Source organism: Fictibacillus sp. 5RED26 (assembly GCF_015903895.1).
GTDB lineage: Bacteria > Bacillota > Bacilli > Bacillales > Fictibacillaceae > Fictibacillus > Fictibacillus phosphorivorans.
Genome location: NZ_JACZDU010000004.1, coordinates 230,686 through 346,028 on the forward strand (window position 1 = coordinate 230,686; position 115,343 = coordinate 346,028).

The 115,343-nt window shown below is 38.6% G+C and carries 125 protein-coding genes, 1 tRNA gene, 3 riboswitches and 1 other annotated feature (2 of these 130 only partly in view); of the genes, 41 read left to right on the forward strand and 85 right to left on the reverse strand.

Going from position 1 to position 115,343, the window contains the following annotated elements; all coding sequences use genetic code 11:
- Positions 1–319: the 3' end of a methyl-accepting chemotaxis protein gene (locus IHV10_RS15975; RefSeq protein WP_197131705.1), read on the forward strand. 1,865 nt of this gene lie to the left of the window's left edge; 319 of the gene's 2,184 nt are visible here — the last part of the coding sequence; its start codon lies beyond the left edge, outside the window; the stop codon is at positions 317–319.
- Between the two features lie 30 nt (positions 320–349).
- On the opposite strand, the gene mltG is transcribed toward IHV10_RS15975, so the two are convergent.
- From mltG to queD, 6 genes are all read right to left on the reverse strand, one after another.
- Positions 350–1,375: an endolytic transglycosylase MltG gene (gene mltG, locus IHV10_RS15980; RefSeq protein WP_197131707.1), complete on the reverse strand. Its 1,026-nt coding sequence runs from the start codon at positions 1,373–1,375 to the stop codon at positions 350–352.
- Positions 1,376–1,521: 146 nt separating this feature from the next.
- Positions 1,522–2,034 carry a DUF84 family protein gene (locus IHV10_RS15985; RefSeq protein WP_197131709.1) on the reverse strand — a complete coding sequence of 171 codons (513 nt, stop codon included), beginning with the start codon at positions 2,032–2,034 and terminating at the stop codon, positions 1,522–1,524.
- 13 nt (positions 2,035–2,047) lie between these two features.
- Complete coding sequence (locus IHV10_RS15990) at positions 2,048–3,118, reverse strand: M42 family metallopeptidase (protein WP_197131711.1); 1,071 nt, start codon at positions 3,116–3,118, stop codon at positions 2,048–2,050.
- 84 nt (positions 3,119–3,202) lie between these two features.
- Positions 3,203–3,874, reverse strand: a complete 672-nt coding sequence (gene queC / locus IHV10_RS15995; protein ID WP_197131713.1) for a 7-cyano-7-deazaguanine synthase QueC — start codon at positions 3,872–3,874, stop codon at positions 3,203–3,205.
- 2 nt (positions 3,875–3,876) lie between these two features.
- Entirely contained in the window at positions 3,877–4,602 is a 726-nt protein-coding gene (locus tag IHV10_RS16000; RefSeq protein ID WP_197131715.1) for a 7-carboxy-7-deazaguanine synthase QueE, read from the reverse strand.
- The gene (gene queD / locus IHV10_RS16005) at positions 4,592–5,074 is read right to left on the reverse strand and encodes a 6-carboxytetrahydropterin synthase QueD (RefSeq protein WP_197131718.1); all 483 of its coding nucleotides are present in this window, start codon (positions 5,072–5,074) and stop codon (positions 4,592–4,594) included. The genes IHV10_RS16000 and queD overlap by 11 nt, the downstream gene beginning before the upstream one ends.
- 246 nt (positions 5,075–5,320) lie before the next feature.
- On the opposite strand from queD, the gene IHV10_RS16010 reads away from it, so the two are divergent.
- On the forward strand, positions 5,321–5,629 hold the full coding sequence (locus tag IHV10_RS16010; RefSeq protein WP_197131720.1) for a PepSY domain-containing protein: 309 nt from the start codon (positions 5,321–5,323) through the stop codon (positions 5,627–5,629).
- Positions 5,630–5,883: 254 nt separating this feature from the next.
- Here IHV10_RS16010 and IHV10_RS16015 read toward each other — a convergent pair whose 3' ends face one another.
- From IHV10_RS16015 to trmB, 3 genes are all read right to left on the reverse strand, one after another.
- Entirely contained in the window at positions 5,884–6,420 is a 537-nt protein-coding gene (locus IHV10_RS16015; RefSeq protein WP_197131722.1) for a hypothetical protein, read from the reverse strand.
- A gap of 129 nt (positions 6,421–6,549) precedes the next feature.
- Positions 6,550–7,392 (reverse strand): YtnP family quorum-quenching lactonase, encoded by an 843-nt coding sequence (locus IHV10_RS16020; protein WP_197131724.1) that lies wholly within the window; start codon positions 7,390–7,392, stop codon positions 6,550–6,552.
- 96 nt (positions 7,393–7,488) lie between these two features.
- Entirely contained in the window at positions 7,489–8,130 is a 642-nt protein-coding gene (gene trmB, locus IHV10_RS16025; protein ID WP_197131726.1) for a tRNA (guanosine(46)-N7)-methyltransferase TrmB, read from the reverse strand.
- A gap of 119 nt (positions 8,131–8,249) precedes the next feature.
- Here trmB and IHV10_RS16030 point away from each other — a divergent pair, with 119 nt between their 5' ends.
- The gene (locus IHV10_RS16030; RefSeq protein ID WP_186320458.1) at positions 8,250–8,534 is read left to right on the forward strand and encodes a YtzH-like family protein; all 285 of its coding nucleotides are present in this window, start codon (positions 8,250–8,252) and stop codon (positions 8,532–8,534) included.
- A 50-nt stretch (positions 8,535–8,584) separates the two neighbouring features.
- On the opposite strand, the gene IHV10_RS16035 is transcribed toward IHV10_RS16030, so the two are convergent.
- The 6 genes from IHV10_RS16035 to thpR all read right to left on the reverse strand — a co-directional run bounded on the left by IHV10_RS16035 (position 8,585) and on the right by thpR (position 14,383).
- Entirely contained in the window at positions 8,585–9,367 is a 783-nt protein-coding gene (locus IHV10_RS16035; protein ID WP_197131728.1) for a phosphotransferase family protein, read from the reverse strand.
- 154 nt (positions 9,368–9,521) lie between these two features.
- Complete coding sequence (pulA, locus tag IHV10_RS16040) at positions 9,522–11,660, reverse strand: type I pullulanase (RefSeq protein ID WP_197131730.1); 2,139 nt, start codon at positions 11,658–11,660, stop codon at positions 9,522–9,524.
- A gap of 157 nt (positions 11,661–11,817) precedes the next feature.
- Positions 11,818–12,021 (reverse strand): hypothetical protein, encoded by a 204-nt coding sequence (locus IHV10_RS16045; protein WP_197131732.1) that lies wholly within the window; start codon positions 12,019–12,021, stop codon positions 11,818–11,820.
- 25 nt (positions 12,022–12,046) lie between these two features.
- On the reverse strand, positions 12,047–12,970 hold the full coding sequence (locus tag IHV10_RS16050) for a diacylglycerol/lipid kinase family protein (protein ID WP_197131735.1): 924 nt from the start codon (positions 12,968–12,970) through the stop codon (positions 12,047–12,049).
- A gap of 48 nt (positions 12,971–13,018) precedes the next feature.
- Complete coding sequence (locus IHV10_RS16055; protein ID WP_197131738.1) at positions 13,019–13,801, reverse strand: hypothetical protein; 783 nt, start codon at positions 13,799–13,801, stop codon at positions 13,019–13,021.
- Between the two features lie 24 nt (positions 13,802–13,825).
- Complete coding sequence (thpR, locus tag IHV10_RS16060; protein WP_197131741.1) at positions 13,826–14,383, reverse strand: RNA 2',3'-cyclic phosphodiesterase; 558 nt, start codon at positions 14,381–14,383, stop codon at positions 13,826–13,828.
- 111 nt (positions 14,384–14,494) lie between these two features.
- Between thpR and cysK the strand changes: the two genes are divergently transcribed.
- Positions 14,495–15,427: a cysteine synthase A gene (gene cysK, locus IHV10_RS16065; protein ID WP_197131743.1), complete on the forward strand. Its 933-nt coding sequence runs from the start codon at positions 14,495–14,497 to the stop codon at positions 15,425–15,427.
- Between the two features lie 71 nt (positions 15,428–15,498).
- Here the strand turns inward: cysK and IHV10_RS16070 are convergent, their stop codons facing one another.
- The 3 genes from IHV10_RS16070 to IHV10_RS16080 are packed head-to-tail and all read right to left on the reverse strand — an operon-like array spanning position 15,499 to position 19,170.
- Entirely contained in the window at positions 15,499–16,680 is a 1,182-nt protein-coding gene (locus IHV10_RS16070) for an MFS transporter (protein WP_197131745.1), read from the reverse strand.
- A gap of 20 nt (positions 16,681–16,700) precedes the next feature.
- Positions 16,701–18,107: a dipeptidase PepV gene (gene pepV / locus IHV10_RS16075; RefSeq protein WP_197132168.1), complete on the reverse strand. Its 1,407-nt coding sequence runs from the start codon at positions 18,105–18,107 to the stop codon at positions 16,701–16,703.
- A 55-nt stretch (positions 18,108–18,162) separates the two neighbouring features.
- Positions 18,163–19,170 (reverse strand): ion channel, encoded by a 1,008-nt coding sequence (locus tag IHV10_RS16080; RefSeq protein ID WP_197131747.1) that lies wholly within the window; start codon positions 19,168–19,170, stop codon positions 18,163–18,165.
- A gap of 426 nt (positions 19,171–19,596) precedes the next feature.
- Here IHV10_RS16080 and IHV10_RS16085 point away from each other — a divergent pair, with 426 nt between their 5' ends.
- Positions 19,597–19,815, forward strand: a complete 219-nt coding sequence (locus IHV10_RS16085; RefSeq protein WP_066243921.1) for a DeoR family transcriptional regulator — start codon at positions 19,597–19,599, stop codon at positions 19,813–19,815.
- 83 nt (positions 19,816–19,898) lie between these two features.
- Here the strand turns inward: IHV10_RS16085 and IHV10_RS16090 are convergent, their stop codons facing one another.
- Together IHV10_RS16090 and IHV10_RS16095 are read right to left on the reverse strand one after the other, a co-directional pair.
- Entirely contained in the window at positions 19,899–20,534 is a 636-nt protein-coding gene (locus tag IHV10_RS16090; RefSeq protein WP_197131749.1) for a PRC-barrel domain-containing protein, read from the reverse strand.
- A 41-nt stretch (positions 20,535–20,575) separates the two neighbouring features.
- Positions 20,576–21,304, reverse strand: coding sequence for a pseudouridine synthase (locus tag IHV10_RS16095; RefSeq protein WP_197131751.1), 729 nt, complete (start codon positions 21,302–21,304; stop codon positions 20,576–20,578).
- A 102-nt stretch (positions 21,305–21,406) separates the two neighbouring features.
- On the opposite strand from IHV10_RS16095, the gene IHV10_RS16100 reads away from it, so the two are divergent.
- A complete protein-coding gene (locus IHV10_RS16100; RefSeq protein ID WP_197131752.1) occupies positions 21,407–21,841 on the forward strand; it encodes a DUF6884 domain-containing protein in 435 nt (144 codons plus the stop codon).
- A gap of 51 nt (positions 21,842–21,892) precedes the next feature.
- Here the strand turns inward: IHV10_RS16100 and IHV10_RS16105 are convergent, their stop codons facing one another.
- On the reverse strand, positions 21,893–23,497 hold the full coding sequence (locus IHV10_RS16105) for a putative polysaccharide biosynthesis protein (RefSeq protein WP_197131753.1): 1,605 nt from the start codon (positions 23,495–23,497) through the stop codon (positions 21,893–21,895).
- Positions 23,498–23,683: 186 nt separating this feature from the next.
- Here IHV10_RS16105 and IHV10_RS16110 point away from each other — a divergent pair, with 186 nt between their 5' ends.
- Positions 23,684–24,946: an NAD(P)/FAD-dependent oxidoreductase gene (locus IHV10_RS16110; RefSeq protein ID WP_197131754.1), complete on the forward strand. Its 1,263-nt coding sequence runs from the start codon at positions 23,684–23,686 to the stop codon at positions 24,944–24,946.
- A 57-nt stretch (positions 24,947–25,003) separates the two neighbouring features.
- Here the strand turns inward: IHV10_RS16110 and IHV10_RS16115 are convergent, their stop codons facing one another.
- From IHV10_RS16115 to leuS, 5 genes are all read right to left on the reverse strand, one after another.
- Positions 25,004–25,207, reverse strand: a complete 204-nt coding sequence (locus IHV10_RS16115) for a sporulation protein Cse60 (protein ID WP_197131758.1) — start codon at positions 25,205–25,207, stop codon at positions 25,004–25,006.
- A gap of 91 nt (positions 25,208–25,298) precedes the next feature.
- A complete protein-coding gene (locus IHV10_RS16120; RefSeq protein ID WP_197131761.1) occupies positions 25,299–25,934 on the reverse strand; it encodes an SDR family oxidoreductase in 636 nt (211 codons plus the stop codon).
- Positions 25,935–26,131: 197 nt separating this feature from the next.
- On the reverse strand, positions 26,132–28,051 hold the full coding sequence (locus IHV10_RS16125; RefSeq protein WP_197131764.1) for a putative bifunctional diguanylate cyclase/phosphodiesterase: 1,920 nt from the start codon (positions 28,049–28,051) through the stop codon (positions 26,132–26,134).
- Positions 28,052–28,188: 137 nt separating this feature from the next.
- Entirely contained in the window at positions 28,189–28,488 is a 300-nt protein-coding gene (locus IHV10_RS16130) for a rhodanese-like domain-containing protein (RefSeq protein ID WP_197131767.1), read from the reverse strand.
- A gap of 15 nt (positions 28,489–28,503) precedes the next feature.
- Positions 28,504–30,924, reverse strand: coding sequence for a leucine--tRNA ligase (gene leuS, locus IHV10_RS16135; RefSeq protein ID WP_197131783.1), 2,421 nt, complete (start codon positions 30,922–30,924; stop codon positions 28,504–28,506).
- A 61-nt stretch (positions 30,925–30,985) separates the two neighbouring features.
- Positions 30,986–31,214: a binding site (T-box leader), on the reverse strand.
- A gap of 200 nt (positions 31,215–31,414) precedes the next feature.
- Here leuS and IHV10_RS16140 point away from each other — a divergent pair.
- A complete protein-coding gene (locus tag IHV10_RS16140) occupies positions 31,415–31,984 on the forward strand; it encodes a biotin transporter BioY (RefSeq protein WP_197131785.1) in 570 nt (189 codons plus the stop codon).
- 73 nt (positions 31,985–32,057) lie between these two features.
- Here the strand turns inward: IHV10_RS16140 and IHV10_RS16145 are convergent, their stop codons facing one another.
- A complete protein-coding gene (locus tag IHV10_RS16145; protein ID WP_197131787.1) occupies positions 32,058–33,254 on the reverse strand; it encodes an MDR family MFS transporter in 1,197 nt (398 codons plus the stop codon).
- A 165-nt stretch (positions 33,255–33,419) separates the two neighbouring features.
- Here IHV10_RS16145 and IHV10_RS16150 point away from each other — a divergent pair, with 165 nt between their 5' ends.
- Positions 33,420–34,385 carry a TIGR01212 family radical SAM protein gene (locus tag IHV10_RS16150; RefSeq protein WP_197131789.1) on the forward strand — a complete coding sequence of 322 codons (966 nt, stop codon included), beginning with the start codon at positions 33,420–33,422 and terminating at the stop codon, positions 34,383–34,385.
- Entirely contained in the window at positions 34,382–34,957 is a 576-nt protein-coding gene (locus IHV10_RS16155; protein ID WP_197131791.1) for a class I SAM-dependent methyltransferase, read from the forward strand. The genes IHV10_RS16150 and IHV10_RS16155 overlap by 4 nt, the downstream gene beginning before the upstream one ends.
- 334 nt (positions 34,958–35,291) lie before the next feature.
- On the opposite strand, the gene IHV10_RS16160 is transcribed toward IHV10_RS16155, so the two are convergent.
- Complete coding sequence (locus IHV10_RS16160) at positions 35,292–36,362, reverse strand: tetraprenyl-beta-curcumene synthase family protein (protein WP_197131793.1); 1,071 nt, start codon at positions 36,360–36,362, stop codon at positions 35,292–35,294.
- A gap of 41 nt (positions 36,363–36,403) precedes the next feature.
- Complete coding sequence (locus tag IHV10_RS16165) at positions 36,404–37,192, reverse strand: alpha/beta hydrolase (RefSeq protein ID WP_197131795.1); 789 nt, start codon at positions 37,190–37,192, stop codon at positions 36,404–36,406.
- Positions 37,193–37,276: 84 nt separating this feature from the next.
- Between IHV10_RS16165 and IHV10_RS16170 the strand changes: the two genes are divergently transcribed.
- Entirely contained in the window at positions 37,277–37,795 is a 519-nt protein-coding gene (locus tag IHV10_RS16170) for a gamma carbonic anhydrase family protein (protein ID WP_197131798.1), read from the forward strand.
- Here IHV10_RS16170 and IHV10_RS16175 read toward each other — a convergent pair.
- Positions 37,785–38,156: a VOC family protein gene (locus tag IHV10_RS16175; protein WP_197131801.1), complete on the reverse strand. Its 372-nt coding sequence runs from the start codon at positions 38,154–38,156 to the stop codon at positions 37,785–37,787. The genes IHV10_RS16170 and IHV10_RS16175 overlap by 11 nt on opposite strands.
- Positions 38,157–38,295: 139 nt before the next feature.
- On the opposite strand from IHV10_RS16175, the gene IHV10_RS16180 reads away from it, so the two are divergent.
- From IHV10_RS16180 to IHV10_RS16200, 5 genes are all read left to right on the forward strand, one after another.
- A complete protein-coding gene (locus tag IHV10_RS16180; RefSeq protein WP_197131804.1) occupies positions 38,296–38,514 on the forward strand; it encodes a spore coat associated protein CotJA in 219 nt (72 codons plus the stop codon).
- A gap of 41 nt (positions 38,515–38,555) precedes the next feature.
- Entirely contained in the window at positions 38,556–38,783 is a 228-nt protein-coding gene (locus IHV10_RS16185) for a spore coat protein CotJB (protein WP_197132171.1), read from the forward strand.
- Between the two features lie 21 nt (positions 38,784–38,804).
- Positions 38,805–39,374 carry a spore coat protein CotJC gene (cotJC, locus tag IHV10_RS16190; RefSeq protein ID WP_191752016.1) on the forward strand — a complete coding sequence of 190 codons (570 nt, stop codon included), beginning with the start codon at positions 38,805–38,807 and terminating at the stop codon, positions 39,372–39,374.
- A 120-nt stretch (positions 39,375–39,494) separates the two neighbouring features.
- Positions 39,495–40,046, forward strand: a complete 552-nt coding sequence (locus IHV10_RS16195) for a phosphatase PAP2 family protein (protein ID WP_197131807.1) — start codon at positions 39,495–39,497, stop codon at positions 40,044–40,046.
- A 15-nt stretch (positions 40,047–40,061) separates the two neighbouring features.
- Positions 40,062–41,219: a glycosyltransferase family 4 protein gene (locus IHV10_RS16200; RefSeq protein ID WP_197131810.1), complete on the forward strand. Its 1,158-nt coding sequence runs from the start codon at positions 40,062–40,064 to the stop codon at positions 41,217–41,219.
- A gap of 264 nt (positions 41,220–41,483) precedes the next feature.
- Here the strand turns inward: IHV10_RS16200 and metK are convergent, their stop codons facing one another.
- Positions 41,484–42,689 (reverse strand): methionine adenosyltransferase, encoded by a 1,206-nt coding sequence (gene metK, locus IHV10_RS16205; protein WP_197131813.1) that lies wholly within the window; start codon positions 42,687–42,689, stop codon positions 41,484–41,486.
- A gap of 164 nt (positions 42,690–42,853) precedes the next feature.
- A riboswitch (SAM riboswitch) is annotated at positions 42,854–42,984 on the reverse strand.
- Between the two features lie 261 nt (positions 42,985–43,245).
- Here metK and pckA point away from each other — a divergent pair.
- Positions 43,246–44,829 (forward strand): phosphoenolpyruvate carboxykinase (ATP), encoded by a 1,584-nt coding sequence (gene pckA, locus IHV10_RS16210; protein ID WP_197131816.1) that lies wholly within the window; start codon positions 43,246–43,248, stop codon positions 44,827–44,829.
- 69 nt (positions 44,830–44,898) lie between these two features.
- Here the strand turns inward: pckA and IHV10_RS16215 are convergent, their stop codons facing one another.
- The gene (locus IHV10_RS16215) at positions 44,899–45,696 is read right to left on the reverse strand and encodes an alpha/beta hydrolase family protein (RefSeq protein ID WP_197131819.1); all 798 of its coding nucleotides are present in this window, start codon (positions 45,694–45,696) and stop codon (positions 44,899–44,901) included.
- Between the two features lie 160 nt (positions 45,697–45,856).
- On the opposite strand from IHV10_RS16215, the gene IHV10_RS16220 reads away from it, so the two are divergent.
- The 3 genes from IHV10_RS16220 to IHV10_RS16230 all read left to right on the forward strand — a co-directional run bounded on the left by IHV10_RS16220 (position 45,857) and on the right by IHV10_RS16230 (position 48,489).
- Positions 45,857–46,804 (forward strand): ABC transporter substrate-binding protein, encoded by a 948-nt coding sequence (locus IHV10_RS16220; protein ID WP_370569009.1) that lies wholly within the window; start codon positions 45,857–45,859, stop codon positions 46,802–46,804.
- A 121-nt stretch (positions 46,805–46,925) separates the two neighbouring features.
- Positions 46,926–47,705, forward strand: a complete 780-nt coding sequence (locus IHV10_RS16225) for an ABC transporter ATP-binding protein (protein ID WP_197131825.1) — start codon at positions 46,926–46,928, stop codon at positions 47,703–47,705.
- Positions 47,683–48,489: an ABC transporter permease gene (locus IHV10_RS16230; RefSeq protein ID WP_197131828.1), complete on the forward strand. Its 807-nt coding sequence runs from the start codon at positions 47,683–47,685 to the stop codon at positions 48,487–48,489. Before IHV10_RS16225 ends, IHV10_RS16230 begins: the two co-directional genes overlap by 23 nt.
- A gap of 9 nt (positions 48,490–48,498) precedes the next feature.
- Here IHV10_RS16230 and ytkD read toward each other — a convergent pair whose 3' ends face one another.
- The 3 genes from ytkD to IHV10_RS16245 all read right to left on the reverse strand — a co-directional run bounded on the left by ytkD (position 48,499) and on the right by IHV10_RS16245 (position 50,081).
- Positions 48,499–48,978: an RNA deprotection pyrophosphohydrolase gene (gene ytkD, locus IHV10_RS16235; protein ID WP_231618436.1), complete on the reverse strand. Its 480-nt coding sequence runs from the start codon at positions 48,976–48,978 to the stop codon at positions 48,499–48,501.
- Positions 48,979–49,161: 183 nt separating this feature from the next.
- Positions 49,162–49,701: a hypothetical protein gene (locus IHV10_RS16240; protein ID WP_197131831.1), complete on the reverse strand. Its 540-nt coding sequence runs from the start codon at positions 49,699–49,701 to the stop codon at positions 49,162–49,164.
- 116 nt (positions 49,702–49,817) lie between these two features.
- Positions 49,818–50,081: a holin gene (locus IHV10_RS16245; protein WP_197131834.1), complete on the reverse strand. Its 264-nt coding sequence runs from the start codon at positions 50,079–50,081 to the stop codon at positions 49,818–49,820.
- 213 nt (positions 50,082–50,294) lie between these two features.
- Here IHV10_RS16245 and IHV10_RS16250 point away from each other — a divergent pair, with 213 nt between their 5' ends.
- Positions 50,295–50,507 carry a hypothetical protein gene (locus IHV10_RS16250; RefSeq protein ID WP_137788569.1) on the forward strand — a complete coding sequence of 71 codons (213 nt, stop codon included), beginning with the start codon at positions 50,295–50,297 and terminating at the stop codon, positions 50,505–50,507.
- A 46-nt stretch (positions 50,508–50,553) separates the two neighbouring features.
- Here IHV10_RS16250 and abbA read toward each other — a convergent pair whose 3' ends face one another.
- The 4 genes from abbA to IHV10_RS16270 all read right to left on the reverse strand — a co-directional run bounded on the left by abbA (position 50,554) and on the right by IHV10_RS16270 (position 51,747).
- The gene (abbA, locus tag IHV10_RS16255; RefSeq protein WP_197131837.1) at positions 50,554–50,739 is read right to left on the reverse strand and encodes an antirepressor AbbA; all 186 of its coding nucleotides are present in this window, start codon (positions 50,737–50,739) and stop codon (positions 50,554–50,556) included.
- A 92-nt stretch (positions 50,740–50,831) separates the two neighbouring features.
- Positions 50,832–51,017 (reverse strand): hypothetical protein, encoded by a 186-nt coding sequence (locus IHV10_RS16260; protein ID WP_197131840.1) that lies wholly within the window; start codon positions 51,015–51,017, stop codon positions 50,832–50,834.
- A gap of 44 nt (positions 51,018–51,061) precedes the next feature.
- A riboswitch (cyclic di-GMP riboswitch) is annotated at positions 51,062–51,145 on the reverse strand.
- Positions 51,146–51,268: 123 nt separating this feature from the next.
- A complete protein-coding gene (gene fbpA, locus IHV10_RS16265; protein WP_197131841.1) occupies positions 51,269–51,457 on the reverse strand; it encodes a Fur-regulated basic protein FbpA in 189 nt (62 codons plus the stop codon).
- 125 nt (positions 51,458–51,582) lie between these two features.
- Positions 51,583–51,747: a hypothetical protein gene (locus tag IHV10_RS16270; protein WP_153237601.1), complete on the reverse strand. Its 165-nt coding sequence runs from the start codon at positions 51,745–51,747 to the stop codon at positions 51,583–51,585.
- Positions 51,748–51,913: 166 nt separating this feature from the next.
- Here IHV10_RS16270 and IHV10_RS16275 point away from each other — a divergent pair, with 166 nt between their 5' ends.
- Positions 51,914–52,489, forward strand: coding sequence for a DNA-3-methyladenine glycosylase (locus IHV10_RS16275; protein ID WP_197131844.1), 576 nt, complete (start codon positions 51,914–51,916; stop codon positions 52,487–52,489).
- Here the strand turns inward: IHV10_RS16275 and IHV10_RS16280 are convergent.
- Together IHV10_RS16280 and IHV10_RS16285 are read right to left on the reverse strand one after the other, a co-directional pair.
- Positions 52,486–53,175: a hypothetical protein gene (locus IHV10_RS16280; protein ID WP_197131847.1), complete on the reverse strand. Its 690-nt coding sequence runs from the start codon at positions 53,173–53,175 to the stop codon at positions 52,486–52,488. The genes IHV10_RS16275 and IHV10_RS16280 overlap by 4 nt on opposite strands.
- Before the next feature lie 156 nt (positions 53,176–53,331).
- Positions 53,332–54,567, reverse strand: a complete 1,236-nt coding sequence (locus IHV10_RS16285) for a dicarboxylate/amino acid:cation symporter (protein ID WP_197131851.1) — start codon at positions 54,565–54,567, stop codon at positions 53,332–53,334.
- A 168-nt stretch (positions 54,568–54,735) separates the two neighbouring features.
- Positions 54,736–54,902: riboswitch (cyclic di-AMP (ydaO/yuaA leader) on the reverse strand.
- Positions 54,903–55,079: 177 nt separating this feature from the next.
- Here IHV10_RS16285 and IHV10_RS16290 point away from each other — a divergent pair.
- The gene (locus IHV10_RS16290; RefSeq protein ID WP_144698448.1) at positions 55,080–55,274 is read left to right on the forward strand and encodes a hypothetical protein; all 195 of its coding nucleotides are present in this window, start codon (positions 55,080–55,082) and stop codon (positions 55,272–55,274) included.
- A 206-nt stretch (positions 55,275–55,480) separates the two neighbouring features.
- Here IHV10_RS16290 and IHV10_RS16295 read toward each other — a convergent pair whose 3' ends face one another.
- From IHV10_RS16295 to IHV10_RS16315, 5 genes are all read right to left on the reverse strand, one after another.
- Entirely contained in the window at positions 55,481–56,194 is a 714-nt protein-coding gene (locus tag IHV10_RS16295) for an ABC transporter ATP-binding protein (protein WP_197131854.1), read from the reverse strand.
- The gene (locus IHV10_RS16300; RefSeq protein ID WP_197132174.1) at positions 56,194–57,816 is read right to left on the reverse strand and encodes an ABC transporter permease; all 1,623 of its coding nucleotides are present in this window, start codon (positions 57,814–57,816) and stop codon (positions 56,194–56,196) included. Before IHV10_RS16300 ends, IHV10_RS16295 begins: the two co-directional genes overlap by 1 nt.
- 114 nt (positions 57,817–57,930) lie before the next feature.
- On the reverse strand, positions 57,931–58,998 hold the full coding sequence (locus IHV10_RS16305; RefSeq protein WP_197131857.1) for a Fe(3+) ABC transporter substrate-binding protein: 1,068 nt from the start codon (positions 58,996–58,998) through the stop codon (positions 57,931–57,933).
- A 348-nt stretch (positions 58,999–59,346) separates the two neighbouring features.
- Positions 59,347–60,087 (reverse strand): GDSL-type esterase/lipase family protein, encoded by a 741-nt coding sequence (locus IHV10_RS16310; protein ID WP_197131860.1) that lies wholly within the window; start codon positions 60,085–60,087, stop codon positions 59,347–59,349.
- 88 nt (positions 60,088–60,175) lie between these two features.
- Positions 60,176–60,334, reverse strand: a complete 159-nt coding sequence (locus IHV10_RS16315) for a hypothetical protein (RefSeq protein ID WP_197131862.1) — start codon at positions 60,332–60,334, stop codon at positions 60,176–60,178.
- A 132-nt stretch (positions 60,335–60,466) separates the two neighbouring features.
- On the opposite strand from IHV10_RS16315, the gene IHV10_RS16320 reads away from it, so the two are divergent.
- Entirely contained in the window at positions 60,467–61,168 is a 702-nt protein-coding gene (locus IHV10_RS16320) for a TrkA C-terminal domain-containing protein (RefSeq protein ID WP_197131864.1), read from the forward strand.
- A 116-nt stretch (positions 61,169–61,284) separates the two neighbouring features.
- Here the strand turns inward: IHV10_RS16320 and IHV10_RS16325 are convergent, their stop codons facing one another.
- Positions 61,285–61,512, reverse strand: a complete 228-nt coding sequence (locus tag IHV10_RS16325; RefSeq protein WP_197131866.1) for a hypothetical protein — start codon at positions 61,510–61,512, stop codon at positions 61,285–61,287.
- 221 nt (positions 61,513–61,733) lie between these two features.
- Positions 61,734–62,378 (reverse strand): 3'-5' exonuclease, encoded by a 645-nt coding sequence (locus tag IHV10_RS16330; RefSeq protein ID WP_197131868.1) that lies wholly within the window; start codon positions 62,376–62,378, stop codon positions 61,734–61,736.
- A gap of 368 nt (positions 62,379–62,746) precedes the next feature.
- On the opposite strand from IHV10_RS16330, the gene IHV10_RS16335 reads away from it, so the two are divergent.
- Positions 62,747–63,412 (forward strand): hypothetical protein, encoded by a 666-nt coding sequence (locus tag IHV10_RS16335; RefSeq protein ID WP_197131869.1) that lies wholly within the window; start codon positions 62,747–62,749, stop codon positions 63,410–63,412.
- 125 nt (positions 63,413–63,537) lie between these two features.
- Positions 63,538–63,708 carry a YjcZ family sporulation protein gene (locus IHV10_RS16340; RefSeq protein WP_144698432.1) on the forward strand — a complete coding sequence of 57 codons (171 nt, stop codon included), beginning with the start codon at positions 63,538–63,540 and terminating at the stop codon, positions 63,706–63,708.
- Positions 63,709–63,762: 54 nt separating this feature from the next.
- Here the strand turns inward: IHV10_RS16340 and nagE are convergent, their stop codons facing one another.
- The 9 genes from nagE to IHV10_RS16385 all read right to left on the reverse strand — a co-directional run bounded on the left by nagE (position 63,763) and on the right by IHV10_RS16385 (position 74,676).
- Positions 63,763–65,169: an N-acetylglucosamine-specific PTS transporter subunit IIBC gene (nagE, locus tag IHV10_RS16345; protein WP_197131871.1), complete on the reverse strand. Its 1,407-nt coding sequence runs from the start codon at positions 65,167–65,169 to the stop codon at positions 63,763–63,765.
- Positions 65,170–65,183: 14 nt separating this feature from the next.
- Positions 65,184–66,089 (reverse strand): N-acetylmuramic acid 6-phosphate etherase, encoded by a 906-nt coding sequence (murQ, locus tag IHV10_RS16350; protein WP_197131873.1) that lies wholly within the window; start codon positions 66,087–66,089, stop codon positions 65,184–65,186.
- Between the two features lie 37 nt (positions 66,090–66,126).
- Complete coding sequence (locus tag IHV10_RS16355) at positions 66,127–67,185, reverse strand: DUF871 domain-containing protein (protein ID WP_197131876.1); 1,059 nt, start codon at positions 67,183–67,185, stop codon at positions 66,127–66,129.
- A gap of 19 nt (positions 67,186–67,204) precedes the next feature.
- Complete coding sequence (locus tag IHV10_RS16360; RefSeq protein ID WP_197131879.1) at positions 67,205–68,578, reverse strand: PTS transporter subunit EIIC; 1,374 nt, start codon at positions 68,576–68,578, stop codon at positions 67,205–67,207.
- Positions 68,579–68,627: 49 nt separating this feature from the next.
- Complete coding sequence (locus IHV10_RS16365) at positions 68,628–69,350, reverse strand: GntR family transcriptional regulator (RefSeq protein WP_197131916.1); 723 nt, start codon at positions 69,348–69,350, stop codon at positions 68,628–68,630.
- A gap of 8 nt (positions 69,351–69,358) precedes the next feature.
- Positions 69,359–70,078 carry a glucosamine-6-phosphate deaminase gene (gene nagB / locus IHV10_RS16370; protein ID WP_197131919.1) on the reverse strand — a complete coding sequence of 240 codons (720 nt, stop codon included), beginning with the start codon at positions 70,076–70,078 and terminating at the stop codon, positions 69,359–69,361.
- On the reverse strand, positions 70,075–71,262 hold the full coding sequence (nagA, locus tag IHV10_RS16375) for an N-acetylglucosamine-6-phosphate deacetylase (RefSeq protein ID WP_197131922.1): 1,188 nt from the start codon (positions 71,260–71,262) through the stop codon (positions 70,075–70,077). The genes nagB and nagA overlap by 4 nt, the downstream gene beginning before the upstream one ends.
- 122 nt (positions 71,263–71,384) lie before the next feature.
- The gene (locus IHV10_RS16380) at positions 71,385–72,638 is read right to left on the reverse strand and encodes an exo-beta-N-acetylmuramidase NamZ family protein (RefSeq protein ID WP_197131924.1); all 1,254 of its coding nucleotides are present in this window, start codon (positions 72,636–72,638) and stop codon (positions 71,385–71,387) included.
- A gap of 16 nt (positions 72,639–72,654) precedes the next feature.
- The gene (locus IHV10_RS16385; RefSeq protein WP_197132177.1) at positions 72,655–74,676 is read right to left on the reverse strand and encodes a glycoside hydrolase family 3 protein; all 2,022 of its coding nucleotides are present in this window, start codon (positions 74,674–74,676) and stop codon (positions 72,655–72,657) included.
- A 409-nt stretch (positions 74,677–75,085) separates the two neighbouring features.
- Here IHV10_RS16385 and IHV10_RS16390 point away from each other — a divergent pair.
- A tRNA-Ala gene (locus IHV10_RS16390) sits at positions 75,086–75,161 on the forward strand.
- A 102-nt stretch (positions 75,162–75,263) separates the two neighbouring features.
- On the opposite strand, the gene IHV10_RS16395 is transcribed toward IHV10_RS16390, so the two are convergent.
- The 3 genes from IHV10_RS16395 to IHV10_RS22980 all read right to left on the reverse strand — a co-directional run bounded on the left by IHV10_RS16395 (position 75,264) and on the right by IHV10_RS22980 (position 77,532).
- Positions 75,264–75,722, reverse strand: coding sequence for a YndM family protein (locus tag IHV10_RS16395; protein WP_197131926.1), 459 nt, complete (start codon positions 75,720–75,722; stop codon positions 75,264–75,266).
- Positions 75,723–75,811: 89 nt separating this feature from the next.
- On the reverse strand, positions 75,812–77,410 hold the full coding sequence (locus IHV10_RS16400; RefSeq protein ID WP_197131928.1) for a sodium:solute symporter family protein: 1,599 nt from the start codon (positions 77,408–77,410) through the stop codon (positions 75,812–75,814).
- On the reverse strand, positions 77,407–77,532 hold the full coding sequence (locus IHV10_RS22980) for a symporter small accessory protein (protein ID WP_255520115.1): 126 nt from the start codon (positions 77,530–77,532) through the stop codon (positions 77,407–77,409). Before IHV10_RS22980 ends, IHV10_RS16400 begins: the two co-directional genes overlap by 4 nt.
- A 263-nt stretch (positions 77,533–77,795) precedes the next feature.
- Between IHV10_RS22980 and IHV10_RS16405 the strand changes: the two genes are divergently transcribed.
- Positions 77,796–78,575, forward strand: a complete 780-nt coding sequence (locus IHV10_RS16405; RefSeq protein ID WP_197131930.1) for a hypothetical protein — start codon at positions 77,796–77,798, stop codon at positions 78,573–78,575.
- 35 nt (positions 78,576–78,610) lie between these two features.
- Here IHV10_RS16405 and IHV10_RS16410 read toward each other — a convergent pair whose 3' ends face one another.
- Complete coding sequence (locus IHV10_RS16410; RefSeq protein WP_197131931.1) at positions 78,611–79,060, reverse strand: hypothetical protein; 450 nt, start codon at positions 79,058–79,060, stop codon at positions 78,611–78,613.
- A gap of 135 nt (positions 79,061–79,195) precedes the next feature.
- On the opposite strand from IHV10_RS16410, the gene IHV10_RS16415 reads away from it, so the two are divergent.
- Together IHV10_RS16415 and IHV10_RS16420 are read left to right on the forward strand one after the other, a co-directional pair.
- A complete protein-coding gene (locus tag IHV10_RS16415; protein ID WP_197131933.1) occupies positions 79,196–80,503 on the forward strand; it encodes an alkaline phosphatase family protein in 1,308 nt (435 codons plus the stop codon).
- Positions 80,504–80,540: 37 nt separating this feature from the next.
- Entirely contained in the window at positions 80,541–81,812 is a 1,272-nt protein-coding gene (locus IHV10_RS16420) for an MFS transporter (protein WP_197131935.1), read from the forward strand.
- 49 nt (positions 81,813–81,861) lie between these two features.
- On the opposite strand, the gene IHV10_RS16425 is transcribed toward IHV10_RS16420, so the two are convergent.
- Positions 81,862–83,052, reverse strand: coding sequence for a M14 family zinc carboxypeptidase (locus IHV10_RS16425; protein WP_197131938.1), 1,191 nt, complete (start codon positions 83,050–83,052; stop codon positions 81,862–81,864).
- A 262-nt stretch (positions 83,053–83,314) separates the two neighbouring features.
- On the opposite strand from IHV10_RS16425, the gene IHV10_RS16430 reads away from it, so the two are divergent.
- Both IHV10_RS16430 and IHV10_RS16435 read left to right on the forward strand, forming a co-directional pair.
- Positions 83,315–84,211 carry a formate/nitrite transporter family protein gene (locus IHV10_RS16430; RefSeq protein WP_197131941.1) on the forward strand — a complete coding sequence of 299 codons (897 nt, stop codon included), beginning with the start codon at positions 83,315–83,317 and terminating at the stop codon, positions 84,209–84,211.
- A gap of 101 nt (positions 84,212–84,312) precedes the next feature.
- Positions 84,313–85,227, forward strand: a complete 915-nt coding sequence (locus tag IHV10_RS16435; RefSeq protein WP_197131944.1) for a DMT family transporter — start codon at positions 84,313–84,315, stop codon at positions 85,225–85,227.
- Positions 85,228–85,263: 36 nt separating this feature from the next.
- On the opposite strand, the gene IHV10_RS16440 is transcribed toward IHV10_RS16435, so the two are convergent.
- From IHV10_RS16440 to IHV10_RS16460, 5 genes are all read right to left on the reverse strand, one after another.
- Positions 85,264–85,986: an amino acid ABC transporter ATP-binding protein gene (locus tag IHV10_RS16440; protein WP_197132180.1), complete on the reverse strand. Its 723-nt coding sequence runs from the start codon at positions 85,984–85,986 to the stop codon at positions 85,264–85,266.
- A gap of 24 nt (positions 85,987–86,010) precedes the next feature.
- Positions 86,011–86,670, reverse strand: coding sequence for an amino acid ABC transporter permease (locus IHV10_RS16445; protein WP_197131947.1), 660 nt, complete (start codon positions 86,668–86,670; stop codon positions 86,011–86,013).
- Positions 86,671–86,774: 104 nt separating this feature from the next.
- A complete protein-coding gene (locus tag IHV10_RS16450; RefSeq protein ID WP_197131949.1) occupies positions 86,775–87,560 on the reverse strand; it encodes a transporter substrate-binding domain-containing protein in 786 nt (261 codons plus the stop codon).
- A 221-nt stretch (positions 87,561–87,781) separates the two neighbouring features.
- Complete coding sequence (locus tag IHV10_RS16455; protein WP_197131952.1) at positions 87,782–89,605, reverse strand: PAS domain-containing sensor histidine kinase; 1,824 nt, start codon at positions 89,603–89,605, stop codon at positions 87,782–87,784.
- Positions 89,606–89,847: 242 nt separating this feature from the next.
- Entirely contained in the window at positions 89,848–90,393 is a 546-nt protein-coding gene (locus IHV10_RS16460; protein WP_197132183.1) for a flavodoxin family protein, read from the reverse strand.
- A gap of 139 nt (positions 90,394–90,532) precedes the next feature.
- Here IHV10_RS16460 and IHV10_RS16465 point away from each other — a divergent pair, with 139 nt between their 5' ends.
- On the forward strand, positions 90,533–90,883 hold the full coding sequence (locus tag IHV10_RS16465) for a hypothetical protein (protein ID WP_197131954.1): 351 nt from the start codon (positions 90,533–90,535) through the stop codon (positions 90,881–90,883).
- An 84-nt stretch (positions 90,884–90,967) separates the two neighbouring features.
- Here the strand turns inward: IHV10_RS16465 and IHV10_RS16470 are convergent, their stop codons facing one another.
- Positions 90,968–91,279, reverse strand: a complete 312-nt coding sequence (locus tag IHV10_RS16470; protein WP_370569007.1) for a hypothetical protein — start codon at positions 91,277–91,279, stop codon at positions 90,968–90,970.
- 120 nt (positions 91,280–91,399) lie between these two features.
- Here IHV10_RS16470 and IHV10_RS16475 point away from each other — a divergent pair, with 120 nt between their 5' ends.
- From IHV10_RS16475 to IHV10_RS16485, 3 genes are all read left to right on the forward strand, one after another.
- Positions 91,400–91,831, forward strand: a complete 432-nt coding sequence (locus tag IHV10_RS16475) for a hypothetical protein (RefSeq protein WP_197131956.1) — start codon at positions 91,400–91,402, stop codon at positions 91,829–91,831.
- The gene (locus IHV10_RS16480; protein ID WP_197131958.1) at positions 91,831–93,516 is read left to right on the forward strand and encodes an anti-sigma-I factor RsgI family protein; all 1,686 of its coding nucleotides are present in this window, start codon (positions 91,831–91,833) and stop codon (positions 93,514–93,516) included. The genes IHV10_RS16475 and IHV10_RS16480 overlap by 1 nt, the downstream gene beginning before the upstream one ends.
- Before the next feature lie 103 nt (positions 93,517–93,619).
- The gene (locus tag IHV10_RS16485) at positions 93,620–94,387 is read left to right on the forward strand and encodes a potassium channel family protein (protein ID WP_197131960.1); all 768 of its coding nucleotides are present in this window, start codon (positions 93,620–93,622) and stop codon (positions 94,385–94,387) included.
- A gap of 33 nt (positions 94,388–94,420) precedes the next feature.
- On the opposite strand, the gene IHV10_RS16490 is transcribed toward IHV10_RS16485, so the two are convergent.
- The 3 genes from IHV10_RS16490 to IHV10_RS16500 form a co-directional block, all read right to left on the reverse strand.
- Positions 94,421–94,825, reverse strand: coding sequence for a YugN-like family protein (locus tag IHV10_RS16490; protein ID WP_197132189.1), 405 nt, complete (start codon positions 94,823–94,825; stop codon positions 94,421–94,423).
- Between the two features lie 126 nt (positions 94,826–94,951).
- Complete coding sequence (locus IHV10_RS16495; RefSeq protein WP_197131963.1) at positions 94,952–96,301, reverse strand: glucose-6-phosphate isomerase; 1,350 nt, start codon at positions 96,299–96,301, stop codon at positions 94,952–94,954.
- Positions 96,302–96,586: 285 nt separating this feature from the next.
- Positions 96,587–97,750, reverse strand: coding sequence for an iron-containing alcohol dehydrogenase (locus IHV10_RS16500; RefSeq protein ID WP_197131966.1), 1,164 nt, complete (start codon positions 97,748–97,750; stop codon positions 96,587–96,589).
- A gap of 195 nt (positions 97,751–97,945) precedes the next feature.
- On the opposite strand from IHV10_RS16500, the gene IHV10_RS16505 reads away from it, so the two are divergent.
- Positions 97,946–98,182: a DUF378 domain-containing protein gene (locus IHV10_RS16505; RefSeq protein ID WP_197131970.1), complete on the forward strand. Its 237-nt coding sequence runs from the start codon at positions 97,946–97,948 to the stop codon at positions 98,180–98,182.
- Positions 98,183–98,222: 40 nt separating this feature from the next.
- Here the strand turns inward: IHV10_RS16505 and yugI are convergent, their stop codons facing one another.
- The 4 genes from yugI to IHV10_RS16525 form a co-directional block, all read right to left on the reverse strand.
- Positions 98,223–98,642 (reverse strand): S1 domain-containing post-transcriptional regulator GSP13, encoded by a 420-nt coding sequence (gene yugI, locus IHV10_RS16510; RefSeq protein WP_066397183.1) that lies wholly within the window; start codon positions 98,640–98,642, stop codon positions 98,223–98,225.
- Between the two features lie 80 nt (positions 98,643–98,722).
- The gene (asnB, locus tag IHV10_RS16515; RefSeq protein WP_197131973.1) at positions 98,723–100,639 is read right to left on the reverse strand and encodes an asparagine synthase (glutamine-hydrolyzing); all 1,917 of its coding nucleotides are present in this window, start codon (positions 100,637–100,639) and stop codon (positions 98,723–98,725) included.
- A 229-nt stretch (positions 100,640–100,868) separates the two neighbouring features.
- Positions 100,869–102,251 (reverse strand): class II fumarate hydratase, encoded by a 1,383-nt coding sequence (locus IHV10_RS16520; RefSeq protein ID WP_197131976.1) that lies wholly within the window; start codon positions 102,249–102,251, stop codon positions 100,869–100,871.
- 466 nt (positions 102,252–102,717) lie between these two features.
- On the reverse strand, positions 102,718–102,873 hold the full coding sequence (locus IHV10_RS16525) for a sporulation protein YjcZ (RefSeq protein WP_197131979.1): 156 nt from the start codon (positions 102,871–102,873) through the stop codon (positions 102,718–102,720).
- 554 nt (positions 102,874–103,427) lie between these two features.
- On the opposite strand from IHV10_RS16525, the gene IHV10_RS16530 reads away from it, so the two are divergent.
- The gene (locus IHV10_RS16530) at positions 103,428–104,312 is read left to right on the forward strand and encodes an alpha/beta fold hydrolase (protein ID WP_197131982.1); all 885 of its coding nucleotides are present in this window, start codon (positions 103,428–103,430) and stop codon (positions 104,310–104,312) included.
- Positions 104,313–104,381: 69 nt separating this feature from the next.
- Here IHV10_RS16530 and IHV10_RS16535 read toward each other — a convergent pair whose 3' ends face one another.
- From IHV10_RS16535 to kynU, 4 genes are all read right to left on the reverse strand, one after another.
- On the reverse strand, positions 104,382–105,512 hold the full coding sequence (locus IHV10_RS16535) for a conserved virulence factor C family protein (protein WP_197131985.1): 1,131 nt from the start codon (positions 105,510–105,512) through the stop codon (positions 104,382–104,384).
- A gap of 6 nt (positions 105,513–105,518) precedes the next feature.
- On the reverse strand, positions 105,519–105,821 hold the full coding sequence (locus IHV10_RS16540) for a hypothetical protein (protein WP_197131988.1): 303 nt from the start codon (positions 105,819–105,821) through the stop codon (positions 105,519–105,521).
- A gap of 158 nt (positions 105,822–105,979) precedes the next feature.
- Positions 105,980–106,606 (reverse strand): arylformamidase, encoded by a 627-nt coding sequence (kynB, locus tag IHV10_RS16545; protein ID WP_197131991.1) that lies wholly within the window; start codon positions 106,604–106,606, stop codon positions 105,980–105,982.
- Between the two features lie 12 nt (positions 106,607–106,618).
- Positions 106,619–107,890 carry a kynureninase gene (gene kynU, locus IHV10_RS16550; RefSeq protein WP_197131993.1) on the reverse strand — a complete coding sequence of 424 codons (1,272 nt, stop codon included), beginning with the start codon at positions 107,888–107,890 and terminating at the stop codon, positions 106,619–106,621.
- 103 nt (positions 107,891–107,993) lie between these two features.
- Between kynU and IHV10_RS16555 the strand changes: the two genes are divergently transcribed.
- Positions 107,994–109,163, forward strand: coding sequence for a CapA family protein (locus IHV10_RS16555; protein ID WP_370629674.1), 1,170 nt, complete (start codon positions 107,994–107,996; stop codon positions 109,161–109,163).
- Positions 109,164–109,211: 48 nt separating this feature from the next.
- Here the strand turns inward: IHV10_RS16555 and IHV10_RS16560 are convergent, their stop codons facing one another.
- From IHV10_RS16560 to IHV10_RS16575, 4 genes are all read right to left on the reverse strand, one after another.
- Positions 109,212–109,361 (reverse strand): hypothetical protein, encoded by a 150-nt coding sequence (locus IHV10_RS16560; protein ID WP_197131995.1) that lies wholly within the window; start codon positions 109,359–109,361, stop codon positions 109,212–109,214.
- 125 nt (positions 109,362–109,486) lie between these two features.
- Entirely contained in the window at positions 109,487–110,806 is a 1,320-nt protein-coding gene (locus IHV10_RS16565) for a Na+/H+ antiporter family protein (protein WP_197131997.1), read from the reverse strand.
- Between the two features lie 148 nt (positions 110,807–110,954).
- Entirely contained in the window at positions 110,955–112,442 is a 1,488-nt protein-coding gene (locus IHV10_RS16570; protein ID WP_197131999.1) for a leucyl aminopeptidase, read from the reverse strand.
- An 81-nt stretch (positions 112,443–112,523) separates the two neighbouring features.
- Positions 112,524–112,901: a DUF309 domain-containing protein gene (locus tag IHV10_RS16575; RefSeq protein ID WP_197132001.1), complete on the reverse strand. Its 378-nt coding sequence runs from the start codon at positions 112,899–112,901 to the stop codon at positions 112,524–112,526.
- A 118-nt stretch (positions 112,902–113,019) separates the two neighbouring features.
- On the opposite strand from IHV10_RS16575, the gene IHV10_RS16580 reads away from it, so the two are divergent.
- Together IHV10_RS16580 and IHV10_RS16585 are read left to right on the forward strand one after the other, a co-directional pair.
- A complete protein-coding gene (locus IHV10_RS16580) occupies positions 113,020–113,502 on the forward strand; it encodes a divergent PAP2 family protein (protein ID WP_197132004.1) in 483 nt (160 codons plus the stop codon).
- A 13-nt stretch (positions 113,503–113,515) separates the two neighbouring features.
- On the forward strand, positions 113,516–114,346 hold the full coding sequence (locus IHV10_RS16585) for an ABC transporter substrate-binding protein (RefSeq protein ID WP_197132007.1): 831 nt from the start codon (positions 113,516–113,518) through the stop codon (positions 114,344–114,346).
- A gap of 14 nt (positions 114,347–114,360) precedes the next feature.
- On the opposite strand, the gene IHV10_RS16590 is transcribed toward IHV10_RS16585, so the two are convergent.
- Positions 114,361–115,041, reverse strand: a complete 681-nt coding sequence (locus IHV10_RS16590) for a 3D domain-containing protein (protein ID WP_231619588.1) — start codon at positions 115,039–115,041, stop codon at positions 114,361–114,363.
- Positions 115,042–115,153: 112 nt separating this feature from the next.
- A protein-coding gene (locus IHV10_RS16595) for a YuiB family protein (protein ID WP_197132010.1) crosses the window boundary here: on the reverse strand, positions 115,154–115,343 show its 3' portion. It continues 134 nt past the right edge of the window; the window shows 190 of its 324 coding nt (coding positions 135–324); the start codon falls outside the window, past its right edge; its stop codon occupies positions 115,154–115,156.

Consider the following 115,343-nt stretch of genomic DNA (forward strand, 5'->3'; position numbering starts at 1 on the left):
TCACCAAGTAAACATTGCTGCGACAGAACTGCAAGAAATTGCCCTCACTTTGCAAGAAGAAGTAGACCAATTTTCTTTAGGTGAAAGAGAAAATCTAATCACTGATGAAGAGATAGGATTTATCGATACTTACCATGAAGCAGCAGCAACAGTTGATGATAGTGATGCAGAAGAGCATGATGTTCCATACGATGAGTACAGAGAAGAAATTGAAGCAGAGACAGAAGTAACACCTGATCACCATGTTGACGAAGAGGAAATAGAGGAAGATACGGAGTCTGTTCATTCTTTAGATCGTGAAACTAAAAAAGAAGATTAAGTATAAAAACCCGGTGATCACTCGCCGGGTTTAATAATTTCCACTCAATTGAGTATATTTTCTATGTTCTTTATACGTTTTTGAAAAGTAATGACTCCATGTACCATCCTGTTTTGCAACAAAGTAAAAATAGTTATGCTTTTCGGGATCTGCTGCGGCTTTTAATGAAGATAGATCTGGACTAGAAATCGGCCCTGGCGGCAGACCCTTATTGATATACGTATTGTACGGACTATTAATCTTAATGTCTTTTCTTCTTAATGTTGCTTTTGGTTTTTCTAGCAAGTATTGAACGGTAGAGCAGGATTGCAGCTTCTTCTCTTCTTCTAACCTATTCACAAAAACACCAGCGATCCTACGTTTCTCTTCATTCAAAAGAGCTTCTTGCTCAATAATTGAAGCTAATGTTATCATTTCATAAATTGTTTGATCACTTTTAATTGTAATTTTTGTTGTTTCTTCGATCAGTCTTTCAGTCATTTGATGAATAATTTTATCTGCTTTCATTTTCTTCTCAAGATAATAAGTGTCTGGAAAAAGAAGTCCTTCCACAGCAAACTTTGTATCCGATTCTTTTACTTTCTTGTTTATTCCTAATTGCTCTTGTTGATTATCAGTTAATGTATCCCACGATTTTGCTACTTCAAGAAATTGATTTCTATCCACAATTTCCGCTTTGCTTAATCGATCTGCTATCTCTGTAACTGTCAAACCTCCTGGAATGATCACTTCGATGGCTTCTGTTTCATTTTCCAAAGTAGATAGATCTCGCAGAATCTCTTTATACCCTTTTCCTTGTTTAATCGTATGTTCTCCGGCTATAACTTCACTTTTCTTTCCTGTAACTGTTGCATAAACGGTAAATAAAAATGGGCTTTTAATAAATTCGTTTTCTCTTAAATGATCGGATATCGTTTCAAAATCACTGTTTTCTTTTATAACAAAAGCCTTCTCTGCTGTTCCTTCAGGTGGTGAGACTTCATATACGACCCAGCCAACACACAAAGCGATGAGGACAACAAACAAGATCAGTACTCTTTTCGAATATGAGTTCAAAGTTAAAATCCGCCTAACGTTTTTGTTTCTAATTTCCCCTGATTATCTTTATTCATACAAAAAGGCTGTTAGGTAAGGTATACAAACCTTACTAACAACCTTCGATTGAAAAATATACTCTGCAATAGCATCGCGTTTTTAAACTTTTATTTGTTTAAACTGTATATATATTGCCCTAAAAGGATCGTGGAAATATGCAAAAACATCTCACTCCTAGACAGCATGCCACTGGTAAAGACGCCTATCGCTCCATCCTTTTTTCTGATCTCTGGGTCTTTTGTTAAGTCCCCCATCAATGTTCCAAGTTCTTTGCCCTGCTTCAGACCTGCTACGATTACCAATGGAAGTAGAATGCGAGCTCCCGCAGCTGAATAGACGTTCCCATGTTGGTCAGCCACCGCTCCCCAGTTACATAAATACATGCCATCTTCCATCTCCATAACACCACCTTCAAAACCAATGCCGATGTCCGCTCCTTGCTTCACACAATCTCTCGCACGATTGATAGCACCGATCTTGGTTTCCTCATCAGAAAAAGGCTGAGCCGCAACCAGTGAATCAGATGCGTAAGATACGAGTTCAGCATCCTCAAAATGCGTAATAAAAGGATGAGCTGCTTTAATCTTTGCAGGATTAGATGATCCAATTCCAATTTTCATCGTGCGTTCACCCTCAGCTATTTTCTAAGATCGTTCTTAATGTAGATTCATCTGCTGTTTTCACAAGTTTTATAAGCAATTCTTTAGCAGCCGCATAATCGTCAACATGTATCATTGAAGCATGCGTGTGAATATAACGTGAACAGATTCCGATCACCGCAGAAGGTACACCGTTCCCTGAAATATGTACACTGCCAGCATCCGTTCCACCTTGTGAAATAAAATACTGGTAGGGAATCCTATGCGTTTCAGCTGTATCTAGAATATATTCCTTCATTCCACGGTGAGTGACCATCGTTCTGTCTAGAATCCTTAACAACGCACCTTTTCCAAGCTGTCCGAACTCACTTTTATCCCCCATCATGTCATTTGCTGGACTTGCATCTAAAGCGAAAAATAGATCAGGTTGAATTAAGTTAGCTGCTGTTTTGGATCCTCTAAGTCCTACTTCTTCTTGAACCGTAGCACCACTATACAATTCGTTAGGCAACGTTTCATCCTTTAATTCTTTTAATAGTTCAATCGCTAATCCCACACCATAACGATTATCCCATGCTTTAGCCATAATCTTCTTCGGATTGGCCATCGGTGTGAACGGACAGATCGGAACGATTTGCTGCCCGGGTCTTACGCCTAGGTTATGAACTTCTTCATCATTATCTGCACCAATATCTATGTACATATTCTTAATACCCATCGGTCTGTTACGCTGATCGTCGGAAAGAAGATGAGGTGGAGTCGAGCCGATAATACCTGTTATAACATCACCTTTATCCGTATAAATATTTACACGTTGAGCTAAGAGAACTTGGCTCCACCAACCACCTAACTCTTGAAATTTAAGCATACCGTTCTTCGTAACCTTCGTAACCATGAAACCAACTTCATCCATGTGCCCTGCTACCATAATCTTTGGACCATTCCCTTTTTTGACACCAAAGATGCTACCAAGACCATCTTGAATAATTTCATCTGATACAGGTTCGATCTCTTTTCGGACAAACATACGAACATCTCTTTCAAAGCCTGGCGCCCCTGGCAATTCAGTCAATGTTTTAAACAAGTCGAGTGTTTCATTATTCATATAAAAACAACCCCTTCTAATTAGTCACATGTACATTTTTATTGTACACCTAATAAGAAGGGGTTTTCTATACTTATGAACGTTCTAGATTTCGTAAGTGATCGGATCGACTGCTCCTGCTTCTTTAAAACCTTTTAATCGTAAAACACAGCTGTCACATTGACCGCAAGCTGCCTCTTTCCCATTGTAGCAAGAAGTTGTTAGATCATATGGCACTTCAAGAGAAAGACCTTTTTCAATCGTTTCCTTTTTAGATAAAGAGATCAATGGTGTCTCTACTGAAATATTTTTCCCTGTCACACCCGCTTTTGTTGCTAGGTTAATCGTCTCTTCCATGCTCTGAATGAATTCAGGACGACAATCTGGATAGCCGCTAAAATCAACCGCTGAAACGCCGGTATAAACGGCAGTAGCTCCGATAACTTCAGCATAAGCGCTTGCGAGTGATAAGAAAATCATATTTCTAGCAGGCACATACGTTACAGGGATTCCTTCTTCTGCCTCAGTCGGAACATCTACCTTTTCATCAGTAAGGGCACTTCCTCCTATATCTTTTAAGAAGGTGAGATCTACAATTCGATGATCTGCTACATCATAAAATTTACCTACTTCAATCGCTTGTTCAACTTCTCGATTATGGCGTTGTCCATAGTGAAAAGTGATCGGATATAAGTCATATCCTTCCGCCTTTGCGATCCCCATACAAGTTGTGCTATCAAGTCCTCCGCTTAAAACAATAACCGCTTTTTTGTTCATGGTTAGACCCCTCTTTCTTCTGGATGCCAGATCACTTTATGAAGCTGAAGACTGAGCTTTGCATTTGGTAGTGGATTCTCCAACAAAAGTTCAACAAGACGTCTCGGAGGCATACTTTCCCATACCGGACTTACACAGATCTGACCATTTCTGTAATGTTCAGAGACTACTTGTTTCGTTATCTCAAAATCGTTCTCTGACCCCACAACAAATTTGATCTCATCTTGGTGCTGAAGCTCTTTGAAATTCTCCATGTGCATCCGTTCCATCTCACCAGATGCTGGGAGCTTGTAATCCATCACGAATCTCATCTTTTTTTGTAAATCATGGTGAGAGTTGCGCAATTGCTCAAATGGCTGTAGATCGATAGCTCCGTTCGTTTCAATGTGGATATCCACAATATGATCCAAGTCAGCCATAGCTAGAAGCAAGGCAGCTGATTTTTCTCGGTGGATCAAAGGCTCTCCACCTGTAAAACAGATTCGTTGTGAACGAAACGTATTAATCGTATTCACGATCTCTTCAATCGTTGCTTCAAACTCAGGCTTAGCTGGTGCATAACTGTATGTCGTATCACACCATGTACAACGGAGATTACAATGAAAAACACGTACAAATACCGTAGGATACCCAGCTTGTAATCCTTCACCTTCTACCGTCTCAAAAATCTCGACCATAGGAACTTTCCAATGTTTCCAAACGTCTTTAGACGGCAGATTAAACATCATCCTTTTCCACCATCCATTCTCTTTTCATGACAGCATAGCTAGTAGGTGTCTCATACAGCTTTAACTCTTCTAACCTGTGACCTTGTTCACTTAGACCTCTTTCGTTTAGTTCAAGATCAATTTGCTCCCAAATCCAAACCACCATATTTTCTGCAGTCGTATTCATCGGCGGAAGAACTTCATTTAAATATCGGTGATCTAGTTTACTGTCGATTGCTGATTTAAAGATTTCTTTTATCTCTCCAAAATCTACGGCAATACCGATCGAATTCACAAATCCGCTCATTGTGATCACTAGTTTGTATGTGTGACCGTGGAGATTTTTACATTTTCCATCATAGCAATGCAGATGATGAGCCGCATCAAACGTAAACTCTTTGCATACTGCAACCCGCTTATTATGGTACTTTAATTGTTCGCTCTTAATGTCGCGACCAAGTATTTGAACATCTGTTGGAATTTTATAAGTCATTCCAGTTCATCCTTTCGAATGGAGCACGAAAACAAAAAAACTCTGCTAAAAACGCAGAGAGTGTAAATGTTCATTCTTCACGCTCCCTAGTTTTGTTTTAAGAGGGGTGGGAATTTCGAACCCTCCATCTTTATCAAGTGTATCTTATCAAAAAAGCCCAAGAAAAAGAAGGCTTTTCTTTGTTATACTGATAAAGAAGAACCAATATGATTTTTAAAAATGAACTTACACAAGGTGGGAATAGTAATGAATTGGAGAAACCTGATTCTAGCAGGCCTCACAGGTGCTGCAATCGGTTATGTTGTTACAAAGAAGCAAACAGAAACCATCACACCAGAAAAAGCTTTAAAACAATTTAAGGAAAAAGCAAGAGATCATTACACAATCTCTGGAGCCTGGATCATGGTTAACTCAGAAGAAAAGAACGTGCACGGCCTTCCATACTCTGTATATAAGGGTGGCTTTTCAAACTCATCACCTGGAAGGGAAGCCTCGCATTACGAATTCTTAATTGATGCTTCAACTGGAAGTCTGTTAGAGCTCATTCAAAAATAAAGGCTGTTTTCTTAAACTTTATTGCTTTCGGAAATGTTGATTTCCATTCCAGGCTGCTCGCTTTCCACGGTGCAGGCGGTGAGCCACATTCGTACGTTTCACTTTTAAATGTCTCACCTGTCTAGTTGCAGTGGCTAGACCTCGAGGTCAAAAGTTAAATGGTTGTGATGAACAAAATGCCCCTTCAAATCCAAAAACAAACACAAAGTAAAAAAAGCCCTTAGGAAAATTTCCTGAGGGCTTTCTTATGGAGATTAACGATATAATTTTGTTTGATCATAAAGATTGTTATCGATCTTGAATTTCGTAGTAAGATACTGACGCTTTTCCCAAACACCTAAAATCAATAAAGGAACGATGATTAGAAGAAATAATAGTCCTGTTACAACGATCCAATCCATATGAGTTCCAAGATCTGATTCGTGTGCTTTTTTATAATCTTTAATTTGAGAGTTTGCTTTAGCTACTGCTGCTTCAGCCAAAAGTTCGTTTTTGTCAGCATCATAGAACACAACTTCTGTGTGATCGAAGTAAAAAATATTATCTCTAACCGTATCATAGTTAGCAATGGCAACTGTTACTTCTGATGCATCTAGTTCTGAGTCTTGATTTGGGTATGTTTCAATGTCTGTTAATGTTAAAGAACCTTTTTTTAAATCTTTGTGCTTACTTTCAATTCCCTTTTCAATCGTCTTCTTCATTTCATCTGTAGCTTGTTCAGCAGATACGAAAGTACCCATGGATAAAAACAGTGCTAAAACGGTAAAAATGGCAACTAACTGTTTTTTCATTTTCAAATCCCCTCTCATTTTTTACCCTTTAAGATATAAATAAAGTTCATCAATACATGCCTCTCATATTTTAACATATCCTGTCGATTTCGACATTCACTTGAAAATGGAAAATATGTGACGGTTTTTTTACATTTTCGGGGAACGTGGAATTCTTTCTGTCATGTCACCTTTTGCATCCCACTTAACAGCACGACAAATACAATCATGATAAAAGAAATACCATGTGTCAGGCTTTATCCATTTCTGTTTTTGAAAGATGGAAGTCATGGGATAATCATCATAAGCCAGCACCCATAGTGGGTTATGATGTGCATGAGTTGGCATGATGTCACCAATGTGATAGAGCTTTTCACCATTCTCTATCGTTAGCTCAATTAGGGAATGACCATCACTATGCCCGCCCGTATGAACCATTCTTATCCCTTCTAGAACATCTATCTCTTCTTTAAACGTCCTTACTTGATGCTGAATAGGTTCCCAATTTTCTTTCCAATATGTATTCTGAGACCTGATATTTGGATTCTTAAGCTCATTCCACTCTGTTTCAGAAGTATAAATAACAGCGTTTTCAAAAACAGGTACTAACCTATCATCTTCCCATCTGGATAGCCCTGAGGCATGATCAAAATGCATATGTGTCATAAGAATAATATCAATATCAGCTGTTGTTAATCCCTCTTTTTCTAAACTTTTTTCAATAAGCGACTCTTCTGTAACGCCATAATTTCTTTTTTGTTTTTCTGTTAATTTCCCATAACCGATTCCAGACTCAATGAGTATGTTCTTTCCTTCAAAACCTTGAACAAGGATGGGTTCAGTTCTAAGTTCTATTTGATTCTTCTCGTTAACAGGATATTTCCTTTCCCATAGAGCTTTAGGAACGACTCCAAACATAGCACCGCCGTCCATATGTGTGACCCCGCCATCCAACCATGTCAATGTCTTTTTACCAATCTTCCACTGATCCATATTTTTAGTCTCCTTTCTATTTGGATCTCTGTACAAGTGTATCACAAGAAACACAGATCGGATGAAAAGAAAAGACCCAAGCATATGCTTGGATCTTTATGAACGGAATTGTGCTTCCATTCGATAAATTCGATATCCTTTTTCAGAGAATTTCTCTTCATATTCTGTCATAACGTTATCTTCCATATCACTCTTATGAAGATCAAGACTTACTTCGTTAAAGAACATGCCATAAGTTGACATGCTATGAAGTGAATACTCGAACAACCCTTGATTATCCGTCTTAAAATGTATTTCACCCGGCTTTTTTAATACCGTTTCGTATCGTTTCAGAAAACTTTCATGCGTTAATCTTCTTTTAGCATGTTTGGATTTTGGCCAAGGATCTGAAAAGTTGAGGTAAACACGCTCAATTTCTCCCGGCTCAAAGTAATCCAGCAAGTGTGATGCATCTGCTCTAATAAGTTTTACGTTTGGTTTTTCGTCTTCTAGAATACGATCCAATGCAGTAATGATGATACTGTCATAAAGCTCCATCCCTAAATAATTTATAGAAGGATTTTGTTTAGCCATACCATTAACAAACTGTCCTTTACCTGTTCCAACTTCAATATGAATCGGATTGTCATTCCCAAAAAAAGAATGCCACTTCCCTTTCATTTTTTCAGGCTCTACTGAAACGTATTCAGGATGGTCGATTAATTTTTCTTTTGCCCAAGGCTTAAATCTTTGACGCATATTTTCTCCCCACTTTTCACACTTTTATATACGATTTCATTTACCTCATAATAGTTTTAAACGAAGGATATTTTTTAGCATAATCCATAAGCTATGCAATGAAAGGATGTGCAGGAAAAATGCCCTTAAATCACAATGATCAATTGCATATCATAAGAGATCTTCTTCAAGACCATTATACCGATTGTGCTGGTTCACCATCCGAATGTGCTCAATTAGAACGTCTTGCTGCACATTTATTGGAGAACGGCGCAGTTCATGAAGAAGTACGAAACATCTTGTCCAACATTAACGAATATAGTCATACAGGCTTTTCACACCAGCATTTAGAAGAGCATATTACCAATCATCGTCCTCACTTAGAATCATGGATCAACACGATTCAAACACATCATCCATATTAAGACACTATTCCCTAGGAAATAGTGTCAGATGGTCTTATATATTGTCAGTGTTAGATCGAACCAGCAAGTTTCTTAATACTTTCTGCAAAATGGGCAGTCTCTTTAGACTGTCCTTTTTCTTTATACCAGAAAAAAGAGCTTATCGTTTGTGCCAAAACATACCAATGCATTCTTCTTTCTAAATCATCATCAAGGGTTTCCCCATAAATCTCGAGCCATTCTTCCCATTTTTCATAAGGGATATAGCTATAGAGAAGCATTCCAAGATCTAATGCAGGATCAGCAATCATCGCTCCATCCCAATCGATTAAATATAATTCATCAGAATCGCTTAGCAGCCAATTGTTATGATTAACATCACAGTGGCATACAACCAAATTATCGACTTCCACTTCAGATGCAGTCTCCATTAAATAAGCAAAGGAATCATTGATGATTTCTAGATAATCTTTTTCTTTACGCATCTGCAATTGTATATCATTTAATAGGTCAACTGGTGTTAACCTTTTTTTCTCTAATCGGTTCATCATGCCAAGCAGTTCTTGAGATCGGTGAATTTTCGCCAAAAGTTCAGCTACATTCTCACTTTTCATATCTGCTGCTTTTAATTCACGGCCGTTTAGCCATTGCTGAGCTGTTATAACATCTCCATTACCTAATCTTTTTGTCCATAAAAGTTTAGGAACAATTCCTTCTGCAGAAAGAACAGCTAAAAACGGAGAGGAATTACGCTTTAAAAACAGTTTTTGGTTCCCATATTCAGCTATATATGCTTCTCCCGTTGCTCCGCCAGCAGGGGAAACCTGCCAATCTTCTCCCAAAATCTGTTCCAAAATGTTCACCTTCTTGTCTAGTTAAGAAATCCGTTTTTTATTAGTTGTTCGTTCAAAAAATTAAAGCTTTTCCGTATCGAATTAAATTACTGCGAAGTCATTATTTTAACACAAAAAATCAAGAAAAGCACTTGATTCTTGATTCTTTACAATTCTAAACAGAATAAAGCAAAGAAAAAGATAACGGTTCTAATCTATACGAATCCTCATTTAATACTACATTATCGTATCTTTCATCTTCAATCGCTATCATCCATCTATGCTGTTCTAAAGGGATGATTATCGGTTTAGTCGTTTGGTTGAAAAGCAATAAAGCTTTGCTCCAATAAGAAGCACCATCTTTTATATCGGTGATAGGAAGGTGGTACTTAAATCCTAAACATCCATCTGGTACATTCCATTCCAAAAGCTCAACAGAGTTATCACGAAAAATAGGCTGTGATTTCCTTATACCTATCAGATGTTTAAAATAATCAACTTCTTTATGAAAGAACTCAACAAGGTTCCAATCGAACGCATTGATCGTGTCGGGAAGATTATAGCTGTTCTCTTCACCTTTTTTCGTTCGAAAACATTCTTGCCCCGCATGGATAAATGGAACGCCTTGTGCAAAGATCGTAATCGCTAAAGCAAGCTGTTGTCTCTTCCTTCTCATTACTTCATCTTCGAAGGGGTGCCGAATGTACAAAAGATCGAACAATGTGTGATTATCGTGACATTCTGTATAATTAATGCTTTGTTCAGCTTTAATAAATTTATCATGCTGACCTGCATAACCCTTCATCACATGACTCATCTGATGTTTGATTCGTTCATCATTATTACCATTAATAAACCCGCTTTGACCCTTAGGAAAGATACTTCCTTTAACATGGTCACGAAACGCATCATTAAAAAATGAATAGGATGGCATCTTCTTAGCAGATGACAGAGAAGCTTTTCTTTCAGGTTCTAAATTCGTATTTAAATCCCAGCCTTCTCCAAGTAAAAACACGCCAGGATTCAAAGATTTTAACTTTTCTGCAGCCTGCTTCATCGTTTCAACATCATGAATCCCCATCAGATCGAATCGAAATCCATCCACTTTATATTCACTCATCCAAAAAGTTAGCGCATCTAAGATGAACTTGCGCATCATTTTCCTTTCAGATGCTGTATCATTTCCTACACCCGTTCCATTAACCGGGTTTCCGCCATCGTCATAACGAAAATAATAGCCAGGAACGAGCTTTTCAAGTGATGATTCTTCACGTTTATAGACGTGGTTGTAAACCACATCTAAAATGATCGAGAGCCCATTATGTTGAAGAGTCTGAATCAAAGTTTTTAGCTCTTTTATTCGACAGATCGGGTCATAAGGATTTGTAGCATACGATCCTTCAGGAGAGAAGAAATGAACCGGATCATATCCCCAGTTGTACGCTGAATCTGGCCTTGTTTCATCAACACTTCCAAAGTCTGCTACTGGCAACAACTGAACATGAGTAACACCAAGACTTTTTATATACTCCAATCCCGTATGAAATCCATTGGATGTTTTTGTCCCTTGTTCTGTTAATCCTAAATACTTTCCTTTATTTAAGACACCACTATCAGAATGAATCGTTAAATCCCGAATATGAACTTCATAGATGATACTGTCTGTTTTTGAACGAAGGTTTATCTTTTTTTCTGATCGATTCCATCCGTCAGGATCTGTCTCAGGTAGATGGATGACAACCGAATGAACTCCGTTTGCAGTAATCGACCTCGAATAAGGATCTGTTGTTTCTATCCATTCATGATTTACGTTTACGACAAACATATATTCTGTAAGATGGTGATTTCCGTCTAACGTAGCTTGCCACACTCCTCTTTCAGACCGTGACATGTTTTGTTCAACAAAGGTATTAGAATGTTTGGTTTTATACTTAAGTATCATTGCAAAGGCAACGGGAGACCAAACTTTAAATGTCGTACTCTCTGGTGTGTAATTCGCTCCAAGACTACTGTCATCATAATAGAGGCTATCGAACTTTTCGGTCCGTACAATGCTACCGATCATTAAAGGGATCTTTGTATCGTTATATGTGACCCAATATCGGTTTTTTAAATCAATGGGCGTTCTCGTTCTGCATTTGTAGATCACTTGATTATGATAATGTTCTTGTTTATCGATGGTTAATGGCTGCAATACCTTCTTATCATCTACCAATGAAAGTGACGGGATGATTGAAAAAGGGTTACAGACTACAATGGTTATCATAGAAAAATCATCGATATATGCCGACATTGAAATATGATCAACTTTCATTGACCTCACCCCTTTTTATCGCTATTACATCATATTGAACTTAAAATGAATTTGTTATTCCTATCTATGAAAAAGAGGCCTATCCTAAAAGTAAGATAGGATTACTTTAGGCGGCCTCACGCATTTGGCGAAGATAACTAACAGAAGTTTTTTATCTTCACTCCGCATTTAAATACTTATTCTTCATGATTCTCCCTACAATAACGATTGCCGCATAAACGATGACAGGTACAACAATCCCAAGAATAAGCTGGTCATTGGTTACATCTAAAATCCATTTCTTCAAACCTGACTTCTTTTCGATCAACATAACCCAAAGGAAGGCAAATAGAGTAATATTAAAAAAATCTGTCCATTTCATTTTTATTCCCCACTCGTTTTAAAAATTATATTTTAACTGAAACCGTACCTGGTTGAACTTCAATACGAACCGGAGTGGTTCCTTTGTACTCACCATCGGCATGAATGGCTACTGATTTACGTGTTATCACTTCAATCTCTTTTCCTTTAAACTGAGAAACTCCTTGTACGTTAACATGACCACCCCAAAATACAGAAACAAAGAGCAATAAAAGTTTGAATAGAGATAGATCATGCACAATACAAACATCTAAAACTCCATCATTACACTTTGCGGAAGGACAAATTTTCATACCCCCTCCATAATAGGGCATGTTACCAACAGCTACAAGCCAGACATTGCTAAACTGATGTTCATGTCCATCGATTCTGATTTCCATGGAATCTGGTACATAAAATTTTAAAACCTTAAACAATGTAAAAACATAGGCAAGAGAACCTAATTTCAGCTTATGTAAATACTTTTTGTATGTCGCTTCATTTGTAAACTTTGCGACTTCTCCATCCAAACCAATACCAACGGCACTTATAAAAGACTGGATCTTATTGCTTCTTCCTAAAAGCTGAATACTTCCGGAGTCAGTCTTGACCGTTCGATTGCGTTTAAGATATAGAAGTTTTTTTTTTACCCCTTTAACATCTTTCGTTAATACTCGAACGATATCATTACCAGATCCTCCAGATATAAACCCTAAAGGAATGCTAGGATTCTCTTTCATACCATTTAAAACTTCATGGACCGTACCGTCACCACCTACTGCAATAACAGCTTTAATATCAGCTTTGTTTATGTATGTAATCTTCTTCGCAATTTCTGTGGCATGACCGCTATACTCTGTATAAAACGTTCGATAAGTTATCTCTTCCTTGTCCATTACATTTTTTAATTGATTAAATGATTGAATCGCTTTTGGGTTGTTTGCGTTAATGATAAAGAAATATTTTTTCATTCAGTGCGTCCTCGATTTATGTTTTTAAAAGTAATTCGACAAAATCTCTCAAATACCTTCAAAATGAAACTCAGACTCACTGGATAAAGGATCTTTTCTGTATAGAGAATTCGTTACACCTAATTTTAAGAGATCAGACACAAATTTTAATTGCAGTCCTTTAATCGGTGCCGGATTTTGTTGAAGAAGTGCATGCCATTCATTAAAATTGCGTTTATCTACATAGCTCACTCTTCTCCAATCACTCGTAAAATCAACAAAGGCATCCGGTGCAACAATACACGCTTTTAATGACAGCTGTTTTTGATAAGGTTCCCAAGCTTCTCGAACGAATGATTGCATGCGTTCGAGTCGAATAAATGGACTCAAGACGGTTTCTTTCTGCTCATCTCGAACATTTTTCCAGAAACGTTTATTTTCAGCTTCTTGCCAAATTCCTTCTCCATTCATCCAAACGATCAGCCAAACCTCTGTGGGTCCTACCAAAATAATATTTAGTTCCACTCCTGTATTCTTCACTTGAAAGACAGGTTCATAGAACAAAAAGTAATTATCAGGAATTCCTTGAATGAGTAACTTTAGTGTTTCATCATGAAGGTATTTATTATCCCAGTTTGAAATCTCTTTTACAGTCGAAGTGGCCCAGTTCATCTGATGATGAAATAATTTTTCCCGAAATTCTTGATGAGATTTCTTACGATTTTCTGTTCCATATTGTTGTTGAAATGCCCTCCAGCGATTTTCTTTAATCCGCATAAATAACGATTGATAATGATGCAAATTATTTTCGTACCTTGATACATAATCAAGTAATTTTACAAGCTGCGCCATTCGAACTCCTTTCTTTTCATCACTCTATACCGAATAAGAGTGTAAAACATGGTATTTGGGCTGTTTCTCTATATGTGTTTCATAGATAACCACTTCATCAGCTTGGAATCGAATGTTTTCACCAAATCGTCTCCACCACTGCTGAGAATTCAGGGAATTACAGTCTGACTCTATATGTTTCCGTGCAAGCGTTATATGCGGGGCATAAGGTCTTTTATCAAGTTGAAAACCTACCTCTTCACATACATAAGCCACTTGTTTTTGCAGAGTATATAAACAGTGTTCTTCTTCAACACCTGCCCAAAAGATCCTTGGATGTTGTTCGTTTCCGAAAAAGCCAAATTGGTTTATTTGTAGTGAAAAACCACCCTCTGTTATACTCATTTTTTCGTTAAGTAATTCTTGCAGTTTTTGAAGCTGTTCTAACGAAGCAGCACCTAGAAAAGCTAAAGTGATATGAAAGTCATCAGGATGTACCCATGTTTTAAAATGATGTTCATTCCTTATAAGATTGCATATATTCGCAAGCTTTGTTTTGGTCTCATCAGGAAGCTTTAGTGCCATAAAATAATGTCTTTGCATACTTCTCACACACCTTCATTTATTTTATCAAAGAATACATGGATTCATCTGCTTTTTTCCCGCGTGACTTATTTGTTATAATCAAATCAGCAAGAAAAAGGAGTGCAGTTTATGAGAGTTGTTACAAATATCGCGGAATTAATCGGTGATACACCTATCGTAAAGTTAAACCGCCTTCCTCATCAAGAGGGAGCAGATGTATATGTGAAGCTAGAGTATTACAACCCTAGTCGAAGCCTTAAAGACCGCGCTGCCTATAATATGATCGTTGATGCAGAACAGAAAGGTCTCTTAAAAGAAGGCTCTACCATTATAGAACCTACTTCAGGAAATACAGGGATCGGACTCGCTATGAATGCGGCCGCTAGAGGTTATTCTTCCATTATTGTGATGCCTGATACGATGACAGAAGAAAGAATTAATCTTTTAAAAGCATATGGAGCAAAAGTGGTGCTAACTCCTGGTGATGAAAAGATGCCTGGAGCGATTAAAAAAGCCAGAGAGCTTGCAGAGGAAATTCCAAACAGCTATATGCCTATGCAATTTGAGAACCCTTCAAACCCTGATGCACACAGAGGAAGCACAGCGATTGAGATTAAAGAAGCCATCGAAGAGTTAAACAAGCCCTTTACTGCTTTTATCGCACCGGCTGGTACAGGAGGAACGATAACAGGTACGGGTGAACAGCTTAAAACATTTTTTCCGAATTTAACTGTTCATGTTGTAGAACCAAAAGGGTCTCCTGTTCTTTCGGGAGGAAAGCCCGGGAAACATAAATTAGTAGGAACAAGTCCTGGTTTCATCCCACCAATCTTAAATCAAGAGGTCTATGATGAGATTGTTCAAGTTAATGATGAAGACGCGTATACGATCACAAGACGTCTTGCTTCAGAAGAAGGGATCTTGGTCGGTCCATCATCAGGAGCAGCTGTATATGCCGCTTTAAAAATTGCAGAAAAACGCAAAAAAGGTGAAGTCGTAATCTGTATGACGTGTGATTCAGGCGAACGTTATTTATCGAGTGATCTGTTTCAATTTGAATAAATGACAAAAGCATCCCAAACAGAATTGGGATGCTTCTTTTGTACATTGTTGCCATGAGGGTTGCTAATCTTTTATAGAGATCTTTGAATCAGTATGCGACCTTGCACTTCCATCTTTGTGAGGATTAACACCATTACCAGCCCTATGAACGATAAAGCACCAAAAAATAAGTACGTATAAAAGATGCTGTATTTATCAAAGATCACACCGCCTACAAACGTACAAAACCAAGAGCCTAAGCCATTCCCTACAGCTGTGTATAGAGAAACTGCGGTTGCTCTCACTTCTACTGGTGTATAAGCTCGCACATATTCCATGGCTGCTGGGATGAACAACCCAACTGAAAATCCTTGTACGATGGTTGTCAATAATACGATTTGGTAAGAGGGTTCAAAAAAATAAAAGGTCCAACGAACAGCAGAAACTGTCGCTGCAAAGACCATAATATGCATCATTCCCCATCTTTTTATGGTGAGTCCAGCAAACTTCATAAATGGAGCTTCACTTCCAGCTGCGATCAAGAAAGCAAGTCCCACACCTGCTAGAGTTCCGCCTGTTTCTTGAATATAAAATCCAAAGTAAAAGTTATTAGCAAAAATAGGACCAAACACCAAGAACGTAGCAGCGAGAAAAACGAGGTAGGAAGGCATCCTGACTAGCTGCCCAATCCCCTTCCTTAGATCTGTACGGAGCGATTGGTTATCTTTCGGCATCTTGAAAACAAATAAAATACAAAGAAGAAGAATAGTGGTAAACATATAGAAAATCACTTGAATTCCAATGGAATCTGAAAGCTTTCCTGCTATATATACAGCTACTGCAAATCCGATCGCCCCAAAAAGTCTGTAGTTTCCATATTGTTTGTTCTCTTTTTGTACGTAATTTAAAAGAATGCTGTCTGAAACAGGAACTAACGCACTCTGCATAAAAGAAAACGCGATAAGTATCCCGATCAACCAAAAATAGGACTCGAAAAGATAGATGCTATATCCTAACCCAGCTGTTAAAAGCAATGATAGAACTAACACGGATCTTGGACGCCTTGAATAATCTGTAACCACACCCCATAGAGGCTGAGCAAATATCATCACGACTGGACTGATAGACATTAATGTGCCTATTTCTGTCCCACTGAGACCTACTGAATCTTTAAAATAAACACCTAATAACGGAAATAAACTCCCTAGACCAAAAAAACTTAAAAGATAAAAGCCTTTTAGACTGATAGAGGTTTTATCGAAAGAATTATTCATGATGTACCCTCTCTTACATGCTATTTAGCTAGTTCGTAAATGGCTTGAGCGTATATGGCAGAAGCGAGAAGTAAATCCTCTACAAACATGTGTTCATCCTTTTGATGAGCCACATCTTCTCGTCCAGGGAACAACGCGCCAAAAGCAACTCCTGTCTCCAATGACCGTGCATAAGTACCACCGCCAATAGCCATCAATTCACCCTTTTTCCCCGTTTGATCTTCATAAACCTTTTGAAGGGTTTGAATCAGTGGGTGACTTTCTTCTACATAGTTAGGTGGATTGTTTTCAATAATTCTCATCGACCAATCATCTGTCTTCGCTCTTGTTGATAAAGTATTTTCGATCTTCTTGCTATCATGTGTAACCGGATAGCGTATATTTAACCCTACTTTTCCGCCTTCTACTTGATCATATGAAAGGATTCCAGCATTGACCGTTAGATTACCGCTCGCCTCATCTTCTGCAGCAATATCTAGCTTATTACCTGTAAATTCGCCAGTAAGTTCGTCCAACAAGCGAAGAAATGACTTAGCGTTTCCAGTGAAAGAAAGAGTGTTTAAGAATTCACCAAGCATAAGCCCAGCATTCTTACCCATGTCTGGTGTACTTCCATGTGCAGATTTCCCTTTAACTTTCAGGATTAAAGCATCACCTTCTATTTGAGCTTGGTATTCTATTACAGATTTCTCACCAAACGCTTCGAACGATTGTTGAATTTCTTCTAAGTTGCTTGCTTGAATCTTAGCCTCTGCATAGTCTGGAACCATATTTAAACGCTGACCCGATGTAAAAGAAAGTAAATGAAGGTCACTTGTTTCTTCCTTTTGATTGTTATCTAGACGAAACTCCACATCAAAGATTCCTTTTTCTGCAGAGATGATTGGAAAATCAGCATCGGGTGCAAAACCGATCGCTGGCATCTCTTCTTTCGTAAAGTAATGTCTCACACATCGCCAGTTGCTTTCTTCATCACAACCAATGATCATGCGGACTTTTTTCGATAGTGGAAGCTTGAGTTCCTGAATGATTTTTATCCCATAAAAAGCTGCCATCGTTGGTCCTTTATCATCAATCGCACCTCGTGCGAAGATTTTTCCGTCTTTCACTTCTGCTCCAAAAGGTTCTACAGACCAGCCATCACCAGGAGGTACTACGTCAACATGACATAGAACACCTACGATGTCTTCTCCGTTTCCAATCTCGATGTGACCAGCATATCCGTCCACATTCTTAACAATCATTCCACTTTCTTTTCCGAGGTCTAACATATAAGATAAAGCTTTTTCTATTTCTGGCCCAAAAGGTGCTCCTTCTTTGACATTTTCTTCATCGAGCAGACTAGGAATGCGCAATAGCCCTTTTGTATCCTCCATAAGCTGTTTTTTTCTCAATTCAACTTGTTCTTTCCAATTGACCTGATCCATCACACTTACATCCTTTCTAAATAAATTGTTCTGACGATTGTCTTTTCGATCACTTTCAGATGATTGATTCGTATACATCTTTGCTGCAGATGATATAGAGACGTGCATCATCACGAATTGGTTGGTCCAACTTCTTGTTTATCGATAGATCGTTGCCGTCCGCAATTAGTGTAGCACCTTGTTTCAACAAACTGTCAAAAGCGTCTTTGTATGTTACCCATTCCGATCGTTTTCGCACCTCAAATAAGTTCTCTCCTTCTTTATGAGAAAGAAGCTGTGTGTAGATCTCCGTAATACCTTTAGAAAAGGCGGACCGTACAGCCATACGAGAAACTGTTTCATGACTTAAAACAAACTCATCTACTTTAGCATGCCTAAAGTTTTTAATATGTTCCTCTTTTTTGATCTCTACCGTACTATGTATGTGAGGAGTTAAACGTTCTACAGAAGTTACGATCAATAGTGTTTTACCATCAGCGAGTGCTGAATCATGAATCGAATCATCTGAAAACACAAGTACAGATTTGGCTTCCTTTAAATTTGCTTGTACGAGAGTCCCTTCTATTGATGGGTCACCTTGAATGTAATGCACACTCTGATGTGTAATCGGTGTAACAGGCAGGTTATCAATAAGAACTACTTCTAGGTTTGGATGAGTTTCAATGATTTCACTAACAGCATATTTTGCTTTCTCAGACCATCCGATAATAACGAAATGATTTTTACCTTGAAAAGTCAATCTTCCTTCCTCCTTTCGTTTACGATGAGCTCCTAATGCTTCTACCAGTTTCCCAATAGCCAGACCAGCAATACCGATGCCGATTAAAAAGATGAAGATCGCGTAAATTCTTCCTGCTGTGGATACCGGATAGTAATCACCATAACCGACCGTTGTAACAGTTGTCATTACATACCACAAGGCGTCAAACCAGTGAGGGAATGTTTTTGGCTCTAGAAGATGCATAACGACTGACGAAAAAATAACGATAAAAAAGGTAAATGAAAAAATTCCAAGCTTATTCACAACGAATAGCCTATTCATCAGTTTTTGTAAAATATACACCTCATCGCTCCTAACATAATAATTTTAATAACCCTATTATTGTACCTTATTCCCATTAAAATGGTTAGAGCGTTTTGCTTTCTCAGGAATTATGGGATATTGACAAATAAATATTTTAGTGTATAATGGTGCCAAATGGGAGGTGTAGTGTTGGTTAACTAACAATTTTCCTCTATATCTTTATATTTAGGATCATATGTTCGTTATGAGGTTTTGCTGCCTAGCCGCACAGACATCTTTTTGAACGTTATTACTACATCTAATGGCTGAAGCAGCGAAGAACCAATACGGATTCTTCGCTTTTTTTTATAAAAAGGATGGGTCTTAAGAATTAAAAAGAATGTAATACAACGTTCATATTTCATTAACTTTAGACTGGTATCATATAGTGTGTTAACAACTATCTAAATAACAAGGAGTGGTTTTTTGAGTCCTTCAACTGACAGAATGTTGAATCGTGTGAAAGCCCTGTATTTGTTTATTCGCAAGAAAGGTACTGTAACAACACGAGAACTAGTTGAAGAATTTGGAACTACGCAACGTACCATCCAGAGAGATCTTAACGTCCTCTCTTATAACAATTTAGTAACAAGTCCTGCCCGAGGTATGTGGGAAACAACAGGAAAAAAAGTAAAAGTATCTTAAAAAGATATAATAAATTTTTCGGATAAGCATATTGCATTAAATAATCCCCGCTAATTTCTTAGCAGGGACTTTTTTTGTTAATATTAAAGTTCATCCTTGTTGTCTTTTAAGAGCAGATCAGGAGTTCTTTCAATGTTCCATTCACGGCTTTCCCAATTCGGCGTTCCTGAAACAGGCATATACTTATCATCCTGACCGAATAAGTTTTTCCAAAATCCTTCTGCAAGTGAAAAACCAATAACTTGCTGACGATCTGTATCAATGATCAAATCTTTTATCTTCCCAATTTTTTCACCATCTTGATCAATGACAGTCCAATCTTTTATAGCCATATAAGAATAACACTCTTTTGGTTCATCTCTTTGTAATTCATTTCCGGAGAACACTAGTTTATCTTCATCAAATTCTTTCACTTGATGCCAAGGGATAAAAAAGGTTTCTTTTCCATAGTTCTGATTAGCAGCAAGGTTAGAGCTTCCTGTAAACGGAGTATGCTGTGTACCGATGCCTGAAGTGGCAGCAACTACTGTTTCCATATGTTTATCTGAGGGAACCTCTTCACGCTGATTGATTCCGTTGTCAACGGTGTACGTAAAATAGCATAAGCGATGGTCGTACATATTAAATAGAATGTCGTTGATCTTATGCTCTGTTTCTTCCGTTGAAATCGTATGATTTTGGGCTTTAGCATCCATTAACTTTTCTACAGATAATTTCATTGGTATACATCTCCTTTTTATTGGAAGATACCCCTTATAAATTATTCAAAAACATCCTCTTTTAAAGAAAGTAAGGAAAGTTCTTCGTCTGCAAGCTCTCTATACATTCCTAACTCAAGCGTTTCATCAAGCTTGAGTTGCCCCATCTGAATTCGCTTCAAGAAAATGACCTGTCTGCCGATTGCCTCGAACATTCTTTTCACTTGATGAAACTTCCCTTCAGTGATGGTTAACTCTATCTCTGATTCTTTGTCATCATTAGTCAGGGTTCTTAAAAAGGCAGGCTTTGTTTTATACCCATCATCTAAGATAACCCCCTCTTTAAAATCTTCAAACGCACCTTCTGGAATTGATCCATTTATTTTGGCGTAATACGTCTTAGGAACATGTTTTTTTGGTGATAACAAAGAGTGTGACAACTGACCATCATTGGTTAAGATCAATAATCCTTCTGTATCAATGTCTAATCTTCCAACAGGGAAAGGCTCGAAATTCTGATCTTCCATATAAAGAAGATCAATCACCGTCTCATGCCTAGAGTCTTCTGTCGCTGAAATTACTCCTTGGGGCTTGTTCATCATCAGATAGATAAACTCTTTATAAACAGCTTCTTCTCCATGAACCATCACGTTGTCATGATCAGGGTTCGCTTGAGTTTTTGCATCCTTTACCACCTCACCGTTTAACGTAACTGCACCTGATTTTAGTAACTGTTTTACTTCTTTTCTGCTTCCATAGCCTGTATTTGATAGCCATTTATCTATTCTCATAAGAAACCTCCTGATTGAATGATCTTTTTTTCCTATATTATTGTAAAAAATTGATTGATTTTTGAAGAAACAGGGTAATTTAGTACTATAGGAGGAATTGGAATGAAAAGGAAAATAGGTCTTCTAGCAACTGCACGAAAAAAAGCGTCTACCCCTTCTGCAGCTATAGATTTATACATAAGTCCCTTATTCGTTAAGTCTGTTCAATACGCACAAAATCATTATGATGATTTTTACTTTTTTAGTGCAAAAGAAGGACTATTAACGAAAGACCAATACATTGAACCGTATAATGTTTCTATCAAAAATTTTAAGACATCTGAAAAACGGGAATGGGCCCATCACGTTATTCAAGACCTGGAACAAATCATCAAGCCTTCTCAATGTAAGATTTATATTCATGGCGGTTGGGTATACCGAGAATTTTTACAGCCCGCGCTTGAAAGAGCAGGTTTTCAATTTGAAGTCCCGCTCGAAGGCTACAGTATCGGTAATCAGCTTAAATGGTACGATGAACAGAATCATCAGAGTAAATAAAGACTATCGCAGAAAAAGAAGGCCAATAATCAGCCTTCTTTTTTCTTATGCTTATTTTCTGCGTTTCAAGAAAGGAATGCGATCTCCTAATATGATATTTAATAGTCCTGATCGGTGACTTAAGAACACATACACCGCTCCACCAGTAAGAATACCGATCGTTAATTTAATGATCGTATCAAGTCTTGTCTCTGTCTCACCTAAAAGTGCCGATACAATCATGACGGTAACTGCCATCGCTGCGCAAAATAACGTGATCAGAACCGTTCTTCGATATACCCATTTAAAAGAGAAGCCGCTGTATTTTTTAATGATATACAGATTAAACAAGATCGAAAGTGTATATCCGATGTTTGTGGCAATGACAGAGCCAGTCCCACCGAACAGCAATAACAATGGCTTGTTCAAAATCAGTTTTGCTAGGAAACCAGCTGATAAACTGATAAACGCATAACGTTGCTGATTAAGCCCTTGTAGTATTGCTGCCGTAACGGTAAACATCGCAAACCATAACCCGGTCGGCGCGTACCATTGAAGATAATAGCCACCCGTTTCCATAGATGATAACCCAAAGAGTGCGCCATATGCAGGGTATGCAAGAACCGTTAGCCCGATCGCTGCTGGTGCCGTTAAGAACAGCACCATCTGAAACGTTTGGGTGATCTGTTTATGAAGAATTTCATCATCGTTTTGAGTGAAAGACTTCGTTATCACAGGTATCAAGGTTAGTGCAAGAGCAGTTGCTAATGATACCGGGATCATAACAAGCTTATGCGCGATCTGTGTGATGATGGCGAATACAGATTCTGCTTCTTTTAACGTATAATCCATCTTTTTCAGCGTGTTAACGATCGTAAACTGATCGACCATCTGATAGAGCGGAATAGCTAGACCAACAGCTACAAACGGTATTGCGTATTTAATTGTTTCTTTATAAATATCTCTTAACGATATATCAGCAACAGGTTTACTTTCTCTATACATCTTGTCCAGATGGGGTTTTCTTTTTATCCAATACCAGATAAGAACGGCTAAGCCTGCGATTGCACCTAGTGTAGCTGCAAATGTAGAAAGCGCTACAGCTGTAGTAATCTCCCCGTTCATTAGGTTGATTACGACGAAACTTCCAACAAGAATAAACACGATTCGAACGATTTGTTCAACGACTTGCGACACAGCTGTCGGCCCCATAGATTGAAAGCCTTGGAAGTATCCACGAATCAAACTCATAGAAGGTACTACGATTAGAGCGGTACTTACCATTCGAATAACTAATGTAATATCTTCAATCGTGTTGCCTTGTCCACCTTTTTCATCAATGATCTGATGAGCAAGTATAGGCGCTAACATATACAGTATGACAAAAGCTAGAGTTCCTGTCAGCGTCATGACTAGAAGACCGGATTTCAACAGTTTTCTTCCTGCTGCATAATCTCCTAATGCATTATATTTAGAAACAAATTTAGAAACAGCAAGCGGAACTCCCATTGTGGAAATACTAAGTAATATGGTATATGGAATATAAGCATAGCCGTATAGAGCCATACCTTGTTCTTCTACTAGATTTGTAAATGGAATTACAAAGATCAATCCGATAAATTTCGAGAAAAAGGTCGCAGCGGATAAGATCAATGTTCCACGAAGTAATCGAGACAACTATTTTCAGCTCCTACTAATCATCCTAAAAAACATTATTGATATTGTATCACATTAAAAGCGGAAGTAACCTACTTTAACTTTTTGCAAAAAAGTAAGGATTATGAAAACATATAGTCTTTTTGATTAAGCTATGCTATTGTATGAAATGATTTTTATTGAACGTATTTAGAAAGTTGGGATCGTATGATTTATGATTGTATAGTGATCGGCGGTGGACCTTCTGGCCTCATGGCTAGTGTAGGGGCTGCCACGAATGGTGCACGCGTACTATTGATCGATAAAGGAGAAAAACTAGGTCGTAAACTTGCTATTTCTGGAGGCGGGCGTTGTAACGTCACAAACCGACTGCCTGTTGAAGAAATTATCAAACACATTCCAGGTAACGGCCGTTTTTTATACAGCGCCTTTTCCGTTTTTAACAACGAAGACATCATTCAATTCTTCGAAGGACTAGGCATTCAATTGAAAGAAGAAGACCATGGGCGTATGTTCCCTGTTACAAATAAGGCGACTGATGTGGTTGCTGCTCTTCTGCAAAAAATAAAGCAGCTTGGAGTTACGATTCGAACCAACACTCCTGTAAAAACGATTCATTATGGTGATGATATCCACGAGATCATTCTGCATAGTGGAGAAGTGATCCATACTAAATCAATCGTAATCGCTGTAGGCGGTAAATCAGTTCCGCATACGGGTTCCACAGGAGATGGTTATGCATGGGCAAAAAAGGCGGGGCACACGATTACAGAGCTCTATCCAACAGAGGTTCCCATCACTTCATTTGAATCATTCATCAAACAAAAGACCTTACAAGGTATCTCGTTAAGAAATGTTGCACTCTCAGTATGGAATCCAAAAGGAAAGTTGATTAAAGCCCATCAAATGGATATGATCTTTACTCATTTTGGAGTATCAGGACCTGCAGCATTACGGTGCAGTCAATATGTAGTCAAAGCCTTGAAAAAGTTCGATGTACCATCTATCGAGATGAGAATCGATTCGTTTCCTGAAGAAAATGAAGAGACCCTGCTTACTTCTCTACAGAAAAAGATAGATGCTGATCCTAAAAAAGCCTTTAAAAATGTAATTAAAGGACTACTTCCAGAAAAGTTTCTTCACTTTTTAATCGAACGCGCTGAGATTGATGGTGACTCCATCGCGGATCAAGTATCCAAACAAGCCCTTCGTCAGCTTGTTGCACAAATGAAGAGTTTCACTTTTTCTGTTAATGGCACCTTATCTATTGAAAAAGCTTTCGTTACAGGAGGCGGCGTATCAGTTAAAGAGATCGCACCTCAAACGATGGCATCTAAGAAGCAAGAAGGTTTATTCTTCTGTGGTGAAATCTTAGATCTGCACGGATACACAGGCGGTTATAATATTACTGTTGCCTTTGTTACAGGAAACATTGCAGGCACTAACGCGGCTTACCATGCAATGGGGTAAGCTTGAGCCCTAAAAAATAGGAAGAGTGGCAACCCATTTAGCGGTTGCCACTCTTCCTTATTTAGGTGATTCTATCTTTTTATAGATAATCATGGCTGAAAAAGAAAACATCGTATCGTCCTCTGAGTGCACATTATCACATACGGCTATTTGATAGTTAATATCCACAATATTTTCAGGAGGAACAGTACTCAGAAACTCATTTATAGCGATCTCTAAATCTTCTTCATGATCTTCATCAAAGATTTTCACTTGAATCATAAAAAAGCATCCCCTTTCGGCCAAGTGTTTTGGTATTTCTTCGGCCTCTGGAGATGCTTATCCTTTGTTAGGTTTTGACTAGTTTTGTCTTTTACAGATTTTCAAGAGCAGTTTGAATAGGTACTTCTCCTTCAATCAATTCAAAGACTTTGTGGTTAACTTTTTCATTTCCGAGGCAGGCTGCAAGTGTTCTTGCTACATCTGCTCGAGGTATAGAACCGCGCTCGTTCAGTTTTTCTTTGGCTTGAATCAATCCCATTCCATCATCATCTGTCAGGGCACCTGGACGTAAGATCGTATAATTTAAGGAGCTGTTTATCAGTTCTTGATCAGCTTTTCCTTTTGCCTCTAAATAATGCTGAAGTCCTTCTGGTCCTTTTTCAGGAGTGTCTGCCCCAACTGAACTTACTAGAATGAATTGTTTCACCTTATGTTTTTGCGCTAATTGTATGGACTTTACCGCTCCTTCATAATCTACAGCATCTGTTTTCTCTGGTCCTGTATGACCACCTGAACCAGCTGTGAAGATAACAGCTTCAATCCCTTCATAAACATGCTCAAAATCTTGTTCCAAATCACCTAGAACGGCAGTAATATTCTCATGCAGAAAATGATCTTGCTGTTCTTTCTTTCTGACCATCGCTTTTACAGAGTGTTCTTGATCAGCTAGTATGTTAGATGTCATTTTACCAATATTACCGTTTGCTCCAATCACTAATACATTCACTACATATCCACTCCTTCTATTTGTCTACTTATGTAGTGTTTCACGAAATGATGAATATAAAACATTTGGTTGTGTAATAGAAGTATTTTAAGTAGGTCAGGAGGTTCTGAACGTACAATTTGAGAATTGTGATTTGTTCTGAAATCCAATAAAAAAAGCTCAAAACACCGTTCATCCACGACGTTTTAAGCTTCTTTCTAATTCATAACAACATTCTTATGTAACTGTCTTTGGAGTTCATCAGCATGAAGCGGCTTGTACAGATGATAACCTTGGCCGAATACACACCCTTGCTCTACTAAGAAATCGATCTGCTCACGGCTTTCGATTCCTTCTGCAATTACACTAAAATCGAGATTATGTCCCATATCAATTATCGTTTTTACAATCGCTCCTGCTTTTGAATCTGTCAAAATATCATCGATAAACATCTTATCAATCTTTAATGTATCAACGGGTAATTGTCTCAAATACGTTAACGAGGAATAACCTGTACCAAAGTCATCGACAGATATGCGAATTCCTTTCGCCCTTAAAGAATTTAATATCGGAAGAGCTTCCTCCATGTTTTGCATCGTGGTACTTTCTGTAATCTCCAGCTCTAATGAAGTAGGAGGAAACTCAGTTTCAGCTAAAATACTTTCAACTCTTTCGATAAATGCTTCTTCTAATAGTTGTCTAACCGATATATTTACGGAGATTAAGAGATCACTAAAGCCATTTTTATGCCAATGTACCCCTTGCAAACAAGCTTCTCTTAACACCCATTCTCCGATTGGTAGAATCATCCCCGTCTCTTCAGCTATTGGTATGAATTCAGCAGGAGAGATCATCCCTTCATCTTCTTTATTCCAGCGCAATAACGCTTCGACACCCAGAATCTTATTATTTCCGATATGAACTAAAGGTTGATAAACAAGAAAGAATTCTTTGTTCGTTAAAGCTCTTCTTAAACCATGCTCGAGAGTTAACCTTCTTTCCATCTTGCCATCACGTTGCTCTGTGAAAAATTGATAATTGTTTCGTCCTTTTTCCTTTGCTTGGTACAAAGCGGAATCTGCGCGTTTTAAGAGTGTTTCACTGTCTGAACCATTCCCTGGATATGTACTGATACCTATGCTTGGTGTTGTAAATACTTCTTGTCCACTCAACTTGAACGGTTTTGTAAAAGCTTGAATGATCTGTTCTGCTTTTTGTTTGATCTCACTGATTTCTTTAAAGTTTAACAAAATCAGAAATTCATCTCCACTTCTCCTAAACACGGTTCCGTTATATCCAACCGTAACCTTTAAAAGTTCTGCTACCTTCTGCAGCAACAGATCACCAAAGCTATGCCCAAGAGTATCGTTCAGAACATTAAACCGATCTAGATCCACGTACAACAGAGCTAGATTGCGACTCTGTACGTCCGCTTCCTTTATTTGTTTTTCTATCGTCTGCATAAATCCATTACGATTAGGCAGCCCCGTTAGTTCATCATAATAAGCCATATGCTCAATCGTAATTTCAGCTCTTTTTCTTTCTGTAATATCAATAAGAATAGAGTTAAAATCAACTAATTTTTTGTTGGCATCTAAAAAGGGAATTCCCCGATCTTGAATCCAGCGTATCTCACCGTTCGGCTTCATAATTCGATACTCACTTGTAGTGATCAATCCGTTTTGAATCGCGATGCCTCGTTTTATGATGATTTCGTCATCATCAGGGTGAATGACCTTTTTCCATAATTCTGAGTCATCATAAAAAGCTTGCAAAGGATAACCATATAACTTTTCAATACCCGATGTGATCAAAAGTTTATTGGTCTTCAAATTGTGTGACCATATCGCAACATCGATACTGTCAAATATATTTTGAAGCTTCACTCGACTCGCTTCTAATTCCGCAAAAGTTTCTTTGTGATTTAAGATCTCTTGCTCTAAATTTATTGCATAACTATCTTTTACGATCAGCATCTTATAAATCAAAATTGCAAAAAGAACAACAATTCCTAAGTCGATCCCATATATCAAATAGCTCTGATTATACATTAATCCTATTGTGCTTACAGTATGTAAGGTAAACAAAACCGCTATGATATAGGTCCATTTTTTTGTTTTTGCGTGTTTTAATGGCATTTGTAAGCCTCCAAGGCTATTAAGTATACCTTTTCTATCGGCTATTTCATGGAAATTTAAACTTTCTTCAATAAAGTAAACATACTTATAAAAAAAACTCTCTGCTCAAGTCATGAGCAGAGAGTAATATTATCGTTTTAGTCCTTATTATATTCCAGCATGCCGCCTGTCATATTCTTGACCTTAAATCCATGATCTAGCAGGAAATAAGCAACATTCTCACTGCGGCGTCCGGAACGGCAGACGATGATGTGTTCTTCGTCCTTGTTTATTTCATCTAGACGAACTGGTATTTCACCCATTTTGATATGCGCTGCTTCTGGGATCTTCCCTTCAGCTACTTCTTCATCTTCTCGAACATCAATCAGAGATATCTTTTTGCCCTCTTTGAGCAATTGCTTTACTTCTGATGGTGAAATTTCTTTTAACTCTTCCATGAACGTTTGCCTCCTTTAATTCGCAACGATATTCACAAGCTTACCTGGAACTGTAATCACTTTGCGAATCGTCTTTCCTTCAATGCTTTGTTGAACGGATTCATCTTTTAGAGCAGCTTCTTCCATATCAGAACCACTGATGTTAGCCGCAATCGTCATCTTTGCTTTAAGTTTGCCGTTAACTTGAACAACGATTTCAACTTCATTTTCTACAAGCTGTGCTTCATCCCAAACCGGCCAAGACGCATATGCGATGCTGCCTTCTCCACCTAGCATTTCCCAAAGCTCTTCACAAATATGCGGAGCGATCGGGGAAAGCATCTTAACAAAACCTTGCATGAAATCCTTTGGAAGAACTTCTTGTTTGTTTGCTTCATTTACAAACACCATCAATTGAGAAATGGCTGTATTAAAGCGCAGCCCTTCATAATCTTCTGTTACTTTTTTAACCGTCATATGATATAGACGATTGAAGGCATCTGTGCCCTGCGCATCTCTAATGGAAGGATTTATCTTCTCTCCATTTTCAGCCAGAAGCAATCTCCATACACGATCCAAGAATCTGCGAGCTCCGTCTAAACCAGTTGTGCTCCATGCGATTGAAGCATCAAGTGGGCCCATAAACATCTCATACAAACGAAGTGTATCCGCACCATGACTCGATACAATCTCATCCGGGTTAACAACATTTCCTTTAGATTTACTCATCTTTTCATTATTTTCTCCAAGAATCATCCCTTGGTTGAAAAGTTTTTGGAAAGGTTCTTTTGTTGGTACGATACCTAGGTCGTAAAGAACCTTATGCCAGAAACGAGCATAAAGAAGATGCAACACCGCGTGCTCCGCTCCACCGATATAAATGTCAACTGGAAGCCAATGCTTCAACTTTTCAGGAGATGCCAATTGCTCCTCGTTTTTTGGATCGATATAACGAAGGTAATACCAGCAGCTTCCTGCCCACTGAGGCATCGTATTCGTTTCACGACGTCCTTTCTTTCCTGTTTCAGGATCTACAACGTTTACCCACTCTTCAACGTTAGCGAGAGGAGATTCTCCTGTGCCTGACGGTTTGATCTCTTTAACAATCGGAAGAAGAAGAGGAAGTTGATCTTCTGAAACCGTCGACATCGTACCATCTTCCCAATGAATAACCGGAATCGGCTCGCCCCAATAACGCTGACGTGAGAATAACCAGTCACGAAGACGATAAGTAATCTTCTTCTCACCTTTTTTGTTCTCAGAAAGCCATTCGTTCATTGTTGCAATCGCTTTTTCTTTCTGCATGCCATTCAAGAAATCTGAATTAACGTGTTCACCATCACCTGTGTATGCTTCTTCTGCCACGTTTCCGCCGGCAACCACTTCAGCGATCGGAAGTTCAAACTTAACTGCGAACTCATGATCACGTTCATCATGCGCAGGAACTGCCATAATCGCACCCGTTCCATAGCTTGCTAGTACATAGTCTGCAATCCAGATCGGAAGTTTTGCACCTGTTACAGGATGAATCGCATATGCACCAGTAAACACACCAGACTTTTCTTTTGCAAGCTCTGTACGTTCAAGATCAGACTTTGTTTCTACTTGTCTTTGATAAGCGGTTACTGCCTCTTTTTGGTCTTCTGTTACAATATCGTTTACTAGTTTATTTTCAGGAGCTAAAACTAAGTATGTCGCACCGAAAAGTGTATCAGGTCGTGTCGTGAACACTGTGATTTTAGAAGAATGTCCATCTACATCAAAGTGTACTTCAGCTCCCTCTGAGCGGCCGATCCAGTTTCGCTGCATGTCTTTCAAGCTCTCAGGCCAATCTAGTTCATCTAGATCTTCTAACAATCTGTCAGCGTATGCTGTGATCTTAAGCATCCATTGTCTCATAGGTTTACGAACAACAGGATGGCCGCCACGTTCACTTTTTCCATCGATGACTTCTTCGTTTGCAAGTACCGTTCCAAGTGCTTCACACCAGTTAACAGGTACTTCATCTACATACGCAAGTCCTTTATTATAAAGCTGGATAAAGATCCATTGAGTCCATTTGTAATAAGAAGGATCTGTTGTGTTAACTTCACGGTCCCAGTCATAAGAGAAACCAAGCTCTTTAATTTGTCTGCGGAACGTATTGATGTTTGTTTCTGTAAATTCTGCTGGATCGTTTCCTGTATCAAGCGCATACTGTTCGGCAGGAAGTCCGAAAGCATCCCACCCCATCGGATGAAGTACGTTGTATCCTTGCATACGCTTCATTCTAGATAGAATATCTGTCGCCGTATAACCTTCTGGATGACCAACATGAAGGCCAGCTCCAGATGGGTATGGAAACATATCTAGCGCGTAAAATTTCTTTTTATCATATTCTTCTTTTGTTTGGAACGTCTTGTTCTCATCCCAGAACTGTTGCCACTTTTTCTCGATTGTTTTGTGGTTATAATACATAACCGATCCTCCTTAGAAAACTATACTTTTAAAAACAAAAAACCTCCCGCCCCTAATAAACATTAGGGACGAAAGGTTAGTTAACAATTTAAACCTGCCGCGGTACCACCCTGATTAATGCAAAAATCGCATTCACTCGGAAACATACCTTAACGCGGCGAACGGCAAGCATTACTTCATTCACACTTGCAACTAAAGGGCGAGTTCAAAAAAGTCCGGGTTGACTTGCACCAGCCGTCAACTCTCTATCATTCCATTCTTTTTTTACTATTCCCTATCATCGTTATTAAAAATTTAGATGCTAATTTGTATTTTATGAATAACTCCCTAAATTGTCAAGGTTGTTTAGACGTATAATAGCCTATTTTTCCCACTTTTAAACAAATGCTATATCGATGTAAGCGGTATCTTGACAAACGTTTAGGAGCTGTATAATGTTATGTTAACCGTTATTATTTTCATGTTAACATTTAAAAGGGGTGCCACAAACATGCATGAAACCAACGAAAAACTGAAGATGTCACTTTACGCAGCTCTGATGGCAGGAATTACAGCGATTCTTGCTCAGCTGACCATTCCACTACCGGTAGTTCCGATTACAGGGCAGACATTAGCGATTGGTCTTTGCGCAACTATTTTAGGTCGTAAATACGGCACATTAGCTGTGATGATCTACGTCGCTATGGGTGCGATCGGTCTCCCAGTATTTTCTGAAGCTAAAGGTGGGTTCATGGTACTGATCGGTCCAACAGGAGGCTATATCGTCGGCTTTATTATCGCTGCCTATATCACTGGACTCATTTTAGAAAAGACAAGTTTTACTCTGCTGCCAGCTGTTGGTGCAAATATAGTAGGTATGGTGATCACACTTGTTTTTGGTGCCGTTCAACTAAAGTTCATCGCAAGCCTTAGCTGGGAACAAGCGATGAGTGGTGGTGTTATTCCTTTTTTACTTGTCGGAGTAATTAAAGCCATTTTAGCTTCCGTTCTTGGTGTTACGATCAGAAGAAGATTAATGTCAGCTAAACTGCTTCCAAAAGAAGAAACAAGAGCCGCTTAATTCATTAAAATATGAACCAAGAGACCGTGATTATCCTATCACGGTCTCTTGGTTGTTCATTTACCTATAAATCTCAAGAAGCTTGTTGAGGAATTTCAGTTTGCTGAATGGCATGTCGACTCTTGCTATATAGGATCGTTAAAATGAAAGCAAGCACCATCAGGCCGATAATCGTTTGAAACAACACAGATATGTTGAACAGATCGGCGATCATTCCTCCAAACAACGGACCGAGCATCCTTCCGCCTGTGGCAGTAGAATTTACGATTCCTTGATAGAATCCTGCTCTGCCTTCAGGAGCGAGCTCTGCTGCGATGGATGGAACACCTGGCCATACGAGCATCTCTCCTATTGTCAGCACAATCATCGCTACCATAAACCCACTAAAGTCTTTTGCATTTCCCACCATCACAAATGAAATGACAAATATACAATAACCGACCAAAATTTGAGATGTTGTAGAATGAAGCCACTTTTTCAAGAAAAGGTTGACCAGCGGCTGACCAAGAACGATAAACACACCATTAACGGTCCAGAGTAAACTATACATTTTCAGACTTACCCCTAGTGATTGCGTATAAGCGGCGATCGTGGACTGCCACTGAACATAACCTATCCAAGCCAACAGATACCCTCCGCATAAAATTAACAAAGCAATAAACGCTTCTTTGTTGTGAATTCTTTTACGTTGAGAAAAAACGGTTTGCACAGATGCTTCTTCTTTTTCATCTATGCCTTTAAAGCCGAATAACACAATAATAAAAAATACAAAAGATAGAGTGGAACAACTGATGAATGATAGTGTGAAAGAATATGAAGCTGCAAATCCACCAAGAGCAGCCCCAAGCGCCACTCCTACATTCTGTGCAATATAGATTCTGTTAAACGCCTTCCTTCCACCCTCTTTCCACATCGTACCTGCTAATGCATACATAGATGGAAAGACGATTCCCATTCCAAATCCCATAAAAACAAGAAGGATACTGTACATCCAAAAATCATGAAACCAGATTAATAAGAAAGAAGTCGTAAATGAAATGGAGACTCCGAGCATAATCGTCTTGTAGCCTCCTAATTTATCAAACAGCAATCCTCCCGTTAAGTTGCCGATGATTCCAGCACCTGAGTTAAGTAATAGAACCATTCCTGCTACGGTAAGTGACTTACCAAGGTGTTCATGTATAAAAATCGTATTGATCGGCCACAAAAAACTTGAGCCCGTCACATTAAGTGCCATTCCAATAATGAGCAGCCATACTTTCGCTGGCATAAATATCCCCCGCTTGCTAACTAAGATGTCATAAACCACTCTGTATTTTATTCCTTTTTCCTGCACTTTACAATTTGAAAGTACTGACAACTCATTTTGCCGCTCACCGTGCGAACATGCTACAATGTCATATGGTGCTCATCACCGTATGAAGGAGTGAGAAAGATGACACACCTTATGGAAAAACCAGATTATTTTGGAGAAAAAAGATATTACACATGGAATCAGCATTTAAAGTCCCATTTGGTAGATAAAATTATTAAAGTACCACTTGATGGCGGATTCGATTGTCCGAATCGTGATGGCAACGCAGCATTTGGAGGATGTACCTTCTGCTCTCAAAGCGGCTCAGGAGATTTTGCAGGAAACCGCCGTGACGATATCATCACACAGTTTCACACCGTTAAAGAAAGAATGCATTCGAAATGGAAAAAAGGTAAATATATAGGCTATTTTCAAGCTTTTACGAACACGTACGCTCCTGTTGAGCAACTAAAAGAGCTATATGAAACGGTGCTCGAACAAGAAGGTGTTGTTGGACTTTCCATTGCTACGAGACCTGATTGTTTACCGGATGATGTGATCGAATATCTTGCTGACTTAAATAAACGAACTTATCTTTGGATCGAGTTAGGACTTCAGACTGTACATGAGCGAACAGCATTGCTCATCAACAGAGCTCATGACTACGCAACATATGTAGAAGGAGTAGAAAAACTTCGAAAACATAACATTAGAGTGTGTACACACATCATTAACGGATTGCCTTTAGAAACTCCTGAAATGATGATGGAAACAGCAAGGGAAGTTGCGAAACTAGATGTCCAAGGAATCAAGATTCATTTGCTTCATCTTCTGAAAAAGACACCGATGGTCAAACAATACGAACAAGGTATGTTAGAATTTCTTGATTTTGACACATATGTAAAACTTGTTTGTGACCAACTAGAGATTCTTCCCCCACATATGATGATTCATCGACTAACTGGTGACGGACCATCTGACTTATTAGTAGGACCGATGTGGAGTCTAAATAAATGGAAAGTGTTAAACGCGATCGAAAGTGAGCTTAAAAATAGGAATAGTTATCAAGGGAAATTTTATAATACGTCTGAGGTGAACACCCTATGAAATTAGAAGGAGTTTTGCCGTTTGCGAGAACACTTCTTCGTACATTTTGTGATGAGGGAGATATCGTAATTGATGCAACATGCGGAAACGGAAACGACACTTTATTTTTATCAAAACTCGTCGGTGAGAGCGGCCATGTGTTTGCTTTTGATATTCAAAAGCAAGCAATCGAGAACTCAAAGCAACGACTTGTTGATCATCATGCAAATGATAATGTTACCTTTTATCATGCCTCTCATGATGAGTTAACAACTCAGTTACCTAGTGATCTTCATACAAAAGTAACTGCCGCTATTTTTAACCTCGGCTACTTGCCTGGAAGCGATAAGTCGATTACAACAACAGGATCATCTACAATCGGTGCTATTGAACAGCTCCTGCAACTATTAAAACCTGAAGGCGTCATCATACTCGTGATCTACCATGGGCATGAAGAGGGAAAAAGAGAAAAAGAACTAGTCATGAATTATGTAAAACAGCTGGATCAAAAACAGGCTCATGTTTTACAATACGAATTTATTAATCAAAAAAACGACCCGCCATTTGTAGTCGCAATCGAAAAAAGAGGCTGAACTCAACTAATCAAAGTTGATTCAGCCTTTTTTAAAGTATACTCTTGTTAAATGGTGCAGTCTCAGGATTCAGAAACTAGTCGCCATCTATACACGTTGGGGTATTATGCATCATCAATCCAGAAATTTGAGCACGCAATCCAGAAGTTTCGGCTGTTTATCCACGAGATTTGCCTCTCCATCCAAAAGTTTTTGTCTTTTATCCACGAGTTTGCAATCCTCGACAAATTACGTAATAGTTACTATTCTCACATACCCCAGCTAAATGCGAACCACATGGAGCGGGGACCAACCAATTCTAAGAGCTACAAAGCTTGCTCAATCAGCATTTATATTATGAGATAGAAGGTTTTAATCTTTGATATAATTTTCGATTTACATAGAAGAAGTAACTCGTTACGCCACCAACTTTAACGAGCTTTGCTGCCATCTTTTTGATTCCAGGGCTCTCAGACACCTTCCGATCTGCAAGATAGATCCCTAAGAGACCTCTTTGGATCAAACGGTGAAACCTTGAGTTAGGCAGGTTTGCACAGCTTTTCTCTGCTTTTTCCGCAAAATAAACCATACGTTCTAACATGTGCTGATCATTCTTATAATACGTACAAAAATTAAGATCACCTTCTAACTTGTCCTCATTTTGATCAATAAAATAATCCAAAAGAATATGAAGACCTTGTAGCCATGGAAAATATCCTTTCTTTATCGTTGCAGCAGATTCTTTCGTGAAGTTTCCTTGAAACGCATAGCTGACTAAACAGAATATGCCAAGCGTTGAACCTGCACAAGCTGAAAATTCGTACCAAGTTATATCTGGTAGAACGGATTGATACTCTCCAAACCAACTGATTAGACGTGGCTCTCTTTCTTGAACGATTACATGTTTATGTACTTGCAGGTCACAATAAATCGAAGCAAGTCCGATTAGTTCACTTGCGATATTCGGATAAGCTTTCATCTCTGACAAAACACTTTGACACGTGTAGACAAGTTCGTTTAAATAACCTCCGTCGTCCTGTTCTTCTCTGTAACGATAATAATTAGTAGGAACAGCGCCAGGAGATAGGGCATGAAACATGCTTTCATGAAGTGCTCGGAAATCTTTTTCATTCAGTGACGTGCTTCGGTCACAAAGATTATCTAAATAGTCGCTGATCGTTTGGTACGCCACCACAAACTCTATGGCTTTTTTGCGCTGGTTACCTGCTAGCAGTGTAAGGATAGCTCCCCCTTCACAGTGAAACATCTTATCCGATATGCTGCTAACTGCCTGTTTTCTTAATTCAGGGTTAGGAATCTTTTCAGCTCTATCATGCCAGGTCTTCAGCAGATGACTGACAGCCGGAAAAATCTGCGTATAAACGGAATACATCAATCCCCAAGGGTGAACCGGAACTTTGTTCATAAGATGGCTCCTTTTGTTTATTTCTTTCCTTACCTTTTTCTTTAATCGACCTCGCTATGCAAAAATAGAAATTTTTTCACATAATTAAAAACATGATCTCTTTCAGGCTCGTTTAATACTTCATGATATAGTGATGGAAATTCTTTATACCATTTTTCGTCGAGTTGCACTGCGTTAAACCATTGCATAACTTTCATTTTGTCCACGATTCGATCATCCCCCGCTTGTAAAAGCATTAAAGGTACATTTGGGAAATCTTTATAATGATCAAAAACATGTTTTATCGAACCAATCAACTCTCGATACCACCTGACAGATACTTTCTTAACGATCAACTTATCCTCTCTATCACGAATACGTATCTCTTCGTTCCTTGTAGCACTGCCTTCAGGTAAGTTGGTCGCTAACCTTACACTCGGAGCGAGTTTGTTCAATAGAACGGAAACGGCTTCTTTTCCTTTTGATGGGTAATGAACCAATCCTAAACACGGAGAGGATAAGATTACCGCTTTTACGCTTAGCCTTTTTTCCATCAAGGTTCTGATCACAGCTAATCCACCCATGCTATGTCCTAAGATATATACGGGAAGGCCTAATTTCTCGGCTTCTAGATACCATTTTTCTATGGTTTGGATATAATCGTCGAATGCATCAATATGTCCTCTTCTTCTCGTTGTCGTACCTTGACCAGGAAGATCGCCTGAAACACAATGCAAGCCCGCTTCGTTCAGTTGCTTGATGACCCAATCATACCTGCCATGATGTTCATTTGCACCATGTACGACAACGATTGTTCCGATCGCATCCTTTTTTGTTTTCCACGTCCACATTTCTCCACCTTCTTCTCTATTCATAAGACTTGATGATTTGCTAAACTGTAGATAGATAAATATTGATAATAGGAGTGTATAATTATGATCTATCCATTTGGAGATAAACAACCTAAGATTTCAGAAACTGCCTTTATTGCAGACTATGTCACCATAACGGGTGATGTTCAGATTGGCGAATATTCTTCTGTATGGTTTAACACATCCATACGAGGAGATGTTTCCCCGACTATCATTGGAAACTATGTAAATGTTCAAGATAATTCCGTTCTTCATCAAAGCCCGAACCGCCCTCTTCATTTAAAAGATGGCGTTACAGTTGGACATAGCGTGATTTTACATAGTTGTGTCGTTGAAGAGAACGCATTGATCGGAATGGGTTCACTCGTGCTCGATGGAGCTCACATTGGACAAGGAGCTTTTATAGGCGCAGGAAGTCTTGTTCCTCCTGGAAAAAAGATACCACCTAATACGTTAGCTTTCGGTCGGCCTGCTAAGGTGATTAGAGAATTAACAGAAGAAGATATCACGGACATGAACCGCATTCGCCGTGAATATTACGAGAAAGGTCAGTATTATAAGTCCTTGCAGCCTAAACGTTAAACTCGATTAGGTTACCATCTGGATCACTCACAAAAACTTGATGCCACTCTGTTTTGTTTGTTGGTTTGTTAACATAAGGAACGTTATGAACATCTAATGTTTTTATTAGCTTGTCCATGTCGGTAACTCTTATCGCAAAATGACCGTCTCTGCTATCAATCTCAGTCGTATTTCTTCTAGCCTTACCTTTAGGATGAACGATCAAATGAAGCTGTGTGTCACCGATATCATACCAAACGCCTGGAAAATCAAACTGCGGGCGTTTTTTATTTTGCTTGAAACCGAGAATTCCCTCATAAAAATAAAGGGATTCTTTTAGATTTGTTACAAGTAAGGATACATGATGTATTCCTGCATACATGTACTTCCACCTCACCTCTCTGTATGTTTTGCCCATAATTTTAACATAGAAACAAACAATTTGAGATGAATTCGTACTGAAACTGCCTTCCTTTTGAATACTTATAATAAAAGTTAACAATATGAAAGGAAGTTGTCTGATGCGTCCATCTAACCAAAAGTCTTATGTTCCTTATCATAGCCCTTACGATCCGTGCCCTCCGATCGGAAAAAAATATTACTCTACTCCTCCTAATCTATATATGGGATTCCAACCATATAACCTGCCACAATACTCACCAAAAGAAGCACTCCAAAAAGGCACATTATGGCCAGCATTTTATGATTATTATGAAAATCCCTATGAAAGAAGGAGGTAATCTTCGTGCCATCAACCTTACCTGAAGAGTTCTATCAGTGGATGGAAGAACTGCAAGCAGTTGATTTTGTTCTTGTGGAACTTACTTTATATCTCGATACACACCCACAAGATGAATCTGCAGTCCAACAGTTTAATCAGTTCGCAAAACAAAGAAAACAGATCAAAAGAGCCATTGAATCAAAATATGGTCCTCTCCAGCAATACGGAAACAGTTATTCAGGTATGCCATGGAATTGGAGTGACGGACCATGGCCGTGGCAGTTATAAAGCGAAAGGAGGTTCATTTAAATGTGGGTGTATGAAAAAAAACTGCAATATCCCGTTAAAGTCACTTCATGTAATCCGACACTTGCCAAATACTTGATCGAACAATATGGAGGTGCAGATGGAGAACTCGCAGCGGCTCTTCGGTATTTAAATCAGCGTTATACAATTCCAGACAAAGTGATAGGACTTCTTACAGATATAGGTACAGAGGAGTTCGCGCATCTCGAGATGATCGCAACCATGATCTACAAGCTGACAAAGGACGCCACACCAGAGCAACTAAAAGCCGCTGGCATCGCAGACCACTATGTAAATCACGACAGCGCATTATTTTACCATAATGCAGCGGGTGTACCGTTTACTGCAAGCTACATAGCTGCAAAAGGCGATCCGATAGCTGATTTATATGAAGATATTGCAGCGGAAGAAAAAGCACGAGCTACCTATCAATGGATCATTAATATGTCAGATGACCCTGACCTTAATGACTCTCTTCGGTTCCTAAGAGAAAGAGAGATTATCCACTCTCAACGATTCCGTGAGGCAGTTGAAATCTTAAAAGAAGAACGTGACAGGAAAATATATTTCTAACCATTCTGCACATGCAGGATGGTTTTTTTATAATAATTTCATACTGTCTTCATGTTCCCCTTACAATTGTATTTTATTATTATAGTATCAAACAAAATATGAATGGTAAGGGGGATATTCATGACAAAAGTAATCGACTGGCTTTATGAAAAAGAGTGTACATTTTTCCGGCTGATTAATGGAAGATTACACAGAAATTCAATGGATCATTTTTTTCACTTGTGGACACATCTTGGTGGTGCAACAGCTACTATCTCAACAAGTATTCTGCTTCTGTTATTTCTCCCTATGCATTTAAAGTCTTGGGGAATTGTTTGTATGCTGTCATTATTGTTCAGCCACATTCCTGTTGCGATTTCTAAGAAAATGTACCCGAGAAAAAGACCCTATTTAAGCCTTCCAGATACAAACATCGGCGATAACCCATTAAAAGATCATTCTTTTCCATCCGGTCATACAACAGCTGTATTTTCAATCGTAACGCCTTTAATACTATTGAATCCGTTTATCGGTATATTTTTATTAGTCGCCGCTCTTTTAGTGGCCATCTCCCGTATGTATCTAGGTCTTCACTATCCATCTGATGTACTTGCAGGAATGATTCTAGGCATCAGCTCCAGCTTCTTTTCTTTGTTCTTAGTTAATAGCTTTGTCTTGCCTTATTTCTTATAAAAAGGAGATGAAGAAATGAAGCTTGCTCTTTTTTCTGATACGTTCCACCCACAAATTAACGGAGTTGCTCGTACGTTAAAAAGATTTACGAGTTATCTAGAAACCAATGGAGTTGATTATAAAGTTATCATGCCTTCATTTGAAGATGTTCAAGAAACAGAGGGCAAACAGTATTATGCCATGAAAAGCCTGCCACTCTTTCTATATCCAGAGTGCAGGCTTGCCATACCTCAGTTTAAAGCCTTGAACGATGAACTGAATACATTTAAACCTGATCTCCTCCATATAGCGACTCCTTTTAATATTGGTCTGTTCGGAATGAGATACGGTAAAAAAGAAAGCATTCCCATGGTTGCCTCCTATCATACTCATTTTGACCGCTACCTTGCTTACTACCATCTAGATTTCTTATCCCCCTTGCTCTGGCGTTATCTGCAATGGTTTCATAAACCTTTTGAAAAGATCTTTGTTCCAAGTGAAGAAACACGGAAGATTTTATACACAAAAAGCTTTACTTCTATTGAAATATGGTCCAGAGGAGTTGACTGTATGATGTTCACACCTCAAAATCGAGATTTCCATGTTCGTGAAGAATATAAGATCACACAGAAGTATATCTTCTTGTTCGTGGGAAGACTAGCACCTGAAAAGGATCTAAACATCCTCAAAGAAATGATAGATAAGCTGCCATCCCCTTTGAGCGAGAATGTTCATTGGCTGATTGTGGGTGACGGACCAAGTCGACGTGATGTCGAACAGTGGGAAACTGAATATAGCAATGTAACATGTGCAGGCTATCTATCTGGAGAAGATCTTGCGCGGGTTTATGCTTCAGCCGACCTTTTCGTCTTCCCTTCTTCTACAGAGACGTTCGGCAATGTTGTTTTAGAAGCAGCTGCCTCTGGGTTACCTGCTATCGTGTCTGATTCTGGCGGAGTAGCTGAAATTGTTCAAGACGGTGTAACGGGTAGAATCTGCAAAGCTAGAGAAGCTGATTCATTCATACAAAATATCGTTTCTATTTTGGAAGATCCTATGCTCTTAGGCTCTATGAAACGAAAAGCAAGAAATTATGCGATGACTCAATCTTGGTCAGCTATTTTCGGGAACCTTTTAATGCAGTATGAAGAAGTTATTTATACGAAAAATAAAAATAAAACGATCATTGCGTAGCAGATGAATAGTTAATAAGATATGAAAATACGAGGATAAAATAAACGTATCTTCCAAATGAACATTAGCGATTAAGATGTTCGTTTGGAAGATACACAATTTTTTTTACGAGGTAATTACAATTATATCCGCAGATAAAAAACATTTATCCGTAAAACTAGCGAATAATTCCGTACATAAAATTTTTTATCCGATTTTCGACATAATCTTCTAAAATAACTAAAAAAACCAGACTCCCAAAAGGAAGTCTGGTTTAACATGTTATTAAATATTTGCTTGTTTCTTAAGCTCTGCAGCCTTATCTGTGTTCTCCCAAGGAAGGTTGATGTCAGTACGTCCAAAGTGGCCGTATGCAGCAGTTTGCTTGTAGATCGGACGGCGAAGATCAAGCATCTTAATGATTCCAGCCGGACGAAGGTCGAAGTTGTTGCGAACTAGTTCTACAAGAACTTCTTCAGAAACTTTACCTGTTTCAAACGTGTTTACAGCGATTGATACTGGTTGAGCAACACCAATTGCATAAGCAAGCTGAACTTCAACTTTGTCAGCAAGACCTGATGCTACGATGTTTTTAGCAACATAACGAGCAGCATAAGCAGCAGAACGGTCAACTTTAGTTGCGTCCTTACCAGAGAATGCACCACCACCGTGACGAGCATATCCACCGTATGTATCTACGATGATTTTACGGCCAGTAAGTCCAGCATCACCTTGTGGTCCGCCGATTACGAAACGGCCCGTTGGGTTGATGAAGTATTTTGTGTTCTCGTCGATTAGTTCAGCAGGAACAACCGGCGTGATTACTTTTTCTTTGATGTCTCTTTGAATTTCTTCAAGTGTGTTCTCAGGGTGGTGCTGAGTAGAAATTACGATTGTGTCAATACGAACAGGTTTGTCGTTCTCATCATATTCAACAGTTACTTGAGTTTTTCCATCTGGACGCAAGTAAGGAATCTCTTCAGACTTACGAACCTCTGTAAGACGACGAGATAATTTATGAGCTAGTGAGATTGGTAGAGGCATAAGCTCTTCTGTCTCGTTACAAGCATATCCGAACATTAGACCTTGGTCACCTGCACCGATCGCTTCGATCTCAGCATCTGTCATAGAACCTTCTCTTGCTTCAAGAGCTTGGTCAACACCCATCGCGATATCAGCAGATTGCTCATCGATAGAAGTTAGTACTGCACATGTTTCAGAATCGAAACCATATTTGGCACGGTCATAACCGATTTCTTTAATTGTCTCACGTACAACTTTTGGGATATCTACATAAGTAGAAGTTGTGATCTCACCTGCAACAAGTACAAGACCTGTAGTTACAGATGTTTCACATGCTACACGAGCATTTGCATCATTAGCTAAAATTTCATCTAGAATCGCATCTGAGATTTGGTCACAGATTTTATCTGGATGGCCTTCTGTAACGGATTCTGATGTAAATAAACGACGACTAACTTTTTTGGACAAGTTAATATCCTCCCTTTAACTGCTTTTGAGTATGATACGGTACTTTATTCTTATCTATTTTACACAGTTTATGTTCTTAACCTGAAAAAGGCATAAAAAAAGCCCTTCCCTGTCTCACATACATTCACGAGGGAAAAGGTTTATAAAACCAAAATGCCTTCAACCTCTTATTGTCCAAGGTTATTTTCACCTTGCAGGTTAGCACCTTTTCATTTCCAGTAGCGTTATTATTGCCACTTTCATGTCGGTTGCTGGGTTTCATAGGGCCTGTCCCTCCACCTACTCAGAATAAGAGTAGCCGTTCTCGAAATATGATAGCGTAATGCTTCACCTCTGTCAATAGAAAACCCTATGAATAGCAATAAGTTTGGAGTATTATATTCTATAGAATGAAAGCGTTTTAAATAAGATGGATAATTCACAACATTTTGTTCTTTTTTTCAGAAGTAAGAACTTTTTTGATGCACTTTCATAAAATAGTATACATTATTTAAATCAATGTGTTATACTAATTTTCGAATATATCACTCTAGGATAAAGGATGGTACTGTCTCATATGAATACATTGGAATTTACGACAACCTTAAACGATCTTGTGACCCGTGAAACAACTCACCAGAACTTACCTGTTCCGGTTTTAGTAGAAAAATCTCTTCAACGCAACGAGGGCATCCTTACATCCACAGGAGCACTTCAAGCTACAACGGGGAAATACACAGGCCGTTCCCCTGAGGATAAATTTATCGTTGAAGATGCTTCCATTAAAGATTCAATCGATTGGGGAAAGGTAAATAAACCATTTTCACCAGAAAACTTTGATAAATTATACAAAAAAGTACTCAATTACTTAAGCAATAAAGAAGAACTATTCGTATTTAAAGGGTTTGCTGGTGCGGACCGCGAGTATCGCCTTCCTATCCAAGTAATTAACGAGTATGCATGGCATAACCTTTTTGCTCACCAAATGTTTGTGCGCCCGAACCACGATGAGCTAGGTTCTCATGAATCTCAATTCACAGTGATTTCAGCACCAGGATTTCAAGCTAATCCGGCTGAAGATGGAACTAACTCAGAAACATTTATTATCGTCTCTTTTGAAAAGAAAATTGTCCTTATCGGTGGTACTGAGTACGCAGGTGAAATCAAAAAATCTGTATTTTCTGTCATGAACTACATCCTTCCTGAAAAAGGCATTCTGTCTATGCACTGCTCTGCCAACGTTGGGAATGAAGGAGATGTAGCTTTATTCTTCGGACTATCTGGTACTGGTAAAACTACATTATCAGCAGATCCGAACCGTCGCTTAATCGGAGATGATGAGCATGGTTGGGCTAACACCGGTGTCTTTAATATCGAAGGTGGATGTTATGCTAAAACAATCGATCTTTCTAAAGAAAAAGAACCACAGATCTGGAATGCGATTCGTTTTGGAAGCGTTTTAGAGAATGTTATGATCGATCCCGTTACAAGAGAAGCGGATTATAAAGATTCTTCACTAACAGAAAACACACGTGCTGCTTATCCTGTTGATGCTATTCCTAATATTATTCAACCAAGTGTCGCAGGACACCCGAATACAATCATCTTCTTAACTGCTGATGCATTCGGTGTACTGCCTCCGATCAGCAAACTTACTAAAGAACAAGCGATGTATCATTTCCTATCAGGATACACGAGCAAACTTGCAGGAACAGAAAGAGGCGTAACATCACCACAAGCTACTTTCTCAACTTGCTTTGGCGCACCATTCCTGCCACTTCCTGCTACCGTTTATGCTGAGATGCTTGGCAAGAAAATTGATCAGCACAACGTTCAAGTTTACCTTGTTAACACAGGCTGGTCTGGTGGAGAGTACGGTATTGGAAGTCGTATGAACCTAGGTCATACACGTGCAATGGTGCTGGCTGCTCTAGAAGGCGAACTTGCCTCAGTTGAAACAGTAGTAGATCCTATTTTTGGGCTTCATATCCCAACACATTGCCCTGGGGTACCAGACCAAGTTCTTCAACCGAAGAAAACATGGAGTGATCAAGACGCTTATGATGTGAAAGCGAAAGAACTTGCTGGTCAATTTAATGCGAACTTTGAAAAATTCAAGTCTGTATCAGCTGAGATTTCTAAAGCTGGACCGCTCGTTTAATACACGGAATAATGACCTTCCATTCTAGCGATGGAAGGTTTTTTTCATTTATGAAAAGGAGCTAAAATCTCATTCAGCTCCTTTTCCATGTCCTTTCATCCATGCGCATAAAGCATATGTAATCTTCCGGTTCTCTTTTGGAGGAAAATAATGGGTGTACTCCGGATAGATCCATGTTTCACATGGCTTTTTGAGTTCTTTTAATCTTTTTTCTATCTTAAGTGTGTGTTCGACCGTTACATTCTCATCCTTCATACCGTGAACGCAAAGTAAGGGTGTATCTAATTCTTCACAATAATTAAGCGGCGATCGCCATTCAAATTCTTCTGGATATTTCTCTGGTGTTCCTCCAATAACTCTCTTCATCATCCTGCGCAGATCCTCTCTCTCTGCATACGTGATAGCCATATCAGTCACACCGCCCCATGTTACGACAGAACGTATCTCAGGATATTTCATTGCCGTAAACAAGGCCATAGGACCGCCACGAGAAAATCCGAACACATGAATGTCCTCTTCATCTACTTTTGGAAACTGCTTCAAAACTTCATAAGCTGCAAATGCATCTGTTCGATCTTCCCCAGCAAAATCTTCGTTGCCTTCCCCCCCTAGATTTCCACGATAATAGGGAGCCATCACAACAAATCCTTGTGAGGCAAACTGAATGATCCTAGCAATTCTGACCATGCCAACGGACTTGATTCCGCCCCTGAGATAAAGGAAACCCGGAAAAGGTCCTTTCCCTTCTGGTAATGCTGCTAGTCCTTTTATTTTTAACCCATCATTTAAATAAGTAACTACATACAAACGAATGGTAGGATGCGGAGAAGGAAATCGCTGCCACTCTATCATTTTTGCCTTTTTCATTCCTACACTCCTTTATTTTTGTGGGCAAACACACATTTGCACCAATCACATACATTATTACATAAAAGTCATGACTTCATTCCTATGTGCAGGAGGATCCAAGATGAAATATTTCAAAAGAAAACTAATGCTACTTTTTACTTGTTTACTAGCTTTCTCCATGCTACTGGCAGGGTGCAATACCTCAAGCCCTAAAAAAGATAAGATCAGAATCGCCGAAGTAACACGATCTATTTTTTACGCTCCACAATATGTTGCCATAGAAAAAGGCTTTTTTAAAGAAGAAGGTTTGGACGTTGAGCTGACTACGACCTGGGGCGGCGACAAAACGATGACGGCTCTTCTATCTGATGGAGCAGACGTAGCACTCGTTGGTTCTGAAACAACAATCTATGTACATGCACAAGAATCGACTGACCCTGTTATTAACTTTGCACAACTCACTCAGACAGACGGTACTTTCTTGGTTGCAAGGAAAAAGCCGGAATTCTTTTCGTGGGATCAATTAAAAGGCAGTACTTTCTTAGGTCAGCGTAAAGGTGGAATGCCACAGATGGCAGGTGAGTTTGGAATAAAGAAACACGGAATCGATCCTAAGAATGATCTAACAATGATTCAAAATATTGATTTTGCCAATATTGCAAACGCCTTTGCATCTGGAACTGGAGATTACGTTCAATTATTCGAGCCGCAAGCAAGTCTTTTTGAGCAAGAAGGAATTGGGCACATTGTCGCTTCGTTCGGTGCAGAGTCCGGGAAGATTCCTTATACAACATTCATGTCAAAACAAAGCTATATAAAAGAAAACAAAGAAACATTGGAGAAATTTACAAAAGGCTTATATAAAGCGCAGTTATGGGTCGAGAACCATTCGGCAAAAGAGATCGCAAAAGTAATCGCACCATATTTTGAAGATACCCCTGTGGAACTTATTGAAACCGTTGTGGACCGATACAAGAATCAACACAGTTTCGCTCTTAACCCGATATTAGATGAAGAAGAGTGGAACAACTTACAGACCATTATGGATGAAGCGGGAGAACTTCCGAAGAAAGTGGATTATAACATTCTTGTTGATACTCAAATAGCTAAGAAAGCCATTAAATAAGAGAACTTACGTCTCTGCATAATGAGACGGCTACAAAAATGAGCTTCTTGTTGCATTTTTACACGAGAAGCTTTACTGATGATTTGCTGAGATTACAAATAAAAAATCAGGAGGGATCGTCGTGGCTTTATTACAACTAAAATCTGTCGGGCAAACTTACTTTTCAAAAACGTCTGCCACAACGGCCTTAGAAGATATTTCGCTTTCTGTACAAGAAGGCGAGTTTATATCCTTACTGGGACCAAGCGGGTGCGGTAAATCTACACTTCTATCTATGATCGCTGGTCTATTAACACCAACGGTTGGATCGGTAATGGTGAATAATCAACAAATTACTTCTCCGCACCCAAAAATCGGTTACATGCTACAGCAAGACTATCTATTTCCATGGAAAACGATCCAGGATAACATAACGCTTGGTTTAAAACTGAGGAATCAGCATTCCTTAGAAAACGTTCAATCCGCTATACGACTTCTTAAAGAGATCGGGCTTGATCATACATTAACAAAATTTCCTTCAGAGCTTTCTGGAGGTATGAGACAGAGGGTGGCGCTCGTTCGCACACTCGCTACACAGCCTAAGATTCTCTTGCTTGATGAGCCCTTCTCAGCACTCGATTACCAAACAAAGTTAAAGCTTGAAGATCTCGTATCCTCAACTCTAAAAGAACATGGAAAAACAGCTATCTTAGTTACGCATGATATCGGTGAGGCCATCGCGATGAGTGATACTGTTATCCTGTTATCAACAAATCCTGGACGTATTTTCAGGACGTTTAAAATGCCAGAAACATTAAGAGATCTCCCTCCCTTTGAAGCTCGTCAGCATCCAGACTTTTCAGCAACCTTTCAGCAAATATGGGAGGAGTTGGAGCACATTGAACAAAACGATAAAGAGTAAGATTCACCACGAGTATCTTGAATCGATAAGAAAAGAAAATCGAAATATACGTCTTGTTCAACTATTTATTTTTATCAGCTTTTTCTTGTTATGGGAAGTTGCCTCTCTACGAGGTTGGATCAATCCTTTACTGTTTAGTTCACCAACGAAGATAGGGTCTCTTTTTATAGAAAAGGTTAGTGATGGATCACTTTATATTCACGTAATATTCACTCTAGGCGAGACCGTATTAGGATTTATATTAGGTACACTGCTTGGGACTTTACTTGCAGCCCTGCTTTGGTGGTCTCCATTTCTATCTAGAGTCCTTGATCCCTATCTTGTTGTTTTAAACGCCATGCCTAAAGTAGCGTTAGGGCCAATATTGATCGTTGCGATCGGCCCGAACTTCGGTTCAATCATCGCTATGGGAATTTTAATCTCGATCATCATTACGACCCTCGTCGTCTATACGGCGTTTCAAAATGTGGACCCTAACTATATTAAAGTGGTTCGATCTTTTGGAGGAAATAAAAAACAGTGCTTTAAGGAGGTAATCCTTCCAGCCTGTTTTCCGAATATCATATCATCTTTAAAAGTAAATGTGGGGTTGTCATGGGTAGGTGTTATCGTAGGTGAGTTCCTTGTCTCAAAACAAGGCTTAGGGTACATGATTATCTACGGATTCCAAGTCTTTAACTTCACACTCGTGCTGATGAGTCTCTTGATCATTGCCGTTATGGCTACCATCATGTATCAAGGAGTCGAATGGCTTGAGCGAAAACTTATTAAACACCGAATATGATCTAACAATCTAGGCCAGGGAATGCAGAAGGGCGTATTTCATGCTCTCCTTTAGCACCTGGTCTTTCATCATAAAACTGAACGCCTTATCAGTGGATACATCTTCAGGTAACTCACTCATTAAGACTGGCCCGTTCGTTTCAAAATAACGATGTTTTAAAAGAATCTTATCCACAGTCGCAACATAAATATTCTTAATGATCTTTCCGCCTTTACCATCGACAAAGTACTGACCAATATACTTAAGATCGGATACTCTTCCACCCGTTTCTTCAAAAACTTCCCGAACTGCTGCTTCGTCTGCGGTTTCTCCTGGTTCTACTTTTCCACCTGGAAATTCAATTCCACGTCTCGGATGTTCTGTCAGCAACCATTGATCTTTAAATTTACACAAACACCACACATGTTTAGGCGTATCCGAAAAGGGGTGGTCTGAAAACGACAATTGTACAGTGTTGTTATAAAAATCTTTAAATGTAATTATATCCATCACACTACTCCATCTCGACTGTTTCCTTTATTGTAAAGTTCACAACATTTAAAGTCCATTTGTTTTAATTGCTACTCTTTATACGTACACTTCTAAAGAGCTATTAACTTCCTCTTTCTATTATGTAACAATCCTAGTCTATTCAATCTAATCGTAAAAAAACATGGGTGGTAAAACCCATGTTTAATCTACTGATGCAAATGTAATAATCCATTTCCCGTTCATATACTCAAATCCTAATGTAATTTCATAAGAACCATAAAGATCAGACTCATTTTTTTGGTGAACTCTATAAGAATGATCTGAAAGCTGTTTAATTATTACAGGTTCACTTTCTTCTAACCATGGTGGAAGTTCAGTTGGAATAATATACAAGGAGCTTTCTCGTTCCTCAAATAATCCATCCGTATAATACGTAGCTAGATCTTTAGACACAAAATTCGTTAAGTATGTCATATATTCTTCTTTATTAGAATAATTTAAAACCCTATAGTTTTCATCCGTTTCTTGCTTTAATGCTTCAATAAAGAGATTCGCCTGTTTCTTCGCGATATCCTCCGTAAATGCAGGAGCAGTTTGTTTTTCTTTCGTTTCTTCAGCCGTTACTGGCTGAGTGATAATCTTGTCCGAGGCACCGGACTTCACTTGAACGTTTTCAGGAATGTTAGGGACAATGATGAATGATAGCATAACAGCCAAACATAGTGCTAGAAAAGCTTTCATGATAGTTCACCGCCTGACATTGTTTTCTTACTATAATCTATTCACTGATTTCGGAATTCTAAACCCTTTTTAAGCAAAAGATGAAAGTGCAACCATAAATAATCACATGAACCTCACTAACTTGCTCTTTTATATTTTTTACTTTTCTTGCCGATCTCATACAATCCTGTGGCGGCTAAGCCCGCGATCCCTCCAGACCATAACCGTAGCTCTACATTCATCTCTGTAACAGGGGCAGCTAACAATCCAATCATCAATCCCATAAAAAAACTAGTAATGGGTATATATTTTTTCGGAATCGGGAAAGTACGTTTTAAGAGCTCCATCATAGCTGTCACTAAAGGAGCTAATAGTGATGAAAACATGAGTACTTGCTCCAACAGGACCACCCCCCTTTTCATTAGCACGACCTTCCTTTAGTAACTTAAAGATTCAAGCTTCATAACTTATTTCCTGCCAAAATAAAAAATTACTTTTTGTCCTAAGCGTTATATAACAGATCGCATAAAATAAAGTGCCATGATTTTTTTCGGTTATTTTATTGAATTGAGTCAATACTATTGGTAACGAAAGGCAAGACAGGAGTGAGTTTTATGGTAAAAGGCGATGATCTTTTTTTAATACGCTTAGAAGCAAATGAAATTTCTTGGTGGGAGTATGCTAGAAATGTCTCACCAGTTTCCAGACCAAAACAATATTTAACGTATTGGTCATTCTTAAAAAACAGAGGTAAATTACCTAGAAGATTAGTAAAAGAAGCTGAATGGCGTATGGAAGCCAGAAGAAAAGGATTATTAGATACTTAACGTAAAAAGCAAAAGACCCTTGAGAAAAGGCCTTTTGCTTTATTTTTTAATTATGTAATTTTTTTAAAAGTCCGTTCAGTCTCCTTACTTTTGATTCATAATCTGGCTTGAGCTCGTATTCTAGATCTTTTAGCTCAGAATCAACAACTTCATATGCATACCCTTGACTCAACAGTGCTTCAATTAACAATTCTTTTTCATCATCGGTAAGGTTTATCCTCAATTTATCCAATTGTTAATCCCCCTCTCATTCATAAATCCATTATAACGTGAGGGTTCTATGCTTATCTTTACTAAAAATTTGGAAATTTTGCAATTCAGTATTTAACTCGTGATAACCACCCAAGCGATAGCACCTAAAATGATTAGGATATTTGTAAAAACATCTATGATTCTGTTATCTTTTTTAAGCTGGCTTTTAGTGAAAAACAGTAAAAGTGTTAGAAAAAAAATTGTTGCAAAATAAAAACCAATCGCTGACCATGAAAAGAATAATAAGTGCTGATCCAATGATATCCCCCCTAAATGATTTCATAAATCGAAGGATAATGTCGTAAGGTAGCTGGCTGGCATATTTGGAAAATGAAGCCCCTTTAGCTTTGCGTCCTCACTTTTCAATGAGTTTGCCTTTATCAAACGATTTATGGCAATTGTCTTAGCCATTTTTGGATAAATCCCACAAGACATTCTTCCTATTTTATAGGTATATTATATCAGAAAATAGTTAAGAGGACTCATTATTTTTTTACTATTTAAACGATTTAGCTTATATGATTTTCTTGATCAATAAATTGAGCATTCTTCCATTCTAACTCTAGTTCACTTAATGTAAAATCAGTTAGATACCTATGGTCTTCATACCCATACAAACCTCTATGAATTAGATGCTGGATGAGTCGTTGTTTACGTCCTTCAACCGCTCGACGCAGTTGTCCTTTCTGCGAATCCATATAAAATCTTCTCCTTTTTGTGAATCATCATTGTTATCCATTCTAACCACATAAAAGAAGATTCAAGCCTGCTAAGCAAACAAAAAAGTTCCTTATACAAAAAGGAACTTCACACGAGATTATTGCTAGTGTAAGACAGATTTACTCCATTGTTCATAAACCGAGTTAGGGGCATTCCAGCATAGCCAGGAAACCATGGTTTTAATTCCATGTTGACTTACTTCCCAGTACTCCCAGCGTCGTTTGGAGAGATTTTCATAAATTCCTGTTTCATTCACCCAACCGTCCATATTAAACGCCTCCTATTCATCTGCTTTATAAAAAATTCTTTTTTCTTTCGTAATTTCCTCTTTTTTACGGTTTGTAAAACTTCGACAAAAGGAAACATAAATTTACATGAACCTGTTGTTATTGTACTAATAAATAATACATGTCATACATAACAAGGAGATATAAATGAAACTATGGGGATTACCAACTCTAGATCTAGCAAAAGAACTCTTAGGAATGAAGCTGATACATATCCATGAAGACGTAATAACATCGGGATACATCGTAGAAACTGAAGCCTATCTAGGCCCTGAAGATCGAGCTGCGCATTCCTATAACAATCGAAGAACAGCTAGAACAGAAGTGATGTACGGTGAAGCAGGTACAATTTACACCTATTTTATTTATGGGATGCATGTTTGCTTTAATATCGTTTCCGGACCCGTTAATAAACCTGAAGCCATACTAATTAGAGCACTGCAACCAATTGAAGGAATAGAAATAATGAAGGAAAGAAGAGCGAGCGTAAAGAATGAGGTTCAGCTTACGAATGGTCCAGGTAAACTGAGCAAAGCAATGGGGTTCACATTGAATGATAATGGTAAGAAAATGAATGAGCAAAATATACGGATAGAACAAGGAATTGAATTAGTACCAAATGAAATAATCTCTGGTCCACGCATAGGTATACACTATGCCGAAGAAGCTGTTCATTATCCTTATCGGTTCTGGATAAAAAACAACCCTTACGTATCACGTTAATACGCAGGGTTGTTTTCTTTGTTCGTTGAAACCGTAACATCCTCTTCCCGCATGTAATCAACCGCTGTTGTCCGATTGGTATCTTGCATCCATGCTAGATGATGATACGTTTGTTTTTTCATAGCAACGTATTTTGCTTGCATAATGAACAACCAGAAAAGGATGAACAACGTTGTTTTCAATACATTTTCCGCAGTAAGCGCAGCCGCCTCGATCGGTAGAACATTCACTGTTATACTTGAAAGCAATCCAATCACAACAGCTCCCAAGATGAACAATGGCTGGTTCGTACGTAAAAATTTCAGTCGATGCTGCAAGTAGTTCTGGATGGATAAACGTTCTTGAGCATTGAACTGGAGGTATCTGCTTTTAGCTGATTTGGCATTGGCCACTAAACCTTTAGATCGATCTTTCTTCCAAAGGGATTTCATAAATAGGGTGAATTCTATATCACTAGCGGGTTCGTTATTCATTTTTCTGTGAATAAAATTATGAGCTTGATAATAAGTAATTGCATTCTGTACAAGCCTTAGTAATACGTAGCCTGTGATGATCGTGAGTGAAAAGACAAACCAAAAAGAGTTCATCGCGCTCTCTGTTAACTCGATGATAGGATTAATAGCGGTTTGAATCTGTACCCATAGGATCTTTGCTGCAAGCGTTAGTATCTCTAGCCATTTTTCCAAGAAGATCACTCCGAAATCTCATTAAGTATCTTCTTATTTTACCATGATTTTTCATTAGTGCTTACATTTATTTACTCAACATTTGTAAACTAGGGAAATGGGCATACAAAAAGGCCGCAGGTATATGTATACACCGCGGCCTTTTGAAGTGATTATTTATGCACTAACTTCTTGTTCACGAGTCCCAAGATGTTTGTCTTCGCCTTTATCAACGATTACAGCACAAGCAGCATCACCAGTGATGTTAACAGCTGTTCTAAGCATATCAAGAAGTCTATCAACACCTAGGATTAAGGCAATACCCTCGACAGGTAATCCTACAGAGTTCAATACCATCGCTAACATGATCAATCCAACTCCAGGAACACCAGCTGTACCGATACTAGCAAGCACTGCCGTTAAAATAACAGTAAGCATCTGTGTTAAACCTAAGTTAACATCGTATACTTGAGCGATAAAAATCGTCGCAACACCTTGCATGATAGCTGTTCCATCCATGTTAATCGTTGCACCAAGCGGCTGTACAAAACCACTTATCGATTTTCGAACACCTAAATTCTCTTGAGCTGTTTTCATTGAGATTGGAAGTGTTGCATTTGAACTAGAAGTACTAAATCCAACTGACATTGCCGGCGCAAAGCCTTTAAAGAACCAGAGCGGGCTCTTCTTTGCAAATAGAGCAATTGAACCACCATACGCGACAACAGAGTGGATGAATAAAGCTAAAATAACTACGCTCATGTATAAGCCCATCGCTTTGATAGCATCCATTCCTTGACTTCCTACCGCTGAAGCAATCAATGCAAAAGCACCATATGGAGCAAATTTCATAATTAGGTTTACAAGATACATCATAATGTCGTTACCTTGTTCAATTAAATCCATAATACCTTTTGTTTTGCTTCCCAACATCGTTAAAGCAAATCCTACAAATACGGAAAACGCGATAATTTGAAGCATGTTTCCTTCAGCCATCGATTGAATTGGATTAGTAGGAATAATGTTCAGCAACGTGTCCGTAACTGCTGGCGCTTCTTGTTGCTCAAACTTAGCACCTTCTGTTTTAAAGTCCCCTACACCTGGTTGAAAGATAAGCGCTAAAGCCATCGCGATCGTAATCGCAATTGTTGTAGTTCCTAAGAAGAACCCAACCGTTTTGGCACCCACTCTTCCAAGTTTCTTCGGATCACCTAATCCCGCAGTTCCAAGTACGATTGAGAAAAAAACAATTGGAACAACTAACATTTTAATAAGGTTTAAGAATAATGTCCCGACTGGCTTTAAAACGTATTTATCCAGTGTTGAAAAAGCATCTGGTACAGCTAGATTAAGAATTAATCCCGCGACAACCCCAAGTGCAAGTGCAATTAAAATTTTTGTAGACAATTTCATAATAAAGTACCCCCTTTGTTAAAATCTTCTCACTATTTAGTGTGCAGTACGATGAAGAAATTTTATACTAATACATGCCCTATTTGTTGCATATAAAAACCCACCGAAAATAGAGAGGATTTTCCGTGGGAATACACCGCAACACATAGACTGAGCCCATGTATAGAGTTCTCTCTCCAAAAACGCTTACGAGGTTAGCTGTCGGATTAGGAAATTGAGAGTTGTCCCTTTTGTGTATGCACAAATTCATCCCTAGGCTTTATAAGCCATATCGTGGTTCCCCCGCTTCAAGATATTCTATGGAATAGAACATCCGAATTCAGCGAATCATATATAATATGCTCTAATTTTATCAACATACATAAATTTTTGTCAAGAATACTCACTATGCTTATTTATTCCAATTAATTGTTTCATGATGAATGTTTTTCCATATTCTCACTTCTACCCCATAAGCATATAGAAAAAAACGAATTATATATAAGGTTCTATTTTTCAGGGAGGTATTGTAAATGAAAATCGTATTTTATGAAAAAGGTGAATTAAGTATAATCGTTGGAGCATCCAAATTAAAAGGTGAACTTACGATTGAACAAATAAAGAACGAAAGCGAAAAGAAAGCAAAAGAATTAGGTGAATTATTAGGAAGAGAAATCGGATTTTTAATCGATATGAACGGTAAATTAGATACTCAATTTAAAAAATAAGGCTGTTTAAAACATAGTTTCTTTTGGAAGTGTGGATTTCCGTTCCAGGCTGCTCGCTTTCCATGGGGCAGGCGTGAACAACATTCATACGTGTCACTTTACCACTCCAATCAACAGTTATATAGGCAAATTCAAAAAGATCTATTAGTAACAATTCTTTATAAAACAGCCAAAAATAAAAACCGGGATATCCCGGTTTTTTGTTTTTATACGTATGCGAGTGATAATTGTTCTTTATTCCTCTTCAATACCATTTCTGGACGCCCTTCATCCTGTATCTTTCCATTGTTCATCAGTATGATCCTGTCCCCTATGGCACGAGCATCCTCTTCATCGTGAGTTACAAAAATAGAAGTGATCCCCGTACGTTTTAAAATTTCCTGTAATTCATCCCGAATCTGTAGTTGAAGCTTAGAATCGAGATTGCTAAATGGTTCATCAAACATGATCAAAGATGGATTTGGAGCCATAGCCCTAGCTAGTGCAACACGCTGCTGCTGTCCACCGCTCAATTCATAAGGATAACGAGAAGCATAGTCCTCCATTCCCACAATAGCCAATAATTCTTCCATGCGTGCTTGCTTCTGCTTACGATTCATTTTCGTTAAGCCAAATTTTATGTTCTTTTCAACCGTCATATGAGGGAACAAAGCATAATCTTGAAAAACCAAACCTACACCACGTTTTTCTGGCTGAACAAAACGAAATGTATCATTCATGACAGCCTGATCTATGAGGATCGATCCTCTTGAGGGCACCTCTAGTCCTGCTATAAGACGAAGTAACGTACTTTTCCCGCTTCCGCTTTCTCCTAAGATCACCGAAACTTCTCCTTGATTAAAGTTTAAAGAAAGATTTTCGAACAAAGGGTTACGCGAATTTTTATAATGAAACGCTAAGTCTTTGATTTGAACAAACATTATTTTGGCTCCTTTTCTAAAACTCTGTGTAAAAAGAAGATGGAAAGTGCACTTATACAAATAATCACCATTGATGAAACAGAGGCTTCGTGAATACGTTCGTCACTTGCGTATTGAAATGTTTTGGTAGCTAGCGTATAAAAATTAAAAGGCTGAAGGATAAGAGTAAGAGGCAGCTCTTTTAATATATCTACAAAAACAAGGATAAAACCACCAGCAATAGCACCTTTAATCATCTTAATATCCACTTTAAAAAACGTCTTCGTTACCGACATACCTAATGTCCTAGAAGCTTCTGTGAAAACCGTTCCTACCTTATCAAAGCCTGATTCGATGGAGTTAAAACCAACTGCTAGAAAACGGACCACATAGGCAAAGATCAGCATACTAATACTTAAGCTCAGCACAAGAGTTGGCTCTAACCCTAACCATTCATATAACGTGAATACCTTTTCGTCTAGTGAGAGAAATAAGGTCAATACACCTATTGCAATTACAGCTCCAGGAATCGAATACCCTAAAACCGTTATTTTTGAAAAAAGCTTCCCCATCCAACCTTTTGATAGACGACTAAAGTTGGCGATAATTAGAGCGACGATAATGATAAGAACTGAACCTATAGAAGCAACAAAGACCGAGTTCCAAATCAAGTCAACAAAAGCAGTATTTAAAATAACGTCATAAGTCATATACACCCAATGTATAAGCTGAATGAAAGGAATTCCGAAAGCTAGAGCAAATAAAGAGATGAAAAAACTAAGCACAGCGAACTTTTTCCAACCTTTAAGTTCTTTAGGTTGTAACGGGCGGACTTTTGAAGTGGAATAGCTATACTGTTTCCTGCCCCTTATTACTTTTTCTAAGATCAAGATCAAAACTACGATAAACATCAAAGTACCCGCTAACTTGATAGCCGAATAGATATCTCCCATCCCAAACCACGCTTGAAATATTGCTGTACTAAATGTTTGAATACCAAAATACTTTACTACCCCGTAATCATTGAAAACTTCAAGAATGACCAAACTAACTCCACCAACGATCGCTGCACGTGACACAGGAAGGACGACTTGTATAAATGTCATGAACGAGCCTTTTCCTAGCAACCGTGCATTCTCAATCAGTGATGATGACTGATTTTCTAAGAAACTTTTTGTGATGATATATACATATGGATATAGGAACATCGTAAAGATAAAAACAGCACCGGGTATGTTCATGATGTCAAAGAACTTTTGGTCCACTTTTATACCAAACTGGTTCCTTAGTGACGTCTGAATGACGCCTGTATAATTTAAAATACCATGGTACGTATAGGCCCCAATGTATGGTGGAATCGCAAGTGGGAGGATAAGACCCCACTTAAAGAACCGATGCATAGGAACTTTATAGGCGGAAACTAGCCATGCCGCACTTACACCGATCAGCACTGTGAAAAGACCAGTAAAACCAACGAGTGTCACGGAATTTACGATATAATTTTTCAACATGAATTCTTTAATGTGTTCCCAATTCTCATTACTCTCAGCGAATAACTGAACCATGATGAGCAAAGCCGGTAAAAGGATTAAAGTAGAAAAAATCACACTAAGCAAAGCCCAACTATTAAACTGTGATCTCATTTTTCGAATGAAATACAATATATTCACCTTCTTTACTCATCAGCATTGTTCTTGTTGTTTGTTTTACATGGAATTAGCCGTATCACAAATCGTGATACGGCAAAATATTAACGTTTATTTCCAGCTGACTTCATTCATAATCTTAACAGCATCTGCATTGTTTTCACCTAACTCAGAAAGGTTAAGATCTTGTTCTTTAAACGGACCCCAAGACTTTAAAAGCTCTGAAGGTTCTACTTCTTTATTAACCGGATACTCGTAGTTGGCTTCAGCAAATACTTCTTGAACTTTTGGACTAGACAGATATTCCATTAATTCTATAGCATTCTCTTTGTTCTTAGCGTGTTTCGTAACACCTATACCACTAATATTGATGTGCGTTCCTGTTGTTTCTTGGTTAGGGAAGAACACACTCAGCTGTTTAGCAACTTTCACTTCTTCAGGATCTTCTGAGTTCAACATCTGACCAAAATAGTAGGAGTTCATGATAGCAACATCACCTTCACCAGCAGCGATACCTTTCGCTTGGTCTTTGTCACCACCTTGTGGATCACGAGCCATGTTGTTAACGATCCCTTCTGCCCACTTCTTCGCTTCATCTTTTCCGTTTAATGAAATAAAGGATGATACTAATGATTGATTGTAAATATTTTCTGATGAACGGATCAGTACTTTACCTTTCCATTTGTCTTCAGTTAACGCTTCATAAGTAGATAGTTCTGATTTGTCTACTTTTTTCTGATCATATACGATAACACGTGCACGTTTTGTTAGACCGAACCATTGATTGTCTTTATCACTTAAATTATCAGGAATATTCTTATTCAAAGTTTCGCTTTCTACACTCTGTAAGAGGTCTTTATCTTTTGCCCAGTGTAAACGTCCAGCATCAGATGTGAAGAAAAGGTCTCCTTTTGTTGCTTTCCCTTCTCTTGTAAGACGCTCGATCAACTCATCTTCTTTACCCTTAATAAGGTTGACTTTAATTCCTGTCTCTTTTGTAAAATCAGCAAAGATTTTATCATCAACTTCATAGTGACGACTTGTATATAGGTTTACTTCTTCTTTTTTTGTCTCATTATTATTCGAACTCGCACCCTCGTTTGATTTACCACAGCCTGCTAAGACTAAAGCAGCTAGTAGGACCATTGTAACAACCGTAAAAAGATTCTTTTTAAACATATGTCAGTTACTCCTTTTATGTATAAGTAATTGAAAACGATTATCAACTTCACTTTTAATTATAATGATAATCATTCTCAAGTCAACCGTTTTTTTAAATGTTTTTCTCTGATGGATTATTGCTCTCAAATCCTAATCTCCTTTAAGAGCTGATTGGAGTGAAAGATGCCAAGTATCAGGTTCGGACAAGCTCGGAGGTAATACTTATAAAAAACGAAACTCACAAACGACGCTCACCGTTCGCCCTGGAACCTGAAAACAACTACTTTCTCAAAGGATGGTTCTATCCAAAAGAAGCAATTAAAAAAAACCAAAAAAAATCTCTTAGAAGTATCTACTTCTAAGAGATCATTCCTGGTTTAAAGGTTTCCACTGGTTATAAACCCAATTTCCTAATCTGTTATATCCCCTTCTATTAGGGTGTATAGAATCAGAAAAATACAGTTCTTTCTCAACGTTTTCATAGAGTTCAAATGTGGAGATATACTTTGTAAGCGTGCTTTCTTTGCTCGCCTCAACGATTGCTTCATTCCATGTCTTAATACTCTCTGCAGCTGTGGGATCGTATTCTTTCCCAAAATAAGGATTATAAAGACCTAATACGTAAACCGGTGCAAACGAATTGTTTTCCCTCACCACTGTCAGTGTTTTAGTTAAATTGTTTCTTAGCTTTTCTTTTCCGAGCATTAATTTTTGCTGAGGCAACTGGCGAAAGTTCCAACCGGCAGCGTGACGAAAGTCATTTGTGCCTATAAAAACAAAGATATGATCTGCTTGTCTTAATGACTTGATCACGACTCCATTATCCAATTGTCTTAACAATTGGTCGGAACGCTGTCCACTGATCCCAAAATTATTAATGATTACATTTCTGCCTGTTTGCTGCTGAATATTTCGTTTAACGATTCCGATATAGCCTGTTTTGGATGGGTCACCAACTCCATACGTTAATGAGTCTCCAAGGGCAACGACCTTCAGAGTTTGTGTATCGCTCGCCCCTTCTGTTTCTCCATAAAATTGAAAGATAAGGAATAGTATGAGGGCTAGTCCTGTACCACCAATTAACCATCTTTTTGATACTTTCCGCACATCAAATCCTCGATTCTGTTACAAGTTATTGTTATATTACTTTTTACCATAACGAGGGAAAATATCAAGTAATGAATGTGTTAATTTGTTATTTCAAACGATAATCTTCAGATGTAAGTGATGTATCCTCCCAAAGATTTTCTTGATCGTATTGATATGAATCTTTTTTCACGAATGTATGAATCAACATAGCAACTCCTCCACACAATAGACTTGCGGGCACTAAGGTAATAAGAAAACCTATCATCTACATCCCTCCTGTACCAAACTATATGAGGGGCTATATATGTTTATGAAACGAATAAAATATTTTATTTCCTCTATATAAATAGAAAATAAGGGTATACAGGTAGAGAAGAATTTTAACGGAGGTGCCTTTGTGGGTTTTTTATTCACTTTGCTTTATTTTGCCATCATAGGAATTGTGATTGAAATTAACGTTCTGTTATTCACGTTAACTGGTCTTAAAAAAGAAATCGCTCGCTTCCAGGTCATCTCAATGTTTACAGCCACTGGATTTACGACAGGAGAATCAGAGTTGATTCTGGAGCATCCGGTACGCAGACGTTTAAGTACGTTTCTCATTTTGTTCGGAGTCTTTTCATTAGCGGTTATCATCTCATCGATAAGCAGCATCTTATCAGATGAATTTCGTTCGATCGAACTTGGAATCATTATTTTAGTACTCATCAGTTTATATTTAATCTTAAGCGTACCTAAACTAAAAAAATACATGAAACGTTCTTTTGAGAGTCACATGGAAAAAAGCTATAACTTAGCAGATCTTCCTTTAAGAGATGTTATGTATTTTGAAGAGGATGATGTTGTAGTAGAAATTCCTATACATAAAGATTCTAAGATTATGGGGAAACAATTAAAAGACGTCATTCAAACAGAAGATGATCTAATTGTCTTATTTATAAAGCGAGGAGACGTAACAGTACGAAAGGATAGTTATACGACAAAAATACAAGAAGGAGACATGTTGGTCCTATATGGTCACAAAAGTTGTCTACAAGAAAGATTTAAGAATGAAATGGATGAATTGAAATCAAAAAAAGAAGTAGAGGAATCTAAATAAGAAGTGATCTTTTTCACTTCTTATTTTTTTTACGACTTTACCCCCTGAAAGCAAAATATATGAGCGAATAAAACTCTAGGTAGTAAAAAAGAACCTCTTTATGAAGAGATTCTCAATTAACCAACTTCTCTGACTGTATTAGGGACAAATGATAACAGTAAGGAAATAATATTATTAATTTGCTCTGGAGTTATATGTATACCATCATTTGCTAACAATTCTTCTTTTAATTTGATTATTGAATCCACTTCCTCAAGTCTTGCACCTGTCAAGCAATGGTCTATCGTGTTCAAAAGTTCCAACAACTGATTGTTTTTATTGGTTATGTAATATGTAGTATCCACCAACAACACCCCCTACGCTTACTATTATTATCGAAACTAAGGTCATTTTCCTACAAAAACAATTCGTCAAATGACGACATATCTTACTTTTTATGGATTTTACCCTATAATACCTATACATTTATGTCGAAGGAAGTCGAATAAACAGGGAATAAGTCCTATCCTCGTCTTAATGGTTAACTGTTTGCATTGAAAAGTTTACATTTAAAACTAAAATTACTTTAGTTAAATAACTTTGATAAGGAAGCAAAGGGAGACTCATTCACTTCAGACTTTGTTTTATAGACTAATTTTTCAGGCTCAAAAAGCTTTGATTCTAAAAAAGAAGTCGGGTTTTTTACAAATTTGATCTTTCTATATATCTTTGTGAGAATTCTAGCTGTATTCATGGCATCGTCTAGTGCTCTGTGTTTAGATCCTTCATAAACAAGTTCCATTGCCTGGAGTGCACGCGACAACCCATAACGGAATCCCTTTTCACTATCGTGGAGCATACTGAAATGAAATTGCAGATCGTTATGGTTGATGATCCAATCCGTATCTGCTTTATGAAAAGTTGAATCAGTAATGAGTGCCCACTTATCTTCTGGTCCCCAAGAACAAAGATAATATTCTTCTACGCCGATCCAGGATCTAAAATTTTCAATTGCCTCTGTATAAACAGGAGCAGAAATCAAATCTTTTTTGGTGATACCAGTCAGATTCGTAATTCGTGTATTCAACTTATCCATTTTAGGTTGAACGAATGATTGAAACGTATCCAAAATTTTAAGCTCACCATCAACTTCGACCATTCGAATGGCACCTATCTCAATAATCTCTGAGAGCCGGTTTGTCATTTCTAAATCATACACAATATACTGCATCCCATTCCACCTGCCCTTCCGCATTCATGCCTTTAAATGGATGTCTACCATATATTGTAGTTGATTTGTTAACAAAATGAAATAATCCTCCATGCATTCGACTGATAATGACTTCTTTAATAAAAGCATTGCAAAGTGCCCCCAGTGAATAGATAGGCACGAGATGTAATCAACTACTTTGGAAACAACAAAAAAGCGATAACAGCTATATCCTTATTTTATGAAAATGAGGTATTTAAATGTCATTCTATTCTTAAAAGGATATAAGTTTCTTCATTTGCCAAAGTTTTCATTTTCAATTTTTATACTCTTTTGTTAACATTGGAAGTGTCTGTTAAACAATATGAATTACATAATGAGGGAGTATCATGAAAAAACTTATTACGCTATTGCTTATAATTGGGTTACTAACTGTAACAGCTTGTTCAAAGGATACGAAACAAAATGAGCAAGGAACTTCTGAAACAAAAGCAGAGAAAGAAGAATCTACTGATAATTCCACATCTGAACCAGAAAAAGAAGATTCAGAAGCAACTGAGACAACAACTACTGAAGATGACAACAGCAATGCAGAAGGTGAATCAGAAAATAGTGATAGTGAACAAACGGACTATCTAACTAGCGAGCATCAATTTGTTGCTAGTGAACTAACAAATTCTTCAGAAAAACAAATAAGCGACAGATGGGGTAAACCAACCCGCTCTGAAAAGATTCAGTTCCGCTACTCAGGTACGACTGAATTCGTTCCCGCTATCGTAAACTACTATCAGAATGATAAGTATGCGGTTACGTTTGTGGAAGGAAAAGCAGCTCGTCTTGTTTATTCTGTAATAGACGAAGAAATTATGTTTAATGATGAAGAAATGACAAGAGCACTTGAACTTGCGGGTCTACCTGTAGACGTTGAAGAAACAACAGACACAGACACAGCTTATGTATACAACGACCTTGGTAATATATATGAAGTTACGATGTTTTCAAAAGGTGAATTCGTAGATTACTTATACATCATCTTAGATGAAGCATACAAATAGATTTCTTGTTGACGGCAACTCTCTTAAAATGAGGCGTTTATCTCCGTTTCTATGCTCATCCTACTTGCATAAAATGAGCTGAGGAGAGAAATCGGCTTCTCACATGCAAGAAGAGGAGTGAAATTATGTCGTCAAGAAAGTACTGTTCTGATAGCTTTACGCTTTACGTGGTACTATTCGTGCTGCTCATTATTGTCGGAGCCGTCTCGTTTAATGGAAACTGCTGCGTATATGCGTATCCATGTTCCTATGGATACGCAGCAAACGTACCAGTAAGTGGTTATTGGAACGTGTAAGAAAAGCATAGACCGCCATTTTCTTCAAGAAGATGGCGGTCTTTTTTTATAGCTTTATAGCTTATCTCTCATACAATCTGCAATCGGTTCAACCTCAGAACCTACGACAACCTGTATATTTTGGTTATTAAGCTTGATCAGCCCTTTAGATCCTGCTCTCTTTAGACCTTCCTCATCAACTGCTGACAAATCTTTAATCTGAACTCGTAATCTAGTAATGCAGTTTTCAAGCAGCACGATATTGTCTTTTCCACCGAGTGCACTCAAGTACGCCGATGCTGCCGTTTCGTACCTTTCATTGGTTGTAGAAGTTGCTGCAGCTTCTGAAACTATAGATTCTTCATCTTCTCTGCCTGGTGTTTGCAAGTTCAGTTTTACAATTAGATAACGGAATATTCCATAGTATAAGACAAAATATACCGCCCCCATCGGGAGTAACAACCAACCATTCTGCGAGATCCCAATATTTAAGAAATAATCAATCGCACCAGCAGAAAACGTGAACCCGTGATGTATATCTAGTAATACTGCGACCGACATTGAAACAGCCGTTAATACAGCATGAATCACATACAATAAAGGAGATAGGAACATGAACGCAAATTCGATCGGTTCTGTGATACCAGTGACAAAGGAAGTGAGTGCTAAACTTCCTAACATCCCCGCAACTGCTTTCTTCCGATGTTTTTTTGCGGTATGAATCATGGCTAAACAAGCTGCTGGTAGTCCGAACATCATCACAGGGAAAAATCCAGCCATATAGAAGCCTGCCTTAGGATCTTCGGCAAAGAATCTCCATAAGTCACCCGTAACTACCTTCCCATTTTCACCTGTGAATTCACCAAATACAAACCATAAGAAGCTATTGAGCACATGATGAAGTCCAAGTGGAATCAATAAGCGGTTAAAGAAACCGAAAATACCTGCACCGATTGCTCCTGCACTTGTTATCCAAGTACCAACATTCTCTAACCCCATCTGAAGATATGGCCAGATAAATCCGAAGACTAGCGCTAAAAGTACCATCGTTCCAGCAGTTACGATTGGAACAAATCGTTTACCTCCAAAGAAAGAAAGCCATTCAGGGAGTTTCGTATTATAAAATTTATTATATAAAAGTCCAGCTATAACCCCTGCGAGAATACCTCCTAAGACGGACATATCAAATTTCCCGTCATAATTCAGGTTTACTTCGGCAAATGTTTTGGCTCCTTCTGTTAATACAAAGTAACCGATTGCTCCTGCAAGTCCAGCAGCTCCACTTCCATCTCTAGATAGTCCGACTGCTACTCCTATCGCAAATAAAAGTGCTAGATGACCAAAAATCGCGTTTCCTGAAGCAACTAAGAATGGTATGTCTAGTAAATCGTCTTGACCAAAACGTAGCAAAAGTCCAGCTGCAGGAAGTACTGCAATCGGAAGCATGAGCGCCCGACCAATCCGCTGTAAGAAACCTAACATAGTACCTACCCCTCTCACTTTTGAGTGAAATTACGTATCGCTTCTTTTAACTTTCCATTATGCTGATCTAGTTGCAATTTGGCTTCATGTGGAGCGACGCCTGTCACAAGCTGAAAAATTGCCGCCTTTGTGTTGCCGCCTTGTTCTTGCAAAGCCATTTCCGCTTCTTTTTCTGTTGCACCAGAAGCTTCGATAATAATATTTTTAGCTCGTTGTCTTAGTTTCTCATTCGTCGGTTGAACATCTACCATTAGATTGCTGTACACTTTACCCCATCTCACCATGCTCGCTGTACTGATCATGTTCAACACAAGTTTTTGAGCGGTACCAGCTTTCATTCGGGTAGAGCCTGTGACCACTTCTGGCCCCGTTATAACAGGAATGCTAATGTCCGCAAGTTTTTCCATCGGCGAATCCACAGAACAAACAAGAGCCGCTGTTAATGCTCCTTTTGTTTTGGCGTATTTCATCGCACCTAAGCAATATGGAGTTCTGCCAGAAGCCGCAATAGCTACAACAACATCTCTTTCCGTTACATTCAATGATTGAAGATCGGATTGACCTAACTCTGCATCATCTTCCGCTCCTTCGATCGCATGTTGTAAGGCATACTCACCGCCTGCAATTATCCCTACGACTAACTTTGGATCTGTGCCGTATGTGGGAGGACACTCTGATGCATCTAACACACCTAACCGCCCACTAGTTCCAGCACCTATATAAATCAATCGACCTTTATTTTCAAAAGCTGTTACTACTTTTTCAACGACAGAACTGATTTCTTTTAAAACAGGAGTAATACGACTGGCTACTCCCAGATCGGCTTCATGTATTTTTTGGATCACTTCTAAAGTTGTAAGTTCATCAATAGTTAACGTGTCAGGATTTCTTTTTTCTGTAGCCAATTTGGTTAAGTCCATCTTGATCTCCTTTAAGTGGTTGATAGTTAACAAATCTTTATTTCACATCTGAATTCAACAGCACAAATCTCTTGCCGCTTCCAACTTTCTTCATCAGTGACAAGCTCTCTTCTTTTATACGTCCCGCTACATTCGTTTTTGTATCAGCAGGAATATCTTTTAAACAAATCTGAAGTTCACCCGCATACCTGCCATATAACTCGTTTTCAACCGTTATCGTTCCTTCATTAAATACATCTAACTCATGAGCTTCTGATTGAAAATGAGAAGGCTGATGTCGTGACTCAACGGACCGGATCACATACTCTGCAGCATCCATTCTATTCGTATGAACCATGTTGTCGAATGTCTCGTATCCTTTGTTCAGGTCGGCGTAAAGAGGGACTGTACCTTCCATTAAAAACTTTAATTCTTGCAACGTTTTGTTCGTTAGGCTTAAATCTCCTACACAGATTTTATCCGTATTCATTTCTTGAAGTTCCAACGCAGCAAGTGCAGGTGATACATGTCTGTGATTCTCAATTGTAGGAAGCCCTAAATGAAGAGGGCCGCGTAATTGTTCATCACCTTGAATAAATCCCATCGTCTTGATTCCATACCGATGAAACAGAGCATTTCTCTCATAAAGAGATTGCTTAGAGATACCTGTAAACGGTTTTGGATAAAAGTTGTGCCAAGCCTCTGTTTGATTCGGTTGAAGTCCCTCATCCATCAACTTCTTAAGCTCTTCTTCGTCAATGGTACTTGCGTTCAGGCCAACTTTCAGGTGGTGAGACAGCCAAGCGATCTGCTTGGCTGTAAACCCATAATCCACCCTGATACCCGAAATGCCCCAGTCTGTTAAAGAAGGTAGTTCATTAAAAGATAAACCCAACCGCTCTAGAGAAGCCGGTGAAACATCAGCCATTACTTCCATATGAAACTTTTGAGCCGTTTTCCCTAACCATTTAACTTGTTTAACGTAATCCACGTCCTTCTCTTCAGGAATATGAAGAGATGTAAAGATGTATTGAAAGCCACTTTTAGCTGCTTTCTCCATCCAGTTTTTATTAAACGTGTCTGATTCACTCAGGTAAATTGAAATACCATAACACAAAATGTTCACTCCTGATTCGTTAGATGTCTTTTGCCATACTCTCTTTAAATCCAAACGTCCATGTGAATAAGAACCCGAAGAAATAAGCAATTACTAAACCTACTAGATAGAGAACCATTTCGTTTGCATTTACAAGGAACACGAGTGGAATGCCTGACACACCGATGGCAATCGTAGCAACTTCATAGAATGCTTGGAACGCTCCACCAACTGCAGCTCCTAGACATGCTGTCAAGAAAGGTCGCCCGAGCGGAAGGGTAACTCCAAAGATTAATGGCTCTCCAATTCCGAGCATACCAACAGGTAATCCACCTTTAATAACTTTACGAAGACGCTGATTCTTTGTCTTAAAGTAGATCGCAAATGCAGCACCAACTTGCCCTGCTCCACCCATCGCTAGAATCGGCAATAGCGGATCATCACCGATCGTATTAATAAGCTCCATGTGTACTGGTGTTAACCCTTGATGCAATCCTGTTACAACCAATGGAAGGAATGTTCCTGCTAAGATAAGTCCAGAGAAAATACCGCCAATATCAATTAAATTTAACAAACCTTTCGTAATTAGATCTGACAAAAATCCGCCTACTGGTTGAAGAACAAATAGCGTAGCAAAACCAGTAATTAATAATGCCAATGTTGGCGTAACAATAATATCAATTGAAGGGTGTACAAATTTTCTAATACGCTTTTCCAAAAAGGCGATTAAAACCGCTGCAAGCATTACGCCAATCAATCCACCACGTCCTACTACAAGTGGATCTCCAAAGAGGGTAATATTCGCAAGGCCCGGGTTAATCAGTAAGATACCTGCTGCTCCTCCTAATGCTGGTGTTCCACCGAATTCTTTGGCGGTATTGATACCTACGAACACAGCTAGATAACTAAATACACCCCATCCAATTAAGCTAAGCATCTGCATGATTGAAGATTCTGGGTCAGCACCCATTCTTACAGCTACGTTTGACATCCCAGCTATTAATCCAGAAGCTACGATCGCAGGAATCAGCGGAATAAAGATACTAGCGATCTTGCGTAAAAACTGTTTGAAAGGTGTTGCATTCTTCTTGTTGATGGCATCCTTATTCATCCGGGCCAACTGTTCGAGGTCCATAGGATCCGTCTCATCAACAGATTGAATATTCATACCTGTTTCTTCGCTCATCGCAAGCGTGACGCGATTAACGATGCCAGGTCCAACAATGATCTGCAGTGTATCATCTTCAACGACACCCAGCACACCATCTACTTCTTTAAGACCTTTTAGATCTGCCTTTGACGGGTCGTGTAGATTAACCCGAATTCTCGTCATACAGTGCATCAACGATTGGATGTTTGAAGAACCTCCAAGTTTTTCGATGATACCATGAGCCATTTGCTGCTCTTTCCCCATGCTTCTTCCCCCTTTTAGTAAACGCTTTCATTTTTATATAAAACGCTTTTTATATGCGTTTCATATCGATCATAAATTTGTAGCGATCGCCTCGATACACCGAATGAACGAGCTCAAGTGGCCTTCCTGTCGTTAAATAAGTCTGTCTCTTAATAAGAAGAACGGCTGCGCCTTTTGTAATCTCGAGTATCTCGCTTTCTGCTTCACGCGAAATGGACGCTTCTAAACTTTGTGTCGCATAATCTATTACAAAGCCTGCATTCTCAACTTCAGAATACAAAGAACCTTCTTTTATATGTGATTCGTTTAATTCAAGAAGATCAACGGGAACATAAGTAGTCTCAAACGCCATCGGAATGTCATTTGCAAGGCGAACACGTTTAATCTCATAAATTTCTTGACCCTCTTCTATCTCAAGCGCTTTTGCTAATCTGTTTTCAGCGGTCGTTTTTTGGAAAGATATGAGTCTAGATGCGGGTTTATAGCCCCGTGATTTCATGTCTTCTGTAAAGCTTGTAAGGCCTAGAAGCTTCTGCTCTATTTTCTTTGCAGAAACAAACGTACCTTTTCCTTTTCGGCGGGTTAAATAGCCATCATTCACAAGATTATTGATAGCCTGCCGGACTGTCATGCGGCTTACTTCATAGTTTAGAGAAAATTCTCTTTCAGAAGGTATCATGGTTTCAGCTTCCCATTCACCCTTATCAATCTTTTGTTTGATCGCTTCTTCGATCTGAAAGTAAAGTGGCATTGGTGATGTTTTATCAATCATAAAAATACTTAACTCTCCTCTTCTAAAAGACTCCTTGCACTTTTGTCGGCTAACACAGTAACGTTAGGATGATGATTAAGAACTGTCGCAGGTATATCGGAATTCATAATACCTTGAAATAGCGCTCTTACTGCCCTCGCTTTTTTTTCGCCAGCAGCAAGAAGCAGGATTTCTTTACTCTCGAGTATCGTGCCGATGCCCATCGTAATCGCTTTTCGCGGCTGTTTCTCATGTGTAAAATATTTAGCGTTCGCCCTTAATGTCGACTCTGTTAACTTCACTACATGCGTACGCGAACTAAAATCTGTACCCGGTTCATTAAAACCGATATGTCCGTTCTCTCCGATACCGAGCACCTGAAGATCGATACCACCCAGTTGTTTGATCACTTCTTCATAGCGCTTGCATTCATTTTCAAGATCTACGGCGTTACCATCTGGGAGATGAGTTTGATTCTTATGGATTCCGATATGGTCGAAAAAGTTTTGTTGCATGTATTCATGGTAAGCTCTGGAACCGACATATTCGTCAAGGTTAACCGTGTACACTTGTGAATAGGACTGCTTATACTCTTTACTATATTTTGAAAGGTGTCGGTACATGCCTAAAGGTGTCTTCCCCGTAGCAAGACCAAGTACAATTTTTTCTGAACTCTTTATTTTCGAAAACACATATTCAGCTGCCATTCTACTAAGCTCTTCTTCATCGGAAACCTTGATCAATCTCAAACTCGTTCCCCCTTTCGATGATACACAAGCTCGCCTCGACAAAATGTCATAAGTACATCGCTGTCCTCCGTCAACACCGTAATATCGGCATCTTTACCAACCGAGAGACTTCCTTTCCGCTCAAAGATCCGCAGCTCTTTTGCAGCATTCTCACTCGTCATCTTCACAATATCCGACCAAGAGCACTGTGTATAATCCATCATATTTTTAACAGCAACATTCATCGGTAAGATACTTCCTGCTAGTGTTCCGTCAATTAATCTAGCTTCATTACCTGATACAGTTACTTGCTGGCCACCAAGTGTGTAGGATCCTTCTCCTAAACCTTTGGCTCTCATTGAATCCGTAATTAAGACCGTGCGTTCTGCACCAGTAGAATGGTAGGCTAGTCGAATCATCTCAGGACTAGCATGAACGCCATCCGCGATCATCTCAACCATCAATTCTTGCTGTAAGAGAGCAGCACCAGCAACACCTGGATCTCTGTGATGTATTCCGCGCATGCCGTTAAATAAATGGGTAACATGAGAAATACCTGCTTCAATCCCACCTTTTACTTCTACAAAAGAACTGTCACTATGACCGATCGAAGCGATCACATCTTGTGAAGATAAGTACTTTGTAAGTTCAAGTCCACCATCCATTTCAGGTGCTAAAGTGACGAGTTTTATTTGATCCTCAGCACTTTCTTGAAATTTTTTAAATATATGTACGTCAGGCTCCTGAATAAAAGACGTAGGCTGTGCACCTGCGCGTCTTGGAGAAATAAAAGGTCCTTCTAAATGGATACCCAGCATTTCAGCGGCTGGACTTCGAGATTTTTTTATGAAGTTTGCAGCAGCATTCAGTGCGTTATGAATAACAGATGTCTCTTCAGTCATCGTTGTTGCTAAAAAGGATGTCGTTCCTTCTGCTGGGAGATGTTTTGCAACAATCTCTAGTGCTTCTTCCGTACCGTCCATAAAATCTGCTCCAGCAGCACCATGAATATGAATATCGATCATGCCAGGAATGATGATACAGTCTTGAGGTATGGTATACCTTATTACATCTTCATCTGATGAAAAGGGGGTTGGAGTACCAACATAGTGAATCTTATCGTTCTTGATCCACACATATCCATTTTTAACGAGTTTTCCTTCTTCGTTAATCAAGTTCCCAACTAGTAAAATATTAGGTTTCATGTCCACTCCCCTTTATCACTTTATGCCTAGCCTATCATTCTTATGACTAGTTGTCTATACCAGTCAGAAAATTCAAACAAAAAAGCTAAGGCTAAAGAAAACGCCTTAGCTCTCAAATACGCTTAATATAATAAATATTTTTTTCGTAAATCTTTAAAATCTTCCAGTTCTTGATCATACCGAGAAACAATTTCCTCTACAGTTCGCCCTGTCTCAATATATTCTCGAACCCATCCGTTTCCGGTTAATAGATCGAAGAAAGAGATCCCTCTACTATCTTCTGCCCTAAATTCAAAATCATTTGGGTAAAGATCATGAATGCTTTTCACAAGAGTGATTCCAGTAAGAACAGGCTGGAATAACTTTTCATCCTTAACATGAATCTCAACTCCGTGAGATAGCTTCCCTGCATGTTTTGATGAAGCAGGTGTAAACGAGGCTGCTCTAAATGTAACACCAGGCAGAGCTTCTTTATTTAATTTCTCAGCTAGTTGATCTCCATTAATAAATGGAGCACCGATCAATTCAAACGGCTTAGTCGTTCCACGACCTTCTGAAACGTTCGTGCCTTCGATCAGTGCACTTCCAGGATATACAAGTGCCGTATCTTTTGTAGGCATATTAGGTGAAGGCAACACCCATTCGAGTCCACTATCTTCATAGCTCCAAGATCTCTTCCACCCCTTCATCTCTACTACTTTTAAATCCGCATCAATATCAAACTCTTTGTTAAATAATTTAGCTAGTTCTCCTACAGTCATACCATGCCTAAGCGGAATGGGATAAAGGCCAACAAATGAAGAGTAGGCAGGATCTAATACAGGTCCTTCTACTTCTTTACCTCCTAATGGATTCGGACGATCGAGTACCACAAATGGAATATTGTTCTCTTTGGCTGCTTCCATCGCATAAGCCATCGTGTAAATATACGTATAGAAACGCGTGCCTACATCTTGTATATCGAACACTAAAACATCGATTCCTTCAAGCATCTCAGGAGTTGGCTTTTTCGTTGCTCCATATAAGCTGTAGACTGGAAGACCTGTTTTTGGATCAATGTAGAATTCAACATATTCTCCAGCTTGAGCGCTTCCTCGAACTCCGTGTTCAGGTCCGTACAATGCTTTTAACTCTACATCTGGATGATTGTATAAAACATCAACGATACTGTTCAAGTTGCGGTCTACTCCAGTCGGGTTCGTGATTAAACCGACCTTCTTACCCTTTAATACCCTCATATCATGATTCAACAATTGCTCTAGTCCTGTCTTAAACTTTTTCTTATGATCGAAACCTTTCTGGTTCGTAGCTTGAGCACCTGGCAATATAAAAGAAAACAACATCAATATCGTTAAAAAAATTCCCCATTTTCTCATAGTCTATTTCCCCCTATTAGTAGCTTTCGCCATGACCAAACGGATATAGAATCTGTTCTAAACCATCTTCATAGATCGTAACAGGCAGCTTACCTGAAGGATTGTTCAATCCAAAAATAGTTTCTGCCGCTGCTCTAAAGCTCGCATCTCTGAAGCTGTATTGTGTAAGATAAGCTGAAACTTCAGGAAACGCCATAATATCATAAGGATTTCGAATACCTACTGCTGTTGTTTTATCTGGTGCAGCCTCAATAACTTGATTGATCATCTGCATTTGAGGTGAAGACGGTGAACGTCCAGCCACGTTAAACGTATAGGTTCCGAGAACAACGAGATCGGCATCTTTTACTTTTTGTAACTGTTCAGCATTTAAAGGTTTATCTGCTTTTATCAACTCTACCGATGAGTGATGAGAAGCTAACGCTTGTTGAAGGTTTTCAATATAGGTATTGCCAATAACAACTACAGAATTGACTTCGTTTTTGTTAACAGGTAAAAGGTTATCGTTCTTCACAAGTGTGATTGACTTTCTTGCCACTTCATTTTCTAAAGCCTTATGCTCTTGGTTGCCAACAACTTCTTCTGCGTGTCCAATTTTCTCTACTATTGGTGTTTCGCTTACTTGTTTGTAAATCCCGCGATTCGCTTTTAAAGTCAATAGGCGTTCAACCGATTGATTCAACCTTTTTTCTGTAATTTCACCATTATCTACTGCTTCATAAAGTCCATTTGCAACTTCTTCTAACCCCACTGGCATTAGTACGATGTCTGTTCCAGCATTTACTGCACGAATAGCAGTATCAACTGGACCAAAATGATCTACTATGGCTTTCATATTGAGTGCATCTGTAGAAATAACGCCTTTAAAGCCCATTTCTTTTCGCACCAAATTCGTTAATACTTCATAGGACAATGTAGCTGGAAGATTGATTTCTGTTCCATCTTTTTTAGAAATAACAGTTGTTGGATCAATCTTAGGAAATGTAACATGAGCTGTTAATATGGCATCTATATTGTTATTGATCGCTTGCTGAAAAGGATATAGCTCAACTTCTAGGAGTCTTTCCTTTTCATGAGGAACAGAAGGCAGACCTAAATGAGAATCTACTGCTGTGTCTCCATGACCAGGGAAATGTTTAGCCGTAGCAGCCATTCCTGAATCTTGCAATCCTTTAATATATGCAGTTCCTAAGTCAGCAACAAGTTGTGGATCTTCGCCAAATGAACGAACACCGATAACAGGATTATCAGGATTATTATTTACATCTAAAGCTGGCGCTAGATTCATGTTGATTCCTAGCGAATGAAGCTCTGATCCAATGGCATGTCCGACAGATTCCGCCATCACCGTTGATCTTGTGGCACCAAGCGCCATATTTCCTGGGAAATCGGTACCGCTCTGCAAACGTGTCACAATTCCACCTTCTTGGTCGATTGAAACCAATAAACCATAATCTTCATTTGCTTTTTTATATTCATCCACTAATCTAACTGTCTGCTCTGTTGTTACTACATTTTCCCTAAATAGAATAACGCCACCGAGGTGATATTTTTTTACAAGTTCTCTAATCTCATCGTTCATTTCCGTTACAGGTTGCCCTTTCCAATTCCGGAAATCTGGCATTAACATCTGGCCAACCTTTTCTTTTACTGTCATAGACTTTATCGCTTTTTTGATCACGTCATATTTTTGGTTTTTTTGTTTTATAAATTCTGCCTTCCCGTTTTTAACGTGTATTCCGATTTTGTCGAACGACTTACCATCTGTAACTATGATGATTGTTGCACCATTCTTACCATTTAAGTTTACAAGGCCCTCACTGTTTACAGATGCAACTCTTTTATTAAGGGATTTCCATATTAAATGATTTGTCGCTTCGACATATGTTCCATCTTTACTTGTTATCAATGCTGCTAAATCTACTGTATCGCCGTTAATATGCTTACTTAGTTGCGGCATATTTTGAGCGATCATTAACCCTTCATTTCTTTTATGTTTGGCTGAAACACCTTCAGCCTTCCCAATTCCAGCAAACATAGGAACGATCAATAGGGCGATTAAAAGAACATACCGAATGTTTATTGATGTTTTCACATTACTAACCTCCTTAAAATTTGGTAGCGCTTTCTTTCTTTGTCACTTTTCGGTAGAAAAAAAGCGGTTCCTGTCGTAAGAGTACAAAACAGAACTTAAGTCCTTTAAACTACTAGGCCTAGTTGTCTATACCAGTATTAATAAAAATACTTTTAAGGTAAAAAAGACTTATATCTTTTTGAGAAAATGTCATTTAGAGGAGAGTTAGGTATGACTAAAATTTTTGATGAATCATAACTGTTATATATTTTATTTATTATTTGATGTTAAGAACGAGGGTATGCAGATTTATCCAAAAAGGACTTGCTCCACTTTCAGAATAATTATATACTTTTCTATGTCAGTATTATTCGGGGGCTTAGCTCAGCTGGGAGAGCGTTTGGCTGGCAGCCAAAAGGTCAGCGGTTCGATCCCGCTAGTCTCCACCATATAAATTCAAACGAATCACTAATCCCTTGAGAGAGCTCAAGGGTTTTTCTATTCAGAACAAAAAAGTATCATGCTCTTACGCCATGATACTTTTTTGGAGACTATTCTTGTTTATTATTTTTATTTCTTGGATCTTGTTCTTCAGCAAATTCTGTTGCATAACGAAAGCCTGGTCTAAACCTTCTTTGTTGCCTCCCGTTTCTCTCTTTATTCTTTGAAGGCATGTGCTTTAATAAGTATGAATGAACAAAAACTTCTGTAGCGGTGATAATACCCGCTGCGATTACACTTCCCCACGCAATCTGCATGTACCCATTTAACAGAATCGAACCGAAAATCCAAACCACCATATACGCTAGAATAAACTCTGCCATCAACGTGTTGTTCTTTCCTATTCTAGGCAGAAGAATACGGTCCGCTACAATATATGTGATTGCAGTTGTTGTAACCGCAAAAGAAACGATATCACTGATCGAAGCGTCAAAGAACAGATCGAGTCCGATCCAAAATGCGATCAGGCACACAAGAAATTTCATAATAATGACTTTTACTTGATCCATAATAAAAAACCTCCTTAATCTGTTCCTAGTTTGCAACAAATAGTGGAGGTTCATACTTCTTGAAATTAATTGTGTTTGCCTCGAATATTTTATTCAGATACCGCTGGGATCATCGGTTCTTTTTCTTTTTTCTGGGTAAAGCTTGTTCTTTTATCGAGTAAGCTAACGATTATGAACACGGCTGAAGATAAAGGTAAAGCATAGAATAAAGGATCGATGTGCGTCCATGGATAAGGAAATATCGCTGGTTTTCCAAACCATGCTTGTGATAACCCGATAGCAGCAGATTCTTTAAGGTGTATGAATAAGAAACCGATGATACTTACAGTAAACCCAACGATCATACTTGCTGTAGCTGCGGTCTTCGTAGCTCTTTTCCAATATAGTGCTCCTATCAGAGCTGGCATGAATCCGGCTGCGCATATGCCAAACCAAAAGGCTGTTGCTTGAGCGATGATTCCCGCTGGAAGCAAGTAAGCTAATATAACAGCAGCGATTACTCCAATGAGCACGCCGATTCTTGAAGGATTGAGCTTCGATCCAAATAAGGATTGAACACCAAGAGTTTTTAAAATATCTTGGCCAAAAGCTGTTGCTTGAACATGAATGAGTGAACTAACTGTAGAGATTGTGGCAGATAATAAAGTGAGTGTAAACAGATAGATAAACCATTCAGGCATGATTTGGTTAATGAAGATAGGGATGATAAGATCGACGTTTCCTTTTGCGGCTGTTAAAGCGATCTCACCTGTTTTTTCGTAAAAATAAAGATTGCTTAACGGGCCGATCACGAATGCTGCACCTGTCATAAAAAAGATAAAAACACCTCCGACTAATACAGAACGATAAAGTGCTCGATCATCTTTTACAGTCATGCATCTCATCGCAAGTTGAGGCTGTGCTAGAACTCCTATTCCTACTCCCATGATAATGGTACTTACAATGGTCCACCAAAGAGGTGATCCGAATTCAGGCATACTTGTCCAGCCTTGATGTCCTTGCTCAGCGAGAGCTTGAGGCACTAGATTCTTCATTGCGGTTAATCCATTATGCCCCTCCATAATGCCGCCTACTGCTTGATAGGTGACGAATAAGAAGATAGCCATCCCGATCAACATGACAACTGCACCAAACGCATCAGTATACATAACGGCCTTAATTCCACCTGTTACTACATAGATCCCAATGATTGCAGCCAATAGGACAAGAGCTAGATTAAAGTTCATCGAAAGTGATTCTTGCAGAAATCTTCCTCCACCGATCAAAACGATGCTTGTATACGCTGGCATTAAAATAAATATCATAGCTCCTGAAAAAACAGTGATAAATTTTGAATCATATCTTTTTCCTAGCAGTGTAGGAAACGTTGTAGCGTTTAGATCTAGTGACAACTTTCTAATCTTGGTTCCGAAAATGGCAAAAGCGACAAATATACCTAGTACGATGTTAAGAAACGCTAGCCATAACAAGCTAAATCCATGAGCCGCTGAGACGCCACCAAAACCTACAATGGCCGACGTACTGATAAAAGTAGCTCCGTAAGACAATGCCATGATCGCTGGGTGAATGTTTCGACCGCCTACTAAATAATCTGACTCTGTTACCGTCTTTTTATATCCATAATAAGCTAACCAAGACATGATACCCATATATACGATAAGAATCGGAATGAGGACTGCAAAATTCATTTTGAGTCATTACCTCCTCTGTTCCACATGATTCCACCAAAGACAACACACCCTAATGCCGAAACAACTGTAGCCACCCACACAAATGCGATAAGTCCATCTTCCATTCCAAGCATAAACATAATCCCCTCCAATGAAATAAATGTGAAAACAAAAATAATGAATGCGCTTACATAAAATATGTAAAAAAATAAACTCGCCTATGCCTCCTCACACCGACGTATTATATGACTTCTTTTTATCCACAGAATCCCCTTTAATGTTCATGTTTTTTTATAGGAAAATGCACTTTGTAATATTTATGAAATATTTCTGTAATATTAGTGAAGCCATTTCAGGACTTCTCTCGTCTAATAAATAACAAGACAATGAGGAGGACATAACATTGAAATTCAAAAAACGTACGGTCATCTTTATAGCAACAGCATTACTAACAATCGGGGTATTAAATGATAGCGATTTTGAGAGCAAAGTAAAAGCAACAGAACAAAATACTCCTATTAAACAGGAGGTTGTCACTCCTACACAAACTGATAAAGTACTTACACTAAAACTAAATCAAAATGATGTTGAAAAAAATGAAAAACGGGTAGCAGCATCGAAAGTGAACGTTCCTGTTCAAACGCAAAATGAAGAAGCCGTTCAAAATCCAGTTGAAAAAGAAAAAGTAGAACAGCCACAGATTTCCGAAAAGCCTAAAGAAAATAAAACTCAAACAACAAAACCTGCACCAAAGCCTGCTGTTCAGCCTCAAACAAAAAAAGTGGAGGAAAAACCTATACAAGAAGAGCAAACACAAACAAAAATGCCAGAGACTAAAATCATCGACGGCTACACATACGTGAGCTTAATGGATGACACACATGAGAACTTAAAACATCTCGTAGCCATCGCAAAAAAACATGATGCTACTCTTTATGCGATTGAATACAGCGACAGTTTTTTGATGTTTGATAATTCTACCGATCGATTGATTATGGGTTTTAGTACAGGAATTAATACCGTTTCGATCGAAAATGTAGACGTTCTATACGATATGCATCCTACGATCAAGGAACAGATTCAAGAAGTCATTAGAACGGGCGAACCCATTCAAGTCAAGCAGGATGAAAATAATGGCTACTACATTTCAATAATGGATGGAAAGATTACAGTAAAGTTTTAAAGTCATAGAAAAAAAGCCCTGTTACGGGCTTTTTTTTATTTCTTCTTTATCTCTTTTAAAGCGGCTACTTTAAGCGCCATCAGCTCATTATCCGTTACTTTTTCGAGCAGCTTCTCATATACAGCTTGCTTTTCGTCTTCATTCAAGCCTTTACTTACCTTCTCTCTAATGGAAGCTAGTTCTTGAATGGTGTATCTCTCAGAGATGAATTGAACAGCATCATTCTTTGTAGTAAATGGCAACTTCTGCTTTGGAGGCTTCCCTGTTTCTATGTACTTTCTAATCTCTGGGTCTTCTAGAAGTTTCGTGATCTCATCTTCATTCGACTTTAATTCTTTTGTGATTTCTACCATTGCTTTTTCAGAAGCGTAATCCATCGTGAAGACGTACAGAATTACACCAGATGTGATAAAAAACATTAATACAACACTTAACCACCATTTGATCACTTCATCACCCGCTATATAATGAGATAATTCATTCATAACACAACTTACAAAGTTTGGAAAGGAAATGGTATGATTTTTTATAATTCATACATAGACTTTACACGCGTTATATTCCCTTATGCTATCATTTAATTTAGAATGGTTAATCTTAGCAACTTTTGGAGGAGTGTTATGTCCCGTCTAACCAATCATTTAGTTGTCATCTCTTTTGACTGTCTTTCTTCCCTTGATTTTCCTATCTTAGATCAGCTTCCGCATTTTAAGGAATTATTGGATCGAGGCTCCCATTGCAAAAATGTAGAGACGATTTATCCTTCTGTAACGTATCCCTGCCATACTTCGATCGTTACAGGAAGGTATCCAAAAAACCACGGAATCGTAAATAATACGTTAACACAGCCAGGCAAAGCTTCGCCTGATTGGTATTGGCACAGAAAACATATTAAAGGAACTACTTTATATGATGAAGCTAAAAAAGCAGGTATGACTACAGGTGCTCTCCTTTGGCCAGTGACTGCCAGAGCGAACATCGATTACAACATGCCCGAAATTTTTGCGAACCGTAAGTGGCACCACCAGATTCCTGTTTCTCTCTTAAACGGAAGTAAAAGATATCAACTTGATATGAACCGTCGATTCGGACATCTGCGTAGCGGTTTGAACCAGCCTGAGCTTGATGATTTTGTTTTAGAGTCCACGATACATACGATTAAAAATAAAAAACCTGAGCTATTGCTTGTTCATTTTGTGGATCTTGATTCACAGAGGCACTATCATGGCTTTTCTTCTGATGAAGCAATGGATGCGATAAAAAGGCATGACAACAGACTTGGCAAAATTATCGAATCCTTACAGGAAGCTGGTATATATGAAGAAACGACGATCGCCGTATTAGGAGATCATAGCGCTCTTGATGAGAGCAAAGCTATTAAACTGAATGTACTATTAAAAGAACATGGATTAATAGATACTGATTCAAAAGGGCCTATACAAAATTGGAAAGCCTATTGCAAAAGTTGTGATGGATCAGCATATATTTACCTGAAGGATTCATCTGATCTACAAACAAAGGAGGTAGTGAAAAAACTGCTGGACCACTTATTGATTGATGAAAGAAATGGTATTGAAAAGATCTACAGTCAAGAACAAGCGGCTGCAACCGGTGCTGATGATCAATGTGCGTTTATGGTAGAAGCTAGACGAGGTTTTTATTTTAACGAAGAACATCAAGGCTCTTTTCTAAACAACATTACAGATCAAGATGTGAGGGAAAAACGGTTCACGCATGCTTGTCATGGTTATTCTCCTGAAAAAGAAGACTACACTACTATCCTGTTATTAGCAGGTAAAGGGATACAAAGAAATGTTGTTGTTCCTTCCATGCATTTAATTGATGAAGGGCCGACGTTTGCTAAACTATTAGGTCTAGATTTAGGAAAAACGGATGGTAAAGTCGTACAAGAATTTTTAAACATCTAGTTTTTAACTGAATTCTAGTATAGAGAGGACAAAACCTATGAAACGGTTTACGAAAGAAGAGAATAGCTGGATGTATTATGATTGGGCAAACTCAGCTTATTCGATTATTATCTCAACAGCTGTATTTCCTTTGTTCTTTAAAGCAGCTGCCACAAATGCAGGAGTCAGCTCGTCGGATTCAACCGCTTATTTGGGTTATACGATCGCGATTGCTACGTTCATATTAGCGATGCTTAGCCCCGTACTAGGAACAATTGCTGATTATAAAGGATTAAAGAAGCGATTCTTCACTTTCTTTTTCGCACTTGGTCTTATTTCTACCGCATCATTAGCTTTTATTCCAAGTGATCAATGGCTCTTATTATTAATTTTTTATACATTAACTGCAATCGGCTCTAGCGGATCTAATGTCTTTTATGATGCTTTTATAACCGATGTAACAACAGAAGAAAGAATGAACAGAGTGTCATCAAGAGGATTTGGATTAGGATACATCGGGAGCACGATTCCTTTTTTGATCAGTATCGCGATTATCGTGTTGGCACAAAATGAAGTTCTGCCGATCTCAACTACTCTAGCTAGCAAGATTGCATTTTTGATCACTGCGATATGGTGGGGGATATTTACGATTCCTATGCTGAAGAACGTTTATCAGAAGTACGGTATCGAACGAGAGCCGAAACCTTTGATCAACAGCTTTAAACGTTTAGGTAAAACAATGAAAGAAATAAGAAAGTATCGGGCTCTATTTTTATTTCTGCTCGCCTATTTCTTTTATATCGATGGCGTCGGGACCATCATAACGATGTCCACCGCTTATGGTTCAGATCTTGGAATCAGTTCTACTAACCTTTTAATCATCCTTTTTGTAACACAGGTGGTCGCTGCCCCTTTTGCCATTCTATACGGAAGGTTAGCAGAAAGATTTACAGGTAAGAAGATGCTTTACGTTGGAATAGTGGTCTACATTATTGTTTGTATTTATGCTTATTTCTTAAAAACAACAATGGATTTCTGGATTTTAGCGATGCTAGTTGCTACGTCTCAAGGTGGAATTCAAGCGCTAAGCCGTGCTTATTTTGCTAAATTGGTTCCGAAAGAAAACTCGAACGAATTCTTTGGCTTTTATAATATTTTCGGCAAGTTCGCCTCCATTATGGGGCCGTTGTTAATCGCCGTAACCGCTCAAGTTACCGGTAATTCTGCTAGTGCCGTGTTCAGTCTTGTCGTTCTTTTTATCATCGGCATTACGATTCTTATGTTTGTTCCAGAACCGAAAGTGGATTCATCTCACACGATCAGCGCATAGAAAAAACTGCTCTCTAGCAAATTCTAGAGAGCAGTTTTTTCTTTATGTTTTATTTAACGATCCATTTTGGTCCAAGTATGGTTTGGATGCGATAAAAGTTTCCATACGCTGCATTCGCTTTATACGTTCCTGGATACAGACTGGCTGCAGCCATTTTGTGGTTTACATGAGGACGGTCATGCAAAGGAACTTTTTGAGTAAGAGTGATGGTTTTGGTCACTGGTGTTATACGTTTCTCCCAACGCTTATCCCCTTCTACTGCCATATAAAGTCCTGCTTTTTTGTTCCTTGTCCATTCTTCATTAATGATCGTGATTGGCGGATTCGTTTCTCCTGCATATGGAGCTAGTTCAAACGTAAAACCAGGACGTTTGAAGGTTTGAATAAACCAGTCTTTGTATCCACCACCACTTGATAACTGTGTATCAGGAGGGATTAGTCGATACCCTGTCATGTTGGCAAGAGTTGTACCGAGGGTTTTGTCCCCTTCAAAGGTGTTGGTTCCATAATTAAAATGGTAGTATAGTATTCTTCCAGCTGTGTGGTAGGAGTTCGTAATTTCCGGGTCTACTAGATAAGTGAGAGCCGACACCGCTTTTGCTTCCTTCGTTACAAGGGGAGCACTACCTTTGAAATCTTTATAAGAAGGAGCTTTTGCATTATTTGATATCTGTTCCCAACGCGCAGGATATTGTCTGTTCAGATCAACCCCTTGGGCATTAGACTTCCATCTTTTAAAATCTTTGCTTCCACCATTCATCTTTATGAGATTGGCTTGAGCTGATGTGGGAAAAGCGGACAATCCTTTTTGCTGAAGTACGACACCATCTGGGTTCGTCATCGGTACGAACCAAATAGACGTATTGTTCAATACGTTTGCAACATTATAGCCGTCCATCGTACCGTTGGAGACATAGCGTTCACTATACTGATCGATCATTTCCATCACGATATTTGTTGTCATCCACTCTCTTGCATGATGTGATGCATTGTATAAAACCGTCGCATCACCTCTCCCTAGCTTAACAGCCCAGATATCTCTACCATAAGGCGTTTTTCCAATGGATCGATATTGGACTAACCCCGGGTATTTTTGAGCAAGTGTCTTGATGTTACTCGTCATCGTTTCATATGTATACGTTTGATTTGGATTTACATAGCTTGCTGCTTCTCCCTTATAACTCCAAAATGATAAGCTCCCAAGTAATATCCCCATAAACAACACTAGACCTTTTTTCAATCTGTTCTCTCCTTTCAATACACTATAAAATTATTTGAATATATTAATAGTATAGATAAGGATTAGCACGGCTTCGCATGAGGATAGTCGCCTTTAATATTTCAATTTGTTTACCATAATTAAGTCGAATTTCATATAAATTTGGAATATAAAAGTAAATAATAAGATTTATTGTATAAATTTCATCATATGTGGTTTTGCTTACTTCGAATTATGGGAAGAGTAGTAGGACGAGGATGACATAATAAGAGGGAATGCAAAAATGAAAGAGAATCAGGACAACAAAAATAACAAAAAAGCTGATATTCCAGATCGGCAATACTTTTTTCCAGTACAGATTATTGAGTATTTTATTGAAGAAGGCAAAGCTTCTTTACAGATTACAAACTTAGCACAATTCATCTTATCTTTTATGGCAGGAGCATTTATCGCATTTGGTGCACTAGGTTCTGTTTTGTTATCCATGGGAGTAGACACAACTGGTACCTATAACCTGTTATCAGGTGTTGGATTCGCGATCGGCTATACAATGATTTTTCTATCAGGATCTATTCTTTTTACGGAAATTAATGTGTTACTCCCAAGCTATATTCTACAAAGCAAGTATTGGATTAGTAAAAAGGTTCTGCGATTTTGGGGGATCTGTTATATTGGTAACTTTTTAGGAGCATTATTTGTTGGGTTCCTTCTAAATATGTCAGGTTCATTAGACAAAGAGTTTTATGAAACCCTACTAAAGTTTATGGAAAAAAAGATGGAGTTTACTGAACGAGGAACATGGGGTTGGTTTCAAGTTTTATTCTCTGGTATTCTTGCCAACTGGCTGATCGGTATTGCAGCCGTTCTCGCAACAGCTGCACGTGATGTAATGGGTAAAATATTTGGAATTCTTTTACCTGTAATTATCTTTGAAGCAGGAAATTTTCAACATGCCGTGGCCAACATGGGGTATTTCAGCATTACGGTTTTAGAAGGCTTTGAATACAGTTGGTATGAATTTATACTTCTTAATTTAATTCCTGCTACGATTGGTAACTTGATCGGCGGAGGTATATTAGTATCATTGTTACTTTCTTTTGCTTTTAAAGAAGACATTGATGATAATATCGTGAAAGAGGAAGAAGAGGAAGTAGAAAAGATAAAGCATAAGATGGAATAATAAAAGAAACTCCGAAACACCTTTATTGTGATATACAGTAAAGGTGTTTTTTGTTAGAGTTTCAGTAGGATTAAGATTATTTTTTTAGGGGATGAACCAATTTGCCTTATCAAACGAAACTTGCTTTTCTATATGTAGCGATCGGCGCATCTCTTTGGGGCATCATCGGCTTTTTCGTTAAAGAACTTTCGCTTGCCGGTTTTACTTCGTTACAGATTGTCTTTTTACGAGCTATCAGTGCTTTTCTACTATTCCTTGCATGGATTGTTATAAAAAATCCTGCTCTACTCAAAATCAAGTTAAAGGATACTTGGTATTTCTTAGGTACCGGGATATTAAGTGTTTCCTTCTTTAATTGGTGTTATTTTACGACGATACAAACGTCATCACTCGCCATTGCAGCTATTCTTTTGTATACGGCTCCAGCTTTTGTGCTTGTAATCTCTAGTATCGTGTTTAAAGAAAAATTAACTCATCAGAAGCTGCTAGCCCTTACCGCTACTTTCATTGGCTGTACACTCGTATCAGGTCTGTTCTCCGCTCAATTGGAACTATCGATTACTAGTCTTCTGATTGGTCTAGGAGCCGGCTTTGGCTATTCGCTCTACAGTATTTTTGGAAAGTTAGCGAGTCGAAAATATGAAACGCTCACTATCAGCATCTACACTTTTTTCTTTGCGATGCTTGCTCTATTTCCGATTAGCGATATGACTTCTGCTAATATCCAAGTGTTTCGCCCATCCGTTTTAATGAATGTTATCGGACTCGGCCTTTTTCCAACCGTATTTGCCTACTGGTTCTATACACAAGGCTTAAAACAGATGGATGCTAGTAAAGCAGCTATTGTATCTACTATTGAACCGGTTGTAGCTACCTTAATGGGAATGATGCTATACAAAGAATCCATATCCATTGTTCAGAGTATCGGTATTATATTTGTACTGGGTGCTGTTCTTATGATACAAGAACGAAAAGGAAAAAATATTCAAACTCCCACCATTCAAAACAGACATTAAAAGGTGCAGCATAAACGCTGCACCTTTTTTGTTTCATTATAGAATAGAGCTTAAAAAGTCTTTCGTTCGCTCTTCTTTCGGGGCATCAAAAATCTCTTCTGGCTTTCCTCTTTCCCAGATTTGTCCATCGTGCATGTAAACGACCTCGTCTGCAACTTCTTTTGCAAAGCCCATCTCATGAGTTACAACGACCATCGTCATCCCTTCTTGCGCTAGCTCTTTCATTGTGGCGAGCACTTCTCCTACAAGTTCTGGATCGAGTGCTGATGTCGGTTCATCAAAAAGCATGATATCTGGTTTCATCGCAAGCGCTCTTGCAATAGCAACACGCTGCTTCTGTCCACCCGATAACTTCGCTGGATAGACATCTGCTTTATCAGAAAGACCAACTTTCCCTAGTAAAGCTTTTGCATCCTGTTCTGCTTCTGATTTACTTTGTTTTTTTACATTTAGAGGAGCTTCCATCACATTTTCCAATACGGTTTTATGAGGAAACAAGTTAAAGTGCTGAAAAACCATCCCTACTCTTTGACGTACTTCGTTTAAGTTATGTGTTTTCGGATCGATTTCTTCCTCTTCGATGACGATCTTACCACCATTTTTAATCTCTAGAAAATTAATGCATCGAAGCAGCGTGCTTTTTCCAGAACCACTTGCACCGATTAAGACGACCACTTCGCTCTCTTGTACGTTAAGATTCACTTCTTTTAATACTTCTAAATCTCCAAAACTCTTCTTTAAGTTTTCAATGCGTATCATTTCTTTTTTCAACTCAGACACCTCCTATTCCCCAGCTGATAGTTTCTTTTCTAACAGATTAACAAGTAATGTGAAAAGCAGAACGAGTATTAGATAGTATAGACCAACAATAATCAGGTACGTCATCTCATCAAATGTCCTCGATCCCTGTGTCGTTGCTATACTGAACAACTCGTTAAGGGCAATAAAGGATGCTAGTGATGAATCCTTCAGACCGATAATAAACTGGTTGCCTAGAGGAGGTAGTGCTCGTTTAAAAGCTTGCGGCAGGATGATTCTTCTCATTGCCAATCCATAAGTCATCCCTAAAGAGCGTCCTGCTTCCATTTGTCCCTTATCAACCGATTGAATAGAACCTCTGAAGATCTCTGCAATATAAGCTCCATTATGCATAGCAAGACCAAATGCCGCAGACCAAAAAGCAGAAATACCTAACTCTGCTAGACCAAAGTAAAAGATGAAAATCTGTACGATCAAAGGTGTACCACGAATGAGTGCAATATAAATATTCGCGATCCAATTCAGGACTTTAATTCCAGAGATTTTAAATAATGCAAAAACAAGTCCAATCCCCGTACCGATTAAAATAGATACAAAGGTAAGTTGTAGAGTGATCAAAAGTCCCTTCATGAAGAGCGGATAACTTTCAACTAATACGTCTAAAATGTGTGCGAGATCAAACATGCCATTGTCCTCCCCTTTTTATTCTCTTTGTTAATGGTGTGTGATCGAATGTATGGATAAAAGAAAGCCACCCTGCACGTAACCTCATGAGGGCGGCTCCACCATTATTCAGGCTTCTTCGTGATATCAGCACCGACGTATTCTTCACTAAGCTTCGCGAGCTCACCGTTATCCTTCATTTTCTTTAATGCTTTATTTACCGCTTTTAGCAATTCTTTATCTTCTTTTTTAATAGCAATCGCTTGTTCACTCGTACCAAGCTGCTCTTGTTCGACGATTTTAAATCCTTTTTCGATCGCTTGTTTACCAGTGATAGCATCAGTAATAACCGCATCGTGTTTTCCTTCGCTCAAAGCACGCAATGCTGTAGCATCACTGTCATAGTTTTTAATTTGATCTGTAAATTCTTGTGCAGATTTTTCATAGGTAGAGCCTTTTGAAACAGCAACTTCTTTTCCTTTTAAATCTTCTTTTGTTTTAATATCACTGTCTGGTCTTGTAAAGATTACCGGACCTGAGTAATAATAAGGCTCGCTAAAATTCACTGCTTTCTTGCGGTCTTCAGTGATTGTATGGCTTGCCACTGCTGCGTCAAAACGATCTGCCTTAATAGCGGATACAGCGCCGTGGAATTTAAACTTCTCTGGAACAGGCTTTAGACCAAGTTCTTTAGCAATCGCCTCACCGACTGCAACATCAAAGCCTGTTAGTTCCCCTCCCTTATCAACCGAGCTGAAAGGCGGAAACTCTCCTGATACGATAAAGTTAAATTCACCTTCGTTCTTTAATTCTGGACCCCCGTCACTTGATTCACTACTGCCACATGCAGCTAGTACAAACATTGAAAAAACGACAGCTAACATCCCAATCTTCTTTTTGAAATCTTTCATTCTTATCCTCCTTGAATATCCCATTTTGTAGATTCCCCTACTAGACAAGGGTAGCATGAATTGGAAATGTTCTCAATTTTACGTGAATTCCCACCTATCAAAAAGATCAGATTTTTCATGCATCTTGTATATGGTTACCCTTTACAAAAAACTCGTAAACACTTATTTAGCAAGCAAAAAATGCGCATTTCAGATATACTGAAATGCGCATTATCAAATCTTTATGGCAAAAGTTTAGTCGGCAGCAATATTGTAACCGTGGTTCCAATATCTAACATACTTTCAAATGTAATATTTCCATGATGATTTTCAATGATCTTCAAAGATACCATTAGTCCCAACCCTATGCCTTTTTCTTTATTGGAATAGAAAGGTTCTCCAAGTCTTGCAAGTCGCTCTTCGCCGATTCCCACTCCTTGGTCAGTAACTTTAATAAAGACATAGCCTTCATCATGTGCTCCTGTTTCTACAAAGATGGTGCCGCCGCCATTCATAGATTCGATCGCATTCTTAATCACATTAATGATTACTTGTTTAATTTGATTTCCTTCACAAAGAATCTGAGGAACGTTCATTAAGTGCGTCTCGAATTGAACGTTATTAAGGTTCGCCTCTGAATCCAACAGCGTTATCGTCTGTTTAATAAAATCATTTACGTTTCTCTGCTGAAAAAAAGTTTCCTGGTGCGGTTTAGCTAATACTAAAAATTCAGTAATGATCGATTCAATCCGATCCATCTCAGACAAGATGATTTCACTATGAAGATCTTCCATGTCTGCTTTCATAAGTTGGACGAATCCTTTGATACTTGTTAGCGGATTACGAATCTCATGAGCGATTCCTGCCGCAAGCTCACCAACGACCGTGAGTTTATCTGATTTTCTGAGCAATTCTTCTTTTTCTTTTAAATCTGTAATATCTTCTGAAATACCTGCTATGCGATAGATCTCTTCATCGTCATTGGTGATCGGAAATGCTCTTGTTCTGATCCAACGGACTCTGTTATTTTTCCCATGTATCCGGTATTCAATCTGTGATTCACCTTGCGCGATTAATTTGATGAACGTTGAAACAGCTTCTTGATCTTCCGAGTGAACGTCTGTAAAAACAGATTCAATCAGCTCCGTTTCTTCGACATCCCAAATTTGCTTAAAAGCCTTTGATATGTAAAGTAGCTGATGCGTTTTATAATCTTGCATCCAAAAGATGTCTTTTGCATTTTCAGCAAACTGACGGAACCTCTCTTCACTTTCTCGTAGTCCTAGTTCCATCCTCTTGCTTTGGGTGATATCTCTAGAAACACCTACAATTCCTTCCACTTGACCTTGGTCATTATTAATTGGAGATAGGATAGCCTGATAATAGAGACGTTCACCATCACGCACATTACTCCACTCATAAAATTGAGATTTGCCTTGCAAAACAAGACGACATGCCTTTTCTTGACCATCAGCAATCTCAGCGCCAAAAACTTCGCGAACGGTCTTGCCTAAGAAGTAGGATGGCTTAACACCGTGTTTCTCCATCCATCTTCCATAGATGCCTGTATGTACAAAATTTGTATCTAACGTAAAAACAGTGTCTTCCATTGAGTCAACAAGCGAGTTAAAGCGTTGCTGACTGCGATTCAATTTTTTTTCCGTACGTTTTAGCTCCTGGTTATCCGTTAATGTGATGACAGATAGATCGCACACATTATCTTTAAGAGGAATGATAGAAACAGACAACGAAGAAGAATAGCCTGTGTTTTTACAGATTAAATCTATTTCGATCTGATATTCTGCTTTTTTGTTTTTTTCATGTTGAATGTAAGCTTCTTGAAGTGACCATTTCTCTTTGTTTGAATCTGTTATAAAAAATGGCAACTCATATATATATGAGCCTTCTACTTCAGAATCAGACAATCTTAACATGCCATACGCTTTTGTATTGGCGTAAAGAATTGTGCCACATGGTTCTATAACGATAATCCCATTATTAACCGCTTCATAGAACGTATGCATCATTTGTTTTGTATTTTGTAATTCAAACGAAGTCTCTCGCATGTTCTACATCCTTGTTGAATTATTTTTAAAGTATTTACAAGAAATGCCTTTTCTCTATTTTTCTATTAAATACAAAAAAACACAAGAGTTATTTTCCTCTTTTTGGATTCAGATCAAAGATTACCAATTAAGACTTAGATTTGAATAGAACAGGTTCTCTAGTGAATAACAATCCATCAAGTGAACATTTTGAAGAAACCCTTTTGTAGACTTATAATAATTAAAATACAAAAGCACACTGATTATTTCTCAGTGTGCTTCGATAAAGCTGTCTTAAATGATTTAGCATCTCCCAAGCTTTTTGAGTCAGCTAATATCTCCTCAGGTGCATTTGCTTCTCCTATTAAATAACCAACAAATTCTGTACCTAAAAAGTCGAATATATATTGAAATTGCTGAATCAAGGGCAGTGCTTTTATTCGAGGATGATCTCCCCCTACTGTAATAACATAAGCTTCTTTATCGCCCATGGTTTTCTTAAAGTTTAAGGTTTCGTCTCGTAAACTCTCTGAGAACCGATCTACAAAGTTTTTCATGATTCCACTCATTCCATACCAATAAACAGGTGTAGCAAAAATAAGTACGTCATATAGTAGAATCTCTTTGATCAATTCCTCGTAGTCATCATCTACCTTAACAAATCCGCCTGCATCATGGCGTAGATCATCTATAGGATTGATTTTGAAGTTTTTGAGGTAAAAAGAAGTATGCTGAATGTTGTCTAATGCCTTTTGAGTTAGTGCTTCCGTGTTACCATGTTCTCTAGAGCTGCCGTTAATAACTGCGATTTTCATTCTTATCACCTTTCTTTTACGTATCATCTTAATTGCTAGAAACTCTCTTCAAAAAAATGGTTGATTGCATCGTAATCTCATAAAAAATAGAAACAAAGAATAGAGTATAAGATAACAAATTAGGAGGTCTATAATGATCGTATTCACCATTATCTGCATGATCGCTTTCTATCTTCTAACGATACATGATTCTAAGAAGTTGAAACAAGTCATCTGGCCGTTTTACGGAATAATAGGCATCGTGTGTTTTATCAGCTTACTCTCATTAACATCTGATACCGTGACTTATGAATATTGGGTACGATTGTTCTTTCTCGTCTTAACCATACCAGTGTTGATTCTTGTTGTTCGTAAAGTGTGGCAGCTCTGTTCTGAAACGACGAGATGGATTCAATATACAGTTTCTGTTCCTATCTCTATTCTGTTTATCCTCACACTCTGGTTTTGCTGGAACATGTTTCCGATTTTTATGTATGTTTTATAAGAAGAACCAATACAACCGTCTTCAGTTGCTCACTGAAGGCGGTTGTATTGGTTTAGAAGTGTCCTCTTTAGATGGACAAAATTGCTATTTGTCTTTTTCGGGGGTCTGACCCCCTTGCATGAACGAAAGCACTTCCTTGACGATCGTGTTTATTTTTTGGTTGATAAATTGATCTCCAAAGCTTTCTTTTGCTTGCCTGATTGCGGCAATTACTTCTTCATCATATTGAATGAGTTCTTCATCATCTTCTGCTTCATTGTATAAATCGATCATGCTGTCTAACCCCTCTTGCATGCGATCTATCGCTTCACTATATTTTTCTCTATCTTCCTTATTATATTTCAACTTCATCACCCATTCACAGCTTTTCCATCTATGAGTGCTAACAAACTTCATAAACAATTACTCTTGTGACTTTTTTCACTATTTTTTCATAGGAAAGTATACTATAATTATTTGGTTATTATTATCTTGAAATATATTATTTTACATATTAGTCGGAAGGAGGGGGAACAATTGATCCGCCGTTGGTTTACGAAAAAAAATAAATCATTGCAGCCTGCATTTGAAACACCGTCTTCAAATTCATCGTTGAGTCTATGCACAAGTACCACGGATGAACCAGATCCTGTAAAAGAAATATCGCATTTTAAAATGCGGTTAAAAGAATATGGAATAGAGTTTAGTCACTTAGTCTCCAGCACTCCTAAGGATGTTGAAAACAGACAGCAAGCCATAAAAGTTGCTGAAGAAATCTCGAAAGACCCTGAGATGCGGAATTACTTTCTAACGTGGAAACGGTTGCCCCTTCTTCATAACGAAAGTACACAGCATCAAAAGCACACCATGAAAAAACAGCGAGAATACATAACCGCTCTTACCCTTATCTTTATAGAAAACTATCAAGTGTTGCTGCAATATGTTCCTGGCACGGGAGGAAAACACTAATGAACAAAGCGATTATTGTAGAGGTTAACAAGCGCCATGTCATCGTTCTTGCAGAGGGCGGAGAATTTAAAAAGATTAAAAATACCAATGCAGCCTATATGGTCGGTCAAGAAATTCGTCTTCCAGTAAGACAAGAAAACAAGAAATCTATTTTCTCTATTTTCATAAACTGGAAAACAGGAACTGCCGTAGCTCTGGCTATCTTTCTCTTATTCTTTCAAGTACTCGCACCGATATCAGGACCTGGGGCGTATGCCTATGTCGGCATAAACATGGATCCAAGTCTTGAATTGAAGATTGACGAAGAAATGAGAGTACTGGATATCTTGGCTTATAATCAGCAAGGTCATATGGTTCTTGATCGGTTGAACGATTGGGAAAATGAAGAAATCGAACATGTAACTGACCTTATTTTTGATACATGCGAAGACCTCGGCTATCTGAAGTCAAAGGAAGAGGTATTGATTACTACAACCTTATCTGAGGAAATACCTGCTGATAAGGAGAAAGAAATTAAACAACAAGTGAATGAAGTGATGACAGAGACCGCTAAAAAGAAATCGATAGAGATGACAACTATCGTGATGAGTTCTAAAGAGCGCGAACAATCTAAAAAGATGAAAATGTCACCTGGTCATTATGCGATTTATAAAGCAGCTAAGAAGTCTGGAATGAAAATTACGAAGAACGAAATTTCAACTCTTACAATAGAAGAGATTTCAGAAAAAGTGGGCCCTATAAAAGAGCTTTTAAAAGAGGATCTTGAAACAGTTGATGCCTCTGAAGACAAGAAAGAGGATCTTGTATACGAACCGCCTCTACCTATCTTAGATATAAAAGATTCGAGTAACGAGGTAAAGGTTGAGAAGGAAGTAACACCGGTTCAAGAAAAAATACAGGAACCTCAGAAAAAGAAAACGTTCGAATTACCTGTAAGTCATGCTGAAATTCCTTCTGCACCAAAAAAGGAAGAAAAGCCAGCCGAAAAACCAATTAAGAACGAGCAAGAAAAACATGTGAATACGCCTGCTCCTTCTGGTGGTGAGCAGGACAAGAATACACACAAAGCACCTACGAAGAGTACACCTGTCGTCACAGCACCAAAGGAAGAGAAACCAAAACCTGTAAAACCCGTAGAGGATAAACCGAAACAGGAAACACCAAATGAGGAAAAACCTAAACCAGAAATTCCGAAAGAAAACATTCCTAAGGAAGATACTCCAAAGGTAGAAACGCCTAAGGAAGAAAAGCCTAAAGACGAGACACCTAAAGAAGAAAAACCTAAAGAAGAAACACCTAAAGAAGAGACACCTAAAGAAGAAACACCTAAAGAGGAAACACCTAAAGAGGAAACACCTAAAGAGGAAACGCCTAAAGAGGAAACGCCTAAAGAAGAAACACCTAAAGAGCACTGGATTTATATTGAAATTATTATTGATGGTATCGTTATAGAAGTTCGCATTAAAGTAACAACAAATGTCACTGATGCTGAGTTAAAACAACAAGCATTAACCACTTATCATCAAAATGCTTCAAAAGAACAGTCATGCCCTACGTCAACTTCAGCATTCACGCAAGAAGTTGAGCAAGCTGAAGTTTCTAAAGAGTTACAACAAACAACAGAAAATGAAGTTGCATCAGATTCTTCCATTGAAGAACCACCACTTTTAGAAGAGGCTTCATAATGGCAAACCCCAGGACTAACTCCAGTCCTGGGGTTTTTGTTTTCATTTCGGTATAGACAGCAAACTTTTATGGCAATAGTGATAATAGGAGGAGAGTGTTTGTATGCGGTCTATTTATTATGCTTACTTAAGAATGCCGATGCTGATTCGACTTGCGATTATTCTTTTTAGCATTCTATTATCCAGCGCTATTTTAGCTCACCTCTTAGAAACAAAAACATTTCCAACTATATTTGAAGGGTTTTATTGGGCAGTTATTACGGCCGGAACAGTTGGATATGGCGATTTCACTCCTGAATCAACTGAAGTAAGGATACTAGCTATTTTCCTTGTGTTCATTGGCGCGTCTTTTTTTGCCTTTTTGACTGTTCACTTGGCAAGTTCTGTTGTTAAAAGAGAAAATCGCTTTCTAGAGGGGAAAAATATGTATAAAAATAAAGATCATTTCATTATAGTAGGCTGGAACGAAAGAGCTAGACATACGATTCAAGCTCTAAAAGAGCAATTAAAATCCAACCATATCGTTTTAATCGATGAATCATTAAAAGAAAATCCGTTATATGTTGAAGGCATTCATTTTATCCATGCTAAACCTAGTGAAGATCATACTTGGATGATGGCTCATGTTAAACAAGCTCATACCATCTTAATTACAGCTGATGCAAACTTAAAGGAATACGAAGCTGATACGAATACGATTCTTTCTATTCTTACAGCCAGAGGACTGAACCCTACAGTATCTATTCATGCAGAAGTGTTAACAACGGAGCAAACTTCAAACGCAATACGAGCTGGTGCCGACCATATTATACACACTTCAAACCTTGCTTCACATGCGATGGTTTCTAGCCTTGAAAAAGAGATACTATAAGAAAAACAGATAGACGTCATGGTCTATCTGTTTTTAATTTAATACTGCAGTTTCTACCTTTTTCACTAAATCTTTGGCGATCCCGATCCACTTTTGATCAACCGTCGCATCCGGATCTTGCGGCTCTGAAAACTGATTAAAGCTCCCTGAGATATTACCTGTCTCAGCATTGTCGTCGAGCCCAACCTGATATTTGTGAGCCAGTAAAAAAGGTTCACCAAATTGAATAGTGGTATCTTTTTTATCTAACTGACCATCAATGGCTTGAAAAGGAATTCTCAAAAACGTATACCCTACTTCATCATCAAGTTTATAATCGAAATAGCCGTGATCATAATCCCAGTTCCCGCCGTAAGAAAAGCCCATCCCTTTCAAAACATCTTCAGCTTCATTTAATGCACAACACTCATTTTCAAGTTTGCTTTTTATCGGTTTCATCATTGTCACCCCTTTATTGTCTATTTCTTAGCGTATCCAATCTGACATGAGATTATTTGACTATTAGTATAAGTAAACATAAAAAACGCCTGACTCAGCAATGTTTGAGTCAGGCTTAAAAAATGATTATAGACGCTTTTCTAATTCTTCTTTTTCTTTTTCAAATCCAGGTTTACCTAGAAGAGCAAACATGTTCTTCTTGTATGCTTCTACTCCCGGTTGGTCGAATGGATTAACACCTAACAAGTAGCCACTTACCGCACATGCTTTTTCAAAGAAGTAAACCATATATCCAAAATGATAAGGTGTCATTTCAGGAATACTTACCACTAAGTTTGGTACTCCACCATCTGTATGAGCAAGCATTGTTCCTTGGAATGCTTTTTTGTTAACAAAATCCATTGTCTGACCAGCTAAGAAATTCAGTTTATCCAAATTCTGATCATCTTCTTCGATTGTAATTTCTTCTCGAGCTGAACCTACGTATAACACCGTTTCAAAAAGGTCACGACGCCCTTCTTGCACGTATTGCCCCATTGAGTGAAGATCAGTAGTGAAGTCAACTGACGCTGGATAGATGCCTTTGTAGTCTTTTCCTTCACTTTCACCGTAAAGCTGCTTCCACCATTCAGAAACATAGTGAAGACCCGGCTCGTAGTTTACCATTAATTCGATGGTTTTGCCTTTATTATAAAGAGCATTACGAACTGCAGCATATTGATAAGCTTCGTTCTCTGAAAGGTTTGGGTTGTTGAAATCAGCTGCAGCTTCTTTCGCTCCGTTCATCATTTCTTCAATGTTCACTCCACTTACTGCGATTGGTAATAGACCAACAGCAGTCAGCACTGAGTATCGTCCACCTACATCATCAGGGATGATAAAGGATTCATAGCCCTCTTCGTTCGCTAATGTTTTAAGTGCACCCTGAGCTTTGTCAGTAGTTGCATAAATACGTTTACGAGCCTCATCTTTACCGTACTTTTCTTCTAAAAACTTTCTAAAGATACGGAACGCAATCGCAGGTTCAGTCGTTGTCCCAGATTTAGAGATCACATTTACAGATACATCTTTATCTTTTAATACATCAAAAAGTTCTTTAACATATGTCGATGAAATGTTCTGTCCAGCAAAGAATACTTGTGGAGTCTTGCGGTCTTCTTTTGATAAAAGGTTGTAGAATGAATGATTTAACATTTCGATCGCTGCACGGGCTCCTAAGTACGAGCCACCAATTCCAACAACAATCAATACATCAGAATCACTTTTAATTTTTTCAGCACTTTTTACGATTCGGCTAAATTCTTCGCGGTCGTAGTTTTCAGGAAGGTCAACCCAGCCAAGATAGTCATTCCCTGCACCAGTTTTTTCATGAATTGCTTCATGAGCAGTTTTTACCGCACCTGTAAGATAATCTACTTCATGCTGACCAATAAAAGAAAGGGCCTTGCTATAATCAAAACTAAGTTTCTTTGTCATATGTAAGCCTCCTAAAACATCATTATTCTTTCACTTTATACAAGTACAAGGACCAAATCAAGAAACCAGTCAAATGTAATCGGTTTCTTTACAAAAGACGAAATATTCAAAAAGCAGCCATATAAAAAGAAGGATCGATCCCCTCTTTTTATATGGCTTACAGTTATTTCATGCTCCTCAGGCAAGTTGATTGCAGTGGAGGGTGCGAAAAACTCCTGGGGCTCACCGCACGCCCTCTGGAAAGAAAGCATCCCACAACCAAAATCAACCACTTTCATGAAACTTTTATAAAGACATTCTTAAAATGTTTAGTACATCTTCTTTATTCTGCTTCTTAAAGTTACCGAACTCACCTCTTGCCATCGCTTTATCTGCGATAAGGTCAAGCTTTGAATCGTCAATATCATAATCCTTAAGAGCATTCGGAGCTCCAAGAGACGACCAGAATGCAGAAAGACGATCAATACCTTCAAGAGCCACTTCTTTATCGGACTTTCCTTCTGTTTCAACGTTAAACACTCGAACAGCAAGTTGCTTGAAGCGAGCTACATTCGTATCCACATTATGTCTCATCCAATTAGGGAAAAGGATAGCTAAGCCGCCAGCATGCGGAATATCATAGACCGCTGAAACAGCATGTTCAATGTTATGACTTCCCCAATCACCTCGAACACCCATTTGAAGTGTACCGTTTAGTGCCATCGTTCCGTTGTAAAGAATTGTTTCACGCAACTCATAGTTCTCAAGATCTTCTAGGAGCTTAGGTGCGGTTTCCATTACTGTTAATAGAATGGATTCAGCAAAGCGATCTTGTAGTGGTGTGTTTGTAGCGTTATGGAAATACTGTTCAAATACGTGCGACATCATATCTACAATTCCATAAATCGTTTGATCCTTAGGAACTGAGAACGTATAAGTAGGATCTAAAATTGAAAATTTAGGGAATACAAGTGGACTTCCCCAACCATATTTCTCTTGTGTTTCCCAGTTCGTAATAACAGAACCTGAATTCATTTCAGATCCAGTTGCAGCTAACGTAAGAACTGTTCCAAAAGGAAGTGCATCTTCCACTTGAGCTTGTAGAGTAATGATATCCCATACGTCTCCATCATACTTAGCCCCAGCTGCGATTGCCTTTGTGCAGTCAATAACACTTCCACCACCAACAGCTAATAAAACATCGATGCCTTTTTCTTTACAAATTTCTACGCCTTTACGAACAGTAGATACTCTCGGGTTTGGTTCCACACCTGAAAGCTCACTAACCTCTGCATCCATCTTATTAAGCTCATTCATCACTTCATCAAACAAGCCGTTTCGTTTTATGCTTCCTCCACCATAAACCACGAGGACTTTCTTTCCGAATTTCCCTAATTCGTCCTTTAGCGTTTGAATTTGATTTTTACCAAAAACTAATCGAGTTGGATTGTAGTATATATATTCGTTCATGAATATCTCTCCTTCTTACATGGTTAATCCGTATTATGTGGGACATAAAATGTAATGTAAAGTAATTAGCTTATCGAATACTAGCATGTGTTTTATTGATTAGTTTCATGCCAGTGATTAAGGGAATGAATAGTTGTAGACATAATATGCCACCCTAAGGAAGCTTTTCAATTATTAAAAAGAGGAGGGAATTACATGAGTGGATTACAGCGTTTCGCACTTGCATTGGTTATCATTGGAGCCATCAACTGGGGTTTAATCGGGTTCTTTCAGTTCGATCTAGTTGCTGCTATTTTTGGAGGTCAAGATGCTGTTCTTGCCCGTATCGTCTATGGTCTAGTAGGTCTTTCTGGTCTTTACTGTTTAACACTATTGTTTAAACCTTCCGAGGAACTTAGCCGAGAAGGTCATACAGAACATAACCGTGTATAATTTAAATAAAAAAAAACCTCTCGATCGAGAGGTTTTTTTATTACTTTTTAAGGCGCTTGTTTAGTTGAGCTTGACGATCTGTAGACTCTTTCAACCAATCTTTAAGTTTTGCTTCAAGAGTGTTGAAACCTTTGTTAGCGTCTTGATTGTTTGTGTTGCTCTTTTTGTTATTATTGTTGAATCCACCAGGGCGGCGTTCTTTTTTAGGTGCAGGAGCTGGAGCTTCCTGTGTTTGTCGGATGGACAGTGAAATCTTCTTGCTGTCTTCGTCAACAGAAAGAACCTTTACTGACACAACGTCACCAACACTTAATGCATCGTTAATATCTTTAACGAAACCATGTGAAACTTCAGAGATGTGTACAAGACCTTGTACATTATCATTTAATGCAACGAACGCACCAAAAGGCTTAATGCCTGTAACTTTACCTTCAACAATGCTACCTACTTCAAAATTCATGAAAACACTCCTAACTATTTTTTAACCTGTTAAGTATAACATAACTAAATCATACAAGCAAAACTAATAAAGAGTGTGTTTTATCGACTTGAAACCATCATTTCTTGAATTTGATCTTGTTTTGGTGAGAGGTCTTCACCAAAGTGATACATTTTCTCAATATTTATTTGATGCCACAACATGAACATGAGTACTGTCCATATTTTTCTGCTGTAATCGCCTCTGCCAGCTCGGTGTCCTTCTAAAAGATTCAGTACTACATCTTTATTTAGATATTGGTCTGTATGACTCGTCTGTATGAGTTGTATAGCCCAATCATACATCTCATTTTTTAACCAATGTCGAATTGGAACAGGGAAACCTAACTTACGGCGATGCAGCACAGAATCAGGAACGATCCCATTCATCGCTTCCCTAAGTGCATATTTTGTTGTTCCATTCGTTACTGTAAGACTTGGATGCAATTTGGAAGCAACATCGAATACTTCTTTATCAAGGAAAGGCACCCTTAGCTCTAGCGAATGAGCCATCGTCATCTTATCAGCCTTAACGAGAATATCGCCTCTCATCCAAGTATGAAGATCAATATATTGCATTTTATGAACATCGTGAAAAGCTCTCGCTTCCTCATACAACGGCTTAGTTACATTTTTGTAGTTATAAGCAGGACGATATTCTTTTAAGAGTTTGCTTTTTTCACTCTCTGAGAACATTTTCGCATTTCCAATATAACGTTCTTCAATTGTCATACTTCCTCGCTGTATAAAACTCTTCCCTTTAACACCTTCAGGTAGGATGCTTGCGATGGCAGCTAGCCCTTTTGCAACACCTTTGGGCAATGAAGAAAGATGTCTTAATGAGTGAGGTTCATGATAGATGTTGTATCCTCCAAACAACTCATCAGCACCTTCTCCAGAAAGAACTACTGTCACGTGTTTTGCTGCTTCACGAGCGACAAAATACAGGGGAACAGCTGCTGGATCAGCTACTGGATCATCCATATGCCAGATGATTTTTGGAAGTTCTTTAATAAATTCTTCAGGTTTAACTAAATAGTGGATATTTTCAACGTTTAATGCAGCAGCAGTTTGAACAGCTACATCAATCTCACTAAACCCTTCTCTTTCAAATCCGACCGTAAACGTTTTTAGTGATGGGTGCAGTTCACTCGCTAGAGCGACAATTGCACTTGAATCTATTCCTCCAGACAAGAAAGCACCTACAGGAACGTCAGAACGCATATGAACTTTTACTGAATCTCGCATAACAGAACGAATTTCATTTTTCGCTTCTTCAAGTGTCATATTATTTGGTTTAAAACTAGGCTTCCAATACGATTGGATAGACATCGGTCTGCCCGCTTTTTTTACAAAATAATGGCCAGGTTCAAGTTTTTTGATCCCCTTCGTTAAGGTCATAGGCTCTGGCACGAATTGATAGGTCAAATAATGATGAAGTGCTTCGGCATCTATTTCTTGCTTTTCTTTAACAACGTTAATACTTTTCTTTTCAGAAGCACAGTATAGTCCTTCCTCATCCTCAAGATAGAAAAAAGGTTTGATCCCGAAACGGTCTCTTGCTCCATAAAGCTCTTTCTTATCTTTATCCCAGATTAAAAAGCCAAACATCCCTCGAAGTTCAGTAAAGGCTTTTTCTCTTCTCTCACTAAAAAGAGCGAGGATTACCTCGGTATCCGAATGGGTTTTAAACATATATCCTTTTTCTTCTAGTTCTTTTCTTATTTCAACATAATTATATATTTCACCATTAAAAATAATCCAATAACGGTCATCTTCGTATGAAAGTGGTTGTTTACCACTTTCTATATCAATGATGCTCAGACGGCGAAAACCGAAGCGAACATACTGATCTACAAAATGACCACTATCATCTGGACCTCGATGAGTAATGATGTTAGTCATATTGATTAATTGCTCAGTTTCTTTTTGTTCTACCGTCTCAGGCGTGTTTAACATATATCCAATAAAACCGCACATTTTCAAGTTCCTCCCCAAAAAACAGTTCAAATGTCCACTTTTCATTTATTAAACCAAGTTAACTAATTGGTTTTCCAGAATATTATTTATTTCCCTTTATATGTGAATGAACTTCTCTATTATAACTCTGTAAATTCCAATCTTCACTAATTATTTGTTAATAATATGAAAAACAAGAAATCTGTACTATATTTGTCGAGAAAAGCGATTTAAAAGTTACAGCATAACTTTAAATCATTGAATTTGGATCTAGGATCCGGTCAGCTTCATCTCTAGTTAAGATCTTTTTTGTAACCAGCACTTCTTTTAATGTCTTGCCTGTCTCAAAACTTTCTTTTGCTACCGCTGCTGCTTTTTCATATCCAATATGAGGGTTTAGCGCTGTTACAAGTGAAAGACTCTGCTCGAGCCAATTTTGTATGTTCTCTTCATTAGCAGTGATATCTTTTAAACATTTTTCTGTAAAGATAGTGATTCCATTACTCAAGATTGTGATAGATTGGAGCACATTGAAACCAATTACAGGCATCATTGCATTGATTTCTAGCTGACTTCCGATTGCAGCTGTAGACACACATGTGTCATTACCTATGACTTGTGAACAGATCATATACATGTTTTCTAAAATGACCGGGTTGATCTTGCCTGGCATGATGGATGATCCTGGCTGCACCGCTGGCAGCATGATTTCAGCAAATCCTGTCCTTGGGCCACTGCTTAACAGTCTAAGGTCACTCGATATTTTTATTAAGTGGAGAGCTAATTCTTTTAAGTGACCGCTTACTCGAATCGCTGCGTTCGTATTCTGCATAAAAGCATATGTATTGTCACTCTGTGTAAACGGCAGCTTCGTTTTTTGTGCAATCTGTTTTATTGCGAGTTGTGCATAATCAGGGTGAGCGTTTATTCCTGTACCTACTGCATTTCCACCCAATCCTAAATCATATAAAGAGGTCTCTGAATGTTCTAAAGCATGCTTTACAGATTCTAGTGTGCCTCTGTAACCTTTGAATTCGCTGCCTAATCGAATAGGCACAGCATCCTGCAAATGTGTTCTGCCCGCTTTAATAATCTCGTGAAACTCTTTTTCCTTTTCCTTCAAAACTTGAATCAAACGACTAAGAGCCGGATAAAGAGTTGTTTGAAGTTCAGATGCAACTGAAATTTGTATAGCTGTCGGAATGGTATCATTGGTGGATTGTGACATATTCACATCATCATTAGGGTGAACAATTGAATAATCACCTTTTTCCCCGCCTAATATCTCAGAAGCACGTGAAGCTAGAACCTCATTCATGTTCATATTTTGAGAAGTGCCCGCTCCTGCTTGATAGGCATCTACAACAAATTGATCTCTCAAATCGCCGTTAACCACTTCATCTGCTGCCGAAATAATGGCATTCGCTTTTTCGTTACTTAGTGCCTTACATTCTCTATTCGCGAAGGCTGCGCTACCTTTTATGATAGCTTGTGCTTTTATGAATGATAACGGTAACCGAATACCGCTGATCGGAAAATTTTCTACCGCTCTTTGTGTTTGAGCTCCATAATAGGCCTCTTTAGGGACCCTAACTTCCCCCAACGTATCTTTGGCAATTCGAAATTTATCCAAGATCTCTACCTCCTTAAGTAACCTTATATCTTGTATCCCCTTCTTAAAAAAGATGTAACCCTTTTCCAAAAACACCTTTACTATGTAATTAATTGTTGTAAACAAAAAAACCGCCTAGTTAGACGGTTTTCGTTTTGTGCAGTGAAACGACCACAGCAGGCTCTTTTTTTATAAACTTATGCTCTGTTGTAAACCCTGCTTTCTTTTGTTTCAGAAAGGTCTTTTCCGATATTGGACGGGGCCTTGACCAGGAAAGGGAGTCAAGATTTTTCCAGTTATCATGTGTAATAATCTCACTTTTGTAATAATAACAGTTACCGCTTACGTATTCTTCACATATATAGCGGACTGTTTGTCGACTATGCATAACATCTCTCCATTTTTTTCTTTCATTATCCCCGCATAACTGTTCATCCATACTTAAGCAAAAAAAGGCCTGAAGACCCTACCTCCAAGCCTTAATCTGTTAGTCTCTAGTGTTCCACCACCACCAGCCACCAAATATCAAGATGAGAATAAATACTATAATTATTACAGCCCAGATCCAACCGTAACCATAGCCGCCATAACCGTAAGCTCCGTAAGCATACGGGGTATAGTAAGGATAATATGGAAATGCCATCCTGCTACCTCCTCTTATTTCTTTATGCGTTCTTACTCCTTATTAAAATATGTACGAAGTGGGTAAAGAGGAATAGAGGCAAACGCACAAATTTTGGCTTTCCATTACTTTTTTAAGTTTTAAAAGGCTGTTTTGGATGTTTTCTTTTTCTCTTTCTTCTATGCAAGTTGATTGAAGCGTAAGGTTGCCGACTTCTATAGGACGAGCGGTCAGGTGAGACCCTTAAAGGCGCAAAGCGGCAGTCCGAAAAGTGGAAGTGACTCGTTTAGCCCCGACAAGCAAAAGGTAAATGGGCTAGGAAGGCGTACTTTGCCTTCTTGACCGTTTAACTTTTGACCTCGAGTGGCTAGTCACTGCAACTAGACAAAGGGCTTACCGATCGCCCCATGGAAAGCGTGCAACCTGGAGCGGAAATCAACTGCATCAATGTAACTATATACGAATGCAAAATTTTTTAGAAAGTAATAAAAAAAGAGGAAATAATTTCTCGTTGTATCTTGTGGATCGATTGGTGAAACTACTCATAGAATTCTGCGGACGGAGGTAAGACATTCATGGCTCATGATGAAAAGCACAATTATTATCCAGGATATCGAATCAATGTGAATAATGTTCAAATTTATTATGAATACTTCGATCACGAAGATCCACATGCGAAAGTCTTAGTTCTCGTGCATGGATTTTTATCTTCTACCGTTAGTTTTAGAAAGCTGCTTCCTTACTTAACGAAGACGTATAAAGTATTGTCTATCGATCTTCCAGGGTTTGGACAGAGTGAAAAATCGACAAATTTCATCTACAAGCTTTCTAACTATGGACAACTGATTATAGATTTCTTAGACGCTTTAAACATTCAAAACGCCATATTGATCGGGCACTCTATGGGCGGCCAAATTTCTATGCATGCAGCAAAGAAGTCTCCAGAGCGAATTGAAAAATTAATCCTTCTTGGCTGTTGTTCATATGTAAAAAGAGCAAGCCGTTCTTTAATCGCATGCTCCTACTTACCGTTGTTTAGTTGGGGAATGCGCAATTGGATTCAGAGAAAAGACGTAAAAGAAAATTTACTTTCTGTCTTACATGACTCAAAGCTGGTTACGGAAGAAATGATTGAAAGTTATAGAAAACCGATTAGCGAGGTAGCGTTCATCCATTCTTTAGTCAGGCTATTACGGCAACGAGAAGGAGATATGTGCTCACAGGATTTAAATCAGATTCAGCAGCCCGTATTGATGTTATGGGGCAAAGAGGACAAAGTGATGCCCGTTAAAACAGGTTATCGTTTAAAACATGATCTACCTAGCGCTGAACTTATCGTCTATGATAAATGTGGACATCTGCTAATGGAAGAAAAGCCCCAAGAAATATGCAGTGAAATCACACGTTTTATTGAGCGAGGAATCACTCACGGAACTGATTTTCAACAAGAAACATCCTGATCAATTCTGATGTAATATAATTAATAAAAGAGGCTGAACCCATGTCTCCTAACAGGCTCAACCTCTTTTTTATTGTTCGCGACTCTTTGTCATCTGTTGCCACACTGTACCCGCTGCTTCTTCACCGCTTTGGATCCGTTCGATCGCAATTTTCACTTGAAGAGATACTTCAAACTCAGGATCATCTTGAGCTGCTTTTAAAGCAGGAAGTGCTGTCTCGTCACCAACTTCAAATAAGAAGCGCGCCGCTCTCCATCTTACTAGTTTATTTTTATCGGATAATGCATCACACATTACAGGGATGGCTTTTGCATTTCCTAGATCAGATAATGCATCACCTGCTGTACGTCTTACCGAAACATTCTTATCCTCAAGAGCTAAGTATAAGAGAGGTAGCACAGCTTCATCCTCGATCATTCCTAAATAGACGACAGCCAAACGTCTTATAGAAGGTTTTTCGTCTTTAAGAGCCTGTTTCAATACCATTACATCATCAATAGATGGGTTTATTCGTTCTAATGCCGCATAACGCGTCTGCCAATCTGAGTCGCGAAGTTGTTTCGCTACTTCTGAAGTGGAAAGTGTTTCGACTTCAACTTCTTGTTCGGTATTTGTGCTATATGCTTGTTTTACTAATTGATCTAATCGTTCTTGAGGATAGACGGCTGATAGCTCTTCGGCTACTTCACTGCCTACTTGCTCAAATGTACCATAACGAACTCCTTGATCTTCCCATTGTCTTTCCATAACAAGGTTGTCGGAAGAATCTTGAGCCTCTAATGCAGCTTTACCAAATCGCTCAGCGAGTCCTACTCGTCTTTCTTCCTGTTCGGTTTTAAGTTTGATCTGCATAGGAAGTCCTCTAAACATCTGAACAAGAACCGTAATTTCTTTTATTTCATCTTCTTGCTGAGTTTGTTGATCAGAAGTATCAAGCTCTTCTTCTTGACCAAAAACGGATCTAACTCCTGCGAGTACATCTTCCCATTTCGCACGAGGGTTTCGTTCTAGTGCAATGAAGTCTGCAACATGATAAATGCTTTTAACTCCGTCCACTTTAAGGATCTTTTGAATAAATTCTGGAGCATTCTCAGCTTCATCTTTCTTATAGTTGTAACGTTCAGATCCTGGCAGAGTTTCTGTTAGGTTAATCTTCATTGAATTTGGGCTTGGAGTTGGTTCGATACCTGTAATTTTCATTTTCACTCACTCCTCATTTTCGTGTTTCAAATCTATGCGTAGCAGATATTTGTTGATCTGTTCTTTTTCCTTGTCCGTGAACTTATATTCACAATCAACACCTTCATCGTGCGCAATGATTTCTTGCAGCTCACCATTTCCATTATAGACAGCTAACGCACTTGGCTCATTGAGTCCTTCAGGAAAAATCTCAAGGTTGTCTATCTCAAAAGAAACATATACATTTGTCCATGGACCAACCTGCACCACATCATGCCCTGTAAAGTGTAAGGTTCCTTCAAAATAATTAGTAAATCCATATTTATACATAGCTGTCCTCCAAGTAATATCTCCTATCTATTATAAGGAACAATAGGTAAAATCTCAAAAATGCAGGTTTTACTTTAGCAACACAGCGAGACCCATCATCAATTATTATTACAAAAAGAAAAAACAAACACATCATTTCGTGTTTGTTTTTATGAAAGTTATTTTACTAGTTCTCTAAGAACGGCTCTCACAGGACTTCCATCAGCCTCGTCAAGGAAAAGTGGAAGAGCGATCAACTCGTATTCTCCTTCAGGCACTTCATCTAATACAAGTCCTTCTAATATATGAATGTTGTGCTCAAAAAGAGCATGATGTGCACATAGCTCTTTGCTATCTAGTGGATCAACGGAAGGCATATCTACACCGACCAAGCCGACTCCGCACTCGCTAAACAGTTTAACCGCTTCTGGTAATATAGGCACGATTCGTTTTGGAAACACGGACCGATCTGTCCAACATCTTGTTTTAAACAGAACTCGTTTTGTACCAGCTTGCAGTTTATCTTTCACTGTCTCAGCCGTTATCTCTTTAGCGTTCGTCACATCAATAACGACCGCTCGTCCCACATATAAGTCGAGGTGTAAGCCCCCGATCCTTTCTCCGCTATTCGTGAAGTGATAAGGTGCATCAATATGTGTACCGGTATGTGTGCTCATCTCCACTTTTCCAACGTTTACAGAACCAGAATCTTCTTTCGTCCAAGCAAGATTGAAGTGATACGGTGTATCCCCTGGCCAACCTGGTACTCCGTTGTAAAGCGGCATGGATATATCAAATAATTTCACGACTGCCACTCCTTATGCAATAACTTCTCTCTTATTTTCATACTTCTCATATTCACGATTTTTCATGATCTTGCTTAATATTTTGACTGCTTCGAATACATCACGATAAGAATTATACAATGCCACAGGAGCTAAACGAATAATGTTAGGTGCTCTAAAATCAGGAACGATGCCATTGTCTTTTAATGCCTTGCAAATTCTCGCAGAATCATTATGCATGAGAGCAACATGCCCGCCTCTTCTTTTATCGTCTAGTGGATTTACAATCGTAAACTCGTTTTCAAGCTCTTGATTCAACAAGTCCATGAGCAGAGTCGTTAACTTTAAAGATTTCGTACGAATGCGGTCGATCTTGGCTTCCTCAAAAATAGATAACGATCCGATCAATGGTGCTGTGCTCAGCATATGAGGTGTTCCAATCTGGTAACCCCCCGCAGAATTTTCCGCATTAAAATGATGATCCATATCAAACTGTGTTTCCTTTTTGCTCCCAAACCAGCCAGATAGTCCGGGCGTTTTCGTGAAATGCTTTTTATTGACGTACAATCCACCGACTCCACCAGGACCTCCATTTACGTATTTGTAATTGCACCAAAATGCAAAATCAACGCCCCATTTACTGAGTTCGTGAGGAAGAGCTCCGATCGAGTGACAAAGATCGAATCCGATTGGTATATTTCTTTTATGTGCTTCACGTGTTAAACGTTCTATGTCTAACAATTGCCCGCTTCTATATAGGACAGATGGAAGTAAGATAAGAGCTACATCCTCTGTCATCTTATCGATGATATCCTGTTCATCCAGCGTTAAACCATTCTTGCTTCCTACTTGAATCAAATCAGTATCTGGATTGAGCCCCTTTAATTTTAACTGACTTTGTAAGCCATAAATATCAGAAGGGAAAGTAAGCTCATCTGCTAATATCTTCGTTCTTCCCTCTTTTGGTTCAAAAAACGTAGCGACCAATTGATGAAGATTTACAGTAGTTGAACCTGTTACGATCACTTCTTTCGCTTCAGCTCCAACCAATATAGCAAGTTTCTCAGCAAGTTTTTCACTAAGAGTAAACCATGGGTATTTACCACCCATCCATCCGTCAATTCCATTCTCTTTCCAGTCATTTAATACATCAAGCAAAGATTGTTCTGCACGTTTAGATAGAAGACCTAGCGAGTTTCCATCTAGATAGATTGATTCATCTTTTGTATAGAACTCTTCTTTAAAAGAAGCCAGTTCATCATTTTGGTCCATAAGGTCTACTGTTTGCGCTGTGATTTGTCTCATTTTGTACTTTCCTCCCGAATGCAAGAATTGAAACCGTTTCCAATACAGAGTAATTTGACATATACATATCCCCTCTTCTTCCATTATGATAGACAGAAAGGGGGTGTTACCACTGAAACGTCTTTGGTGGTTCACAGGTATTGTAGTCGTATTCTTTTCGACAATCGCATTTATATATATGTATAATAACGCAGATTTACAAACGGTAGAAGAAAAAAAGATACCGAAACAAGAAAACACATCTACGCCAGAAGAAATAAAGACAGAGCCGATTTCTCCGGAGCCTGAAGAAATAAAAACAGATCTCACACTTGCTGCAGTTGGTGACATCTTGATTCATGATACGGTTTATAATAAAGCGAAAACTGCAAAAGGCTATGATTTTAATCGCAACTTCACCTCAGTAAAATCATATTTAACCGAGCCTGATATTACGATTGCTAACCAAGAAACAATGATTGGTGGTACACAGCTTGGTCTATCGTCCTATCCCTCGTTCAATTCACCACATGAAGTAGGTGATGCTTTAAAAGCAAACGGTGTTGATCTCGTTACCTTAGCAAACAACCATACACTTGACCGTGGAGAAAAAGCGATTGTAAGTGCCTTGAACTATTGGAATCAAATAGATGTGATGTACACCGGTTCATATTTAACAGACAAAGACAGACAAAATATTAGACTGCTCAAAAGAAATGACATTACGTTATCCTTTTTGAGTTATACATACGGAACGAACGGAATTCCTGTACCTACAGGCAAGGATCATCTTGTCAATCTGATTGAAGTAGGGCGGATCAAGCGAGACATTAAAGAGGCTAGAAAGTTATCTGATGTGAATGTGGTATCTCTTCATTTCGGAAACGAGTATGAAAGGATGCCGAATGAGTTTCAAAAGAATATCGTAAAAGTTGTAACCGAAGCAGGCGGAGACATCATCATCGGTCACCACCCTCATGTTCTTCAGCCTGTAAAATGGGAGACCGCAAGTGACGGATCAAAAACGTTCGTCGCTTATTCTCTCGGTAATTTCTTATCTGGTCAGAGACGAGAATATAAAGACATCGGTGGAATCGTTCAGCTGAAGGTAACAAAACGGCAAAAAGGATCGAAAAAAACCATTGAATTATCAGAACCGAATTTTCTGCCGACCCATGTAGATCAAGCTTTTGTAATTCAACCGATGAAAGACTTACCTGCAATGAAAAAATCTTATGAAGAAATAAAAACACATATGAAGCAGTGGGTTCCCGAACTTACTTTCTCTGAATAATCCTTCATAAAAATAGCTGACTCCTGCTTTTTAGGAGTCAGCTTACTTTTACTTTCCTTTTGATCTTGGGCTTTGGGTATCTCTTTTTGGTAATTCATCACTAAATTTTTCGTCAGAAAATTCTACATTTGTCATGCTTTCTGTTGGTGTTGAGTTGTTTTTCGCTGCTGCATCCCAAGCGTGTTTCCGTTTTGTCATGGTCTTTCCCTCCTTGTTTTTAGCATGTGTATTTATGCTGAAAAATAGCATGCGATAAACCAATAAATTTCTGATGATAAACAAAAAAACCGCACATGGCGGTTTTTCAGTGAAAACAAACTTTTTTATAATACCATCGCTGCAATAAATCCAAAAGCGATTAATGGGATATTGTAATGCAAAAATGTCGGTACACACGTATCCCAGATGTGATTATGCTGATTATCAACATTAAGACCAGAAGTAGGTCCAAGTGTACTGTCAGAAGCAGGGGAACCTGCATCACCTAACGCAGCCGCTGTACCGATCAACGCGATCGTCGCCATAACGCTCAGTCCTAATTCTCCAGCTAGGGGTACGAAGATTGTTGTTATGATAGGAATTGTTGAGAACGATGAACCGATTCCCATTGTTACGAGCAGACCGATAACTAGCATTAACAGTACGCCGAGAGCAGTCGAGTTACCGATAAATGAAGCACTGCCTTTAACTAATGTTTCTACTTCTCCTGTCTCGCGCATTACTGCTGCAAAACCTGCGGCAGTGATCATAACAAATCCAATATACGACATCATTTTCATACCTTCGGTTAATATCGCATCTGAAGCATTCAACTTTAACTGTCCGCTGAAATACAGAACGATAATCCCTGATAAAGCTCCGAAGATCATTGAGTCCGTTTGTAATTGTACAAACAATGTAGCGACAATAGCCAAAACAGCTACAATGATGGAACGAGCTGTATAAGATACATCATCTGTTTTAGTCATTCCGGTCGTTCTATCTTCATATTTGCGTGGTTTACGATACGTAATAAAGACAGCGATCAATAGACCTACAATCATGCCTAGAGAAGGAATCGTCATCGCAGCAGGAATCTGGTCCATCTTAACAGTTAATCCACTATCCTTCATGTTCGTCTGAAGAATCTCATGAAAGATTCCTCCGAATCCTACCGGAAACCACATATAAGGTGTGACCAATCCAAACGTAATAACAGTTGCAACTAACCTACGATCAAGCTGCAGTTCATTTAAAACGTGCAACAATGGTGGAATGAAGATTGGAATGATCGCAATATGAACTGGAATCAAGTTTTGGGAGAATGAAGAAATCATAAGGATGATAAATAAGATTAGTACTTTTGATAACGACTTCTTTTTTGATTCTCCTTCTTTTCCAACCAATACGATAGCTTTTTCAACCATCAGTTTTGGAAGTCCTGTACGAGATAACGCTACAGCAAAACTTCCTAATAACGCATAACTTAATGCGATGACTGCATTTGATCCTAACCCCTCAGTAAATACTGTTATGGTTTCTGTTAAACCCATTCCTGCTACGAACCCGCCTACTAAGGCTCCGATTAACAAAGCTACGACAACATGTATACGTAAAAGGCTAAGTACTAGCATAACAGCTACCGCTAATACCACAGCATTCATTTCATTTCCTCCTCAAATAACTTTATTGCTTTATTTCGCTAAATCACTAATATGTTAAACCTTTAACAAATTAACATGGATAACGGGATTTTGTCAAACCCAAAACAAAAACTGGCTCTCATCAGTGAGAACCAGCTTCGATTATTGATTATGCTTTAAAGTTTCTTACGAAGTTAACGAGTGTTCGAACCATAACACCTGTTGCTCCTTTTGGACCTAACTCTGTAGATTTTCCAGAATACGCAGTACCTGCGATATCTAAGTGAACCCAAGGCGTATTTTCAGCGAACTCGCCTACAAACAATCCACCTGTAATGGCATGACCCAGTCTGCCTGTTGAGTTGTTTAGGTCTGCAACATCACTTGTTTTTAACATATCTTTAAATGGCTGAAAACTTGGCAGGAGCCACAATAATTCTGCTTCATCAGCTGCAGATTGCTTAATATGTTCATAGAACTCTTCATCGTTGGTAAGAGCACCTGTTGTACAATCTCCGAGTGCAACAACAACTCCGCCAGTTAAAGTGGCAACGTCAACAATATATTTTGCTCCTTGTTCCTTTGCATACGTAATCGCATCAGCTAGGATAAGACGCCCTTCTGCATCCGTGTTGCGAACTTCAATTGTTTTACCACTCAGTGAAGTGATCACATCTCCTGGCTTCATAGCCTCTCCGTTGATCAAGTTCTCTGAGGATGGAATCACAAACATGATATTAATCTCTGGCTTCAGACGGCCGATCGCCTCCATCGCTCCCAATACAGCTGCACTTCCACCCATATCGCTCTTCATTTCATGCATGTTTAAAGCTGGTTTGATCGAATAACCGCCCGCATCAAATGTTAATCCTTTTCCGACTAAGGCAACATACGAATCTTCCTTTTTACCGCCTTGATATTTTACTGTGATCAATTTAGGAAGCTGATCTGACCCTTTACTAACCGCGAGTATCGCTCCCATTCCTAGCTTCTCCATGTCTTCCTTTTCAAGGATCTCATATTCCATGCCATATTCGAGCGCAACATCAATTGCTTCAGCAGCAAGATCTGTAGGTGTAAGAAGATTCGCTGGCGTGTTCACAAGATCTCGAGCAAAGTTAATCCCTTTCGCATAAGCAAATCCGCTCGTCAGCCCAGCTTCAGCCTCACTGTTTTCCGTATATACAGTAACCGCTTCTAGCCGTTTTTGTGGTTCATTCGTTTTCTTTTTATAGTCTTCAAATTTATAAACCGCGGTACCTGCAGCTTCACTAAAGGCATGTGCAAGCTTTTCCATAGGGAGCTGATCTGTATGGAACGTATCTAGCAATATAGAAAATTGTTTTCTCTTTTCTTTTGTAATTTCTTGTACCGCTCTTCCAAATGTGCTTCTTGCTTTGTCATACGTGAAATCTTCGCGTTTGCCTAAACCCGCAAAATAGATTCTTTTCGTTCCAAGCTGACCTAGCGTATTAAGTTTTTTGATGCTTTTTAGGCGATTTGATAAATCACCGTCTTTTATAAGATCAGTCATTATTCCTTTTAATTCATTATCCATATCTGCCATTACACCAGTAAGTTTTGGTTCTTGAAATAAACCGACCAGTAGGACTTCTTCTTGTTCGCTGGTATTCCAAAGTTGTTTGATCGTAAACATGTTAAAGTTCCCCCTTTTTCGTTATAAAGCTCTGCTTCTCATTATACTCTTTCTTTTAGAATATTTCGAATTCACGTTGCTTTATTCTTCTAAATTTATATAAAGTTTTGGCAGGACTGGCAATTGAGCAACTTCTTCAAATCTTACCCTATCTGGAAATGATGGTATAACTCCAAGACAATGCTCAATAAACATCAATACTCTCTCTACATCCAGCTGCCAATACGATGGTTTATACGAAGATAGATACTCTTTAGCTACCCTCATCATTTGCCTTGCCCCTTTAAGGTTTCCATATTCATAGTGATAGAGAGCAACCGTCATCTGTAGCAGTCCTTTGATGAACAAGTTACTGCGATCTGTGAGCCAGATCGCTTCTAACAAATCGTGTCCTGTGTAATAATCTCCATCGTTAAAAACAATAAAAAACTCGTAATATTCTTGAGGAAAATACTCCATTCTTACTCCCTCCCCCTCTTTCGTTCAATATTAGTAAAAGATTGAACTGTACCTAAATCGGGTAACAACTATCTAAAACAGCCATACTATAAACCACCATATTGAAAGGATAGTCCCCATGCCAGATATTCTATTAAATTTTCCATTGATAGCAGCTTTACTTGGTGTATTTTCTGCACAATTCTTAAAAATCCCTATCCATTTTTATCATACTAGAAAAATTAGATGGGAGTTATTTATAAGTACAGGAGGAATGCCAAGTTCACATTCAGCTTCTGTTACTTCCTTAGCAACTGCCGTTGGAGCCTTGCACGGTACAGGTTCAACTCTCTTCGCCATCGCTGCCATGTTTGCGATCATCGTCATGTACGATGCAAAAGGTATCCGTTGGCATGCAGGAGAACAAGCAGCAGTATTGAATGATTTAGTAGAGGAATTCAGAAACCACGTAAGAGAATCAGAGAAATTTCAGGAAAAAAAGGTGGAAGAACAAAGAAAAGAATTAAAAGAACTTCTTGGACATCGTCCTAGTGAAGTGTTCTTTGGCGGACTTCTTGGTATTCTTCAAACATTACTCTTATCATGGTTGTTCATATCATAGGAGGTTCTTCTCTTTGAGAATCATTTCAATTTGCCCAAGCAATACGGAACTGTTGCATTTTTTAGGATTAACATCAATGTTGGTCGGAGTCGATGACTTTTCAGATTGGCCAAAAGAAATTGAACAACTTCCGAGATTAGGTCCAGATTTATCGATTGATATGGATAAACTTCAATCTCTAGAGCCTGATCTTGTACTAGCTAGTTTAAGTGTACCTGGAATGGAGAAAAACATAGAGGAATTAGAGCGTCGCAGTATTCCACATGTCATTTATAATCCACAAAGTCTTACTGATATCCAAAATGATCTGCTCGATTTGGGTAAAGTAACAAATCATTTGCCAGAAGCTGAAAAAGTAAATGCATGGATGAAGAATGAGATTACTCACTACGATAAAATTAGCAACTCCATAAAAAACAGAAAAAAAGTATATTTTGAGTGGTGGCCTAAGCCCATCTTTACACCTGGTAGGGTGAACTGGCTCTCAGAGATTGCTCATCTTGCTGGCGGAGAAAACGTGTTTCAAGACGTAGAATTGGCAAGTGTTCAAACATCGTGGGAAGATGTTGTAACTCGCGAGCCAGATATCATAGGCATGGTTTGGGTCGGTGTTAAAACAGAAAAGATGAAGGTTTCCCACATTAAGAAGAGAGAGGGATGGGACCATCTAGAAGCTAACACGCGCACTGAAATCTACAAACTTGAAGAATCCCTCTTTTGTAGACCCTCACCACGGTTAATCATCGGAATGAAACGATTAGCTGCACTTGTTCATCCGAATGACTTTCCTGCATTCTTACCAGAAGAAGAGGAAAGCTACATAAAAAAGCTTCAGGTCACTTAAACCTGAAGCTTTTATCATTTATATAAGTATTGCTGTCTGAATACTTGCATGGACTTTTCTTCGTTTAGATCATTCAGTTCATTTTCAGTTATCTTACCGTCTCCACGCTCGACAATATACACATCAATATTTTTCTTGCCCCACTTTTTATACACTTCGTCTACCGTATTATAAAAGAGATCTAACCTGTTCCCTTTAATGGCTGATCCAGTATCTGCCACTACTCCATATCCGTATCCTGGAATCCATAGAACGGTGCCGATCGGAAAGAATGAAGTATCTGCTGCAATGGTAGAATAGAGGTCTCTTCTCACCTTTAACCCTGATTTGGTGATTCCGTATGCAGGATGACCTTTAGTCTTTCCTGTACTCTCATGACCTGCCGTATAGCCAGTTGCTGTTACTTTAACTGAAGGATATTGAGTAAGATTCATCTCATCTTCAAGGGATCGCTGCTTCACCTCAGCAGAAGAAACCATCATGTTAGGGTTATAAATTGTAGGCAATGTCTTCAGGGACTCTGTTAAAACACTAAGTGTAGCCTCAACAATCTTGTTGTCTGACTGTGTTTCATCTAGCCATGTTACTAGATCATCTGCTTCTACACCAGAAATGGAACGAAATGTCGTAAATATTGCACAGATGAATAGGATAACGATCGTGGTTCTCTTTACAATTTTTCTTAAAATCAACAAAAATTGTCCACTCCTCTCCTATCTATTCCTTCCCAGGCTAGTTATTATGTATACCCGTTTCTTAATAAAAGGAAAAAAGTGCAAATAAAAAAACCCCTAAATAAGGGGCTTCTTAAAACATCTGATAACCGCGTACCCGCAACATCTTAATGGCAACTCCGGAAAGTATCGCACCGATTAATCCACAAGCAAGAATCGTAATATCAGATACTGACAAATTTAGAAGATCACTTCCAAGTAGTCCAAAGCTCGTACCTGGTTTTGTAAAATACTCGAAAAACCGAATGTCATCTACTATCATA

Bases quoted from the DNA above. Each gene is read 5' to 3' on its own strand.
- IHV10_RS16400 (WP_197131928.1), bottom strand. From the start codon at position 77,410: ATGAATTTTGCAGTCCTCATTCCGATTCTTATCGTATATATGGGTATC.
- IHV10_RS16220 (WP_370569009.1), top strand. From the start codon at position 45,857: ATGCTACTGGCAGGGTGCAATACCTCAAGCCCTAAAAAAGATAAGATC.
- IHV10_RS16465 (WP_197131954.1), top strand. From the start codon at position 90,533: ATGATCGTATTCACCATTATCTGCATGATCGCTTTCTATCTTCTAACG.
- IHV10_RS16110 (WP_197131754.1), top strand. From the start codon at position 23,684: ATGATTTATGATTGTATAGTGATCGGCGGTGGACCTTCTGGCCTCATG.
- murQ (WP_197131873.1), bottom strand. From the start codon at position 66,089: ATGGACTTAACCAAATTGGCTACAGAAAAAAGAAATCCTGACACGTTA.
- IHV10_RS16485 (WP_197131960.1), top strand. From the start codon at position 93,620: ATGCGGTCTATTTATTATGCTTACTTAAGAATGCCGATGCTGATTCGA.
- IHV10_RS16015 (WP_197131722.1), bottom strand. From the start codon at position 6,420: ATGAAAAAACAGTTAGTTGCCATTTTTACCGTTTTAGCACTGTTTTTA.
- IHV10_RS16380 (WP_197131924.1), bottom strand. From the start codon at position 72,638: ATGAGAAAATGGGGAATTTTTTTAACGATATTGATGTTGTTTTCTTTT.
- IHV10_RS16365 (WP_197131916.1), bottom strand. From the start codon at position 69,350: ATGATTGATAAAACATCACCAATGCCACTTTACTTTCAGATCGAAGAA.
- asnB (WP_197131973.1), bottom strand. From the start codon at position 100,639: ATGTGCGGTTTTATTGGATATATGTTAAACACGCCTGAGACGGTAGAA.
- IHV10_RS16100 (WP_197131752.1), top strand. From the start codon at position 21,407: ATGAAAAGGAAAATAGGTCTTCTAGCAACTGCACGAAAAAAAGCGTCT.
- IHV10_RS16000 (WP_197131715.1), bottom strand. From the start codon at position 4,602: ATGATGTTTAATCTGCCGTCTAAAGACGTTTGGAAACATTGGAAAGTT.
- IHV10_RS16535 (WP_197131985.1), bottom strand. From the start codon at position 105,512: ATGAAAATTACAGGTATCGAACCAACTCCAAGCCCAAATTCAATGAAG.
- IHV10_RS16045 (WP_197131732.1), bottom strand. From the start codon at position 12,021: ATGAAATGGACAGATTTTTTTAATATTACTCTATTTGCCTTCCTTTGG.
- IHV10_RS16455 (WP_197131952.1), bottom strand. From the start codon at position 89,605: ATGCGAGAGACTTCGTTTGAATTACAAAATACAAAACAAATGATGCAT.
- IHV10_RS16450 (WP_197131949.1), bottom strand. From the start codon at position 87,560: ATGAAAGATTTCAAAAAGAAGATTGGGATGTTAGCTGTCGTTTTTTCA.
- IHV10_RS16500 (WP_197131966.1), bottom strand. From the start codon at position 97,750: ATGAACGAATATATATACTACAATCCAACTCGATTAGTTTTTGGTAAA.
- IHV10_RS16315 (WP_197131862.1), bottom strand. From the start codon at position 60,334: ATGATAGGTTTTCTTATTACCTTAGTGCCCGCAAGTCTATTGTGTGGA.
- leuS (WP_197131783.1), bottom strand. From the start codon at position 30,924: ATGTATTATAACCACAAAACAATCGAGAAAAAGTGGCAACAGTTCTGG.
- IHV10_RS16055 (WP_197131738.1), bottom strand. From the start codon at position 13,801: ATGGCGCAGCTTGTAAAATTACTTGATTATGTATCAAGGTACGAAAAT.
- cotJC (WP_191752016.1), top strand. From the start codon at position 38,805: ATGTGGGTGTATGAAAAAAAACTGCAATATCCCGTTAAAGTCACTTCA.
- IHV10_RS16070 (WP_197131745.1), bottom strand. From the start codon at position 16,680: ATGAATAATTCTTTCGATAAAACCTCTATCAGTCTAAAAGGCTTTTAT.
- IHV10_RS16410 (WP_197131931.1), bottom strand. From the start codon at position 79,060: ATGAATGAATTATCTCATTATATAGCGGGTGATGAAGTGATCAAATGG.
- IHV10_RS16200 (WP_197131810.1), top strand. From the start codon at position 40,062: ATGAAGCTTGCTCTTTTTTCTGATACGTTCCACCCACAAATTAACGGA.
- IHV10_RS16180 (WP_197131804.1), top strand. From the start codon at position 38,296: ATGCGTCCATCTAACCAAAAGTCTTATGTTCCTTATCATAGCCCTTAC.
- nagE (WP_197131871.1), bottom strand. From the start codon at position 65,169: ATGTTAGGTTTCTTACAGCGGATTGGTCGGGCGCTCATGCTTCCGATT.
- IHV10_RS16480 (WP_197131958.1), top strand. From the start codon at position 91,831: ATGAACAAAGCGATTATTGTAGAGGTTAACAAGCGCCATGTCATCGTT.
- IHV10_RS15985 (WP_197131709.1), bottom strand. From the start codon at position 2,034: ATGAAAATTGGAATTGGATCATCTAATCCTGCAAAGATTAAAGCAGCT.
- IHV10_RS16115 (WP_197131758.1), bottom strand. From the start codon at position 25,207: ATGATTCAAGTGAAAATCTTTGATGAAGATCATGAAGAAGATTTAGAG.
- IHV10_RS16395 (WP_197131926.1), bottom strand. From the start codon at position 75,722: ATGGATCAAGTAAAAGTCATTATTATGAAATTTCTTGTGTGCCTGATC.
- IHV10_RS16580 (WP_197132004.1), top strand. From the start codon at position 113,020: ATGCCAGATATTCTATTAAATTTTCCATTGATAGCAGCTTTACTTGGT.
- IHV10_RS16185 (WP_197132171.1), top strand. From the start codon at position 38,556: ATGGAAGAACTGCAAGCAGTTGATTTTGTTCTTGTGGAACTTACTTTA.
- IHV10_RS16275 (WP_197131844.1), top strand. From the start codon at position 51,914: ATGAAACTATGGGGATTACCAACTCTAGATCTAGCAAAAGAACTCTTA.
- IHV10_RS16440 (WP_197132180.1), bottom strand. From the start codon at position 85,986: ATGATACGCATTGAAAACTTAAAGAAGAGTTTTGGAGATTTAGAAGTA.
- IHV10_RS16155 (WP_197131791.1), top strand. From the start codon at position 34,382: ATGAAATTAGAAGGAGTTTTGCCGTTTGCGAGAACACTTCTTCGTACA.
- IHV10_RS22980 (WP_255520115.1), bottom strand. From the start codon at position 77,532: ATGTTTATGCTTGGAATGGAAGATGGACTTATCGCATTTGTGTGGGTG.
- IHV10_RS16030 (WP_186320458.1), top strand. From the start codon at position 8,250: ATGCCCTTAAATCACAATGATCAATTGCATATCATAAGAGATCTTCTT.
- IHV10_RS16125 (WP_197131764.1), bottom strand. From the start codon at position 28,051: ATGCCATTAAAACACGCAAAAACAAAAAAATGGACCTATATCATAGCG.
- IHV10_RS16130 (WP_197131767.1), bottom strand. From the start codon at position 28,488: ATGGAAGAGTTAAAAGAAATTTCACCATCAGAAGTAAAGCAATTGCTC.
- nagA (WP_197131922.1), bottom strand. From the start codon at position 71,262: ATGAAACCTAATATTTTACTAGTTGGGAACTTGATTAACGAAGAAGGA.
- cysK (WP_197131743.1), top strand. From the start codon at position 14,495: ATGAGAGTTGTTACAAATATCGCGGAATTAATCGGTGATACACCTATC.
- pulA (WP_197131730.1), bottom strand. From the start codon at position 11,660: ATGAAAGTTGATCATATTTCAATGTCGGCATATATCGATGATTTTTCT.
- thpR (WP_197131741.1), bottom strand. From the start codon at position 14,383: ATGCAAAGACATTATTTTATGGCACTAAAGCTTCCTGATGAGACCAAA.
- IHV10_RS16215 (WP_197131819.1), bottom strand. From the start codon at position 45,696: ATGAAAAAGGCAAAAATGATAGAGTGGCAGCGATTTCCTTCTCCGCAT.
- IHV10_RS16240 (WP_197131831.1), bottom strand. From the start codon at position 49,701: ATGAAAGCTTTTCTAGCACTATGTTTGGCTGTTATGCTATCATTCATC.
- IHV10_RS16305 (WP_197131857.1), bottom strand. From the start codon at position 58,998: ATGTTTAAAAAGAATCTTTTTACGGTTGTTACAATGGTCCTACTAGCT.
- IHV10_RS16285 (WP_197131851.1), bottom strand. From the start codon at position 54,567: ATGAAATTGTCTACAAAAATTTTAATTGCACTTGCACTTGGGGTTGTC.
- IHV10_RS16295 (WP_197131854.1), bottom strand. From the start codon at position 56,194: ATGTTTGTTCAAATCAAAGACTTAGCGTTTCATTATAAAAATTCGCGT.
- IHV10_RS16300 (WP_197132174.1), bottom strand. From the start codon at position 57,816: ATGAGATCACAGTTTAATAGTTGGGCTTTGCTTAGTGTGATTTTTTCT.
- IHV10_RS16175 (WP_197131801.1), bottom strand. From the start codon at position 38,156: ATGTATGCAGGAATACATCATGTATCCTTACTTGTAACAAATCTAAAA.
- IHV10_RS16525 (WP_197131979.1), bottom strand. From the start codon at position 102,873: ATGGCATTTCCATATTATCCTTACTATACCCCGTATGCTTACGGAGCT.
- IHV10_RS16505 (WP_197131970.1), top strand. From the start codon at position 97,946: ATGAGTGGATTACAGCGTTTCGCACTTGCATTGGTTATCATTGGAGCC.
- IHV10_RS16575 (WP_197132001.1), bottom strand. From the start codon at position 112,901: ATGGAGTATTTTCCTCAAGAATATTACGAGTTTTTTATTGTTTTTAAC.
- IHV10_RS16495 (WP_197131963.1), bottom strand. From the start codon at position 96,301: ATGACAAAGAAACTTAGTTTTGATTATAGCAAGGCCCTTTCTTTTATT.
- IHV10_RS16430 (WP_197131941.1), top strand. From the start codon at position 83,315: ATGAAAGAGAATCAGGACAACAAAAATAACAAAAAAGCTGATATTCCA.
- IHV10_RS16250 (WP_137788569.1), top strand. From the start codon at position 50,295: ATGGTAAAAGGCGATGATCTTTTTTTAATACGCTTAGAAGCAAATGAA.
- fbpA (WP_197131841.1), bottom strand. From the start codon at position 51,457: ATGGATTCGCAGAAAGGACAACTGCGTCGAGCGGTTGAAGGACGTAAA.
- IHV10_RS16565 (WP_197131997.1), bottom strand. From the start codon at position 110,806: ATGAATGCTGTGGTATTAGCGGTAGCTGTTATGCTAGTACTTAGCCTT.
- IHV10_RS15990 (WP_197131711.1), bottom strand. From the start codon at position 3,118: ATGAATAATGAAACACTCGACTTGTTTAAAACATTGACTGAATTGCCA.
- IHV10_RS16165 (WP_197131795.1), bottom strand. From the start codon at position 37,192: ATGTGGACGTGGAAAACAAAAAAGGATGCGATCGGAACAATCGTTGTC.
- ytkD (WP_231618436.1), bottom strand. From the start codon at position 48,978: ATGGATATAATTACATTTAAAGATTTTTATAACAACACTGTACAATTG.
- IHV10_RS16090 (WP_197131749.1), bottom strand. From the start codon at position 20,534: ATGAAATTATCTGTAGAAAAGTTAATGGATGCTAAAGCCCAAAATCAT.
- IHV10_RS16540 (WP_197131988.1), bottom strand. From the start codon at position 105,821: ATGTATAAATATGGATTTACTAATTATTTTGAAGGAACCTTACACTTT.
- IHV10_RS16150 (WP_197131789.1), top strand. From the start codon at position 33,420: ATGACACACCTTATGGAAAAACCAGATTATTTTGGAGAAAAAAGATAT.
- queC (WP_197131713.1), bottom strand. From the start codon at position 3,874: ATGAACAAAAAAGCGGTTATTGTTTTAAGCGGAGGACTTGATAGCACA.
- IHV10_RS16140 (WP_197131785.1), top strand. From the start codon at position 31,415: ATGCATGAAACCAACGAAAAACTGAAGATGTCACTTTACGCAGCTCTG.
- IHV10_RS16195 (WP_197131807.1), top strand. From the start codon at position 39,495: ATGACAAAAGTAATCGACTGGCTTTATGAAAAAGAGTGTACATTTTTC.
- trmB (WP_197131726.1), bottom strand. From the start codon at position 8,130: ATGCGTCAAAGATTTAAGCCTTGGGCAAAAGAAAAATTAATCGACCAT.
- pckA (WP_197131816.1), top strand. From the start codon at position 43,246: ATGAATACATTGGAATTTACGACAACCTTAAACGATCTTGTGACCCGT.
- IHV10_RS16010 (WP_197131720.1), top strand. From the start codon at position 5,321: ATGAATTGGAGAAACCTGATTCTAGCAGGCCTCACAGGTGCTGCAATC.
- IHV10_RS16290 (WP_144698448.1), top strand. From the start codon at position 55,080: ATGAAAATCGTATTTTATGAAAAAGGTGAATTAAGTATAATCGTTGGA.
- IHV10_RS16530 (WP_197131982.1), top strand. From the start codon at position 103,428: ATGGCTCATGATGAAAAGCACAATTATTATCCAGGATATCGAATCAAT.
- IHV10_RS16420 (WP_197131935.1), top strand. From the start codon at position 80,541: ATGAAACGGTTTACGAAAGAAGAGAATAGCTGGATGTATTATGATTGG.
- IHV10_RS16490 (WP_197132189.1), bottom strand. From the start codon at position 94,825: ATGAAACCGATAAAAAGCAAACTTGAAAATGAGTGTTGTGCATTAAAT.
- yugI (WP_066397183.1), bottom strand. From the start codon at position 98,642: ATGAATTTTGAAGTAGGTAGCATTGTTGAAGGTAAAGTTACAGGCATT.
- IHV10_RS16145 (WP_197131787.1), bottom strand. From the start codon at position 33,254: ATGCCAGCGAAAGTATGGCTGCTCATTATTGGAATGGCACTTAATGTG.
- IHV10_RS16360 (WP_197131879.1), bottom strand. From the start codon at position 68,578: ATGGGGAAAGAGCAGCAAATGGCTCATGGTATCATCGAAAAACTTGGA.
- IHV10_RS16385 (WP_197132177.1), bottom strand. From the start codon at position 74,676: ATGTTTGCTGGAATTGGGAAGGCTGAAGGTGTTTCAGCCAAACATAAA.
- IHV10_RS16340 (WP_144698432.1), top strand. From the start codon at position 63,538: ATGTCGTCAAGAAAGTACTGTTCTGATAGCTTTACGCTTTACGTGGTA.
- IHV10_RS16570 (WP_197131999.1), bottom strand. From the start codon at position 112,442: ATGTTTACGATCAAACAACTTTGGAATACCAGCGAACAAGAAGAAGTC.
- IHV10_RS16415 (WP_197131933.1), top strand. From the start codon at position 79,196: ATGTCCCGTCTAACCAATCATTTAGTTGTCATCTCTTTTGACTGTCTT.
- IHV10_RS16160 (WP_197131793.1), bottom strand. From the start codon at position 36,362: ATGAACAAAGTTCCGGTTCACCCTTGGGGATTGATGTATTCCGTTTAT.
- IHV10_RS16050 (WP_197131735.1), bottom strand. From the start codon at position 12,970: ATGAAAAAATATTTCTTTATCATTAACGCAAACAACCCAAAAGCGATT.
- IHV10_RS16270 (WP_153237601.1), bottom strand. From the start codon at position 51,747: ATGGACGGTTGGGTGAATGAAACAGGAATTTATGAAAATCTCTCCAAA.
- kynU (WP_197131993.1), bottom strand. From the start codon at position 107,890: ATGAGACAAATCACAGCGCAAACAGTAGACCTTATGGACCAAAATGAT.
- queD (WP_197131718.1), bottom strand. From the start codon at position 5,074: ATGACTTATAAAATTCCAACAGATGTTCAAATACTTGGTCGCGACATT.
- IHV10_RS16330 (WP_197131868.1), bottom strand. From the start codon at position 62,378: ATGCAGTATATTGTGTATGATTTAGAAATGACAAACCGGCTCTCAGAG.
- IHV10_RS16170 (WP_197131798.1), top strand. From the start codon at position 37,277: ATGATCTATCCATTTGGAGATAAACAACCTAAGATTTCAGAAACTGCC.
- IHV10_RS16445 (WP_197131947.1), bottom strand. From the start codon at position 86,670: ATGTTTGATCTCGCACACATTTTAGACGTATTAGTTGAAAGTTATCCG.
- IHV10_RS16335 (WP_197131869.1), top strand. From the start codon at position 62,747: ATGAAAAAACTTATTACGCTATTGCTTATAATTGGGTTACTAACTGTA.
- IHV10_RS16470 (WP_370569007.1), bottom strand. From the start codon at position 91,279: ATGAAGTTTGTTAGCACTCATAGATGGAAAAGCTGTGAATGGGTGATG.
- pepV (WP_197132168.1), bottom strand. From the start codon at position 18,107: ATGGATCAGGTCAATTGGAAAGAACAAGTTGAATTGAGAAAAAAACAG.
- IHV10_RS16095 (WP_197131751.1), bottom strand. From the start codon at position 21,304: ATGAGAATAGATAAATGGCTATCAAATACAGGCTATGGAAGCAGAAAA.
- IHV10_RS16560 (WP_197131995.1), bottom strand. From the start codon at position 109,361: ATGACAAAACGGAAACACGCTTGGGATGCAGCAGCGAAAAACAACTCA.
- IHV10_RS16020 (WP_197131724.1), bottom strand. From the start codon at position 7,392: ATGGATCAGTGGAAGATTGGTAAAAAGACATTGACATGGTTGGATGGC.